Source organism: Rhizobium sp. BK181 (genome assembly GCF_014193305.1).
GTDB lineage: Bacteria > Pseudomonadota > Alphaproteobacteria > Rhizobiales > Rhizobiaceae > Rhizobium.
In genome coordinates this window covers 112913-225794 of sequence record NZ_JACHZA010000002.1, presented here as the reverse complement: position 1 = coordinate 225794, position 112882 = coordinate 112913, and the positions used below count along the sequence as shown (strand labels likewise).

Sequence of the window (112882 nt, the reverse complement as noted above, 5' to 3'; positions counted from 1 at the left end):
CTACCCGAACGACAAGACCGGCCAGATCAACACCCTGCTCGGCAAGAACCCGCTGCTCTTCGACAGCTATCTGTCGAACGCCATCGAAGTCGACGTCGATTGCCTATCCGACGGCAACGACGCCTTCATTGCCGGCATCATGGAGCACATCGAGGAAGCCGGAATTCATTCCGGCGATAGCGCCTGCTCGCTGCCTCCGCGCACGCTCTCGTCCGAAATGATCGACGAGCTCGAGCGCCAGGCAAAGTCAATGGCCAAGGCGCTCAACGTCGTCGGCCTGATGAACGTCCAGTTCGCCATCAAGGACGGCACCGTCTACGTGCTGGAAGTGAACCCGCGCGCCTCGCGTACCGTTCCCTTCGTCGCCAAGACCATCGGCGCCCCGATCGCCAAGATCGCCGCCCGCGCCATGGCCGGCGAGAAGCTCGATCCGCTCTTCGCCGCCTATGGCGAGAAGCCCGATCCGCGCAACCTGAAGCACATCGCCGTCAAGGAAGCCGTCTTCCCGTTCGCCCGCTTCCCCGGCGTCGACACGCTGCTCGGCCCGGAAATGCGCTCGACCGGCGAAGTCATCGGCCTCGACACCGATTTCGCGCTGGCATTCGCCAAGTCGCAGCTCGGTGCCGGTGTCGAACTGCCGCGAGACGGAACGGTCTTCGTTTCGGTCCGTGATGCCGACAAACCGCGCGTCCTGCCGGCCATCCGCGTTCTCGTCGGCGAAGGCTTCAAGGTTTTGGCAACCGGCGGCACGCAGCGCTTCCTCGCCGAAAACGGTATCACGGCAACGAAGATCAATAAGGTCCTGGAAGGTCGTCCGCATATCGAGGACGCGATCCGTAACCGCCAGGTTCAGCTCGTGATCAACACGACCGACGGCAACAAGGCGATCTCGGACTCCAAGTCGCTTCGTCGCGCGACGCTGATGCAGAAGGTCCCTTACTACACCACGATGGCCGGCGCCGAGGCAGCCGCCCAAGCCATCAAGGCGCTGCGGGCCGGCAACCTCGAAGTTCGCCCCCTGCAAAGCTACTTCTGATAGGGAGGGCCGGCCATCGCGCCGGCCTTTCTTTTTCGGACAACCAGAACGGCTAGATCCGCGCTCTCGCGTCCTGCGCGTCCGCCTTGACGTCCCAGGCATCTTGAAAGGCCGGACGCGGCCGATCCTGCAAGATCAGCTTGCCACCTTGTTCACGGCGCGTCGGAATGGCGTGACGATTGATCGCGCCTTCCAGCGTCATGGCGAGGTCGCGGGCAAAAACCCGATTGCCGATGTGCCATGAGTGTGTCCAGGAACCAATCTGCGGCTGCGAGGCGGGATTGACCGTATTGAAGTATTCCCCGCAGTTGACGTCCAACGCTTTGGCGTTGACGTCCGCTGGCAGCCCAACGCGACCAACGCGCGGCGCAACACCAAGCCTCTTCGCGTTTGAGACGGCAAGGACCGAATCGAAGGGATTCGAGTAGTTGGTGAGCCGCATGATCCGACGGAACATCGGCTGGTTCCAGTCGCTGGCAAGCGACAGGCTGCTTGTGGAGACATCGCCGCCGATGAAGGCCACCTGACCGACGCGCCAGTCCGCCTTGAAGAGATCGCCGTGCTTGTCCGACTGTGCAAAGGCATCCATGATCACGTAACAGCCGGTTGAATGACCCAGCAGATGCACATTGGTTTCACAGCCGGACTGCTGGCTCTGCTTCAGGAGCCGGATGCCCTTCGTCACGAGCTCACTCGCGACAGCCGCGGCATCCGATCGGTCTTCCAGATAGTTGAGTGTCTGGTTGTCGCTCGGCCAGTCGAAGGCCACGATCTCGCCATGCCAGCCTTCCGCGCGCAGATCGGCGCGAAGCTGCCGGATGCGCTTCAAGACAGTCGGGATGTCGTTGTTATAGCCATGCACGAAGATCAGCACATCGCCCCGCGGGCCGATCGAATTCGGGTTCTCGTCGCCATCCGCGAGCCCCTGCACCTCCGCGACCCAATCCTTGGCACTCGATACCGCCTGACGCGCATCGTAGCTGTCGAGCGTGGAAGGCACCTTCAGAAACTTTATCGGTCCAGGTTCGGCAATCAATGCATCGCCTGCACGCTTTCTGGCACTGATGATATAGTTGTCGCTCATCTTCCCCTCCTGCGCCAACCAGCCCATATCGCCTTAGGCGATCATATCAACTTACAGATTCAACTCGAAGACGCCAATTCTGAACCGATGCGCGCAATATCGCTACGGAACCGTTCGACTTCCTGTTGCCGCAGGCCTTCATCCGGCAATCGCAGCAGAAAGGAGGGATGGACGGTGACGAACAACTGCCGACCGCCCTCAAGCGGTATGAACTCGCCCCGCGCATCCTCAAGCTTCTGTTGCCAACCCGTGAGCGCAAAGAGTGCCGTCGCCCCCATTGCGACCACCAGCTTCGGCTTGACCAGCTCCAATTCCCGGTCGAGCCACCAGCGGCAATGCTCTACCTCTCCCCGGTTCGGCTTTTGATGGATGCGCCGCTTGCCGCGCGGTTCATATTTGAAGTGCTTGACTGCGTTGGTGACATAAAGCTCCGCGCGATTCATGCCCGCTGCCAACAAGGCCTCGTCGAAAACCCTCCCCGCCGGACCGACAAACGGACGCCCGGCAAGATCCTCCTGGTCCCCAGGCTGCTCGCCAACAAACATGATTTCCGCGTCCTGCGGTCCCTCCCCGAAGACTGCCTGTGTCGCCTTGGCATGCAATGGGCAGCGGCTGCAGGCCGCCGCCTGTTCGCGAAGCGCCTCCCATGTCCCTTCAGCAGTAGATGGCGCAGTCTGCAGGTTGCGGGATGCCGCCTGAAGCTTGTCGTGGAAGGCAGGAGGCATCGTCGCCTCACGCCTGGCCATCGCCAGCACCCGCTGCTCGGCATTCGCGATGAGGTCGGGAATCAACTCCGCCTCGGGCATATTCTTCCAGTATTTCTTCGGCATCTCCGCCTGCATCGCCTTCACCTTCAGGCGCGCAGGATTGAAAATATTAGCAAAATAGGTCTTCCAAAGTTCATCGGCAGGATCGGTAAGGTCAGGTTTGGTGCAGGGCTCATCGCTGAGTGATAACCTCATGCCATCCCAGCTCGCCGAACCCTTTGGCGTCAGGATCATCCAGTCCATGTCGTTGAACCGGCGCTGAAAGAACGGCGCCTTGCGCGTGACGATGTGATGATCCGGCTCGAACCAGGCGAGAAACTTCCGCCTGCCATTCACGGAAATGCCGGATCCCACTTCCTTGAAGCGAAGGAAAGCCGTCATCTTGTGGGCATCGCGGCGAACGTTTTTTTCCATCAACCGCGCAACCGAAACGTCTTCGTCGGACGCCACCGATAGCAGCGACTTGTCGGACTGAAGCCGCCACAGCAGCCGATAGAGAAGAAAGAAACGGACGGGATCGGAATGGCAAATCACCGCTGAAGCAAGATCAATAAACGCCGGAGGCACTGTCATCGACCGACTGCCGGACACGGGTTGCGGAGGCAATACGTCGCGCTCCCAGAAGAGCTGCTTCTCACCGCCTTCTTCACTCCATTCTATGTCCTCCGGGGCAACGCCGGCACAGGCCAGCGCGCGGGCGGCATTGCGCCATTCGTCGAAGTCGCCCCTGCCCTTCAGAACCACGCGGCGCATCAGAGCAGCGTCAATTGCTCGGGCGGCGGCTCGAACATCGTCCGCAAATCCGCTCGATCCGCCAGTTGACGTGGCGTCCAGCCCTCTGCCGTCACAAAAGCCTGCACTTTCTTGATCGAGACACCGAGTCTGGAGAGGTCGTCCAAACGCAGCCTCCGGAAGCGACGGGCCGAAAGGATCGCCTTCACCGTTTTGGTTCCGAGCCCCGGCACGCGAAGCAGCCGTTCTCGCTCCGCCTTGTTGACGTCGACTGGAAAGTCGGCGCGATGGCCGAGCGCCCATGCAAGCTTGGGATCGAGATTGAGATCCAGCATTCCGCCAGGCCGCGTCGCGGTGATCTCCTCGATCTCGAAACCGTAGAAGCGATATAGCCAGTCTGCTTGGTAAAGTCGGTGTTCACGCATCAGTGGCGGCTTGATCAGAGGCAGGTTCTTCGAGGAGTCCGGAATGGGGCTGAAGGCGGAATAGTAGACCCGCTTCAGGCCATAGCTGCCATAGAGCTGCGCACTCGTCCCAAGGATCGTCGCATCGTTTGCCCCATCGGCACCAACAATCATTTGCGTGCTCTGACCGGCAGGCACAAAACGCTTGCGCGTCTTCGATTGGAGCGTCGGCTCGTCTGCCGCCTCTATCTTCAATCGCAGGTCCCCCATCGAACGGCGGATGTGTGAGGGCCTTTTTTCCGGCGCAAGGCGCGCAATGCCGCTGTCCGTCGGAAGCTCGATATTCAAGGACAGACGATCCGCGTAAAGCCCTGCCTCTTCAATGAGATGGGCCGATGCCTCCGGAATCGACTTCAGGTGTATATAACCGCGGAAGTCATGGGAGACGCGTAGTTCGCGAACGACACGGACCATTTGCTCCATCGTATGATCCGGGGAGCGGATGATGCCCGACGAGAGAAACAACCCCTCGATATAGTTGCGGCGATAGAATTCCAACGTCAGCCAAACCACTTCCTCCGGTGTGAAGCGCGCCCGTTCTACATTGCTGGAGGACCGATTGATGCAATACGCACAATCGTAAATGCAGAAGTTCGTCAGGAGGACTTTCAATAGCGATATGCAGCGTCCATCAGGCGCATAGGCGTGGCAGATGCCGGATCCCTCGGTGGAGCCAAGGCCGCCACTTTTCGCCGAATCGCGCTTTTGTGTTCCGCTGGAAGCGCAGGATGCGTCATATTTTGCTGCATCCGAGAGAATTGCCAATCGTTGTTTTAAAGACTTCCTCATCTTCATGTTCACTATATGTTCTTGCTCAAAAAGTCAATCGAGGTTGGTTTCCAGCCACTCCGACCGGCCTCCGGCCAGCGATACGAATTTTATGGAAATCCGCGGTGGCGATCTGCTATAACCGCAAAAGTTAGGATTGTTGCACGGTTCCGAGGTTCCCCCTCGGGACCTGTTTTCTTTTGTGTCCGCGGCTATGTGGATACGGGGAGTGAAGGACAAAAAAATGGTTGATAAGGTACCGATGACGCAGGGTGGTTTCGTCAAGCTGCAGGAAGAACTGCGCTGGCGTCAGCAGGAGGAGCGTCCCCGGATCATCGAGGCAATCGCCGAAGCCCGTGCGCATGGTGACCTCTCGGAAAACGCCGAATACCATGCTGCGAAGGAAGCTCAGAGCCACAACGAAGGCCGTATCAGCGAGCTCGAGGACCTGACCGCGCGTGCCGAGGTCATCGACCTGTCGAAGATGTCCGGCGACAAGATCAAGTTCGGCGCGAAGGTGAAGCTCGTCGACGAGGATACCGAAGAAGAAAAGACCTATCAGATCGTCGGCGATCAGGAAGCCGACGTTAAGGCCGGACGTATATCCATCTCCTCCCCAATCGCGCGTGCGCTGATTGGCAAGGAAGTCGGCGACTCCATCGAAGTCAATGCGCCCGGTGGCTCCAAGGCCTACGAAGTCCTTTCCATTTCCTGGGGCTGATTGATCCGTGGACGGTCGCGGCCAGCCGGCTATCGTCAAGGTCAGTGACGTCGAGATTATTGCGCCTAACTTCAAGAAGCGGCTCTCCGGCGTCACGTCCACCATCATTCAGTTGATCCCGGTCCAGCGCGCACTCGGCGAGAAGATTGCAGCCCTTGGACCGGGTCTTCCGGCATCCTTGCCGCACATCCGTTTTCGTGACTTGCCGAAGCTATGGCGGGCGCCGCGCGGCAAGCGGTTTCGCATATGGCACGCCCGTCGCAACATCGAAATGCTGCCGGCCATCCTGATGCGCGATGTCTTGCGCATGCCGCTGAAGATCGTCTTCACCTCGGCGTCCCAGCGCCGCCACTCCGGCTGGACGAAATGGCTGATTTCGAAGATGGACGCGGTGATAGCAACAAGCGGCAAGACGGCGAATTATCTCGAAGTGCCGAGCACCGTCGTTCTCCACGGGATAGACACAACCCGTTTTTCGCCGGCAGATGATAGGGTAGCGGCCAAACGACTGCTTGGTCTCGACGAGACGAAGAAGATCGCCGGCTGCTTCGGTCGCGTTCGCCATCAGAAGGGCACGGACCTCTTCGTCGACAGCATGATCCGGTTGCTACCGTCCCGGCCCGACTGGGTCGCCATCGTTGCCGGACGCGCCACGGCACAACACGTCGAGTTTGAAAACGAACTGAAGGCGCGGGTTGCCTCTGCCGGCCTCTCCGATCGCCTACTATTCGTAGGCGAGCACACCAACATCAACGACTGGTATCGTGCACTCGATATGTTTGTCGCACCGCAACGCTGGGAAGGCTTCGGCCTGACGCCGCTCGAAGCGATGGCGACCGCCGTTCCCGTTGTCGCGACGGACGTCGGAGCCTTTCCGGAACTGCTGCTCACCGGTGACCAGGAAACCGGGATAATCATCCCGCGTGACGATCTCGATGAGATGGTACTGGCCGCTGCCCATTTCATGGATGACGACGCCCGTCGCCAAGAGGCTTCACTCCGCGCGAGGAACCACGCGATAAGCGCCTTCAGCATTGAAGGCGAGGCCCGGCGACTTGGCGCGGTCTACACGGCCCTATGACCGGGGACCGTCAAGGCTTGCGCTTGAAGAGTTCAAGATAGGCGTCGGCAACAGCGCCTTCAGAAAACTGCCCCATCAACGTGTCCCGCCCACCGGCGGTCACCTTTGCCGCCAGCAAGGGATCATTGATCAAACGCTCAATGGCCTTCGAAAAACCGTCGGTGTCGCCGATCTCAACAAGAAGTCCGTTCTCGCCGTCCCTCATGAACCACGACGGCCCCTCTGAGCGGCTGGAAACGACGGGTTTGCCCTGCGCCCAAGCCTCCAGAATGACGTTGCCAAGCGGCTCATGGTTCGAGGGCATGACGAAGATGTCGGCAGCCGCCACAAACGGCCGCGTGTCTTTCTGCCATCCGAGAAACCGCACCCGGTCCGTCACACCGAGATCTGATGCGACTTTTTTGACGTTTTCCAGTTCCTCGCCCTCGCCGGCGAGCCAGAGATAGACGCCCGGCAGCTTCGCCACCGCTGCCGTCAACAACGCGAACTCTTTCCGCGGCACGAAACGCCCCATGGACATGACGACGGGCGCGTCCCGTGGCGTGTCGAACGCGGCACGATCGACCGGGGCCACTTGCTCGGTGCTCGTGAAGTTCGAGATCACCTCAACTCTACGCGTCCAACCGATTTCGCGCACATGGTCGGCAATGCCGGGTGTGTTGCAGACTAGAATGTCGGAGTTCTTGAAATACTTCAGATCGGTCGGATAATCTCCCAACCTGGAGATCTTGATGCATCCCTTGTAGTTCGGCATCAATTCGCTCGCGCGTGGCGCCCAGGCCATGATTGCATCCGGCCGAAGCCGTCGCGCACCAAAGGCGACTTTCAGCGGCAACAGGATCCGATCCAGCGACACATTCCGAAAATTGCTTTCCACGATCGCCATTGAAGCCGGCATGTCCTTGCGCCAGATCCGGTTCGGTCGAATGACTGCGCTCTGCTCGACACCGCGCCGAGCCAAGGCGTTGACGAGGTGCACGAAGAACCGCTCGGCCCCGCCATCCTTGCCAAAGTGGAAATGCATCACCTTCACGGCGCACTTGTCCCCGTCTCGAACAAACGGATGTAGGCCTGCGTGATCGCGTCTTCGGAAAACCGGTTCTTAAGCGTCTCCTGACCGCCGTCGATCAATGCGGTGCGCAGGTCAGGCTCATCGCGAACGCGTGCGATCGCATTCGCGAGACCGTCGACATCGCCGCAATCAACCATCAGGGCATCCTTGCCGTCTGTCATCACCCAGCTCGGGCCTTCGGCGCGAGAACCAATCGTCGGCTTGCCAGCGCCCCACCCTTCAAGGCATACATTGCCGAGTGGCTCGTGCAGCGACGTCACGGTGAATACATCGGCGGACGCAAGGTAGGCGTAGGCATTGGTCTGCCATCCCGCAAAGCGGACACGCTCCCGCAGGCCGAGTTCGTCGGTTAGCTTTTCAAGGTTTTCGCGCTCCGGCCCATCCCCCAGCAGCCACAGAAATGCGCCTTGCGTCTTTGCGATGGCCTTGATCAGCACATCGAAGCCCTTCCGCCTAACGAAGCGACCCATGCCGATGACGACGAAAGCTTCGGCGGGTGTTTGCAGTGCTTCCCGGGCAATCGGCTCGCTTGGGGTCGAGCGGGTAAAGTTTGCAATGACTTCCACGCCGCGCGTCCAGCCGAGTTCGCGAACGCGCTTGCCTATATCGGGTGTGATGCAGACGAGCGTTTCGGAATTGCGATAGTAGCCGAGGTGCTCTGGATAATCACCGAGCCGCGAAATGCGTCGAGCGTTCTTGTACCGCGGCATGAAGCGGCTTGCGCGCAATTGCCACGACATGATCACGTCAGGCTGAAAATCGTTCAGGATAGCGCGCATGCGCGCCGACAAGATGAAGCGCGAGAGCGAAATGCGCCGGAACGTCCCCTCATAAACCTCACCACATTTTTCAATGTCCTTGCGCCAGCTGCGATCGGGACGAATGAGCGCGCGTTGCTCCACGCCACGATCGTGGAGCGCATTGACGAGGTTGACAAAGAAACGTTCAGCTCCGCCCTCCTTGCCGAAATGGATATGCATCACCTTCATCGCGATTGGACCTTAGTGCTTTCCTGCGTCGTCAAAGCTCGGATGCTTCTCGGCAGCCTTGCGCTGATACAACTTTGCCTGCGTGAGAAATGCGTAGACTGCGCCGGTCATCGCCTCGACAAAGCCCGACTGTCCGCAGCGCCACAAACCGTTGTGAAAATAGAGACGCCAGAAATACAGCAGCGGGCTGAAAATCAGTCTGGCGAAGGTTGTGCCCTCGCCCAAGGCGAAGTGTTGATCGGCCTTCAACGTCGAGTACTTGTTCTCTTTGAGGATCTGTTCATCGATGACGAGTGGCCGGTAGTGAAGCAGACTCCCGGACGAGGCATCCTGAACCCGGCCGGTCGGCACGATACCTTCGTGCACGGTTTGCGTGAGGTCATAAGCGCCTCTGCCTTTGCGAACAAGCCGCAGATTCTTCCGCTCGTGGACATGCTCAGGCGTGTAGCCGTAGCCGATCAGATAGGGGCGACGCGCAACACGCCAGCCAACAACATCGTCTGGCGCGGCGATCAGTTCCGGCAAAAGCCTTCTCAGTGGCGCATCGAGCCGTTCATCCGAATCAATATTCAAGCGCCAGGGCTGCGTGCACTGATCGAGCGCAAATTGCTTCTGCCCGGCGTAGCCGCGCCACGCCTCGTGAAACAACCGGATCGGCCATCCCTTGTCGATATAGGATTGCAGCAAGGCAACGGTGCCATCCGTCGAGCCGGAGTCAACGACCACAATCTCCGCGCACTTGTCCAAGCTCTCGATGCAATTGCCGAGATACGCTTCTTCGTTCAAGCAAATGATGAACGCGGAAATAGGCAACTTGGTCATTGAACGATCTTCGTGTCTTCTTCCGCAGCAAACGGCTCACAAAGCGCCTTCAATAAGGCATAAGCCGCTCAATTCATAGAGCTTAGCTGCGCTCAGACTTCGACTAGGCCCACCCGCTTCACCTGTCGGATCGTCAGCATCGTTCGCACCGTGTCCACGTGCTCGTTTGCCGTCAGCACCTCGATAACGAAGTCCTGGAAACGCGTCAGGTTCTCGGCAACGCAATGCAACAGGAAGTCGCTGTCGCCCGAAACCATCCAGGCCTGACGCACCAGCGGCCATTGCGCCGTCGCTGCCGCAAACGCCTTCAGGTTGGCTTCGGACTGATGCTTGAGCCCTACCATGCAGAAAGCGACAAGATCGAAGCCCAGCTTGGGGCTGTTCAGCATCGCGTGATAGCCTTCGATGACGCCGGTCTCTTCAAGCTTTCGCACGCGCCGCAGGCAAGGCGGCGCCGAAATGCCGACACGGTCGGCGAGCTCGACATTGGTCATCCGCCCGTCTGCCTGCAACTCCCGCAGTATCTTTATATCGATGGCATCAAGTTCGGCGCGAAGCACAATCCTGCCCTTCCTTTAATTCATGATTGCCAGCTTCTATATAAAGCGGCGGAATTCGCAAGAAAGTTTCAGCTCGGCGACGGATTGTTGCACCGGCAGCCGAGAAAGCCTTGTTGGTAACGCAGGGCTGCCCTTGAATAAAAGCACTGGACGTTCATAAATGGCGAATGGATCGCGAAACGGCCGCATTCGCCACTTAGCCGCCGCCCTCCTGACAGTCGAAAGGAAATACCCATGTCCGCCCGCCACACCAAGGTGCTCATTATCGGCTCCGGCCCTGCCGGCTACACGGCTGCCGTCTATGCAGCCCGTGCAATGCTGAAGCCCGTTCTGATCGCCGGCCTCGATCAAGGCGGACAGCTGATGATCACCACCGACGTGGAAAATTATCCGGGCTTTGCCGATCCGATCCAGGGACCGTGGCTGATGGATCAGATGCTGCAGCAGGCAAAGCATGTCGGCGCCGAGATCGTCAATGACATCGTCACCGAAGTCGAGCTGAACCAGCGTCCGTTCGTGGCGCGCACCGATAGTGGTCAGGTCTGGACGGCTGATACGCTGATCATCGCAACAGGCGCCAAGGCAAAGTGGCTCGGCATCGAAAGCGAGCAGCATTTCCAGGGCTTCGGCGTTTCCGCCTGCGCGACCTGCGACGGCTTCTTCTACCGCAACAAGAACGTGATTGTTGTCGGCGGCGGCAACAGTGCTGTCGAGGAAGCGCTCTACCTCTCCAACATCGCGAAGTCCGTGACGGTCGTTCACCGCCGCGACAGCTTCCGTTCGGAGAAAATCCTGCAGGAACGCCTGTTCTCGAAGGAAAACATCAAGGTGCTCTGGAACACCGAGGTCGCCGAGATCACCGGCACGCCGGCCAAGCCGCCGATGCCGCCGTCGGTTACGGGCGCTCGCCTGCGCGACACGCGCACGGGTGCGATCACCGAGGTTGCAGTCGACGGCGTCTTTGTGGCGATCGGCCATGCCCCGGCGACCGAACTCTTCAAGGGCAAGCTGAAGCTGAAGGACAATGGCTATCTGTGGACCGCCCCGGATTCGACGGCGACCAGCCTGGAAGGCGTTTATGCCGCCGGTGACGTGACCGACGACACCTTCCGCCAGGCGATCACAGCCGCCGGCCTGGGATGCATGGCTGCTCTTGAAGCCGAACGATATCTGACGGGCCACATGCCCGTTGCCGTGGCCGCGGAGTAGGATCGGCTATGAGGGGTGGGGGAATGCCATTGGATTGGGACAAGCTGCGTATCTTTCACGCAGCTGCCGAAGCGGGTTCGTTCACGCATGCGGCGGATAAACTGCATCTGTCCCAGTCCGCGATCAGTCGTCAGGTAAGCGCGCTTGAGCAGGATGTCGGTACCAAGCTCTTCCACCGCCATGCGCGCGGCCTGATCCTGACGGAACAGGGCGAACTGCTGTATCGCACGGCCCACGACGTGCTGCTGAAGCTCGAAACCGTGAAGATGCAGCTCACCGAAACGACGGAAACGCCGACAGGAAAGCTGCGTGTCACCACGACCGTCGGTCTCGGACAGGGCTGGTTGACGGACAAGATCCAGGAGTTCATGCAGCTCTATCCTGACGTCCAGATCCAGCTGATCCTCGACAACGAGGAGGTGGACGTCAACATGCGCTACGCGGATTGCGCCATCCGCTTGCGCCAACCGGTGCAGTCCGATCTCATCCAGCGTAAGCTGTTCACCGTCCACATGCACGTCTATGCGGCCCCCTCCTACATCAACCGCCATGGCGAGCCGCAGACCGTCGAAGACCTCGACAACCATCGCATCATCACATTCGGCGAGCCGGCACCGAGCTACCTGCTCGACGTCAACTGGCTTGAAGTCGCCGGGCGCTCGTCGGACAACAAGCGAATCCCTCATCTGCAGATCAATAGCCAAACCTCGATCAAACGCGCCTGCCTGCTCGGCATGGGCGTCGCCTGTATGCCCGACTACATCGTCGGACGCGACCCTGGCTTGATCCAGCTACCGATCAATGCGGACGTGCCGTCCTTCGATACCTACTTCTGCTATCCGGACGAAATGAAGAATGCGGCCAAGCTGAAGGCCTTCCGCGACTTCATCGTCAGCAAGGCGCGCAACTGGAACTTCTAGTTGCCTCCATCAGAAATACAAGCCGTGCAACGTATGCATGTCTGGCATGCATAAATCGGGGTTGCCGTTTGCTCATTAAAACACCATATCGCACATAGCTGATGCACACGGTGGCTTTTCCTCCCAGTTCCACCGCATTAGCTGTTCCCCTCTGGAGGTTTTGACCTTCACACCTATAAGGGCCCCGATCTTTCGGTGGCCCTCTTTTTTTGCCCGATTTTTTCGCACTGCAGCAGAAAATTGTGCAGCGCATAGCAGGCATGCGCAAACATGCATTGTAATCTGCCTCTCAAAGCATCATATCCAACTCAGCTGATGCATTTCGTGGCTTCTCTCCCAGTGCCACCGCGTTAGCTGTTCCCCTCTGGAGGTTTATTGACCTTCATACCTTAAAGGGCCCCGATCTTTCGGTGGCCCTCTTTTTTTGCCCAAAATCTAGCCACATCGCGAAAGTCCGCATCTCACGCCGTCGTGACTTGCATATCGGAAATTACCGATCCATATATCGTTTAGAAACGATTTATAATTCGAATAACGACGATGGAAAAAGACGAGATATTGAAGGCAATCGCTCATCCTACGCGGATGGAAATCCTCAACTGGTTGAAGAATCCCGAAGAGCACTTCACCTCGCAGGAGCATCCGTTTGAGATGGGCGTGTGCGCCAGTCAGTTCGAGCGCTGCGGTCTCTCACAGTCGACAGTCTCGGCGCATCTCGGGACATTGAGCCGCGCGGGTCTCGTGACGACACGGCGCGTTGGCCAGTGGATCTTTTACAAGCGCAACGAGGAGACTATCGCGGCATTCCTGAAGCAACTTGCCATGGACCTGTAAAGATGCCGTCAGCTTCTTGGCCTTCCGCCTCCGGCAGATCGGCGTCCGGTTGGGCAAAACAACACCCGGACGACGTCACCAGGCCGTGTCTCCATTTCACGTCAGCGATGCTCCCCGCGACCGATACCACCCTCACCCGATCCTGCGCCGAATAGCACCCGCTTCGGCCGAGTGATCTTCCCACTGAGAAAGGACCTACATGAGCAAGCTTTTCGAACCCACCAAGGTTGGCGATATTTCCGTTAGGAACCACATCGTGATGGCGCCGCTGACGCGCAACCGATCGCCGGGCGCGATCCCGAATGATCTCAACGTCGAGTATTACCGTCAGCGTGCCACGGCCGGTCTCATTATCACTGAGGCAACCGCAATCACCCATCAAGGTCAGGGCTATGCCGACGTTCCGGGCCTTTACAAAGAGGAAGCACTCGACGGGTGGAAGCGTGTCACCGATGCTGTCCACGCCGCGGGAGGCAAGATCGTCGTGCAGATGTGGCATGTCGGCCGTATCTCGCACACGACACTGCAGCCGAACGGCGGCAAGCCCGTCTCCTCTACCAACCGCATTGCCAAGGCCAAGACCTACCTGGTCAGTAACGACGGCTCCGGCGCGTTTGCCGACACCTCCGAGCCGCGCGCCCTCGAAACCTCGGAAATTCCGGGTATCGTTGAAGATTATCGCAAAGCGGCGCGTGCCGCGATCGACGCTGGCTTCGACGGTGTCGAAATTCACGGCGCAAACGGCTACCTGCTCGATCAATTCCTGCGTGACGGTGTGAACGACCGCAACGACCAGTATGGCGGCTCGATCGAAAACAGGGCGCGCTTCACTTTTGAAGTGGTAGATGCCGTGACCAAGGAAATCGGTGCCGGCCGCACCGCAATCCGCATTTCGCCGGTCACGCCTTCAGGAGAGAGCTACGATTCTGCCCCCCAGGCGCTCTTCACCCACGTGGTCGAGGGTCTGGCGAAATATGATCTCGCCTATATCCACGTCATCGAAGGCCAGACCGGCGGCGATCGCGATTTCACGCAAGGCACAAACCCCGCCTTCGACTATGCGGCTCTGCGCCAGGCTTACGAGAAGGCTGGCGGCAAGGCGAACTGGATGGTCAACAACGGCTATGACCGGGAAATGGCGATCGATGCCGTCGAGAGCGGCCGCGCCGATCTTGTCGCTTTCGGCAAACCGTTCATCGCCAATCCGGATTTGGTCGAACGCCTGGAAAAGAACCTGCCGCTGAACGCGCCGCAACAGGCAACCTTCTACGGTGGTGGGCCAAAGGGTTACATCGACTACCCCGTGGTGGAAAAAGCCGCCTAACCTCAAGAGCATGATGTGAGATCCCGTCTTAGGCGGGATTTCCTTTTCTCCTGACGCCGTTAGGATGCGGCCATGTTCGAATCCCATCTCGACCGCTGGCGACTGACCGTCGACGGTGAACCGATCATCACCCATTCCAGCCACCTGTTGCCGGTCCTCTGGGACGGAAAACCTGCGATGCTGAAACTCTCCCGGGATGAGGCCGAGCGAGCCGGCGGCGCCCTGATGCAGTGGTGGGATGGCATCGGCGCTGCCAAGGTCTACGCACACGACGGCGAGGCCGTTCTGCTCGAGCGAGCAATGGGCAGTCAGTCACTGCTGGCAATGGCAATGGACGGCGGCGACGATGCGGTAACCCGCATCATGTGCAGCACCGTCGCCAGGCTTCATGCCCCACGCAGGCAGGCATTGCCAAGCCTCATTCCGCTAGCCCGCTGGTTTCGCGAGCTAGAACCGGCTGCCCGAGCTCACGGCGGCACATTGGCGCACTGCCACAGGGTTGCTGAACGCCTGCTTGCCGACGCCACAGATCCCGTCGTCCTCCTCGGCGACATTCACCACAGCAACATCCTCGATTTCCAACAGCATGGCTGGCTAGCGATCGACCCCAAGGGCCTCATCGGTGAACGCGGCTTTGACTATGCCAATATCTTTGCCAACGAAGACCTTCCGACAATAACCGCTCCCGGCCGCCTACAGCGACAACTCCGGATCGTCGCGAGCGAGGCTGGCCTTGGGCCAAAGCGCTTGTTGCAATGGATCGCAGCCTATTCCGGCCTGTCGGCGGCTTGGTTCCTCGGCGATGGATCGACGGCGCAGGCCGAAAGTCCCCTTGCCGTCGCGCGTATTGCACTGACCGAACTGCAGCAGGGTTAGACGATCAACGCAACCCGGACGGGTCCTAATGCCCCGCTTGCACCGAAACACGCGCTTGGACTTCCGCCCCTATTGAGCGGAGGCAACCGAGCGAAACCAGCGAGGCACGAACAGCTTCGTCGATGGGCGTATGCGGCTCGCTGCCGAGCTCGGCGACCAATCGTTCATTCGACATCCGCAACGGCACCCGCCAGAGATAGCGCATCTCTTTCAACTCTTGCATGAAGGTGATGAACGGCGCCGACAGCGGTACGATCCACCACGGAAAGGTGCGCGTCTTTATCCTGTTGCCGGCCACCCGTTTAATCGCGGCGGCCATCTGGCTGCCATCAGCATCCCAGAAGCCCTCCATGTGATAAACCGCAAAGCATGGCAGGCGATCGCCACGTTCGACGAGACGGATCATCGTCTCCGCAACGTCGGGCAGATAGGCCCATTGATGCCCGATACCATGTCGCGCCGGATTCTTGACTGTGCGCACCGGCTTGCCCGGTGTGACCATGCCTTGCGAGAACCAGCTATTTGCTGCCCCCGGTCCGAAGAAATCGCCGGCGCGGACAATGATGACCGGCACGCCGGTCCGCGAGGCAGCCTCCAGACGTTGCTCCATTTCGACGCGGATCGCTCCCTTCTTCGTCACAGGATGCTGTGGGCTGTCTTCCCGAAGATGGGAAAGGCCTCTGGTCCGAAATTATAGACTGTTCCTGGCAAAACGATGCGGGCGCCGACCGAGCGGGCGGCAGCGATCGCGTTGTCAAGCATCGGGAGAACCAGCTTCTCCCAGTTACGATAACCCGGTGGATTGACGGCGTGGATGATAAGGCTGACGCCTTGCGCGGCCGTCATGAGATCGGCAGCCTTCATCGCATCGCCCTGGATCCACTCGAAGTTCGCCACGTTCGCGCGCGCCTTGGCTGCATCCCGGTTCAGTGCCCGCACCCGCCAGCCACGTGCGGCGAGCTTTCGTGCGACTTCGCCGCCAATTCCGCCGGTCGCGCCCAGCACCAGGGCAACTTGTTTGTTCTGCTCCGCCATGATGATCTCCGTCATTTTTCTACTGACCGGATCATGCCGACATTCCAACATAAACGAAATTGACAAATTCGTGCTGTCACTATACATAAATCCATGAACAGGGAACCCGACTGGCATTTCTACCGAACCTTGCTTGCCGTTCTCGAATACGGATCGCTTTCGGCAGCAGCCCGCAATCTGGGCCTCACGCAGCCGACGGTTGGACGGCACATCGATGCTCTCGAGGAGGCAATCGCCTCACAACTCTTCGTCCGCTCGCCGAACGGTCTGTTGCCCACCGACGCAGCCCTTGAATTGAAGCCTTACGCCGAAGCCCTGGCCGCAACATCGGCCGCGCTGCTGCGCACGGCATCGGGACATCGGGAGCGAGTTGCCGGCACTGTCCGGATAAGTGCCAGCGAAGTGATCGGCGTGGAAGTGCTTCCGCACATTCTTGCACCGCTCGTCGCGGCTTATCCCGACCTCAACATCGAACTCTCTGCATCGGATGCCATCGAGGACCTTCTTACCCGCGAGGCAGACATTGCCGTTCGGATGGCGCAGCCGACCCAGGATCAGCTTGTCGCCCGCCACATAGGGGAGATACCGCTGGGCTTCCACGCCCACCGTCGCTATCTCGAGCAACACGGAGTGCCGCAGGAGATATCAGACCTAACACGACACCGCCTCGTCGGCTTCGACCGCCCGACGGCCTACATCAGAGCCATGATAGCGCGCTTTCCCATTCCTGAGGGGCTCACCTTCGCCTTCAAGAGCGACAACCCGCTTGCGCAAATCTCTGCTATTCGCGCCGGCATCGGGATAGGAATTTGCCAGGCGGGGCTTGCTGCCAGGGACCCGGATCTTTTGCCCGTCCTGCCGGAGCATTTCCGCATACCGCTCGACACATGGGTCGTCATGCACGAGGGAACGAAGACAGCACGCCGCTACCGCGTCACGTTCGACGCGCTCGTAGACGGCCTGCTGAACTACGTGGGAGAAACGGCGCGCAAGCGCCAGCGCTGATCATCGCAGTGGCGATCAGGCACCATGTCATGCGCGCGGCGAGGTTTCGCTGGAATGGCTTTTCCATGTGCCGTCGACCACCTCGGTCTCCGGCCGGTCCCCGCCTTCGGCGTATTCCTCATGCCATTTTCCCTTGTCATCCTGCCAGCTGATTTCTGCGGAATCACCGCCGACCTGCTGTTCGGCCGCGACAATACGGGCTGCTTCGAGCGCTTCGGAGTGTGTCGGGAATGCTTCGGAATACACACCACCCAACCGGTAGGCCCAGCCCCCGTCGTGAGGCACGACCTCGTAGACCACCTTGACCATGCATCTCACTCCTCTTCTTGTTCGCGCTCCAATGCTGACCGGATTGCATCCAGTTCTGCGCGGGCCGCGTTGCAAGAGACGAGTAGGCGCCGCGATGTGCTTCCGGCTGACCGATGCGTTAGTATTCCATTAAATTCTCAAGACTGCAAACGCACTGGCCACCATGCTCGCTTGCCATGCAAAATCATCGCTTTAGACTTCTTGGATGAATCAAAGTCGGAGCTTTTCGTGCAAATCGTGTCGCGACTGAAAGACGAAATGTTCCTGGTGTTGGCAATGGCCGTCGCCGTCGTCGCGTATTTCTCGGAACATACGGTCCTTGAGATGGGGCGCGGCATGTCGCTGATCGCGGCCGTAGCGCTTGTTGCCACGATCGTCGTCGCCTCCGTTCGCGTCGCCCATCATGCCGAGATCCTGGCAATCAAGGTCGGCGATCCCTACGGGACGATGATCCTGACGCTGTCGGCGGTTGCCGTAGAGGTGATCATCCTCGCGATCATGATGAGCGGCGAAAGCTCCCCTACCCTCGTTCGCGATACGATCTACGCTGCCCTCATGCTCGACATCAACGGCATTCTCGGCCTCGCCGCTCTGCTCGGCGGCTTGAAGCACGGCGAGCAACCCTACAACGACAATTCTGGCAAAACCTACGGCGTCATGATCCTCACCGCCATGGGCATCTCGATGATCGTTCCGGAATTCGTGCCCGACGACAAATGGCACTATTATTCCGCCTTCACCATCGTGGCGATGATCGCGCTTTACGGCTTGTTCCTGCGGATGCAGGTCGGTCAGCACAGCTACTTCTTCAGCTATGCCTACCCGCGGGGCGAGCGGAAGAAGACGGACGCCGAGGAACACTCGGCCGAAGACTCCACGATGGTCTCGATTGCAACAATCCTGATCGGCGTCGTCATCATCGGCCTCCTAGCGGAATTCATGTCGACTTTCATGACGGAAGGCTTGCGAGACACAGGCGCCCCAGTCGCGCTTACCGCCATCGTTGTCGCTGCGATTTCGGCGGCCCCCGAAATTCTCACGGCGCTGCGCGCCGCTTTGCGCAACCGCATGCAGGCGACCGTGAACATCGCCATGGGCGCCTCGCTATCGACCGTCATCCTGACGGTCCCTGTCATGGAGGCGATCGCCCTCTACACCGGCCAGCCTTTCATCATGGCGATGACGCCGGTACAGACGGTTATGGTGGCGATTACGCTGATTGCGGCGGCGATCAATCTCAACGACGGCGAAACCAACGCCATCGAAGGCATGACGCACTTCATTCTTTTCGCGACGTTCCTGATGCTGACGGCACTCGGTCTCTGAACGAACGCGGCGAAACAGCAGATCGTCAGGCGGCGGCACGAATGCCTGGCTCGAACAGAACGGCACGATCGCGCCCAGAATCCTTCGCCGCGTAGAGTGCTGCGTCAGCCATCTTGAAGAGGTCGGCCAAGGAAGTTTGGCTTTCCTCTACAGCAGCAACGCCGATGCTCACCGTAAACGATATCCGCTCACCGCCACACGCGACGACAAGGTCGTGCGCGGCTTTGCGGAGGTTCTCCGCCGTCATCAGCGCTTCATTTGCTGTCGTCTTTGGCAGGTACACGCCGAACTCTTCTCCACCCAGCCGGCCGAAGCTGTCGCCCGGTCGCATGGTGCGGCTAATCGCGTCTGCAAACGATACAAGAACCGCATCGCCGGCGTCGTGACCGAAGCGGTCGTTCACTTGCTTGAAGAAATCGAGGTCGATCAGCAGCAGCGCATTGCCCGCGAGCATGGTGCGCGGCATCCGCGACATGAACCAGCGGCGGTTGCCAATGCCGGTCAGCATGTCCGTTTCGGCAACACGCCGCAACTCTGCTTCCGTTCGCTCCGTGACAAGGATGATGACGAACAGCGCGACCGCGAATTGGGTCATTATCCGCAAGAAGAAAGCCCATATCGGTGTCATCGGTGCCACGTCAGGGACAAGGAGGCCAACAACCACCATCAATGCCAGTAGCCCGCCTAAACCGATCGAGGCGGCGAGCAGTATCCGCGCTGGCAACCGCTCACGTTCGCCATCCCTCAGTATGCAAGCGGCAGACACCGTTAGCGACGCAAAAGCAAAGCCGTTGCCGATGCTTCCGCGCATGTAACTTGTGACGTGAAATTGCGTCGCCAGCGCCACAACGGCCGCCACGGCCGGAATGGCAAGGGACGCCCAATCCATGCGCCGCAACTTGCCGCTGCTCAGCCGGCGAATGCCTATCCAGAAGAGCGCGTAGCCGGTCATGCCAAGAACAATACTGCCGAAACCCCAAACAGGAACCGACAGCAGATGCTGCTCGCCCAATCCGGCCAGGGTCGAGGCTAGCGCAAGCGCAAAATAACTAGCCGCGAGTGCTCCTAGGCCTTCGCCATTCCGCGATTGGATACGCATGTAAACAAAGCAGACAGCACCGACCAGAAAGGAACATTGGTGCAAAAGGAGAACAGTCGCCAAATCGAGATGGATGATCATGATCCCGAAAACATGAGAGCCAAGGAAGTTGGCCCGACACATAAGCGACAGTTGTTAGCGAAGACTGAATTGCCGGCTTGCAAAAAAGAACCCGCCGTTTCCGGCGGGTCGATATTCATCAACACTCAGATCGGAGCTTACTTGCAAGCGCCGCAGAAGCGCTGGATGCGCTTGCAGGCTTCCTCAAGCAGCGCTTCCGAAGTCGCGTAGGAGATGCGGAAGTTGGGGCCGAGGCCGAAGGCGGAGCCATGAACGACGGCAACACCTTCGCTTTCCAGCAACTCCGAGACGAAGTCTTCGTCGGTCTCGATCACCTTGCCTGACGGTGCTGTTTTGCCGATCAGGCCGGCGCAGGACGGATAAACGTAGAAGGCGCCTTCCGGCGACGGGCACGTGATGCCCTTGGCCTGGTTCAGCATCGACACGACCAGATCACGGCGGCCTTCGAAGATCTTCTTGTTCACAGGGATGAAATCCTGCGTCCCATTCAGCGCTTCAACAGCGGCCCACTGGGCGATCGAGGTCGCACCGGAGGTCTGTTGGCCCTGGATCATGTCCATCGCCTTGATCAGCTGGATCGGGCCTGCTGCGTAGCCGATACGCCAGCCGGTCATCGCGTAAGCCTTGGAAACGCCGTTCATGGTCAACGTGCGATCGTAGAGCTTCGGCTCGACTTCGACAGGCGTGACGAACTTGAAGTCGCCATAGGTCAGGTGCTCGTACATGTCGTCCGTCAGCACCCAGACATGCGGATGCTTCAGCAGCACGTCCGTCAGAGCCTTCAGTTCGTCATGCGTATAGGCAGCGCCCGACGGGTTGGACGGCGAGTTGAAGATGAACCACTTCGTCTTCGGCGTGATCGCCTTTTCGAGGTCGGCAGCCTGGAGCTTGAAGTTGTTTTCCTGCGTCGCCGAGACGATTACGGGGGTGCCACCGCACAGCGCCACCATCTCCGGGTAGGACACCCAGTATGGCGCCGGAATGACGACTTCATCGCCCGGGTTCAGCGTCGCCATGAACGCGTTGAAGAGAATCTGCTTGCCACCGGTGCCGACGATCGTCTGCTCCCAGGAGTATTCCAGGCCGTTCTCGCGCTTGAACTTCGCGGCGATCGCCTTGCGCAGCTCAGGGATACCGGAAACCGGCGTGTACTTCGTCTCGCCGCGGTTGATCGCGTCGATGGCGGCCTTCTTGATATTGTCGGGCGTATCGAAATCCGGCTCGCCGGCACCCAACCCGATTACATCGCGCCCTTTCGCTTTCAGCTCGCGCGCTTTCTGGGAAACGGCGATGGTGGCTGAAGGCTTCACACGGGAAAGAGCATCGGCAAGAAAGGCCATGATATCGGTCCTATACGGTTGATTTGGACAGAAGGCCGGGGACCGGAATTCTGCGCTAAGCTCTATGTCCAATGTAAGCAGGCATTTCAAGCGCAAAGGCGTGATGGTGCCGATGATTCTTCGTGATCAGTCAGCTCATAAAATTGCCGATTCGCGACATCATCCCCTCAGCCTGCTGAATCATTTTGCGAAGGAGTTGATTCAGTTTCTGAAGGGAGCCTGATTTACGCCCTGAAATCAAAAACTTCGCCATTTTCGGCTTTGCCACGAATTGGCCGCAACAAATGCCGCGGCATGCCGCAATTCGGTCGCGAGCGCGCCGAGATCGAAGCCGCATTTTGTTGCATCCGACATTGGTTATTGAGGGCATACCCATGTTTCTGGAAGACGAGTTCGTCATAAGGCGCCTCCGCGCCCGCCGCGTATCCATCTCATTGCTGGTTGCATTCGTGGCTTTCACCGCGTCGATCCTTATGACGTTCGGGCTCGTCACGACGGTTTATGCCGAAGAAAGCCAGCAGAAGGTCGAGCAACTCGCCGGACTCGTTCGACCGAACGACGTGAACAGCGGCTCCCTCCTCTTTCCCGCCAAGGAGCCCGGTTTCTTCGTTGAGGCCCCGCGCCTGGCAGCCGGGCTGATCGCTCAGAAGTCCGCATCGGTAAATCTGCCGCAAACGGCAACACGCGCCGATGAGCAGATCCTGCGAGGGATCGTCATGCTTCTCACCGCACTCATTGCGGCAAGCGGGCTTGCCATCTGGCGCCGCCGCGTGCGCGGCATCTTTGCAGGAGCCAAATCATGACGCGGATGACCTCGCGAGCCGGAATGCGAAATTATGAAGCGGACGAGTTCGGCCCGCTTCCGACCTATCTCGAGCTCGCCATGGCAACAGCGGCAGCGACCGCTTACGATGTGACGAGCGAGCAAAAAAGCCGCACGCTGCTGTCTCGTCTTTCTTTGGTCGAAAAGGCCATCGCCGTCAGCATCGCAGTTCTCGCGCTCTATGGAACGGCGTTGGTTGCCGACGGGCTCTACATCAAGGCCAAGGCCGAACTGTCGCAACTCCTCCTGAAGCGCGCCTTTGCCGCCGAGCTTCGCGGAGAAGACACCAAACCCTGGCCCTGGGCGGATTTCACGACCGAGGCAGAGGTGACCGCGCCGCGCCTCGGCAAGCATGCCATTGTCCTTTCCGGAGCTTCCGGAGAGGCGTTGGCTTTCGGTCCCGCTTGGCTCGCCAATACGCCCCAACCCGGCGATGAGGGAACCTCCGTCATCGCCGCCCATCGTGACACGCACTTCCGTTGGCTAAGGGATGTCAAACCGGGCGACGAAATCGAGGTCACACGGCGCGACGGCAAAGTCCTGGCCTTCAAGGCAGGCGAAGGCCGCGTCGTGCCCTGGGATCAGAGCGGCATCGACCCGACAGCACCGGGCCGTCATCTCGTGCTTGCGACCTGCTGGCCTTTCGGCGCCACGGAACGCGGACCGTTGCGTTATATCGTCGAGGCCGAACTCGTCGATCCGCAGTCGACGGGCGCGATATCATCGACAAACACAAAGGCGTTATCCCAAGCAGAGTGAGGTTGAAGCAGGTGCACGACGCACCACGTTGACCGGGACAGGCAATGGGACGGACGATGACAACATCTGCAAAGCTTCAATTCGGATTTCTTCTCGCAACAGTGCTCTTGGCCGCCTCCCCGGGCCTCTCGGCTGATACCGTCAAGACGAAAGCGGTAGAGGTGCAGGTCGATACGATTACAACAGGGCTTGAGCACCCCTGGGCAGTAGAGGTACTTCCCGATGCCTCGTATCTCGTCACCGAGCGACCCGGGCGACTGCGCATCGTCCGTGACGGCAAGCTCTCCGCCCCCATTGCCGGCGTCCCTGAGGTCAGCGCCCGCAGCCAAGGCGGCCTGATGGACGTTGCACTCGCGCCTGATTTCGCAACAAGCCGAAAGGTATTCCTGACGGCTGCGACAAGAGCCAAAGGCGGCTCTGGCACGGAGGTGTTCAGTGCCACGCTGTCAAAAGACGGCACAAGGCTGAATGACGTCAAATCCATCTTCGCGATGAAGCGCTTCACAAGCGGCAATATCCAGTACGGCTCCCGCATCGCCTTCGCCAAGGATGGCTCGCTGTTCATCAGCATCGGTGACCGCGGCGACCGGGATCGTTCCCAGGACTGGAAGGATGACGCCGGCTCCATCATCCACCTCAATGCGGATGGCAGTATTCCCGATGACAATCCCTTCAAGGATGGCGTCAAGGCGCTCCCGGAAATCTGGTCGAAAGGCCACCGCAATCCGCAGGGCATCGCTTTTGATGCCGCCGACGGCAAGCTTTACACCGTTGAGCACGGCGCCCGCGGCGGTGATGAGATCAACGCCATCGAGCCGGGCAAGAACTATGGCTGGCCAATCATCACCTATGGCCGCGACTATTCAGGAGCGGAGATCGGCGAAGGCACTGCCAAGGAAGGACTTGAGCAACCGCTTTATTACTGGGACCCGTCCATAGCGCCGGGCGCCTTGGCAATTTATCGCGGCAAGATGTTTCCCGAATGGGACGGCAACTTTCTGGTCGCCGCGCTGAAATTCCAGCTGCTTTCGCGAATGCAGCGCGACGATACCGGCGCTTTCGTCGCCGAGGAGCGAATGTTCGACGGTTCCTATGGCCGGATGCGGGATGTGGTCGTTGCCCCCGACGGCGCTTTGTTGATCCTTACGGACGAGGACGATGGTTCTTTGCTGAGAATCTCGCGAGCGCCAGCCAACAATGGCTAATGGGAGGCCTATAGCCCGGCGCGCAGGTCCTTTCGGATCACGAACTTCAAGCCGGACCATGTCTTGTCAATAGCGCAGACTTTGACGTCGACCATGCCCAGAGGCAGGAAGATCGTTCGCAGCACGTCTTCGGTGACCGTCGTCGAAACCCGCGCGGCTTTCTTGGGCCAGGAAATCCATAGCATCCCGTCCGGTTTCACAGCGGTTGAGAGAGCTAAAGCCATATCCTCCAGGACTGGCCGGCCTGTTTCGAAAACGTGGATGTAGTCGAAGCGACGCTCGACCACTGATGGCAACGCTGTCTCGATCGAGGAGAAACGCCCAAAGGTTTCTATCTCGGCAATCTCGGGCACGCCGATCAGCAATGCCGCCTGCCCCTCCCTCAAGCCCAGCTTTCGCGTGAGCGAACTGCCCGAATATCCCGCCGGCGCATCGCCCTGCTGCCGTGCCACAGCTTTTTCGTCCAGCGATGAAACCGCTTTCGTGGTCATCCGTTTGCTCTCTGCGCTGCAAGGAATAGCGACATTCTTCACCCTTGCTCAAACGAAAGGCAACTGCTAACGCTCGGCCATACTCTCTCCCGAACCGAGGATGAAATGACGCGCATTCAGGCGAACCTCCTTCTATTGCTTGCAGCTGCCATCTGGGGCGGCGGCTTTGTCGCGCAGTCGACGGCAATGAAGGCGATCGGCCCGTTCTGGTTCATTGGCCTGCGCTTTATGATCGCCGCCGTAGCGGTTCTGCCGTTCATACTGTTCGAGGCACGCAAGGCGCCGGTTGCGACCGCGCCGCGGCATCTCAAGCTCTATCTGCTGACCGGTCTTGCGCTGTTCGGGGGTGCCGCTACCCAACAGATCGGCCTGCAGACAACGACGGTGACGAATTCGAGCTTCATCACCGGTCTCTATGTCGTCATCGTGCCTTTGATCGCCGTCGTTTTCCTACGCCGTTCTCCGCACTGGATCATCTGGCCGGGTGCGCTCATGGCCGTTTCGGGTATCTACCTACTATCCGGCGGGCAACTCTCGGCATTGACGACGGGCGACCTGCTAACAGTCGTCTGCGCAATATTCTGGGCCGGACAGATCACGCTGGCCGGGATCACGGTGTCCGAGACCGGTCGCCCGCTGGCGCTCTCAACGGCCCAGTTTGCCGTCACCGGCGCCTGCGCCCTCGCCGTCGCTGTGGTTAGCGAGCCAATCAGCTGGGCGGCGATATGGGCCGCTGCCCCCGAGATCCTCTATGTCGGGATATTCTCCTCGGGTGTCGCCTTCTCGCTGCAGATTATCGGCCAACGCTACACCACCCCTTCACAGGCGGCGATCTTCCTGTCCGCCGAAGCGCTTTTTGGCGCCTCGCTTGGCGCCCTGCTGCTGGGCGAAACCATGCCGCCACTCGGCTATATCGGCTGCGCGCTGATGTTTACAGCGATGCTATTGGTTGAAGTGGTCCCCGAAATAGCGCGCCGTCGCGCTTCCGACAGGTTGAAACCGAGCCCAAATTTGGGTTGAACGCCCGGAAAAGAAAAAAACTTTAGCTTTTGCGCAGTCGCGTTAACGTTGCATTTTTGGGAAAATCTGCTCCCAAATTATATTGCTAACGATGTAAACCGTTAAACTCTGGCGCCTAACGACCGATTTTTTGCTTTAAGGGCGTGAAAATGCCGCCCAGAGGCGCTTCTCGGCATAGAGGCGTTAAAAAACTTTTGCTTGCCAAAATTTAATAATCGCAGCACTCTCGCCGTGTTCGGGCATTTTGCGAGCATGGGAAGTCCTTGAGAATGTGCGCGCCGGAGACGCTAAAATTCCGGTCAACCAGTTCCGAGAAAACGGGCGTCAGTCCCGTGGTGAGCTTGGTTGTGCTAGAGGGGACCTTTTTCTCACATTTCAATAATTGCCTGCTAACGTCTCCGTGAGGAGGCAATATCAGTGATGCTGCCCGTGTGGATGGCGGGCAGAGATAAAAGGACCTGACGCATGGCCGAGACTGGCACAGTAAAATTCTTCAACACCGACAAAGGTTTTGGCTTTATCAAGCCGGACAAGGGCGGCGCGGACATCTTTGTACACATTTCTGCCGTTCAGGCTTCTGGCTTGGCCGGACTGACGGAAAATCAGAAGGTTAGCTTCGACACGGAGCCGGATCGCCGCGGCAAGGGCCCCAAGGCTGTCAACCTGCAGATTGCAGGCTGAGCCTCCAGCCAACGCTGTCAATTCGAGTTGAAGCCCGGCAGCGATGCCGGGTTTTGTCATTCAGCCTGCATTCACCTCGCGGCCCTTACCTTGCCATCATCAAGGTGCAGAACCGGAATCGGTTAAAACAGGGAAAGACAAATGAATAGGTTTGCCAAGGCGCTCTTCATGACGGCAACTGCTGCTGCCCTCACGGTGTCATCGATCGGCGTTGCATCGGCTGGTGATTGGCATCGTCATCATCACGGCGGCGACGACGCGCTCGTTGGCGGCGCTGTCGGTCTTGCAACCGGTCTGATCGTTGGCTCTGCTATCGCCAGCGCCCCGCGCTACGACGAGCCGCGCTACATCGACCCGCCTTATGAGCCGGGATACGAAGACGCTCCGGTCTATCGCGCTGCCCCGGCTCGCTATTATCGTCCGGTTGCCGACGTCGAGCCATGGACGCCGCAGTGGGAGCGCTATTGCTCTTACCGCTACCGCTCCTTCGACCCGCGCAGCGGCACCTATATCGGCTACGACGGTCGCAGCCATTTCTGCACAGCCGGCTGATCGACAAGCTGCATAATCGAGCACGAAGCGCCGCCTCTCAGCGGCGCTTTTGTTTTTTGGTGATCAGATTCCCTGCAGGAAGGGGTTGCTGCGGCGTTCGTCGCCAATCCGGCTCCCTGGCCCGTGACCGCAAATGAAGCCGACGTCGTCGCCGAGCGGTAAAACTTTGTCCCGGATGGAGTCGATCAGTTGCTGGTGATTACCTCCCGGCAGATCCGTTCGACCGATCGAGCCGTTGAAAAGGACATCGCCCAGATGAGCGAAATTCTGCGCGCGATTGAAGTAGATGACATGCCCCGGTGCGTGACCCGGAGTGTGATACACCTCGAACTCGTGGCTGCCGAAGGAAACCTTGTCGCCATCCTTCAGCCAGCGATCCGGAACGACATCCTGCATACCGGGCGGTAAACCATATTTCTGCGCCTGCATCTCAATCCGCTGCAGTAGTGGAAGGTCGTCCTCGTGCGGACCGACGATCTCGATGCCTAAGGCCTCCTTGAGTTCCTTTGCCCCGCCGGCGTGGTCGAGGTGACCGTGTGTTAGCCAAATCGCCTTGATGTTAAGCGCGTTCGCCGTGATGGCCTGCAGGATTGCTGGGACGTCCCCACCGGGATCGACCACGACGCCTTCCTTGGTTTCCGGATCGAATAGGATCGTGCAGTTCTGTTGAAAGGGTGTCACCGGAATAATACCGGCCTGGAGCATGCCCATGAGTGCCTCGCTTGTCTCTGTCCCGCATTCGTATAGTCCGAAACGTCGCAACGAGCAGCCCGCGATTTATTGGGTGCTGCGTCAGGTCACGGGAGGCTTACTCCATTCGGCGTTCACTCACCAGTCGCGATGGAGTTTAACACGTCGATACAATCGTTTACCGGCGAAGGGCAAGCAGGGGGAACCTCGTCATACTCCAAACGTTACCTGCCTGTGTAAGACAAGGAGAAACGAGATGACCTTCAAGCGAAATCTATTCCTGGCTGGCGCGATCGTCGTGGGAAGCGCCGGTTTTGCCCAGGCGGAAATGGTTGCGACGGCCATCAACGATCTGAACGTTCGTGCCGGCCCTGGCCCTCAGTATCCCGCCGTCGGCGTAGCGCCGCGCGGCTCGCAGGCAATGTTGGATGGCTGCATCCAGGGAAGCCGCTGGTGCCGGGTTGACGTCGGCGGTGTCCGCGGCTGGGTCTATGCGCAGTATCTGCAAGTCGAGCAGGCTGGCAGCACAGTCGTCGTCGAGCAACACCAGTCGGAACTTGGCGTTCCTGTCGTGACCTATGAAACGACAGCAAGCGTCGCTCCAGCTGACCCGGCACCGGGCGACGAGCTGCTGGGACCGGTCGGTTCCGTAGAGGCGATTAGCCCGCCGGAAACAGTCACGACCTACGTCCAGACCAACCCGGCCCAGACCGTACGTCTCGGCGGTGATGTCGTGGTCGGCGCCTCCGTGCCCAATGACGTGACGTTCCAGGAAATTCCGGACTATCAGTATCGATATGTCCGCATCAATGATCGCCCGGTTCTTGTCGATCCCGGCACCCGTCGCATCGTCTACGTCTACAACTGACCGCGATGCACAAGATGAAAAGGCGCTTTCGGGCGCCTTTTTTTGTTGACGGACGCAAGGAAGCTTCCCGCATGAGTTGCTTTCTATTTCAAGTCACATTCAATCATGATAAGATACTGAAATTCAGACGATATCCCTGCTCCCGGTCGGACGTCGGATCGCCTGTATGGCTGGCGATCCATTCAGACCGCGCAGCCGGCAGAGGCGTTTTGAGGAAACGCGAAGGAGGGAAATCGTGGAAGCCTTATTGCCTATCATCACACAAGTGATCGCAGGCGCCGTCGGCGGCAATGTCGCAAGCGGCGCGTTGAAGCAGGTTGCAATCAATGCCGTTGCCCGGACGATCGCCGGTGCAATCGGTGGCATCGGCGGCGGCATGCTGCTCAGCATGGTCGGCGGCGAAGCGGCAATGACCGGCCTGATCGCCGATGGTATCGGCGGCCTGATCGGCGGTGGTATCCTGTCGACGATCGTCGGCGCGGTGGCCGCTCGCGCCAGATAGACAGAGCAACGAAAACGGTCGCGCCTCCAGGAAATCGGCCGCTCTCTTGCCATCAGATCACTCGGCCGCTACCGCGGCCGGGTACATTCCTTTCATGTGGCGTTCGTCAACGGTTCGTGATCGTCGCGAACTTCATCCATCTCGCGCTCCCCTGCGCCCGCACGCCATTGCTGTTGATTGTTGTCCCCAATACGTTTTATCCACTCACGTAGGGGAAATTACGCATTGTTGTGAAGTTTGCGAAGTCGGTCCAAATTCCGGTGGAATGGCGTCCTCTTCCGTCTTCGCAACGCGTGGGGAAGCTAGCAGCGCGCGAAGATATGTCGCCGATACTGACATATTCACGAGAGCTTCCCACAAGGTGCGCAACAAGAAAGGAAATGCCAAATTGGCACGCCAGACGAGCCCGAAGGCGGGCAAGCCGGAACCGTTGAAACTGCCGATGGAGAACACGGAAACCATCGATTTTGAGATCATCGAGCTTCTGTTCTTTTCCTATCGCGACTTCGTTTCCGATCCCGACGCCATCTTGGCGGAGATCGGCTTCGGGCGGGCGCACCACCGTGTCGTTCATTTCGTTAACCGCAACCCGGGCATGACAGTTGCCGATCTGCTGGATACGTTGAAGATTACCAAGCAGAGTCTTGCAAGAGTGCTCAAACAACTCATCGATTCGGGGTATATTCGTCAGATTGCGGGGCCTGAAGACAGGCGGCAGCGCAAGCTCTATCCTACCAAGCTGGGGCGCGAGCTTGCTCTTGCTCTGGCAGAGCCGCAATCGCGCCGTATTGAGAGAGCATTCGACGGGGCTTCTCCGGAGGTACGGGAAGGCATAAAGGCCTTCCTCAGGGGTATGCGGAACAGACCAAACTCGAGAGCAGATTGAATGGCGACAAAGACAGTGATTTCGGACGACGCTGCGCACTTGCTTGTTGTGGATGACGACACGCGTATCCGCGCCCTGCTCAACCGCTATTTGACCGAGAACGGCTTCAGGGTGACGGTGGCCGCGGATGGCGCTGAGGCCCAGCGCAAGCTCGCCGGCTTGGATTTCGACCTCATCATCATGGACGTCATGATGCCGGGTGATTCAGGCATCGAAGTAACCAAGGGTCTGCGCACGATCAAGAACGTGCCGATCATCATGCTGACGGCGCTGGCGGAATCGGGCAGCCGTATCGCCGGGCTGGAGGCTGGCGCCGACGATTATCTCGCGAAGCCCTTTGATCCCCGCGAACTCGTTTTGCGCGTCAACAATATCCTGCGCCGCAATGTCTCGAGCGATGCGCCGAAGATCGAGCAGGTGATGTTCGGACCATACACATTCTCCCTGACACGCAAGGAACTGAAGAAGGCCTCCGAAGTCGTTCGGCTGACGGATCGCGAGCAGGAAATCATGCTGCTGTTCGCCAAGCGCGCCGGCGATACCATTCCGCGGCATGAGCTCATCGGCAACGATGTCGAAGTCGGCGAGCGCACCATCGATGTGCAGATCAATCGTCTGCGACGGAAGATCGAGGACGATCCCGCAAATCCGGTCTGGCTGCAGACGGTTCGTGGTATAGGATACCGGCTGAGCATCGATTGATAGTTGCAACCCCAGGATCAGCGACCATATGGTGACATTCGACTCCCTTCGGCGCGACGACCGCTCGCCCGCCCGCGGCTGGCGGGCGATGTTGCGCAGATTTCGGTTCTATCTACCGACAGGACTCTACGTTCGCTCGCTGCTCATCATCATTATCCCGATGGTGCTGCTGCAGTCCGTCGTTGCCGCTCTATTCATGGAGCGCCACTGGCAGATGGTGACGCAGCGCCTCTCTGCAGCGGTCACGCGCGACATTGCGGCGGTGATCCAGATCATCGAGACCTACCCGCAGGATACGGATTATAGCGAAATCACGCGGATAGCGCGCGACCAGTTGAACCTGCAGATATCAATAGAGCCGGATGGCGATCTGCCGACGCCGCGCACCAAGCCTTTCTTCTCCATTCTCGACGGAATCCTCAGCGACGAACTCAGCGACCAGATCAAGCGCCCGTTCTGGATCGATACGTTGGGCGATTCCAACCTCGTCGAGGTCCGCATCAAGCTTGAGGACAAGATCCTTCGCGTATTGGCGAGACGCAGCTCGACCTACGCCTCCAATACCCATATTTTTATCGTCTGGATGGTCGGTGCTTCGCTGGTATTGATCGGCATTTCGATTCTTTTCCTGCGCGGACAGATCCGTCCGATCCTTGCGCTTGCGAACGCGGCCGAGAGCTTCGGCAAGGGCCAGAAGGCTGACAATTTCCACCCGCGCGGAGCGGACGAGGTTCGCCGTGCCGGTCTCGCCTTCATTCTGATGCGCGAGCGCATCGAACGCCAGCTCGAGCAGCGCACGGCGATGCTGACGGGAGTGAGTCACGATCTGCGCACGATCCTGACCCGCTTCAAACTGCAGCTGGCGCTTGCCGGCGAAAATCCCGATCTGCACGGTCTGAACGACGACGTCAATGATATGCAGTCGATGCTTGAGGCCTACATGGCGTTCGCCCGAAGCGAGGTCGAAGAGGATGTCGGCGACATGAAGCTCAGCGACCTTTTCGCGCGAGTGGAGGCAGACTTCGAACTTCACGAGGGCAAGGAATTTACATACGCGATCGAGGGAGACGATGAGATCTCGGTGCGCCCGAACGCCTTCACGCGCCTTGTGACCAACCTCGCCTCCAATGCCCGACGTTACGCCAATACCCTGGACATCAACGCCAAGCACAGCGCCAAGTGGCTGACGATCACTTTTGATGATGATGGCCCGGGCATTCCCGAGAAGAACCGCGAAGATGTCTTCAAGCCGTTCTTCCGGCTCGACGAAGCGCGAAATCTCGATGCCTCTGGCACAGGCCTCGGCTTGGCAATCGCCCGCGACATTGCGCGAAGCCATGGCGGCAATGTCACGCTCGGCGATAGCCCTCTCGGCGGTCTACGGGCGACCGTCCGGCTGCCCGCGTGAGGAAAGATGACATGAACACGCACTCAATGACCTGGCTGAACCCGCCGCCCCGCTTCGAGTTGCGCGGCGAGGATTTACATGTATGGTCGGGACCAAAGACCGATTTCTGGCAGGGAACTTATTACGGCTTCCATCGCGACGATGGACATTTCTTGCACCAGCAAAGACAAGGTGATTTCACCGCCGAAGTCTGCTTCTCGGGACACTACCAAGACCTCTACGACCAGGCGGGCCTCATGGTGCGGGCTGATGCGGCGCATTGGATGAAGTGCGGGATCGAATATACCGATGGCGCCATGCATTTCAGCACCGTCGTGACCAACGGCAATTCCGATTGGTCAGCCTTTCGGCTTGACCATACATTTGAGCGCATGAGCGTGCGGGTGACGCGGAATGGCGATGCACTGTTCGTTCAATATAGGACGGATCGCATGGAAGACTGGCGCATGGCACGCCTTGCGTGGTTCGATCCGACATTTGCGGAGGTCGCCGTCGGGCCAGCATTCTGCTCACCGCAACGCGCAGGCTTCGAAGCAGTATTCCACGACTTCTCGCTGACCGACCCCCTGTCGCGCGAGATTCATTGATCACATAAGCTTCTGGCCGTTTGGCACCGGCCTGTCGGTCGCAGCAAGTACGATCGCGCCTGCTTCATCCTCGAAACCGAGCGTCAGAACTTCCGAGCGAACCGGACCGATCTGCCGTGGAGGAAAGTTGACCACACTAAGAACCTGCCGGCCGACAAGGCTCTCGGGCGTGTAGTGAACCGTGATCTGGGCTGACGACTTCTTGAGGCCGATTTCGGGACCGAAGTCGATCAGCAGCTTGAAAGCCGGCTTACGCGCTTCCGGAAATGGACTTGCCTCAACGATCGTACCAACGCGAATGTCGACACGCTCGAAGTCGGCATAGGTGATCTCGTCAGCCATGGTCTTGGTGTCCTCAGCCAGCAAGCTCTTCGGCGCGCTTGCGCGCTGCGGCAAGGGCCTTGTCGAAAAGCGGCTGCATCGCATCGTCGGCCATCAGTACGGAAAGCGCGGCAGCCGTCGTACCGCCCGGCGATGTCACATTCTGCCGGAGCCGCGAGGCGTCGTCGGGGGACTGGTGCAAAAGCTCACCAGCCCCCGCGACTGTTTCCCGTGCAAGGCGCATGGCAAGGTCCGCCTGCAAGCCAAGTTTACGGCCTGCCTCTGCCATACACTCGACGAGATAGAACACATAGGCCGGTCCGCTACCCGACAGCGCCGTCACGGCGTCGATGTCAGCTTCAGTGGGGACCCACTCGACCGGACCGGATACACGCAAGAGAGAATGAACCTGTTCGCGCTGCGCATCAGTGACGCGCGCATTGGCAAACGCACCCGTGATACCGCGACCGACCATGGCCGGGGTGTTCGGCATGGCGCGAACCATCGCGGACTCGCCGAGATGCTTTTCAAGGAACGACAGCGTCTTGCCGGCAGCCACTGAAACAACGACGGTTTCCTGCCCCACCGTTTCCTTGACCGGAGGCAGCACGGCATCCATCACCTGCGGCTTGACCGCGAGGAACAGAACGCCGGCCGTCAATCCGGCCGGGGCCGAGGTGACATGGGTCGCACCGGCATCGGTGATCGTCTTCAGCATCTGGTCCGAGGGACCCGGGTCAATTACGACGATAGAAGAACCGGGCACGCCGTTCTTCAGCCAGCCGGAGAGCATAGCGCCCCCCATATTGCCGGCGCCGATGAGAACAACAGGACCTGAAGCTGCGGATGACATTTACGCCTCGCCGACGGTTTCGAAGAGAACCGCTTCCATCGCACGGTTCGCATCCATGCCGGACCAGATCACAAACTGGAAAGCCTGATAATACGCCTCGCATGTGTCCAGCGCACTAGCGAGCAGAACTTCGACCTGTCGATTGGTCGGCTCGGCACCGCCGGCAAGCAGCAGCGACTGGCGAAAGATGATGACATCTTCCTGACGCCACAGATCGAAGTGTCCCATCAGGACCTGGCCATTGATTGCCGCCAAAAGCTTGGTGACTTCATTGACACGCTGTTCGGGAACCTTGACGTCGAAGGCGCAGCCCAGATGCAGCGCCTCGAATTCTTCCATCCAGGAAAAGGAAACGTGGTAGTCGGTCCACTTCCCTTCAACCGTCATCGCAATCTCGTCATCGCCCGACCGCTCGAAAGACCAGTCGTTATTGGCGGCGACGTACTCGATCATATCGACCGGGTTCGACTGACGCTCGACTTCCAATTCCATGAGGCTCATGCAGCACCTTCTTGACCGGAGTGAATGCGAACCAACTTCGTCAACGAGACACAAGGAGAACACACGCAACAGCCGGAACCACCAACCCTGATGACCGTTGAACCGCTACCAGACTTAACGCAGTCAAACCTGCCTGGAGCTTACCAACCGCTTCGAATCATCATTTAAAATCAGTGTATAATGGGCTAGGCGACACGCCAGCCCCTTAGCGCCGTTTTAGGGAACGGCACTGTGGAAAGCTTTTCGGATTTCCATTCAGAAGGAGGGTTTAAATGACTCTGCCCATTGATCTTTTTGGCAGTGTCCACAGGTGGATAACGGCACCTGGTTTTTAGGTCGCAGCCGCGGCGTGTCTCATAAAGGTCACACCACGGCCTGTCTCACAACAGGAATTACTTGCCCTTGGCTGCAAGCTTCTCTTCAAGGGCCGCGATGCGTGCCAGCAGCGCATCGTTTTCATCACGCGCCTTGATCGCCATCTCGCGCACGACCTCGAATTCCTCGCGCTTGACGATATCGAGTGTGTTCAGCCAGCGCTCCGCCTGCGCATTGAAGGCCGTCTCGATTTCCTTGCGCACGCCCTGGGCGGCACCGGCCGCGTCCGTCATCAGCTTGGCGAACTCGTCCATGATGCGGTTTGCTCCAGTCGTCATGGCGGTTTTCTCCCTTTGCAACATACAATTACGACCGCTAGGCCTTTCAGGGAATGAGGTAGGGCTTCGCCAGTAAGGATGCAAGCGCTTTACTCTGGATAAGCCGGTCCGCCCTTTCGTGATCGCCAACAATCGACTTGACCGCTTTTGATCGCAGCGCCATCTTCCGCCCACATCGAGCTTGGCGCGCCTTCAGAAAGTCGCAAAGGGCGCCTTGAACAGAACCGCGTCAGACGCCCGATTCCATACCTCGGGCTTGCGCCAGCGAATGGGAAACCCTTGCCGACAGTAGCCAATCTCATGGCGATCATGCCGTTCCCCGAGATCGATCCGATCGCCTTTTCGCTCGGCCCCCTCTCAATTCATTGGTACGGACTTGCCTATGTCGCCGGCATCATGCTCGGCTGGTACTATGCGCGTCAGATCGCTGGAAACAACAAGCTGTGGCCGGGCGATGTTTCGCCTATCACCAAGGTTCAGCTCGACGATTTCATCATCTGGGTCGCGCTCGGCATCGTTCTCGGAGGCCGCATCGGCTATATCCTCTTCTACGATATGCCGGCGGTGATCGAGAACCCGATCCGCGCGATCCAGATATGGAACGGCGGCATGTCGTTCCATGGCGGACTGATGGGCACCACCATCGCCATGGCGATCTTCGCCCGTCGCAACAGCGTACCGATCTGGAGCCTATTCGATATCGTGGCAGCGGTCGTGCCGATTGGCCTCTTCTGCGGCCGTATCGCCAACTTCATCAATGGTGAATTGTGGGGTCGCCTGACGGATGCGCCCTGGGGCATGGTTTTCTGCAACCAATACATCGAGAGGAACAATGGCTATTGCCCTGGCGGCGACTTCGTTCGCCACCCGAGCCAGCTATATGAAGCCGGCCTGGAAGGCATCGTGCTCCTGCTCGTGCTTGCTGTTCTGATTTATGGTTTCCGCGCCCTGAAGAGCCCTGGATTCATCACCGGCGTCTTCGTCTGCGGCTACGCGCTCTCTCGCATTTTCGTCGAATTCTTCCGTGAACCGGATGCACAGTTGGGCTACCTGCTGGGCACCAATTGGCTGACCATGGGCATGGTGCTTTCCACGCCGATGGTTCTGCTGGGAATCTGGGCCATGCTTCGCGCTCGCCGTCAGGCTGCCCTGCAGCACTAACCGCAGCTGGACAAGAGGGGGATCCATGAGCACCGCGCTCGGTGAGAAGATCAAGGCCATCATACAGGCGAACGGCCCGATCAGCGTCACGGACTTTTTCTCGCTGTGCCTCGCCGATCCCGAATATGGGTACTACCGGACCCGCGAGCCTTTCGGGCGCACCGGCGACTTCGTGACCGCGCCGGAGGTCAGCCAGCTTTTTGGCGAAATGATCGGCGTCTTCGTTGTCCATGCCTGGCAGCGCCACGGAACGCCCACCGGTGTCCGCCTCGTCGAGATCGGCCCCGGTCGCGGCACCATGATGTCGGATATGCTGCGCGTCATCTCCCGCATCGCGCCGCCGCTGTTCGAGGACATGACGGTGCACCTCGTCGAAACCAGCGAACGACTGCGCGACATCCAACGGGAAACGCTGGCGCCTCATGGCGACAAGGTCAGCTGGCATCAGGGTTTCGATGAAGTGCCGCCAGGATTTTCGCTCGTCGCGGCGAACGAGTTGTTCGATGCGATCCCGATCCGTCAGTTCGTGAGAACGCCGGCTGGCTTCCGTGAAAGGATGGTCGGCACCGACGCCGCGGGCGAACTAACGTTCGGCGCCGGCGTGGCGGGGATCGATTCCAGCCTCCTGCCATGGCCGGAAGAGGACGTGCTTCCCGGAACAGTATTTGAAGTCTCGCCGGCTCGCCAGTCGGTGATGATTGCGATCTGCGATCGGTTGAAGGCATTTGGCGGAACCGCTGTCGCCATCGACTACGGCCACCTTGTGAGCGGCTACGGCGATACGCTGCAAGCCGTGCGCATGCACGAGTATGATCCACCGTTGGCGAATCCGGGCGAAGCGGACCTGACGAGCCACGTCGACTTTCAGGCCCTTGCACAAGCCGCCGCCTCCGCCGGCGTTCACATGAACGGCATGGTGCACCAAGGTGATTTTCTCGTCGGCCTCGGCATTCTCGATCGCGCAGCCGCCCTTGGCCGTGACCGCGAGGCACATACGCGGCAGATTATCCAGACAGCAGTCGATCGACTGGCCGGCGAAGGTGAAGGGCGCATGGGCGAACTCTTCAAGGTCCTGGCGGTCTCGTACCCGGCCGTGGATTTGATGCCTTTCCGTTCTGTGGATTGACAGCGCGAGCGCCGCTGGGCCAACATTCAGCACAACCGAGCAGGTCTCGCCATCGAGCAAGGTGCACAACAATCAATCTTGGAATTTCGAATGAATGAAGCAGCAACTCCGGCACCGATCCAAAGCGCGCTGCTGAAAGAGGCAACCGGTGACGCCATTCTCCATGGCTATTTCACCCGGCAGGGCGGCGTCTCGGATGGCATCTATCGCGGCTTGAACGTCGGCCTTGGCTCGAATGATGAGCGCGTGAAGGTTCAGGAAAACCGCCGCCGCGTGGCAAACTGGTTTGAGTTGCCGGTCGAGCGTCTCGCTACCGTGCACCAGGTCCATTCGCCCGACGTCGTCATCGTCGACAAGGATTATGACGGCGCCCGCCCGGCAGCAGATGCGCTGGTAACGGCAACTCCGGGCATAGCGCTCGGGGTGCTGGCAGCCGATTGCGGACCTATTCTCTTTGCCGATCCGCAAAACGGCGTTATCGGCGCCGCGCATGCCGGTTGGAAAGGCGCCCTTACCGGCGTGCTGGAGAACACCATCGACGCCATGGTCCAACTGGGCGCGAAGCGGGACGCAATTGTTGCCTGCCTTGGGCCGTCGATCAGCCAGGCGAGCTATGAGGTTGGCCCGGAATTCGTGGAGCGCTTTGTCGTGCAGGATCCATTGTACGAGCGCTACTTCGAACCCTCCGAAAAGCCGGGCCACGCGATGTTCGACCTGCAGGCCCTCACCATCGATCGACTGCGCGCCACTGGCGTCCGGGCAGAGAGCTTAGGTCTCTGCACTTATCCGGACGCCGAACGCTTCTTCTCGTATCGGCGGACCACCCATAATAGGGAGCCGGACTACGGCCGGCAGATTTCAGCAATCGCAATCAGGGAGATTTGAGCGGCATGGCCCTGCACTTCGACAGACCCGAATTCGCCGTCCGCCTCGCGCGTCTGACTGACAAAATGCGCGAAGAGAAACTGGATGCCCTGCTGCTCTTCGCCCAGGAAAGCATGTACTGGCTGACCGGATACGATACCTTCGGCTACTGCTTCTTCCAGACCCTTGTCGTCAAGTCCGACGGGACGATGGCCCTGCTCACCCGCTCGGCCGATCTGCGTCAGGCCAAGCACACCTCAATCTTGGAAAACGTCCACATCTGGGTCGACCGCGTGAATGCCGACCCGACCGTCGACCTTCGGAACCTGCTGGTCGAGATGGATCTGCTCGGCGCCAGAATCGGCGTCGAATACGATACGCATGGCATGACCGGCCGCGTTGCCCGGATGCTGGATGCGCAGTTGACGTCCTTCGGTCAGATCGTCGACGCATCCTATCTCGTCAGCCGCCTGAGACTGGTCAAGAGTCCCGCTGAAGTGGCCTATGTGGAACGCGCAGCGGTGCTCGCCGACGATGCGCTCGATGCGGCGCTCGGGCTGACCAAGCCCGGCGCTGACGAAGCGGACATTCTTGCTGCCATGCAAGGCGCGGTCTTTACTGGCGGCGGCGACTATCCCGCCAACGAGTTCATTGTCGGGTCCGCCGAGGATGCGCTGCTCTGCCGCTACAAAGCCGGCCGACGCAAGCTCGACGCGAACGATCAACTGACGCTCGAATGGGCCGGTACCTTTGCGCATTATCATGCAGGAATGATGCGAACGGTTGTCATCGGTGAGCCGAGTTACCGCCACCGCGAGCTCTACAATGCCTGCTTCGAGACGATCCAGGCGATCGAGACGGTACTGAAGCCGGGCTACAGCTTCGGCGATGTCTTCGATAAGCATGCGAAAATCATGGACGAACGCGGCCTATCACGCCATCGCCTCAACGCCTGCGGCTATTCACTCGGCGCCCGTTTCTCGCCGTCCTGGATGGAGCACCAGATGTTCCATGTCGGCAATCCGCAGGCGATCGAGCCCAATATGTCGCTCTTCGTGCACATGATCATCATGGATTCCGACACTGGCACGGCGATGACTCTCGGGCAGACCTATCTGACGACCGACGACGCACCCCGCGCGCTTTCCCGTCACTCGCTGGACTTCATCAACGTCTAGGCGGGAGACGGAGAAGCGTGGACAGCCCAGAGAGCCAGTCATCCTAATACGGCGCAAACCATTGCGGGCAAGAATCCGGAATTGACACAGACCGGCGCCGGCCTTCATAAAGTGCACGGGGCCGGCACTGGGAAGGATGAAACGAGGGATGACGCGAGTTGCGACTGCGCCGATGCTCCTTGCCTGCTTTGCCCTATCCGCCTGCAACACCACCGACGCCCTCGTTCCGCTGGTCGATATTGGCGATTCCTCAGCAAACATGCGTTCATCGCCGGTAACGCAGGGCGACGCGGAACGCATGGCGGGCACTCCGCCGCGCCAGCAGGCTTTCGCCTCCCAGCAGCGGGCGAACGGATATCATCCTGCTTACAATCAGATGACGTACCGCCAGGGTTCCGCCGCACCGCCGACAACGATGGAAGCCCAGGCCATTGCGCTCGAAAACAACCCCTCCTCTCCCGCGGCCTCCGCTCCGATCAAGACGCAGACGCTGCCGGAGCCCATATCGAACGCCCAGGCCGAGGAAGAGGATATGGTGGAAGCGCCTGCCCGCCAGCCGCGGCAGCAGACCCAGACGGCTGCACTGACCGCGAGCTCATCGTCACGCGGCTCGACCGTTCGCTTCCTGCCGATCATCGGCGCGCCCGTCCAAGCCGTTACGCCGCTGTCGCGCCAGCTCGGAGCGGAAGCGCGGTCGCACGGCCTCTCGATCAAGAGCTCGAACGACAGCTCCACCGCCTACATACTGAAGGGTTACCTGTCGGCCTTTTCCGACAGCGGTAAGGTGACCGTGGTCTATGTGTGGGACGTTCTAGACGGCGCTGGTGCTCGCCTGCACCGCATCCAGGGACAAGAAAGCATCCCTTCGGATGCACAGGATCCCTGGGCCGCCGTCCCGGCTTCTGTGATGCAGCAAATCGCCTCCAAAACCATCACCGAATTCTCGACCTGGCGTGACGCCCGTGACGGCTAAGCCACAAGGTTTTTAGAAATATGAGCGCAGATGACGCGTTAGCCCTTGCATTCAGAAGCAAGCTGGCTAAAAAGCGCGGCTATCAGCAGGAAATAGGCGGACCAAGATGAAGGTTTTCGCAGGCAATTCGAACCGGCATCTCGCCGAAGCGATCTGCAGCTATCTCAATGTGCCCTTGGGCAAAGCCAGCGTCAGAAGATTTGCCGATCAGGAAATCTTTGTCGAAGTTCAGGAAAATGTTCGCGGCGAAGACGTGTTCGTCTTCCAGTCGACGTCTTTCCCGACGAACGATCACCTCATGGAACTGCTCATCATGATCGATGCGATGCGCCGCTCGTCCGCGCGCCGCATCACCGCCGTCCTTCCCTATTTCGGCTACGCCCGACAGGATCGACGCGCCTCCGGGCGTACGCCGATCTCGGCCAAACTCGTCGCAAACCTCATCACGGAAGCCGGCGCCGATCGTGTGCTGACGCTCGACTTGCACGCTGGCCAGATTCAAGGCTTCTTCGATATCCCGACGGATAACCTCTACGCCATCCCGGTCCTGACACGCGATATCAAGGCCAATTACGACATCAGCAACGTCATGGTCGTTTCGCCTGATGTCGGCGGCGTCGTTCGAGCCCGCGCGCTCGCGAAACGCCTCGACTGTCTGCTGGCGATCGTGGACAAGCGCCGCGACCGCCCGGGCGAATCCGAAGTCATGAACATCATCGGCGAAGTCGAAGGCAAGGACTGCCTGCTGATCGACGACATTGTCGATTCCGGCGGCACACTCTGCAATGCCGCGGATGCCCTTCTTGCCCAGGGCGCGGCAAGCGTTACCGCGTATATCACCCACGGCGTTCTTTCCGGCGGCGCGGTTACCCGCATCACCTCTTCGAAGCTTCGCGAGCTCGTAATCACCGACTCCATTCAGCCGACCACCGCTGTCCAGTCTGCCCACAACATCCGCGTCGTCAGCACTGCAAGTCTGATCGGCGAGGCGATCAACAGGACCAGCCAGGAAGAGTCGGTTTCGAGCCTGTTTGACTGATCTGTTAGAGATTATCAGCGGTCGCTGACGTTTGAACTTCCCCGCAAATGCAACTTGCGCTAGGATTTCGTAAGAAATCCAGCCATGGGGGAAGAGTTATGACACTCGCCGGATTCCTATCGACACGAAAGCTCGCCCTGCTTGCGCTCATCCCGCTTCTTTCTGCCTGCACAGCAGACATGGGGTCAGGCTACTCGCGCCCGTCAACATCGCCCCCTCCTCGCCTGCCGACCAACCCGGAGATATGCACCAGGGAATATGCTCCGGTCTGTGGCCAGCGAGGGCCGAGTGTCCGGACATTCTCCAATGCATGCGAGGCGCGCGCAGCCAACTTCACGGTGATCAATCGCGGCCAGTGCCGCAGACAGCCGGGCATCACGGTGCGTCCAGCGCAGCCGGGTGGTATGTGAACCTGCGAGTATGACGCCGTCGAACACTAGGCAGCGATATGGGAGGCGGCCGACATAACCTCCTCAGGCGCGGGCACGCCGAACATATGGCGTCCCTCGTCGGCAACCTCAGTGAAGCACCATCTGACGACACCATCGCGATCGAGCAGGAATTCACCAACCAACTGCCCCTCGCCCGTCGCGATCATGCGCTTATCGTCGTCGGAGAATTCGTAGCCGTCGGCATTGTCGAGGAATTCGACAGCCGCCATCGGCGCCATCGGCTCAGGCAAATCCGGGATGTCGACACGCATGGACGTGAGCGTATCGAGACTGACTTTGTATGGCCAGACTGTCTCTGATTGCGTGAACTCGAGGTTCGGGAGCCCAAAGGCGCGATGCGATACCCTGTCGGGATCCGACGCTGCCACCAGATTGGGCAAGGGATGATAGCGGAAATAGAGGCGGGCCCGGTCGATGGGCGTGTTCACGATCGTCAGGCTCTCGACGCCCTTCTGCTGGAGTTCACCCGCAAGGCTCGCCATTGAGGCAATTTGCCGCCGGCAGAACGGACAGTGGAGCCCCCGAAACAGGCCGACCAGCACGGGCTTCTGCCCGCGGAAGTCGTCAATCGAGATCTTGCCCTGACGGGTGATCGCATCGAGAACGATATTCGGCGCGCGGTCGCCGGGCTGCAACGGTCTTTCGCTTCGATTTGCGGGCATGACACCCTCCCTCACTTGCACGTCGGCGAAACGCCGAGCGGAAGAACAAAATAGCGAAAACTCAACACCTTACGTGGCGGCATTGAATCAATCCAGGAAAGGCAGCACGACAAGCGCGTCGGGATCCAGCCCGTGCCTGACGCAAACCTCCTGGGCGAGCGAAAAGTATCGCTCGGCCTCGGCCATGTCGTCTCTTTCCAGGTTCAAAGTGGCCAGCCCATCATAGCATGGAAACAAAAGCTGTGGTTCGCCGATTTCACGCGCCAGCTGAAGCGCCTCCTCATAATAGGTCAAGGCCAAGGCCGGTTTGCCGTGACATTGATGAATCTGCCCAAGCACGATGAGCGGCACCGCCAAGTGATCGCGCTGGTCCAGAGCCCGGTCGATCTCGATGGCCTTCTCCGCGGCAGGCACCCCCTCCTTGGCGCAATTGTCCGTGAAGGTGCAGCAGGCAACAGCGAGATTGGCGAACAGCCGGGCTTGAAAGCCGAGATCGGAAATGCGGGTAGCGACGTCGAGGCCGCGGCGGCAAACATGAATGGCGCGCCCCGGATCGACGATCGTATAGAGCACCCCAAGATTAGAATAGGCGCGGCAGGCTGCCCCGAGAAGACCCGCCGTTTCGGCGACCTCCAGACTTCGTTCGACTTCCCTGACAGCTTCGCGATGCTGCCCGAGTCGGGCCAATGCCACTCCCTTCGTATTCAGCGCCTCCGCGCGCACTTGTGCTGCGTCCCTTGCGACCGGACCACTTTGATCTAAGGCCGCCGTGCTGAGGCAGGATAGCGCGTCGTCAGCCCAGCGCGCAGCCGCGTTCTGGTCGCCCATGCGAAAGGCAAGATGCCCGCGCTCCTGAAGCAGGTGGGCAAGTTCGATAGGCGCATTGCTCTCACTCAGCAACGACGCGGCCTGCGCATAGTCGGCGTCTGCAAGATCGGATCTGCCGGCTGCGAGATTGAGACGACCGAGCTTGCGAAGGATTCGCGCCGCCCCAGTCTGATCATCGCTCTTTTTGAAGATGGCCAGCGCACGCCCGTAGTGATCGCGTGCCGCCTCCCGCTCGCCCGCCGGGCCGCAGAGATCGGCAAATCGCTCATAGAGGGCAACCAACTCCGAAGTGGTCTTCGGATGATCCGGAATCGCCGCAAGCGCTTCGCGGTAGAGGCGCATCGCATCGTCATTGGCGTAGGTCTGGCGGGCAAGATCGCCAGCAGCCATGAGGTACCGGATACCCTTACCCGACTCGTCGGCTCGGCAATAGTGACGACCGAGTTGTGCGATGTCCTCAAGCCGAGAGGGTATGCCGTGATGCATCCGCTCGATGGCCACACCGATGCGCGCGTGCAGCTGCTTGCGGCGCTGTAGCAAGAGGTTACCATAGATGGCATCGTGCAGAAGTTGCTGCGGAAAACGATAGGAGATCGCATTTGCCGAGGTAGCACGGGGTGTCTCCTCGAGAATCTCTGCCTCGCAGAGATAGTCCAGCCCTCGCTCGATGCGCGCGGTATCCGACGCAACCGCACGAAGCAGCGCAAGATCGAAACGCGGGCCAATGACCGCAGCCTCCTGCGCCAACAGCTTGACGTCGGGCGGCAAACGGTCGACACGCGCAAGCAGCATCGCCTGCAGGTTCATCGGTATCTCGGTTCCCATCTCAGCGCTGGCGATACACCAAGATCCGCCCGCGGAATAAAGCACACCTGTTTCGATTAGGGCCCGGACGATCTCCTCGATGAACAGCGGATTGCCACCCGCTCGTGCGAGAATTCGCGAGCGCATTTCAGCAGGTACGGAACTGTCCGTGCCGAAGAACTGGCTAAGTAGCTCCTGGCCATCCTGAACCGAAAGCGGCGCAAGCCGCATTAGCGTGCGGTTGATCCGGCTCGATTCCAGGCCCTCGCCTTCGGCAACCGAGCGCCCCGTCGTCAGCATCATCAGACGCGTTCGCTCGAGCCTGTCCAGCACAAACCGCAGCGCCTCGATCGAAGCAGCATCGGCCCAGTGGAGGTCCTCCACAACCAGCAACAGCGGGCTGAGCGACAGCCGCCGCTCAAAGATGGTGCGCGTAGCGTAGAAGATTTGTCGCCGCAGCTGCTCCGGCTCGACGTGGCGCAGCGCGCCATCAGGATCGCCGAGGCCAAACACATACGAGAGAACCGGCGTGAGGCCGGCAACCTCGGTCTCGCTGAAGCCCAGATCGATCAGTCCAGACGTCAATAGTTCCGCCGTCCGCTCGGCAGTTTCCCGCTCGGCGATTCCATAGGCGCTGCGCAACACCGATGCGAGCGTGCCATAGGATTGCTCCCCAAGTGGTGAACAGACAGCACGGCGCACCACAACCTCTCCGAACCGCTCGGCTTGACTGACTCTCTCCAGGAGCTCACGAACCAGCCTTGACTTGCCGATGCCGGCTTCCCCGATCAGCTGGACGAGTTGCGCGTTGCCGCCACAGGCAGAATCCAGGCAATCGGACATCCGCGACAGGTCTGCGTCGCGCCCGATGAGTTCGGCGTGCAGGCCCAAGCTCTCCAATCCGCGCGCAGCGTGCGGTGTCTCCATGCGCCCGATCAGACGATGCACCTGCACATTGCCCGTCCTCCCGCGAAGGGCCAGGGAGCCGAGATTTTCGAACGCGAACGCATGCCGCGTCAGACGGTAAGTCACCGGCCCGACCAGAATTTCGCCCGGGCCGGCCAGGCTTTGCAACCGCTGCGCGGTGTTCACGGTATCGCCGGTCACGGAGTACGACCGGGCGGCAGCGGCACCGAAGCCGCCTGTCACCACCGGCCCTGTGTTGATACCGACATGGAGCTGCAGCGGATCGCCACCGGCCAGATCCACCCATTTGGCACCGGGGCGCTCCGCCCCTGCAATCATCTCGAGCGCTGCGCAAAGAGCGCGATCGGGATCGTCCTCGTGCGCAGTCGGCGCCCCGAACAGCGCCAGCAGCGCATCGCCCACAAACTTGTCGACGAAGCCACCATAAGCCTCCACGGCACGCGTCAGTTCCTCGAACAGCTCGTTCTGCAGAGAGCGCATGAGCTCGGGATCTAGTTTCTCGCTAAGGGTTGTGAAACCGCAAAGATCCGCAAAGAGTACGGTCAACGGACGCCGATCGGCGGCATCGTCAGGCGTAGATGGATGCGGTAGCGGCTCGACAGGAACCGCACGAATCTCGCCTCGGCCAAGGGGTGTTCCACACTTCGGACAAAAGGCGAAATCGGGTTGGCAGGCCTCGCCACAGGAGGAGCAGACGATAGGCTGTCTTGCGCCGCACTTCGGGCAGAACGCAAAACTGCTCTCGATCGCAAAACCACAGGCAGCACAATTCATCGGCCCGCCCCTCGGCAGCGCAGTGGCCCTCACTTAGCCTTGCGCCGCCAAGACAGCATGAACCGGACATTGATTGCCCGCAAGTGGTCTCCGCCCAGCACTTGGCGCGGCAACGCTGCGATAGCGTCAGTCAGCGCCCTTGATCACCTGGCCGTTGATCGTCACGGATCCGTTGCGCGCAACGCTGATATCCCAGCGCTGGCGCCCATCGGGATCTGTCTTGGCAAAGCCCTTGGCCATCATCAGGCCGAACGATACCTGGTTGAGATCGGCATTGGTCTTTGCAAGTTCCTGAACGGCGGCGATGGTCTTGTCCAGATCGCGTGCCAAAACTGTTGCATCCATGGAATAGTCCTTGGACGTGTCAATTCGCCCGCGAACCTGTCCGGAAAACTCGGCGTCGTAAACACCTGAGACTGCGCTGATCTTCGGGAAATCCATGACCAGCTCGCCACCCTTGAAGAGCCGCTCAGCCGCCTTCTTGCCGCTATCCTCCGATGAAGTGCCGCCGCTGAAATCAACCTTGAGAAACTCGTCCCCGAAGGCCGCGAAATCCATGTCGGCAATGGCAAACTGCAGCTGAAACTCATGAGGCACGAATGCGGAATAGGCAGCCGGAACGATCGCGCTGGCGAAACTGATTTGCTCCGCTGTCACCCCAACTCCGAAACGCGTCGCATCCGTCGGGCCATCAAGCGTAATTGCATAGTTAACGTTCTTCGCACCGCCGTTGCCCGCAGCGCTGGAGACGGTCAGATTGTTGAAGTCGATGGTTTCGTTGAAGCTCGTGAGCAACGGGAACGCCTCGCGAAGCATTCCCTTCAACTTGTCGCTATCCGCCACGGCAAGCTTCTTGTCGTCGGCGTGGTCGACCGCGAACATGATAATGTCGCGAACCTTGCTTGCTGGCAGGCCGTTCACCGCCGCTGCGAAATCGATCGCGTCGGCGCGAATTTCGACCGGTGGCACCTCACGGCTGCTGATCTTTTCCAAGAATCCCGAAGCGGAGCCACTGGTGGCGAAATTGGCAGTACCAGCAGTGGCACCCTCAGACGAGGTCAGCTTGTACTTCATGCCGTCAAAGCTGGCACTGACTTCCTCGGCTTCGGTCTTCGACGAAAAGTTCACGGCCTTTGTTGAGAAATCGCCTGAGCGAAAATAACTTATCGCCGGGTCGAAGACGCCGCTGAAGAGGAAGGCATCGATGGCGTAGGTGAAATCCGTCTTCGGTTGTCCCGGCGCCTTGAAATTCCCGGAGACATTCAGGGAATTGTTCCCCTCCATGCTCCATAGACCAGTTTCCAGTGGCGTTGCGAACATCGACCACGGGGTCAAGCCGGTGATTGCAAAGGTGCCCGGTTCGATCTTCTTCAGAAGCTTTGCGAAGTCATAGATGATCTCGTAGCGTGTGCCCGCCGGTTTCACGGTCACGAAGCCATCTTTTGCCACACTCTCCGGCACGACCTTCGTCAGGCTTTCCTCGAGCTGTTTCGCCCCCACCTGATTGATGTCGACGGCATAGGCGGAAGATGCCAGCGCGATCGCAATCGTGCTCGTTGCCGCAATGAGATTGAGCCGCATACTGAATTCCTCCGCCGCATGAGTTTTGCGAGCATGTGAGGTTTCCGCAGGGCCAATGTCAAGCCGGGTTGCAACGCCGCGGTCAGGCTGCCGCGTCGGCCCTCGCGGCGTCCGTCGGGCCATTGCCGTCAGTATTGACGAACGCCTCGATGTCGAGACGCGGCATCGGCTTCCCGAACAGAAAGCCCTGGACCTGCAAGCAGCCTTCGCGGCGAAGAAACTCGATGTGCTCCTCCCGCTCCACGCCTTCTGCCAGCACCGGAATATCAAGACTCTGCGCAAGAATGAGCGTCGAGCGAACGATGGCCGCCGACTGCTTGTTGGTAACGACGCCGTCGACGAAGGCGCGGTCGATCTTGATCTTGTCGAATGGGAAACTCTGCAGGGTCGATAGTGAGGAATAGCCGGTACCGTAATCGTCCATGGCCACCTTGACGCCCAATGCCTTCAGCCGGCGTATGGCGTTCAGCGCGTGCCCGTGGTCGGCGATAATGCCGGATTCGGTGATCTCCAGCTCGAGCCGCGACGCTGCCAAGCCGGTTTCCTGCAGGATCTGCTGTACGATCTGCGGTAAGCGACTATCGGCGAGCTGCTGGGCAGCCACGTTGACCGCGATCCCCAAGGGATTCTTCCAGCTGGCGGCCTCCGCGCAGGCGCTGCGCAGCACCCATTCCCCGAGTTCCATGATGAAACCCGTCTTTTCGGCGATGGGAATGAATTCAGTCGGCGAGATGTAGCCGCGCGTTGGATGCTTCCAGCGTAGCAAAACCTCGAAGCCGAGCACCTCGCGTGTAACCGTATCGTTCTGCTGTTGATAGAAAAGCTGGAATTCGCTGTTCTTCAACCCTTCACGCATCTCGATCGCCAAGGCGCTTCGCTCCCGCGCAGCCTCGTCCATCGAGGGATCGTAGAAGCAGATGCTGCTGCCGGCCGTCGTCTTGGCACGGTACATCGCGACATCGGCCTGCGAAAGCAGGTCATCGACGGTGCGCGCCCTGTCTGGATAGCTGGAAATACCGATGCTGGAGCCGACGCTCAGCGACTGGCCGTTCCACTCCACTGGCCGTTCAATTTCGTCGAGCAGACGCTGGGCCCCGATCTTCGCCTCCGAACGGCCAACGTGATCTCGCATCACAACGACAAATTCATCACCGCCGACGCGGGCCACAAACTGCCCCTTCTGCATGACCTTTGCCAGTCGCTCGCCGATCGCGCGCAGCACCGCATCGCCAGCCGCATGACCGTGGACGTCGTTGATTTCCTTGAAGCGATCGAGGTCGAAGCAAAGGACCGCGACGTTCCAGCCGATTTCATGGGTGCTCTTGGTAGCCGCGGCGAGATGTTCGTTGAGCGCCGAACGGTTCGCAAGGTTAGTCAGCGGGTCATGAAGCGACAGATGACGGTAGCGAGCGACCGCCGCTTCTGTCGACTGCATGTCGATGATGTAGGTAGACGCGCCGAGGAGCAAGATGATGATCATCACCGCACCGACCAGGCTCGTCATCACGCCCACGGAAAGAATTTCACGCGGAACGGCGACCGTGGTATCCGGCACGATCGTCATGCCCGCCATGGCGAGAAAATGCGTTGAAACGATCGCGAGGATGAGCGGCAACGCCGCGCCGACCGGACTGAAGCGCGCAGTCGGTCGCGCAACACGGGTTGCCATCAGCGCGCCGAAGCCAGCCGCTGCAATCAGCGAAGTGATCACATAAGCGCTGTCCCACTGAATGTCGCCTGCCACCTTGTAGCCGGCAATGCCGACATAGTGCATCGCCGCTACGCCAAGGCCGACGATCGCGCCCCCAGCTTCGACCAGCGCATCCTGGCTACGCACCGAGGCAATCGTAAAGCCGATCATCGCCGAAGCGACGCCGATGAAAAGCGAGAGCAGCGTGAGATCCGGCTCATAGCCGCTGAGCGTCGGCGCACGAAAGCCAAGCATGGCAATGAAATGGGTTGTCCAAATCGTCGCGCCGCCAACGAAGCCCGATAGAAAAAGCCAGTTGAATTTCTGCAGTCCTTGCGTGCGCCGAACTCGCGAGAAAAGCCGCACGGTGAGCAAGCAGCCAAGCAGGCAAATCACCGTTGCAAAGATCAGATGCGGCCAGCTGTGTTCAGCGACAATGCAGGTAAGGAGACGAGGCATCGGGAGGACCAAGTTGCGTTTTGGCCTTCATATCTGCAGCAACATTTTGTATTACTTAATCTGGCGGAAAACCCGGCTATATGGTTAAGCCTTTGCGATTGCTCTCAACTTCTGGAAATGCTGCGCCTGTATCGCTCGCCACCAGCTGGTCCCGAGCCATAACCATCGCCAGCATCAGGCGATCAGCTTGCGTTTCCGCCACATCTATACTATAGCGCACGCGTCCGCACAGACACCCTTGGAGGCAATGCGGATGAGGATGGGGAAACCCGCCTCCAGTTCAGCGACAGGCAATGCCTGCGTCGAGCTCTCCAAATAACCTCGGAAGGAAAAGTCATGAGCCACGAAAGCTACGAGCTCAAGGCCGAGGCGCGCGAACGGGTTGGTAAGGGGTCCGCCCGTGAACTTCGCCGCAATGGTCTCATCCCGGCTGTCATCTATGGTGACAAGCAGGCCCCCATTTCTATCGCTCTCAACACCAATGAGGTGGCGAAGCGCATTCATGCCGGTGGTTTCATGACCACGATCGCGACCATCGAAGTCGACGGCAAGAAGTACAAGGTTCTGCCGAAGGACTACCAGCTGGATCCCGTACGTGACTTCACGATGCACGTGGATTTCCTGCGCGTTTCCGGCAACACCCAGGTTACCGTTGAAATCCCGGTTCACTTCATCAACGAAGAAAAGTCCCAGGGCCTCAAGGCTGGCGGCGTTCTGAACATCGTTCGTCACGAAATCGAAGTTCATTGCCCGGCCGATGCGATTCCGGAATTCTTCAACGTTGACCTCAACGGCAAGAAGATCGGTGACAGCATCCACATTTCCGACGTGACCCTGCCGAAGGGCGTGTCGCTCGTCATCGCAGACCGTGACTTCACGGTCGCCACGATCATTGCTCCGGCAGGCGGCGTCGATGAAACCGCTGAAGAAGCTGGCGAAGGCGAAGCTGAAGCTTAATCGCTTCCATAATTTGTAAAGTATAGGGCCCGCTTTCTCCCGAAAGCGGGCCTTTTCAATTGCGCGCAAAGGCCCTGTTTCAGCAACATTTAATACATTTCATGGAACCATGCCGGTACGTTTTAGAGACCCGCGGGCGTAGAAACCGCGGGCGTAGGAAGTGCGGCGGGGAGCAAACGGAACGATGAGTAATTCCGTTGAAAATCGTTTTCTGGCAATCATTTGCGGAGCGCTGCTCCTCTTCGTTGCTCCACTGTTCGTGCTGTTCCTTTTTCTTTCGTCCGAGCGTGCGGATAAGGAAATACGCGACCACATCTCCGTTCTTCTTGTCGCCAATTCTCAGGCGCTCGCAAAGCCGCTCTGGGACCTCGACGACGACAGCGTGACCCAGATCAGCGCGACGATCGTTTCGCAGGGTGCCATCGTCAAGGTTCAGGTTCGCGATCAATCGGGCCAGCTCGACGTCACACAGTCGACCATACCGAAGTCATTCAATGGCAATCTCGTCCAGGTCTCGCGCGCGATCATATACAACACGATCGATGGCCCAAAGAATCTGGGTACCATCTCGGTCTTCTATCCGGCGCTCGGTCTCTTCTCCGGCCTCAAGCACGAAGAAATCGTCTTCATGTCGATCTTCATCTTCGCGGTGCTTGCCGTATTCACCGCGGCTTTGGTCGGCAATCGGATCTTCATCATCCGCCCGTTGATGCGCCTGACGGCCGCAGTCGAGGCCACGCGCCAACTCGGGTCGCGACATCACGTCAACTGGCAGTCGAACGACGAGATGGGACGCCTGGCCCGGGGCTTCAACGAGATGCAATCGAAGCTCGAAAGCGAGGAACGCGAACTGAAGCTCGCGCATCGCCGCGCCGTCGACATCTACGACCTGACGCCTGCCATGCTGTTCTCGCTCGATGAGACTGACCGCATAACCGCTGTCAGCGACTATTGGCTCGTCGCGACCGGCTACGATCGGCCCCGCGTGATCGGCCAAAGATTCGCCGACCTCGTGACATCAGATACGCGCGAAGCCTTCCTGAAGCGCAAGAACGAACTCGATGGCGGCGCCGCTCTTGACGTTACGGTCAAGTTCATGTGCGCCGACGGCAACATCATGGACGTACTCATTCTGGAGTCGACAGCAGCTTCGGCGGGTCACAACCGGCTCTCTCTTTCTGTCATGACTGATGTAACCGAGCTGAAGGCCTCGGAAGCCCGCAACCATCAGCAGGCCATCAGGGACCACTTGACCGGCCTCCTGAACCGTCAGGGGTTCGAAGCTGTGCTGGACGCCAAAATTCGCGAAGCAGACGCAGCAACCCAGGAACTGGCCTGCCTTTTCGTGGACCTTGATCGCTTCAAGTGGATCAACGACAATCTCGGGCATGCCGAAGGTGACAGGGCACTGCGCGAGTTTGTCAGCCGTCTGAAGACGCATCTGGCCCCATCGGATCAGGCTGCTCGTCTTGGCGGTGACGAATTCGCGATCCTTCTGCCTGCAAAGGATGCCACCCGGCGGGCTAGCGCAATGGCCGAGCAGATCGCCTCCATCTTCGTCGAGCCGTTCGGCCCAGACCTGCATCTGAGCGCCAGCGTCGGCATCGCCATTTATCCGCGCCATGCAGCGAACGCGGCAGAGCTTTTGCAGAAATCCGACATGGCCATGTACGCGAAGAAGCGCGACGGCAAGAACGGCGCACAACTGTTCGACAACGGCATGATGGACCATACTCGGGCTCGCGCCGAGATCGAGAACTATATTGAGACCGGTCTCGCCGAGGATTGGTTCGACGCCTACCTGCAGCCGATCGTCAGCCTGAACGGCCGCGATATCGCCGGTTTCGAGGCCTTGATGCGATTGAACCATCCGCAACGGGGCCTGATGGCACCGGCCGAGATCATCAACGTGGCCGAGGAAACGGCAAAGATCGTGCGCGTCGGCAACGTGGTCATGGAGAAGGCGATCGCACATCTTGCGGCCATTTCCCGTCTCCCAGGAATGCAGGACAGCTATCTCGCCATCAACTTCTCGCCGCTACAATTCGAAACCACCCTGCCCGCGCGCCTTGCCGCACTGCTTGGCCGCCATGGTATCCGCCCCCAGCGCATCGTCGTGGAAATCACCGAGGCGGTGCTGATGCACAACAATCCGCAAATCCGCACGGTTGTCGCCGAGATGCGCCGTTTCGGCTGCCGGATTGCCCTCGACGACTTCGGTACGGGCTATTCCTCGCTGAGCTATCTCAATCGCTTCCCAGTCGACATCATCAAGATCGACCAGTCTTTCACCCGGTCGATCAACGATGGCAACGACGAGGTGCGCGAGAAGAGCCGAACTCTGGTGGAAAGCATCGCGACGCTGTCCCACAAAATGGGCTGCACTGTCATTGCCGAAGGCATTGAGACCGAGGACGAATGCCAGACGCTGCACGAAATGGGTCTCGACTTCGGCCAGGGATACCTGTTCCATCGCCCCCAGCATGCAGCCGCTCTGATCGAGCGCCTGTCGAAGGCCGAACAGCCCATCGCGCGCGCGTCCTGAGCGGCCAAGGAAAGGCAACACCATGAAGAAACTGCTGCTTTTCACTCTTCTGGGCTTCGCTGCCGCGACCCACGCCATTGCGGCCAGCGTCACGCTCGCCACGGAAGAATACCCTCCCTTCAGCTATCGCGACGGCAAGGCGATCAAAGGCGCCTCAGTCGAACAAGTCGACAAGCTGATGAAGGACGCTGGGATCGATTACAAGATCGAGATGATGCCTTGGGCCAGGGCCTATAATCTCGCCCAGACGACACCTTTGAGCTGCGTCTTCACGACCGCTCACAATGCGAAGCGCGACCCGATGTTTAGATGGGTCGAACCCCTTCTGGTTGATCGCAACATCCTCATCACCCGATCAGGCTCCGGCGTCGTGGCACGCGACCTGGAAGAGGCCAGGAAGTACACGATCGGGACCCAGCGCGAGGACTACACGGAGACGACGCTGAAGGAGAACGGCTTCACCAAGCTGGACGTCGCCACCGATTTCAACGCCACATTGCGCAAGCTCCTCAACGGCCGGATCGACATGATGCCGATCTCTGAGATCTACTTCGCCAAACTCAAGGCAGAACAGCCGTTGGACAAGGTGACGGTGCTATCCTCACAGCAAATGGGGATTGCCTGCGAGAAGAACTTCCCAAGCGATTTGTTGACCAAGATGCAGGCTGCACTGGACAGACTGATTGCCGACGGCACACAGAAAACCATCTTCATAAAGTACGGCTTGAGCTCCGCGGACTAATTTTGCGCGTTTATGGCGGCTTCGCCTTGACTTTGGCGTCATTTCGCGATGGTGAACGCATAAAGCACATTTGCAAGGAAATAGACGAGCCATGCTGATTATCGCGGGCCTCGGCAATCCCGGTGGAAAATACGCCGGAAACCGCCACAACATCGGCTTCATGGCGGTGGATGCGATCCATCGCCGCCACAATTTTTCGCCTTGGTCGAAGAAGTTCAAGGCCGAGATCGCCGAGGGCGAGATTGCGGGCGAAAGAGTGCTGCTCATCAAGCCGCAGACCTACATGAACCTCTCCGGCGAAGCTGTCGGCGAAGCCATGCGCTTCTACAAACTGCAGCCCGCCGACCTGGTGGCGATCTATGATGAACTCGACCTGCCGTCGGGCAAGGCGCGCCTGAAGACGGGTGGCGGCCATGGCGGCCACAACGGCATCAAGTCGCTGGACGCCCATTGCGGCAGGGAGTATCGCCGCCTGCGCCTCGGCATCGGCCATCCGGGCGTCAAGGAATTGGTGCAGCACCACGTCCTCGGCGACTTCGCCAAGGCCGACCAGGCCTGGCTCGAGCCGCTGCTCGATGCGCTCGCCGACAACGCCGACATGCTTGTTCGAAAGGAAGACTCGCAGTTGATGAACAAGCTGGCGCTTGCCGTTGGCGGCAAGGCCGAAGAGGAAAAGCCGAAGTCCGAAAAGAAGCCGGCGGCGAAGTCCCACATCCACCAGGCTCGCAATCACAATCAGCCAAAGCTGCCGGCAACCGGGCCGATGGCCGAAATGCTGAAGAAGATGTTCGGCAGCAAGGGTGACTGAGCCATGCCGACCGGCGAACTCGTCATCCGCGCCGCCGAGATAGGCGACCTGCCGGAACTACTTGCCCTCTACCATGAGCTCAACCCGGCTGATCCGGCAATGGATCGCGCGCACGCCGAAGAGCGGTTCCAAGCGATCCTCGCACAACCTGGCATGACGATATTCGTCGGACTCGCGAGTCAAACCGCCGCGTCGTCGGTGACGCTGATCATCGTTCCCAATCTGACCCGGAGCGGCGCGTCTTATGCTTTCATCGAGAACGTTGTCACGGCCGCCGACCACAGGCAGCGCGGCTATGGCCGCGCCTTGATCAACCACGCGGTCGAAACCGCGTGGAAGGCCGGCTGTTACAAGGTGATGCTTCTGACCGGCTCGAAGGATCACGCCACGCTACGCTTCTACGAGAACTGCGGCTTCACACGGGACAAGACTGGCTACCAGATCCGGCGACCGGCGGACGACTGAGCTCATAGCAATCCAACTGCGTGCAGCCTGAAGAGAAGAAGGTTCCAGATCCACAGAATGCCGCTGTCGATCAACCAGGCCACGGCAATGGAGACGCCTGGGGAAAACAGCATGGCCAACAGCCCGCCAACCACGCTCAACATGCAGGAAATGCGGAAATTCTTGAGGCTGTCGAGACGATAATAGCCGGCGTCGTCATATTCCGTCCCGAAGAGCAGATCCGGCAGATCGTAACCGGACGATAGCGGCAGGTCCATCAACGGCCGGTCAGTCACCCGATCAGGGAGAACGTTAAAGACGGCCCGGCAAACATGGCCGATCGCACCAAGAAGCGCAAAAAGCCCTGCGGCCACGAGATAGTGCCATGTTGCTGCTTCCCCTTGCATGAACGCCCCCACCGATGCGGGCATTCTGCCGGAAAACAGCGGATGTCGAATTAACGAGGCTGGTTAAGAAATTGCCGACCTATTCCTCGGGCTCAGCCGTCAACATCAACGGGAAACCGGCGTCCTTGGCGTAGTCCATCGCTTCCTTGACCTTGGTCTCGGCGATGTCCTTGGTGCAGACCACAACCACGCTTGATCCCAACTTGTGGGCCGTCATCATCACGCGATAGCCAGTCTCTTCGCTCATGCGGAAGACGGCCTTGAGGATCATCACTACGAATTCTCGCGGCGTGTAGTCGTCGTTGAAAAGGATGACCTTGTAGAGCTTCGGCCGATCCAGCTTCGGTTTCGACTTCGTCTTCGGTTTAAGGGTAATATCGTTGTCACTCATCGGAAACCCACCCGTTGATGACATGGAGAGGCGAGAACAGTTCGCCGATACCTATATTGCGCCACGAAGCCTGGCCTTCAACCCTCGGAATGCAACAGAGTTGCGCGAAAAGCTTGACCGCAAGGCGCGTTTTATCCCATAGCCAGCACCAACGAATTCAAGAACAGCAGGTTTCAGGCCATGGGCTTCAAATGCGGTATCGTCGGTCTGCCGAATGTCGGCAAGTCGACCCTCTTCAACGCGCTCACCAAGACGGCGGCGGCGCAGGCGGCGAACTATCCCTTCTGCACGATCGAACCGAACACTGGCGAAGTCGCCGTTCCGGATCCCCGTATGCAGAAACTGGCGGCAATTGCCGGCTCCAAGGAAATCATTCCGACCCGCATCTCCTTCGTCGATATCGCCGGCCTGGTGCGCGGCGCCTCGAAGGGGGAAGGTCTCGGCAACAAGTTCCTCGCCAACATCCGCGAAGTCGACGCCGTCGTGCATGTGCTGCGCTGCTTCGAGGACGACGACATCACCCACGTCGAGGGCCGCATCAACCCGGTCGGCGATGCCGATACGATCGAGACCGAGCTGATGCTTGCCGACCTCGAAAGCCTCGAGCGCCGCGTGGAGCAGACGCGCAAGCGCGCCACGGGCAAGGACAAGGAATCAATGGCGCAGCTGCCGGTCATGGAAGCCGTCATCAAGCTGCTGAACGAAGGCAAGCCCGCACGCCTGCTCTTGAAGACACTGGCGCCCGAGGAGATAGAGATCCTCAAGGGCCTCAACCTGCTGACGTCTCATCCAGTGCTCTATGTCTGCAACGTCGCCGAAGCCGACGCTTCGACCGGCAACGAGCATACCAAGGCCGTCGCCGCCATGGCCGAACAGCAAGGCGCCGAATGCGTCATTATCTCGGCGGCCATCGAGTCGGAGGTGGCCCAGCTTCCCGAAGAGGAAGCAACGGAGTTCCTATCGGCGCTCGGCCTCGAGGAAGCCGGCCTCGACCGGCTTATCCGCGCGGGCTACCACCTGCTCGACCTGATCACCTATTTCACCGTCGGCCCCAAGGAGACGCGCGCTTGGACGATCGTGCGCGGCACCAAGGCACCGCAGGCGGCCGGCGTGATCCACACCGACTTCGAACGGGGTTTCATCCGCGCCTTCACCATCGCCTACGACGATTACATTAACTTCAAGGGTGAAGTCGGCGCCAAGGAAGCAGGCAAGGGCCGCGACGAAGGCAAGGAATACGTGGTTCAGGACGGCGACGTCATCCACTTCCGCTTCAACACCTGATCAGCAACGGCCGGGGAGATTGGGCCGCATGAAACTTTCCTACGAAGACTTCGAGCTGGGCCGACGTTTTACGCTCGGCCCGCGGACGGTCACGGCAGCAGAGATCATCGAGTTCGCGCGTGAATTCGATCCCCAACCGATGCATGTCGACGAAGCGGCTGGCCGCGCGAGCATTCTCGGTGGGTTGGCGGCATCCGGCTGGCACACTTCGGCACTCTTCATGCGTATGATGGCGGATAGTTTTCTCGTCGACTCGTTCTCCCAAGGCGCCCCCGGCGTGGACTTTATGGAATGGCGCAAGCCCGTTCTGGCTGGCGACACGCTCTCCGGCCATTCGACGGTTGTCGAGACTCGCACACTGCGCTCGAGGCCCGGCATCGGCATGGTCAAGTTCCGCCACGAGGTCGAAAATCAGAAGAACGAACTCGTCTGCGCGTCGGAGAACTCGATCATGTTCGTCATGCGTGACGTGCTGGAGAAAACAGCATGATCATGGCCGAGCGTTACGCCAGCGGTGAAAAAACTGAAATCGGCAGCTATGTGTTTACGGCCGAGCGGATCGTCCACTTTGCCGAGCGCTTCGACCCTCAACCGTTCCACCTGGACGCGGAAGCTGCAAAGACTACCCTCTTTGGTGGTCTGTGCGCATCGGGATGGCACACCTGCGCGGCATGGATGAAGACCTTTGTTGCCTACTGGAGCGCGGAAAGCGCGCGACTGACAAGCGAGGGCATCGAGCCCCCGACGCTCGGTCCCTCGCCCGGCTTCCAGAAGCTGCAATGGTTGCGGCCGGTCTTCGCCGACGAAGAAGTGACCTACTCCGTCACCTTCCTCTCAAGCCGCCCCCTGGTGTCCCGCCCGGGGCGTCGATTGAACACTATTCTGTGCGAGGGAACGATCGACGGTACGCCGGTGGTTCGGTTCGAAAGCACGGTCATCGAATTTGAATAGTCGCGGGCCTCAATGGCCCGCAAATTCCACCAGCGTCCGGACATCCACGCCAAGGTCTTCGAGCTTTTTACGACCGCCAAGATCCGGCAGGTCGATAACGAAACAGGCGGAAACGACCTCCGCACCCATCTGGCGGAGGAGTTGCGTAGCGGCGACGGCGGTTCCGCCGGTCGCAATCAGGTCATCAACCAGGATGACCTTTTCGCCGGGCTCCACGGCATCCCTGTGCATCTCCATCTCGTCGACACCGTATTCAAGGCTGTAGGCGACGCGCACCGTGTCGCGTGGCAGTTTGCCTTTCTTGCGGATCGGTACGAACCCTGCCGAAAGCTGGTGGGCAACCGCACCACCCAGAATGAAGCCTCGCGCTTCGGCCCCAGCGATCTTGTCGATCTTCATGCCGGCATAGGGCTGGACCAGTTCATCGACCGCGCGGCGAAACGCGCGTGGATTGCCGAGAAGCGTCGTAATGTCACGAAAGATGATGCCGGGCTTTGGGTAGTCCGGGATGGAGCGGATGCTGGCCGCAAGCTCCGAAATCGTATTGCTCATGGATTATCCATATTCTGCAGGGCTTCAATTCCGCGCACCCTACCAACTGCCACTCTCGGAACCAACAAAAAAGGCGGCCCGAAGGCCGCCTTTCCCTAGGCTCTGGAACAAAGCGCTTAGTGTTCCTTGTTCGCGTAGACCGAACGCTTGGTCAGGTAAATCAGTCCCGTGAAAATCACGAGGAAGACCATGACCATGAAGCCGGTGCGCTTGCGCTCTTCGAGATGCGGCTCTGCGGCCCACATCAGGAACGATGCGACGTCCTTGGCGTACTGGTCGACCGTCGCCGGCGCGCCATCGTCATAGGTGACCTGGCCGTCCGACAGAGGCTTCGGCATCGCCAGTGCGGCAGCGCCAGCGAAGTACGGGTTGTAGTGAGTTCCCTGAGCCACCTGGACGCCGGCTGGCGGCTGCTGGTCGTAGCCGGTCAGCAGCGAATAGATATAGTCGGGACCACCTTCCTGATAACCGCCGACAAATGGGATCATGTCGAATAGGAACTGCGGGAAGCCGCGCTCGATGCCGCGCGCCTTGGCGATCAGCGAGAAGTCCGGCGGCGCCGCGCCATTGTTGGCCGCTGCCGCCGCTTCGTGGTTCGGGAACGGCGACGGGAAGTAGTCCGACGGAATGGCCTTGCGGGTGAACATGTCACCGCTGGCATTCGGACCGTCCTGAACCTCGTAGTTGGCGGCAAAGGCCTTCACCTGGGCATCCGAGTAACCCAACGCCCCGAGCGTTCTGAAGGGCACAAGGCTCATCGAGTGACAGGCGGCGCAGACTTCGGTGTAGACCTTCAGGCCGCGCTGCAGCTGCCCCTTGTCATAGTGACCGACCGGGCCCGCAAATGTCCAATGCTCATGCTTCGGATGGAGCAGCGGAAAATGTGGCGTCTCGCCTTCGGCATGTTTTGCCGGCTCGGCGCCGTTCGAGGCCGCTTCCTGGGCGAATGCTGCGCCGCTCAATCCTGCGACGACAGCAAACGACAGGAGGCTTGTAACAAGCTTTTTCATGTTTCTCTTCCCTTCCTGCCGCACTCTCAGGCCTTGACCGGCTCAGCAGCCGCCGCCTTGTTGCGCTTTTCCAAAACCGCTTCGGTAATTGAATTTGGCAAGCGGCGCGGTGTCTCGACGAGGCCGAGAACCGGCATGGCAACCAGGAAGAAGGCGAAGTATAGCAGCGTGCAAATCTGCGAGATGGTGGTGTAAAGGCCTTCAGCAGGCTGGGAACCGAGCCAGCCAAGAACGATCGCATTGGCGACGAACAGCCAGTAGAACAGCTTGTACCACGGGCGATAGGCAGCCGAGCGAACCTTCGAGGTATCGAGCCAGGGCAGGAAGAACAGCACGATGATCGCGCCGAACATGACCAGAACGCCTGCGAGCTTCGAGTCGATCGGCCCGATGTTGAACGTGATCGAACGCAGCATCGCGTAGAACGGCAGGAAGTACCACTCGGGGACGATGTGGGCAGGCGTCTTCAACGGATCAGCCGGGATGTAGTTGTCCGGGTGGCCGAGGAAGTTTGGCATGTAAAAGACGAAGTAGGCGTAGACTAGCAGGAAGATCGATACACCGAGCGCGTCCTTCAGGGTCGCGTAAGGCGTGAAGCGAACGGTATCCGTCTTGGTCTTGACCTCGACGCCTGTCGGATTCGTCTGGCCAACAACGTGCAGCGCCCAGATATGCAGGACCACGACGCCGGCAATGACGAAGGGCAGCAGGTAGTGCAGCGAGAAGAAGCGATTCAGCGTGGGGTTTTCGACAGCGAATCCACCGAGCAAGAACTGCTGGATCCACTCGCCGACCAGCGGGAATGCCGAGAAGAAACCGGTGATAACCGTCGCACCCCAGAAGGACATCTGACCCCAGGGCAGAACGTAGCCCATGAAGCCGGTCGCCATCATCAGGAGGTAGATGAGAACGCCGAGGATCCAGAGGATTTCGCGCGGCGCCTTATAGGAGCCGTAGTAGAGACCGCGGGCGATGTGCAGATAGACTGCAACGAAGAAGAACGACGCGCCGTTGGCGTGCATGTAGCGCAGCAGCCAGCCGTGGTTCACGTCACGCATGATCTTTTCGACGGAATTGAAGGCAACCGTCGTTTCCGCGGCGTAGTGCATGGCAAGCACGACGCCCGTCAGGATCTGCACGACGAGCATGACCGCAAGCATGGCGCCGAAAGTGTAGGCATAATTTAGGTTTCGCGGAACCGGATATGCGACGAAACTGTCGTAGATCATGCGCGGCAAAGGCAGCCGCGAATCGATCCACTTCTCGAGGCCGGTTGATGGCTCGTAGCTGGAATGGCCACTCATAAATCAGTCCCCCTCAACCGATCTTGATTACTTTATCGGAAATGAATGAATAGGTCGGGATCGCCAGGTTCTGCGGTGCCGGACCTTTGCGAATGCGGCCGGCCGTATCGTAGACCGAGCCATGGCAGGGACAGAACCAACCATTGTATTCGCCAGCTTGGCCGAGCGGGATGCAGCCGAGATGGGTGCACGAGCCGATCATGACGATCCAGTTTTCCTTGTCCTTACCGGCGGAACGGTCGACGCCCGTCGCCTGCGCGTCGGAAGGCAGGTTGGCGTTGCGTGCAACCGGATCCTTCAGATCGGACAGCGGAACTTCATCGGCGGCCTTCACTTCCTCAGGCGTACGGTTGCGGATGAAGATCGGCTTGCCGCGCCACTTGGCGGTCAGCGACATTCCAGGCTCGAGGCTGGAAACGTCGACTTCGATGGATGCCAGAGCCAATGTCGAAGCATCCGGGCGCATCTGATCGATAAACGGCCATGCGACCGAAACGGCGCCAACGGCGCCCGCCATACCAGTGGTGAGATAAAGGAAATCACGGCGAGTGGGCTCACCCGTGATCTCGCTTGTCGTTTCGTGTTCGCTCACGGCTTAAACCATCCTCTACGCAATTTTTGCGGAACTCCGCCCTTCCCCTCGCGGCGGCGAATCTGTCGCGACACAATTCGACCATAGATTCCCCACCAATCCGGCGCGTTCTAAGCTTGATCGCAAATTATGTCCAGCCTTGGCAAGACCATGTGGGCACAATGTCGCGGGAATTTTCAGATGATTTTCGAAGACAATCACATGCTTGCCACAGTTGTGCGTTGCACCAATTCGCGCCCCATGCTAGCGACGGTCTGAAGCTTCCCTCTTCCATGTCCGGCGATGAAAGACACTTTATTCTGCTTAGCGAGTGTCCTCCTTTCGCTGTTGCTGGCGCTGATGTCGCTGCGCTACGTCACGCACGTCTGGCTTCTGGCCTTTGTCTATAGCTTTCAGATCCATTTTGCCTTGGCGGCGGTCGCAGGGTGTTTGATCCTTCTGGTGCTCAAGCGCCACTGGTACGCCTACCTGCTGCTCACCATCGCGGCGATGCTGCTGGGACATGGCGTAATAATGCTGAGAGAATTCGCGGCCACGCCCGCGAGTACAGAAACGCGGCCCTCTTTCAAGCTGATGTCCTTCAACATCGAGCACGAGAATTTCGCCAATGCGGGTCGCATTGCGGATTTCATCATCGCCTCGAACGCGGACGTCGTGAACGTCCTGGAGGCCGCGCCGCTTCGCCCTCACATCGCCCGTCTGGCCGCCACATATCCCTATCATATAGGCTGCGGTGCGGAGACCAACGAATGCGACACGCTCGTGCTTTCAAAGCGCCCGTTTGTCGACAAGAAGGTGAGCAGCCTGGGCGATCTGTGGCGCAACCGGCTGACACGCTCAGCGATCGACTTCGACGGCACGAAGATCAATTTCCTCGTTGCCCACCTCGCCAAGCCTTATTTCGACGACTTCCTGACAGACGAACTCTTCGATCTCAGATCCATGGCAAGCGCGATCGATGGCCCCCTCGTTCTTGCCGGCGACTTCAATTCCGCGATTATCGACCCACGTATTCAGCGCTTCATGCGCGAAACCGGGTTTCAGACCGTCTTTCCGGAACCGGCGAGCTGGCCGATCAAGGCGGTCCGCTTCGGCATCAGCATCGACCACGTTCTCGCCCGCCCGCCGCTGCGGCTGAAGTCGCTCAAGCGCATCGAAGACAATATGGGATCAAACCACTTTGGCCTCATGGCCGAGTTTACCATCGACCGGTGAAGCAGGAGTCGGCGCCTCGATATCGGTGGCGAGGAATCCACCGGATTGCCGGGCCCAGAGTTCTGCATAAAGACCTCCGCGCTTCAACAGGGTCTCGTGCGTGCCCTCCTCTATGATCTCGCCCTCATCGACGACAATCAATCGATCGAGCGCGGCGATGGTCGAGAGCCGATGCGCGATGGCGAGCACGGTCTTGCCTTCCATGAGGCCGATCAGATTGGATTGGATCGCCTCTTCCACCTCGGAATCCAGCGCCGAAGTCGCTTCGTCGAGAACGAGAATGGGCGCATCCTTCAGCATCACGCGCGCAATCGCAATGCGCTGGCGCTGGCCACCGGAGAGCTTCACACCTCGCTCCCCGACATGAGCCTCGAAGCCCCTGCGGCCGTTTTGGTCCTGCAGCCGCTCGATGAAGGCAAGCGCTTCCGCCCGCCGCGCCGCCTCGACGAGACGCGCTTCGCCCGCGTCGGGGCGACCGAACAGGATGTTGTCGCGAACCGAACGGTGCAGCAGTGACGTGTCCTGGCTGACGACCCCGATCTGCATGCGGAGGGACTCCTGCCTGACGGCGGCAATATCCTGGCCGTCGACCAATATCCGCCCACCTTCGACGTCGTAGAGGCGCAACAACAGGTTTACCAGAGTCGACTTGCCCGCCCCGGAGCGGCCGACGATGCCAACCTTTTCTCCTGGCTCAATAGTGAGCGAAAAGTCGTCGATGACGCCGCTTTTCCTGCCATAGTGAAAAGAGACATTCTCAAAGCGGATGCCGGGCCGCCGGACAACGAGGTCGCGGGCGTCGGGCCGATCGACCAGCCCCAGCGGCTGCGAAATCAACTCGGCGGCATTCTGAATCGTGCCAAGGTTGCGCATGATGCCGTTGAACTGTGTCATCAACCGGCCGAGAAGGAAGTTCAGACGCAGCACGAGGGCCAGCGAGAAAGCGACGGCGCCGGAACTCACGAGGCCTGCCAGCCACAGATGCACGCTGAGGCCGGCCATCATGACGATCATGATGCCCGACAGCAGTGCCATCGAGGCACGTACACCGGTGATGAAGCGCGTGAACCGCAGCACGGTGTGCTGATAGAAGTCGAAGCCTTCCCGCATATAGCGGTCGCTCTCCTCGTCCCGCGCAAACAGCTTGAGGGTCTGGATGTTGCTGTAGGCATCGACCATGCGCCCGTTGATCATCGACGCGGCTTCAGCCGTTTCCCGGGAATGAAATCGGATGCGCGGCACGAAATAGCGCGCGAGAACGCCGAATACGCCGAGCCAACAAAGCACGACTGCGGCAAGTGAGAAGTCCAGCCGGGCGACGAGCACTAACGTCGTCGCTGCATAGATGCCAACGAACCAGACGCTCTCCATGAGCGATGTCACGAGATCGCCCGTGGCCTGGCCGGCCGACCAGACCTTCGTGACCACTCGGCCGGAGAAATCGCTTTGAAAGAAGGAGAGCGATTGCCGCGAGACATGCAGGTACGATTGCCAGCGCGCCAGATTATAGAAGCCGGGCGTAATCACCTGCTGGTCCACCAGCGCAATCAACAGCGCAACGACAAAGCGGACGATACCGATAAGGACGAGCATACCGAACAGTTCGGCGCCATGCGCGGCAAGGAGACCGCTCCAGCCTTCCGCCGGCTTGATCGTCGCAAGTATGTCCACGAGCCGTCCGACGAACCAGAAGAGCGCCGCTTCTATCGCCGCCGACATCCCGCCGAGCACGAGCATCGCAACGAAGGGCGCCTTAGCCTGGCCAATATAGAACCAGATGAATCCCGACGTTGAGCGCGGCGGCTGAATGTTTTCTCGCGTCGCAAAGGGATTAATCCAATTTTCGAAGGCATGGAGGAGTCGTTTTATAAGCATAAATGCGATATAGGCTTATTAGCCAGAGCGGGAAAGCAACGGCTCCAGGGCGCAACCTTATATTTTCGTAACAATCGGTAACAACAGCGGCATCGCTGTTGAATGCGACTGACCCCGCCACAATCTCGGGGTACAATGGGTTTTTACGGGAGACGGCCGCGATGCAAGCAAGGAAGACAGTCATGTCAAGTATTCCGCTGCCCCTTGCGGAACGACTTGATGCAATCGTCGAACAGCTGGAAATATCTTACGACGAGGCTATCGCCGAGGCGATCTCTGTGTGGGTCGATCGCGAGGAAGAGCGACGTCTGTTCGCGTTGCGTGCGCTTGCATCGACCAACAGCATGCTTGTCGAAGGAAACCGCGTGAAAGACTGGGCTGACAGCCTCTGAACCGACATCCATGCGCGAAAAATTGAAGCCCTCCCCGCATCCGCAGGGAGGGCTTCTGGTTTATTCGGCCGCCTCTTCGCTCTCTTCCGAGTGATCTGCCAGGAAGCCGCCGGATTGGCGGTTCCAGAGGTCGGCGTAGACGCCGCCTTGCTCGACAAGTTCGGCATGCGCGCCAGCCTCGATGATCTTGCCCTTGTCGAGCACGATCAAGCGGTCCATCTCTGTCAGCGTCGACAGGCGATGCGCAATGGCAATCACCGTCTTGCCTTCCATCAACGCAAACAGGTTCTCCTGGATCGCTGCCTCAACCTCGGAGTCGAGCGCCGATGTCGCCTCGTCGAGCACCAGGATCGGCGCGTCCTTCAGAAAGACGCGGGCGATCGCGATGCGCTGGCGCTGACCGCCGGAGAGCTTCACGCCACGCTCGCCAACCTGCGCGTCGAGCCCCTTGCGGCCCTGCATGTCGGAAAGCCCTTCGATGAACTCCCAGGCATTCGCTCGCTTGGCGGCCTCGATGATCTGGGCATCGCTCGCCTCCGGGCGGCCATAGGCAATGTTGTCGCGGATCGAACGGTGCAACAGGGACGTATCCTGTGTCACGACGCCGATCAGTTCACGCAGGCTCTCCTGCGACACAGCCGAGATGTCCTGTCCATCGATGGTGATGCGGCCCGCCTCCAGGTCATAGAAGCGCAGCAGCAGGTTCATCAGCGTCGTTTTGCCCGCGCCGGAGCGACCGACAAGACCAACCTTCTCGCCCGCCTTGATGTCGAGGGAGAGATTGTCGATGACGCCTTTGCCCTTGCCGTAGTGGAAACGGATGCGCTCGTAATGGATTGCACCCTTCTTCGCCGACAGTTGCTGCGCGTCAGGCTTGTCGACGATGTCGTGTTTCTTTGTCATCATCTCCATGCCGTCATAGACCGTGCCGATGTTCTCGAACAGCGCCGAGACTTCCCACATGATCCACTGCGACATACCGTTGACGCGCATTGCAAGACCAATGGCGATGGCGATCGCGCCGACCGAGATCTGTCCGTTCAGCCAGAACCAGATGGACAGGCCTGATACAACGAAGAGGGCCACGCAGTTGTTCATATAGACCGCTATATGAAACAACGTGACGCGGCGCATTTGCGAGTGGACGGTTCCTAGGAACTCCTCCATGCCGCTCCGCGCATAGGTCTCCTCACGGCCGGCATGTGAGAACAGCTTGACCGTCGCGATGTTCGTGTAGCTATCGACCACCCGACCGGTCATCATCGAGCGCGCGTCCGCCTGCTGTGCCGCGATCTTGCGAAGCCGCGGCACGAAGTAGGAAACGATGCCGATATAGACGGCGAGCCAGACGAGGATCGGCACCATCAGCCGCACGTCGGCGGCCGCGATGACGATAATCATCGACAGGAAATAGGTGACGACATAGACGAAGACGTCGAGGATCTTCATCGTCGTTTCACGAACCGCAAGCGAGGTCTGCATCACTTTCGTCGCAACGCGTCCGGCGAACTCGTTGGCGAAGAAAGTCATGCTGTGACGCAGCAGGAAACGGTGCATCTGCCAGCGTGCGATCATCGGGTAGTTGCCGAGAAGCACCTGATGCATGATAAGCGAGTCCAGGCCGGCTGCCAGCGGCAGACCGATCAGGATCAACGCTCCCATCCACGCGAGCCTCGGCCACTCCGTCTGCAGGAATGTCGCCTTGTCCGCCTTGGTCAGCCAGTCCACGATGTCACCGAGGAATTGAAAAAGTGCCACCTCGCCGACGGCAATCAGCGCCGTCAGGACCGCCATGATGGCGAGCCACGGTGCTGCCGGCTTCGTGTAGTGCCAGCAAAATGCAAAAAGGCCCTTCGGGGGAGCAACCGGCTCCTCACTGGGGAAGGGATTGAGTCGCTGTTCGAACCAGCCAAACATGAAAATGCTCCGAAACTTCGCAGTTCCGGCCTCCCGGCTCGCGCAAAAAGGCGCTTGAGCTCATATGGGAACCGGACGTTCACGGGGCGAGGCCACGACAGCCGCGCAATGGATTAGAAATGGGAATTCAGGAAAGAAATGGCACTAGGCGTGCCAGATCGCCACTCGCGGGTTCACGCGTCGAGAGCGCATACGCGGCAACATTTCCATCTGGCGCTCCCTTCTGGCGATTAAAAGATGTGCACCCTTAACGCGAAACAAGCTCAATTTCCAGTCCCGACGGGCCGGAAATTGAACATTTATCGGCCAAAATGCGTCCTGTTGCGCCAAAATCACAGTTGCAATAGGTGTCTCTCGAGAAAACAGAAACGACGACATTCGCGATGGCCGACCTCAGACTAGCCCTTTATCAGCCCGACATTCCTGGTAACACCGGCACGATCTTGCGGCTTGCCGCCTGTCTCGGCTTTGCCGTTGACATCATCGAGCCTGCGGGCTTTGACATATCGGATCGCAATCTCAAGCGGGCCGGGATGGACTATATCGCTGCTGCAGCCCTCACCCGCCACGTCAATTGGGATCGTTTCGAAAACTGGCGAAAGTCTACCGGCCGCCGCCTCATACTGGCATCCACCAAGGCGGCCGAACGCTACACCGACTTGCAGTTCCGCACCGACGACATTCTCCTGTTCGGCCGCGAGAGCTCCGGCGTCCCCGATCACGTGCACGCAGCAGCAGACGCCCGGATACTTGTCCCGATGATGGAAGGCCAACGCTCCATCAACGTCGCGGTCTCGGCTGCGATGATCGTCGGAGAGGCCATGCGGCAGACCGTCTGGCGTTGACTTCTGACCTCGCTGACGCAAATGCCGATGCAGCCTTAGAACATGTCGCAAACGGCGTTGTGAATTTTTCCAAGCGGCGTATAGTTTTTAGCCGGACAATGAACTCGCTGCCCGGAAATCTATGTTTTCAACCACTTGACAAAGAGAGATTCGAACAGAACGACGCTTGTTGTCAAAAACGCAAGAGAAAGGCAGCATGGAATCCACGATCGTTATGATCAATCTGTTTGGCGCGGTAGCTCTGCTGCTGTTCGGCCTTGCACAGGTGAAGGACGGTGTTTCCCGAGCGTTTGGAGCGCGGTTGCGCACCGGCCTTGCCACCGGCACGCGCAGCGGCCTCCGCTCGTTCGTGTCAGGCTTCTTCGCGACGATCGCGCTGCAGAGTTCGACGGCGACGGCGCTGATGGTCGCCTCTTTCGTCGAGCGCGAATTGGTGAAGCCGCGCATGGCGCAAATCGTTCTGCTCGGTGCCAACGTCGGAACCGCCGTAACCGCCTGGATCGTCGCCACCGGCATCGAGTGGCTGTCGCCGCTGGTGATCCTTGCCGGCACAGTCCTGCATCGCAGCGGCTCGTCGTCGCGCCAGAGCGGTGGCACGGCGCTGATCGGCATCGGCCTGATGCTGTTGTCGCTGCATCTGTTGAGCAGCGCCACCGAACCGATGCGGCAGTCGCCGGCGCTCGGCGCCTTCATCTCCCTGCTCGACAATGCCTGGCCAGTCGCATTGGCCTTTTCCGCCGCCATCGCCTTCATTTCCTCATCGAGCCTTGCCGCCGTCGTCCTCATTCTCTCGCTGGCTTCGACGGGCATCCTGTCCGCAGGATTGATCATCGTGCTGGTGCTAGGCGCCAATCTCGGCGGCGCCATTCCGCCCGTGATCGCCTCACTAGCCGGGCCCGCGGCGGCCAAGCGGGTCACGCTCGGCAATCTGATCGTGCGTGCCATCGGCTGCCTGATTGCATTGCCGCTTGCCGGCTACGGCGCGGATCTGCTCGGAACATTGCCGCTGACGCAGGCAAAACTACCGGTCGATGCGCATCTCGCCTTCAACCTTATGCTGGCAGCGCTGGCCTGGCCGTTCTCTCGCCCCCTCTCGCGGCTCATGCTGAGACTGGTACCGGAAGAGGCCCAGCCGGACGGTGGGCCACGGTATCTCGACCAACACGAGCTGGCGACGCCGGTCGTTGCGCTTGCCAGTGCGACGAGGGAGGTCCTCGGCGTCGGCGATCTGATCGAACGCATGCTGATACGCGCGTCGGATGCCTTCGAGGCCACCAATCTGGAGAATCTCAAGGAAATCCCGTCGCTGGAAAGGCGGGTCGACAGCCTGCAACAGGAGGTAAAGGTCTACCTTTCAAAGCTCGGCCGTGCCGGTCTGAGCGAAGAGGACGGTCGCCGCTCGATTGTGATTATCGACTACGCGATCAATCTCGAACACATCGGTGACATCATCGAAAAGGGCCTCATGCCGCAGGTGACCAAGAAGCTCTCGCTCGGCCTGAAGTTCTCCGAAGAAGGCTATGAGGAACTGAGGAAGCTGTTCCACCTGACGATCGACAATCTGCGGATTGCCCAGACGATCTTCGTCACTGGCGACTTCAATCTCGCTCGGCAATTGATGGAGGTGAAGGTCGAGGTTAGGCGAATGGAGAAGCAATCCTCGGAGCGGCATCTGGAACGCTTGCGCGATGGCCGCGCCGACAGCCTTCAAACAAGCTCGCTCCATCTCGATATGCTGCGCGACCTGAAGCGGATCAACGCCCACATCGTCTCCGTCGCACACCCAATCCTGGACGAGAGCGGCCTCCTGATTGAAAGCAGGCTCAAAGGTGCGGCTGAATAGCGCTCAATCGGCAGATGGCAACCGCCGCATCGTGAATTCGATCTGATCGCCTTCGAGCTGTCGCCAGCTCTCGACTTCCGTCCAATACGCCGCCTTGGGGTATTCGTCGAACCATTCGCGCGCCTTGGCGCGGGCATCGAGCAGATTGAGACAATATGTCTGTCGTACGAAACGATCGTTCTTCCGGGCTGTGCCTTCCGCCCGGTGGGTAGCAATCCGTCGCTTGAGACCATCGAACGACGGAGGTCCAGGAATTTTCGTCATGAGCCTACCTCTGTGGGAAAAAGGTAATATCGAAAATCGCTTTTTGCGAGTCGAATCTGAGGAAGCCTCAGGCCGGTCCACTGCGCTGGTAGGACCCTGCCCTACCTGCTATCAGAGCAGCAAAGACGAAGGCACGAGTCGATCGTCGACCCGCTCGGAGAGAAACAGAATGGAAAGACCCGAACTTCCGATTGGCCTGCCTGACGATATCGAAGAGAAGAAGTCGACTGCCCGGGCATGGTTCGAAAGTCTCCGCGACACCATCTGCGCGTCTTTTGAAACGCTGGAAGACGAGGTCTCCGGCCCGCTTTCGGATAGAGAGCCGGGCCGCTTCATGGCCAAGGACTGGTCCCGCGAAAACGGTGCAGGTGGCGGCGGCCGCATGTCGATGATGAACGGTCGCGTCTTCGAGAAGGTTGGCGTGCACACCTCCACCGTATATGGCGAATTCGCGCCGGACCTCCGCGCCCAGATGCCGGGCGCCAAGGAGGATCCACGCTTCTGGGCCTCGGGCATTTCGCTGATCGCCCATCCAGTCAATCCCAACGTGCCTGCCGTTCACATGAACACGCGCATGGTGGTGACCTCCAGCCGCTGGTTCGGCGGTGGCGCCGATCTGACGCCGGTGCTCGATCGCCGCCGCACCCAGGAGGACGAGGACAGCGAGCTGTTCCACAAAGCGATGGAGATCGCCTGCCGTAGCCACTCCGGCGTCGCCGATTATGCGGCCTACAAGACGTGGTGCGACGAGTATTTCTTCCTCAAGCACCGGAACGAGCCACGCGGCATCGGCGGCATCTTCTACGACTGGCTGCATTCAAGCGAGGAAGCAGGCGGGTGGGACGCCGATTTTGCCTTCACTCGCGACGTCGGACGGGCCTTCGCAATGGTTTATCCACGGATTGTTCGTTCGAACTTCAATAAACAGTGGACAGACGCGGATCGTGACGAACAATTGATTCGCCGTGGGCGCTATGTTGAGTTCAATCTCCTCTACGATCGAGGTACAATCTTTGGCCTCAAGACAGGAGGAAACGTAGAGTCCATTCTCTCATCCCTGCCCCCTCTCGTCCGCTGGCCGTGACCGCGTAAATAAAGACGACCGCGGGGCTTAAATTCGAAGACTGGACCACTAAGTCTAAAGGTGTACGCGTAACAATCGGAGGAGGATTGTCATGACGATACAAACTAGCTCTGCGGCATCCGCGACTGCCCATGAGCCGCCCCCACCCGCCGATACGCCGGAGTTTCTATACCGGATTGCCGAAGGGTTCAGGGCAAAGAGTGGATCAGACCTCCCACTTTCATGCTTTATCCAGCAAGTGAAGCTTCAACTGGCCAGTGGAAAGACGCCGGAAGAACTCGATCGTCTGGCCACGCGCCAGGACAACAAAGCAGCGACCGATTGCTACAGATCCTGGGCAATGCCCGAATAAGGATAAAATGACCACCCGGCCGGTCCTTCGCGCCGGCCGGCTCCGGAACCTTCCTACCGTTTCGAACATTCACGCATTGCAGCACCGCGCAATGGCATGAAATCCGACAGAAGGAGGAAATAATGAGACTCTTTGAATGTGGCACGCTCGTCCCCGGATGCGACTGGCATACCCGGGCGAATGATGATGCCGAAATCGTCCGTCGTGTCGTTGAGCACATGCGTAGCGCCCACGGCGAGACTGTCATCCGTGAAAACATGGTCGACAACATCAAGGCTCGGATCCGCAACGAAGCGACCGCGGCCTAAACTATCTGGTCAGATCTTTCAGCCGGGCGAGTAACGCCGCCCGGTCCGGCGAGAAATTTTGCTCGACCCAGAAGTCCTCCAGTGACGAAAGCATCTCGCCCACCCTCTTCCCGGCGGCCACGCCTGCATCCATGACGTCGCCGCCATTGATCGGAAACTGAGGTTTCTTCCAGCTTTCGGCGTGGTTCAGCAGATTGCCGAGCCTTGCCGAGCGAGCCATCTCCTGCATGTCGCCTTCTGCTTTGCCGCGCGCGGTAGCCAGCGCCAGCTTCAAGCGCGTCTTGATCCCATCCGCGCCGTAGCGATAAAGCAGCCGCGCGAAGGCGGACGACGATAATTCGTCGTTGACAACAGGCCGCTTGGACCAGGCCTTGAGGTAGGCGGCCTCGGCATTGGCGAGCTTCAGGCGGCTAGCCATCTTCTCCAGCCGCTCGGTATCGGGAGGAACGATGGCGGCGAGGCGCAAAAGCGGGTCGGGCCTCCAATCAAGTGCCCGCTCCGTGTCGATCAACGCCGGAATGGTATCGATGCCCCATTTCTCCGTTTCCGGGAGGATCTCAGTGAGCACGCCCACCTGCCGCATCCAAAGGAGCGCCCGCCCAGGATCCTCGGCGCTCAGCAATTTGCGGAGTTCCGACCATACCCTTTCGGCGGAAAGCGTCTTCAGTTTGGAGCGAGCGGATGCGCACGCCCTCAAGCCGTCGGCGTCTGGACGGCCAGTGCCGTAGCAAGCAAAAAAACGGAAAAAACGCAGGATACGCAGATAGTCCTCGGCAACACGCGTCGGCGCATCACCGATGAAGCGGATGTTGCGCTTCTCGATATCTGCAAGGCCACCGACCAGATCGATGACATCGCCCTTGGCATCGACATAGAGCGCATTGATCGTCAGGTCACGGCGCTCCGCGTCCGTTTGCCAATCCGAACTGAAGGCCACCTTGGCGCGCCGCCCGTCGGTTTCCAAGTCGGCCCTCAGCGTCGTGACCTCAAAGGGCTTTCCGTCGATAACGAGCGTTACAGTACCGTGTGCAACACCGGTCGGAACGGACTTGATCCCCGCAGCAGCCGCGCGCTCGATGACCTGTTCCGGCGTCAGCGTTGTTGCCACGTCAATATCGCTCACGGCGAGACCCATGAGGCTGTTGCGGACGGCACCGCCGACGACACGCCCCTCGCCTCCATCGGCGTTGAGCAGCGAAAAGACGCGCGCCAGAGCCGGGTCCTTGAACCATGCCTCGTTGCCAAGGTTGGTCATGCATAGAGCCTTTCATAGAGGGTGCGAACGATGCCGGCGGTAATGCCCCAGATCATCCGGCTTTCATAGGGCATACGGTAGAAATGCCGCTCTAGTCCGTCGAGCACGCGCTGGTCACGGCTATGGTTGGCCGGGTTCATCAGAAAAGACAGCGGCACTTCGAAGACGTCATCGACCTCGGCCGGGTTGAGTTTCAATTCGAAGCCACGCTGGACCACAGCAAGCACCGGCGTAATACGGAAACCGGTCGATGCAAGGTAGTTCGGAAGCCGCGCTACAGTCTCGACAAAGGAACCGTCGATACCGATCTCCTCATGGGTCTCCCTGATTGCAGCCTTTTCGGCGGAGCCGTCGACAGCGTCGATCTTCCCACCCGGAAACGCGATCTGCCCTGAATGCTTACGCAGCGTCGCCGTGCGCTGGGTGAAAATCACATGTGCATCGTCACCATCGTCGATGACAGGCACCAGCACCGCGGCATCGCGAAGTTTGAAGCTTTCCACCTGCGAAACAATGTCGGGGTTGAGAATATGATCGCCGTGATCGCGCCAGGAAAGATCCACAGGACCGCCGGTCTGGTGAAGCGCGCGCCGGCGAAACTCAGCCGCCGAATAGAGCGAACGGTTTTCGGTCAGAACATTGGTCATCGGGAGAGTACATCCAGTTCATCCGCCGGCATAACGGGAAACGTGACTCCGCCGGAGCGAAGGCAGAACATCGTCGTGCCGTCAACGTCGAGACGTTCGCCACGTTCAACGAGTTCGTACATGATGGGGCGGGAGATCAGTGCCTCCAATTGCCCGCGCACATGAAGATAGGGTTTCAACTCGCTGTTTTCGCCGTGGATTGCAAAGCGGAGCGGATGCTCCGGCCCAGCTTCGACAACATCGCCGACATTCGTCCGGAAGGTCAGTAGCGGCGCCCCATCCCGTTCACCGGCATTCATTTCAACGGCCACGAACGGCGCATCCACAACGCGAATACCCACCCTTTCCACAGGCGTCACAAGATAAGTCTTCCCGTCCTCGTCCTTGCGCAAGACCGTTGAAAACAACCTGACGAGCGGCGCCCGGCCGATCGGCGTTCCCATGTAGAACCATGTGCCATCCGCTCGGATTTCCATGTCGATATCGCCGCAGAACGGCGGATTCCACCTGTCGACTGGCGGAAGACCCCGGGCTTTGCCACCAGCATCGCCGGCGGCGCGCGCAATCAGCGCGGCAAGACCGGCCGCGTCCGTTGTCGCCTTGATCTCTTCGGCTGCCATTCTTCTGTCCCGGTTTGTCTTTAACTCCAGAAGGTCACGAGATAGTCATTCGGAACGAACTTGTCAGCCCGCAACATCTCCATAACTCTATCTGGTATGACGCTTGCGTGTAAGCCTGACGATTCGCGACGAATGATATCAGCCGCTGGAGATGCCTTATGGGTATGATGAAGACCGACGCCCCCCTCGATGAAAAGGCGATCATCGCCGCGGCCGAGAAGGCCCTCGCAGATATTGCCGCTGTTCGGGGCGAAGTCTCCAAGGTCATCTTCGGCCAGGAAAGCGTCGTTGAGAACACTCTTCTCGCGGTTCTCTCGGGCGGTCACGCCCTGTTGGTCGGCGTGCCGGGTCTCGCCAAGACGAAACTCGTCACAACGCTCGGCGAAGTGCTCGGCCTTGCCTCCAACCGCATCCAGTTTACACCAGACCTCATGCCCTCTGACATTCTGGGTTCTGAGGTCATGGACCAGGATGACAGCGGCCGCCGCTCCTTCCGTTTCGTCAAAGGTCCGGTGTTTGCCCAGCTGTTGATGGCCGACGAAATCAACCGCGCGTCGCCGCGCACGCAATCGGCCTTGCTGCAATCCATGCAGGAATACCATATCACCGTCGCCGGCCACCGCTACGACTTGCCCGTGCCCTTCCACGTCCTTGCCACCCAGAACCCGCTGGAACAGGAAGGTACCTATCCTCTGCCGGAGGCACAGCTCGACCGCTTCCTTCTTCAGGTCGATGTCCACTACCCCGAACTAGCGGCCGAGCGGCAGATCCTGCTTGAGACGACGGGCATCAGCGAAACCAAGCCGCAAGCGATCCTGAATGCAGAGCGCCTTGTCGAAATCCAGACACTGATCCGTCAGATGCCCGTCAGCGAAACCGTTGTCGACGCCATCCTCGCGCTCGTCCGCTCCGCCCGTCCAGGCCAGGGCAACGCCTCGACGGACAAAAACGTCGCCTGGGGTCCCGGCCCGCGCGCTGGCCAGGCGATGATGCTTTGCGCCCGCGCTCGCGCCCTATATGAGGGCCGTCTCGCACCATCCGTTGACGACGTCCATGCGCTCGCCGAGCCGATCCTGCAGCACCGCATGGCACTGACATTCGCAGCGCGGGCGGAAGGCATGTCGGTTCGCGATGTCGTTGGCGGGCTGGTCAAGCAGGCCAAGGGATAAGGAAGCGTCTGCGTGGCACCCATCGGACAGATCGTCAATCCGACTTCGGGCACCGATGCCCTTGCTCGCGCAAGGCAGCGGGCGAGCCTGGTGCCGGATTGTCTGGTGGAGGCCAAGCGGATCGCGAATAGCGTGATCGCCGGCTGGCACGGCCGCCGCAAACGTGGCATTGGCGAGAACTTCTGGCAGTTCCGCCCCTATAGCGAAGGCGAGAGCCTGTCCCGCATCGATTGGCGCCGCTCGGCACGCGACGACCACACTTACATCCGCGACCGCGAGTGGGAGGCAGCCCACACTGTCTGGCTCTGGGCCGACATGTCTCCCTCGATGATGTACAAGTCCACCTTTGGAAACGCCTCCAAGGAAGGTCGGGCTCTCGTCATCATGCTTGCGCTTGCCGAGATCCTCGCACGCTCCGGCGAACGCATCGGGTGTCCCGGCGTCATGGAACCGATTGCCGCACGCAACGCTGCCGAACGGCTCGCAACAGCATTGATGCATGCGCCGCTGAGTGGAGGACTGCCCGACACGGCCATGATCCGCGGCTGGAGCGAACTCGTGCTGATTGGTGACTTTCTTGACGATGCAGCCGCAGTCATGGCGCGCATCAGCCCCTTGGCGCGGCGCGGTCTGCGCGGCCACGTCATCGAGATCGCCGACCCGGCCGAAGAACTTTTCCCTTATGATGGCCGCACCGAATTCACTGATCCCGAGACAGGCTCGAAGCTGACCTCGGGCCGCGCCGAGCATGTTCGCGAGGCCTATACCCACGCCTATCTCGGCCGTCGGTACGATCTCGGCCAGGCGCTGCGCCACATGGGCTGGACCTTTGTCAGCCATCGGACCGATCATCTTGCCTCTGAAGCGCTGGTGGCCGTTCATATGTATCTGTCAGGCATGCCGGCAAAAGCGACGCATGGAGGGCAACCATGAGCTCTCTCCCCTTCGCATTCGCCTACCCAGCAATCCTCGGCGCGCTTTTTGCCTTGCCGATCATCTGGTGGCTGCTCAGATTGACGCCACCGCGACCTAAGACGGAAGTCTTCCCGCCTCTGAAAATCCTTGCGACAGTCCTGAAGCGGGAGGAAACCCCGGCCCAGAGCCCCTGGTGGTTGACCTTGTTGCGCATGCTGTTGGCCACAGCCGTCATTCTGGCGATCGCTGACCCGATCTTCAATCCGCGGGCGAATTCAATCGCTTCCGGAGGTCCGCTCGTCCTCTTTGTTGACAATGGCTGGGCCACATCCCCGGATTGGGATCGCCGCGTGAAGACAGCGGAGGCGCTGATAGATGACGCTGAAGCGGCCGGAACACCGGTTGCCATCGCCTTCACGGCCGATCCGACAAATGATGCGGTCCCGGGAACGGCCGCGACAGCCCGCGACAAGCTGCGGGCCGCTGAACCGAAGCCGCTTGTACCGGATCGGCAGCGCGCGTTCGACGCTCTCCGTGCCGCACTGAACGGCGTACATCCCGGTACCCTCGCCTTCCTGACGGATGGAGCGGCCGCGGGCGATCACGACGCCACCGTCCGCCAACTCTCCGACCTTTCGCCGGCTCAACTGCGTTTGGTCTCAGGTGACGAGGCCGAGACGATGGCAATTACGTCGGCCAGCAATGCCGCCGACGCCATGACGGTCACCGCAACCCGCCTCAATAGTGCCGCTGCCGCTTCGTATCCCGTAACGGCGCAAGACACTCAGGGGCGTGCGATCGCCGCCGGCGCGATCGATTTCCAACCGGGTCAGAGCGTCGCGACCGGATCGATCACGGCGCCGTTCGAAATGCGCAACGATTTCGCGCGCGTCAGCATGGATAACCACGCGACGGCTGGCGCCGTGCATCTGCTCGACGACGGCTTCAAGCGTCGCCGCGTCGTCCTGCTGTCCGGCGAAGTCGGCGATACGTTCCAGCCGCTGCTTTCGCCGCTCTATTACATTCAACGCGCCCTGCAGCCCTACGCCGACCTGATCGAGCCGAACACACCCGATCTCGCGACCTCGATCCCGGACCTGCTCTCGCAGAACCCATCCGTCATCATCATGGCCGATATCGGTCGGCTTCCCCAGCAGACCTATGAGCCGCTGCAGCGCTGGATCGCCAATGGCGGCACGTTGGTCCGCTTCGCTGGGCCGCGTCTTGCCGCCGCTCCCGCTGACGACCCCTTGGTTCCGGTCATATTGCGACAGGGTGAACGCGCCCTCGGCGGCGCTCTGTCCTGGGCCGAGCCGCAGCCGCTGGCGGAGTTTCCCACCTTCGGCCCGTTCGCGGGAATGCCAAAGCCCACGGATGTCACGGTCAAACGCCAGGTTCTTGCTGAACCGACGCCAGATCTTGCCGAGCGCACCTGGGCGAGCCTCGCTGACGGTACGCCGCTGGTAACGACGAAGCCGATCAATGCCGGCCGCATTGTCCTCTTCCACGTCAGTGCCGAGGCGACTTGGTCCGACCTCCCGATCTCAGGCAATTTCGTCGAAATGCTGCGCCGCCTCGTCCAACTGTCACGCTCGGGTGGTGTCACCGCCGAAGCCGGAGCTTCTACGGCAGAAGCTTTGCCGCCCTTCCGCCTCTTGACCGCCAAAGGCGCGTTGACGACGGAGACCGGGACCGCGCGCCCGTTGATCCCCAACGTCAAGGTCACCCCGGTTGCCAGCTTTGACAATCCTCCCGGGCTCTACGGCTCCGAGGAAGGATTTACCGCGCTGAACGTGTTGCCGAAGGATGCCGAGTTGAAGCCTATCGATACGTCGGGCATTACCGTTGTGCGCGAAGGGTTGATTGGAGGGGAGACATGGTCTGCAAAGCCTGCTCTGTTCCTGATTGCCTTCCTGCTCCTGTTGGCTGACAGCCTGATCGTGCTGTTCATGAGCGGTGCCTTTTCGCGCCTTCGCCCAACGGCGCGCGCGGCAGCGCTTGTTGCCGTGGCGATCAGCGCCGCCTTCTTCCTCCAACCAGGGCAATCGCGAGCCGACGACGCAAAGCCGGGCGACGATCAGATTTTTCAGCGTCTCGACAATACGCACCTCGCCTATGTGGTTACCGGTGAGCAGGAGGTGGATCGGCTCTCCGAACGAGGGCTTGTCGGCCTGACGGACTTCCTGACCTATCGTACCACGCTGGAACCGTCGCCACCGGTTGGCCTGGACCTAGCGAAGGACGAGCTTTCCTTCTATCCGATCATCTATTGGCCTATTTCGGCAACCGCCCCCATGCCCTCGTCGGCAGCGATCAACAGGATCGACGCCTATATGCGCGCTGGCGGGACGGTACTCTTCGACACCCGCGACCAGTTCAGCGCGCTCGACAACAACGGCGGTTCGGTCAGCGCCAACGGCGAGCGACTGCAGCAGATCCTTGCCAACCTCGATATCCCGCCGCTCGAGCCGGTACCCTCGGACCACGTGCTGACGAAGTCCTTCTACCTCCTGTCGAGCTTTCCCGGCCGTTATACCGGGAGCCCGCTCTGGATCGAGGCGCGCCAGGAAAACCGCGCGGCCAATGCCAAGTCGACGGCGACGGCCGATGGCGTTTCTCCAATCCTCATCACGGGCAACGACTTTGCTGGCGCCTGGGCCGTCGATGACAACGGAGTGCCCATGCTGCCGACGGTTCCGCCTGATGAGACACAGCGTGAGTACGCCTACCGCAGCGGCGTCAACATCATGATGTATATGCTGACTGGCAACTACAAGACCGATCAGGTCCACGTTCCCGCTCTCTTGGAACGATTGGGCCAGTGACATGACGATTGATTTTTCGCCCTTCATTCCTTGGCCGCTCCTGGCGGGTCTGGCGATCATTGTCCTGGTGACCGCAGCATTTGCCATTTGGCGCCGTGTGCGCGGCGCCTGGGTTCGCTCGATTGCCGCCGTTGCTTTGCTGGCCGCCCTCGCCAATCCGCTGTTGCTGCAGGAGGATCGCGAACAACTGTCGACTGTCGTGCCGGTCATCGTCGATCGCAGCCAGAGCCAGCAGACGCCCGAACGCATCAAGATGACCGACGATGCTCTGGCGCAGTTGAAGGAGCGCCTCGCCCGCTTCCCCAATGTCGAACCACGCTACGTCGACGCAAGCGAACCAGAGGACTCCGACGCGCCGTCGACGCGGCTGTTCAACGCGCTGTCTGCGGCCGTCGCGGATGTACCGCCCGCCCGCATCGGCGGCGCGATCATGCTGACGGATGGCGAAGTCCACGATGTCCCCGGCGTCAACCAGGCGCTCGGCTTCGACGCACCCATCCACGGCTTGATCACCGGCAAGGCCAACGAATTCGATCGCCGCATCGAAGTCGTCAAGGCACCGCGCTTCGGCATCGTCAACGAGGAGCAGCAATTGCTGCTGCGCGTCTTCGACGACGGCCCGAGCCCCGGTGGAACCGCTGACGTCACGGTGAAGCTTAACGGCAATGAGATCGCCACGCTCCAGGCAACACCGGGACGCGACACGCCTTTTTCTTTCAAGGTCGAGCGCGGCGGCAGCAACGTCCTCGAATTTTCGGTTGCCGGCCTTCCCGGTGAGGTTACCGAGGCGAACAACCGCGCCGTCCATGTGATTGACGGCATTCGCGAGAACCTGCGCGTTCTGTTGGTCTCCGGCGAGCCGCACGCAGGTGAGCGGGCATGGCGCAACCTCCTGAAGTCGGATGCGTCTGTGGATTTGGTGCATTTCACCATCCTGCGCCCGCCTGAAAAGCAGGACGGTACGCCGATCAACGAACTGTCGCTGATTGCCTTCCCGACCCGCGAGCTGTTCGTCGACAAGATCAAGGACTTCGACCTGATCATCTTCGACCGCTACCAGCATCGTGGCGTCCTGCCGATCCTCTACTACGACTACATCGCCCAGTATGTGGAAAACGGTGGCGCCTTGCTGATTGCCGCCGGACCCGAACATGCCGGCCAGGATTCGATTGCGTTGACACCGCTGTCGTCCGTATTGCCGGCCGCGCCCACCGGCCAGATGATCGAGAAGGCCTTCTATCCCAGGCTCTCGGAGGAAGGCCGCAAACACCCGGTCACCCGCGGTCTCGATGGATCCGCAGACGAGCCGCCGCATTGGGGCCGCTGGTTCCGCAGCGTCGATGTCGAACAGCCGCAGGGCCAGACCGTAATGGTCGGCGCGGACAACCATCCGCTGCTCGTTCTCAATCGCGCCGGACAGGGACGCGTCGCGATGCTGCTCTCCGATCAGGGCTGGCTCTGGGCGCGCGGCTTTGAAGGCGGCGGCCCGCACGTGTCGCTCTATCGTCGCGTCGCGCATTGGCTCATGAAGGAACCAGCCCTCGAGGAAGAGGCGCTGACTGCACGGGCAGCCGGCCGCACGCTGGAGATTACGCGGCAGACGATCGGGGGCAACCCTGGCGATGCGACGGTCCGCTACCCCTCAGGCAAGACGGAAACACTGCCGCTGACGCAAGCCGAGCCTGGCCTCTTCAAGGCGGAAAAGAAGATGGACGAGATCGGCCTCTTCGAAATCAGGAACGGCGAAATGACGACGCTCGTTCATGTCGGCGCGGTCGATGCTCCGGAATTCAAGGCGATGATCTCGACGAGCGATGCATTGAAGCCCATTGCCGACAAGTCGAAAGGCCTCGTCACCCGTGTTTCCAACAATGACGGCGCGATCAGCATCCCGCCGATCTTGCCGGTTCGTGGCCAGATCCGGGTTGCCGACAACGATCGTATGCAGATCCACCTCACGAATGAAACGGTGCTGAAGGGCATCAACACCCTGCCGCTGTTTGCCGGTTTTGCCGGCGTCGGCATCCTGCTCCTTGCCTTCGGCGCCATGTGGTGGCGCGAAGGGCGTTAGCGGCATGGCCGAATTTGAGCTAACGGGCTCGCCCGCAGCTGATGATCTCACGACGATCGGCGACGCACTCTCGGCCTTCAACGTCCATGACGTCGGCCCTGCCGAGCGCCAACCGCTTGCGGTTCTCATCCGCGATACCGACGGCAACGTCTCCGGTGGGCTTTCCGGCTATACTGCCTGGGGCTGGCTTTTCACCCAGTTGCTGTACATTCCCGACAACGAACGCGGTAAGGGCATGGCCGGCAAGATCCTTGCCCTGGCCGAAGAGGAGGCAATCGCACGCGGCTGCCACGGTGCCTGGATCGATACCTTCAATCCACAAGCGCTACGGGCATACCAACGTCAAGGCTACGAGATATTCGGCGAATTGCCTGAGTTTCCAAAAGGCCGAACGCGCACATTTCTGCGCAAGGTGCTGGCCGAAGTTAGCTGAGCGCAGCCAGCCGCGTCTCCGTATCGATTGCCGTCGTGGCTATTGCTGCCACGACCAACAGGCCCGCGAACAGGCCAATGGCCAAGCCCAATCCGCCTGAAACGACGTATGCCATCAGGGAAGGCGCAAGCAAACCACCGAGGCGCGCCATCGCCCCTGCCGATCCCATGCCCGTCGCTCGCGATGCGGTGGGGTAGAGTTCCGGCGTATAGGCGTAGAGTGCTCCCCAGGTTCCGAGCAGCGCGAAGCTCATGACCAGCAGCGACGCGCCGACAAGCATATCGCTTGGAGAAACGACAAAGAGCAAGCACCCGAGCGCCGACAGCAGGCAGAACCCGATCAATGTCGGCTTGCGGCCCCAGGCCTCGACCCCATAGGCTGCAAGTGCATAACCTGGCACCTGCGCAAGTGCAACGAACACCAGGAAGCCGTATCCGCGCACAAAGCCGAACCCATCGCCCGCCAGCTTCGCCGGCATCCACGTGAAGACGCCGTAGTAGGAAACGGAAACCAGGAACCAGATCGCCAGGATCAACAGGCTACGGCGCCGCAGCTCGTCGGAGAATATGCCTTCCGCGGCATGTGGCGTTGCGACGATTTCGTCGTCCGACGGCAGGGGCGCTTTCTGATTCACAGCCAGCATCCTGTTGACGATCACCTTCGCCTCGGCTGTCCGTCCGGTCCGTAACAGGTAAAGCGGTGATTCAGGAACGAAGAGGCGCAGCGTAAGACCCACCAGGGCCGGCACAGCCGTGACCGCGAAAATATAGCGCCAGGGGTCGGTCACTCCAGCAACGCTCGCAGCCCAGGCGGCAAGCGCGACAATCAGCGTTCCGATCGCCCAGAAACCTTCAAGCGCAACCAACCAGCGGCCACGGCTCTTGGCAGGCAGGAATTCGGCCATCATCGCGTAGTCCACCGGCAGCGTGCCGCCAACCGCCATGCCGGTGAGGAATCGCAATGCAAGCAGAGCGACAAAACTGGGAGCGAAGATAGAAAGAATGCCGAAAAGCGCATCGAAGGCGACCGTCACGATCAGCACTTGGCGGCGTCCGACCCTGTCGGCAAGCCGCCCGAAGGCGACGGCTCCGATAAGCATGCCGAGAAAGAATAGTGTACCAGTCTGCAGGGCTTGCGGAACGGACAAGCCGAAAGTGGCAGCGATAGAAGCTGCGGTGAAGCCGACAGCAAGCACCTGCATGGCATCCGCCGCCCACACAAGACCGAAGATACCGATCAGGCGTCGCTGGAACGCCCCGGTGCCGGCGCGATCCAGCGCCTCGTCCATGGAAATGCCGCTCATGCTCTAGCCCTTCAAGCCACTGAAAGATCACGCAAAGCGCGCTTCAGGCATAAGGCTCAATACCGCACGCGACCTATTTTCGCCAGCCAATAGTTCCCTTGAGCCTGCTTTGCGCATCCTCGGCGAGTGGTACGACCAATACGCGCGCCGGATCGACGGGACCGGGAAATGCCAGTGCGTTATGAGCAACTCTCTCGAAACCGAGCGGGCAGTAGTAGGGAGGATCGCCGATGAGGATGACTGCCTCCGATCCCTTGCGGCGCGCGGCATCAATGGCGATCCGAACCAGTTCCCGGCCGATACCGCGACCCTTGTGGGACGGTCGCACGGCCAGTGGCCCCAGCAGGTGCGCATTGACCGAGCCCGCCAGGACGGGCGTCATGCGCACTGATGCAATCGTTTCGCCGTCGTCGGCGCATATGAAGGAGAGCGAGAGGTCGTGCGGCCCCTGCTCGCGAATCCGCGCGGCGGCCCGGGTATGCCGCCCGGGACCGAATGCTTCTTCGTTGATGTGTTCGATGGCAGCGTCGTGCGACGCATCCTCAGTGAGGTAGACCAGATCGTGCTTGTGCATGATGAGACGGAAACCGGGTAGACAGAATTGATGGATCTCGAGCACGCCCTTCGGCGTTCGGGAGCATCAGCGTCGTCGCAGGTTTCTCGGTGCAAACATCAAATCGGGTTCCTGAAGTGTGAAATGGCCGATAGCAGGAAAAATTTCGGTCGTCCAATGGAAATTTTGCGCAAGGCAACGCTGCGTGACGCACTGTTCAATCTTTACCGCCCTGCAAATGCGCCGGACCTGCGATATGTGTGGGCCAAGGAAAAATTGAAGGATCACAACATGGGCATGCTGGTTGATGGCGTCTGGCATGACGTCTGGTACGATACGAAAGAAACCAAAGGGCACTTCAAGCGCGCCGCTTCCCGGTTTCGCAACTGGATTACCGCCGACGGCGCAGCCGGACCGTCCGGTATCGGTGGCTTCAAAGCCGAGGCTGACCGTTACCATCTCTATGTTTCGCTGGCCTGCCCTTGGGCGCATCGCACGCTCATCTTCCGCAAGCTCAAGAAGCTCGAGAATCTTATCAGCGTTTCGGTCGTCGATCCGCTAATGTTGTCGAACGGCTGGGAGTTCAAGGTCGGCGACGGCGCAACGGGCGATCATCTCTTCGGTTCCAAGACGCTGTGGGAAGTCTATGTGAAGGCCGACCCACATTATTCCGGCCGCGTGACCGTGCCTGTCTTGTGGGACAAGAAGACCAACACGATCGTCAACAACGAGTCGTCCGAAATCATCCGGATGTTCAACAGCGCCTTTGATCATTTGACCGGCTCGACTGCTGATCTTTATCCGCAAGACCTGCGCGCCGATATCGATGAGCTTAATTCCGTCGTCTATGACACCGTCAACAACGGTGTCTATAAGGCCGGCTTTGCCACGACCCAGGAAGCCTACGGGGAGAATGTGGTCAAGCTTTTCGAAACACTCGATATGCTTGAAGACCGTCTGGGCAAGGGTCGTTATCTCTTCGGCGATCGGCTGACCGAGGCCGACTGGCGGCTGTTCACGACGCTGGTTCGTTTTGATGCCGTGTATGTCGGTCACTTCAAGTGCAACATCCGCCGTATCGAAGACTATCCTAATTTGTCGGCTTACCTGCGCGATCTCTACCAGACGCCCGGCGTCAAGGAGACGGTCAATTTCCGTCACATCAAGGACCACTATTACCGCAGCCACAAGACGATCAATCCGACCGGCATCGTGCCTGTCGGCCCAGCGCTAGATCTCGATCGCCCGCATGGCCGGGCGCGATTGGCTGCAGCCTAGCGCTGGTCTACCACACGTGGGCGAGCTCCTGCTCGCCCGCGAGTTCCGCCAGCCGGCGGCGTGTTGCCTCCGTGGTATCTGCTGGCAGGTCATCGATGGCGAAAAAGCCGCACTCGACGATTTCGCGATCCGGTGGACGGGGTGCGGTTTGCTCCACCTGCGTCTTATAGAAGAGGACATGGTCGCGTCGGCTCGCCGCCTTGTTAAAATAGACGTGAAACAGCTGCGGCCGTCCGAGAATACGCAAATTCCCCTCCTCGCGGAGTTCTTTGATCAACGCTTCCTCGGCAGTTTCATGGCGCTCGAGCCCTCCGCCCGGCATATGCCAGCCGGGTATGTAGCTGTGCCGCACGAGGAAGATGCGCCCCGTCTCATCGAAGCAGGCAGCCCGCACGCCCATCGTCATTCCACGCGCGACCGCAAAATACGCATGCACAATGCGCATCAGTGCGCGCGACTGCCAAGGGCGGATGGTTCCGATCACGCTTTTTCCAATTCCATTAATCCGTTCAAGCAGATGTGTTTGAATTGCAAACTTACTGGGCTATGTGTCGTGGCATGTTCAAGCTCGCACATATCTCCGATATCCATCTCGGCCCCCTCCCTCGCCTTTCGGTCCGCGAGCTCTTCTCCAAACGCATTACCGGCTTTGTGAACTGGCATCGCAACAGGCGCAAGCACCTTTTCGGCAGCACGCTGGATGTATTGCTCGATGACATCCGCACGAAGCAGGCCGATCATCTGGCGGTTACCGGCGATCTCGTGAATCTCGCGAGCGGGCTGGAAATCCGAGCCGCCGCCGCATGGCTGCAGGAACTCGGCGATCCCGCAGACAATTCCGTCGTGCCCGGAAACCACGATGCCTACGTCCCTGGCGCCTACGAAAAATCGGTGCGCGCATGGTATGACAATGTGCGCGGCGACCTCGCCCCGCCCGAATGGCAGGAAGACCGCCACGTCTTTCCTTACCTCCGCGTTCGCGGCAAGGTCGCCATTGTCGGCTGCTCGACAGCCGTGGCAACGCCCCCTTTTGCGGCCAGCGGCTTCTTCGGTGAGCGACAGGCGCGTGACACCGTGAACATGCTGCGCGCGGCCGGCGAGGCCGGCCTGTTTCGAGTAGTGATGATCCACCACCCGCCCATCCGCGGCGCGACCTCCTTCCACAAGCGAATGATCGGCATCCGCCGCTTTGGCGCCGTGATCTCCACCGGCGGCGCCGAATTGGTGCTCCACGGCCATACCCATTTGAATACGCTCCACTGGCTGCGTGGCCAAACAGGTCCCGTTCCCGTGGTCGGCATCGCCTCCGCATCGCAGGGGCCGGGAGGATTAAAACCCCGAGCCGCCTATAATCTGTTCTCGATCGACGGCTCTCCGGGCGCATGGGAACTCACAGGAGAGCGCTTCAGCATCAACTCCATGGGCGACAGCGTTTGCAGCGAAAGTGTCGATATTTTCAGAGGTTAGCGCCGCTTTCGGAATCATCGCCTCGGCAAATTGATTCAGAAACTGAAGATGACGATATCTTGAATTTCAGAAGGCATCCGAGGACTTGGCAAGTGGCGATTGCCACGTAAACTTGTTGTCTCTGCAGCACCAATTCACGGAGTCATTGCATGCCCATGGCATCCCCCAGGCTTCGCAGCCTGGCCCTAGCCGCTTCGTTCATCATCGCCGCCTCTTCATCCGCCTTTGGCATCGGTGATGAGAGCGACGAAACCAAGCCGCCGCCAAAGACCGAAACGACGACAAAATGTGCTGATGGCAAGGTCTGGGATGGGAAGCGCAAGGAATGCGTGGTCCCGAAGAAGAATTCGTTCAACGACGATGATCTCTACAAGGCAGCCCGCGAATTCGCCTATGCCGGTCAGTACGACAACGCCCTGACCGTGCTTCGGCTTGCCAATAACCAGAACGATCCGCGCATCCTGAATTATCTCGGCTATGCCAACCGCAAGGCGGGCAGAATGGAACTGGGGATGTCGTACTACCGCAAGGCGTTGCAGGCGGACGAGAATTATATTCTGGCACGGTCATACATGGGACAAGCTTTGGTGGAACAGGGTGACGTGCAGGGAGCGCGCGTTCAGCTCGTCGAGATCCGGGATCGGGGCGGCGAGCAAACCTGGGCTTATCGTTCGCTGCTGCAGGCACTGAACGGTTACCGCACGTACTGAGGTTGAGCCGAGCCGGGCCTGACGAAGAAAAGCTTTGAGAACCCGTGGGATACGCTGCCGGATGCTTGCGAAGCATCAGCTACTTGTTTCATAAAGGACACAGAAGCGATATAAAATCGATCTCCTGCTGGGTGCTCTCCCCGAGCACTCATGCATTACCTGGAAAGACCATGCGTCAACCCGTGACGACCATCGATCTCAGACGCGACCTAGTGGGCCTTCTGCCTCGGCTACGGCGTTTCGCGATGACCCTTGCCGGTGACGCAGCGAGCGCGGACGAACTCGCGCAGGTGGCGTGCGAGCGCGCCATTGCAAAGGGCAATCAATGGAATGGCGAAGGCCGTCTGGAAAGTTGGGTGTACGCCCTCGCCCGCCAGCATTGGAGCGACGACCATCGCCGACGCAAGCCGCATCCCGCTTCCCGGAGCAATGTCACTGATATCCGGGAAGCGAACCGCGATCGCACTTCCCTCGTCGACCCCGATGTCATCCACCGCATGATCGCCGACATGCCCGAAGGCACATCCAGCGCCTTTTTGCTGGTTGTTGTCGAAGGTCATAGCTATCAGCAGGCAGCCGACATTATGGGTGTCACCATCAACATCGTTGTATCCCAGCTGGCGGCGGCGAGACTGCATTTCGCTAGCGTCGCTGACAATTATACTTACAGGTACTGAATTGCTCGATTTCAAAAAACTGCCGCTCGATGCACAGCTAGCCGCCCTGCTGGATGGCGAGACGACGGCCGAACAGAAGCACGAACTCGAGCAACGCCTGGCCACCGACGAAGGCGCCAAGCGGCTCTACGACAAGCTGCGGCACGGCGCCGACTTCGGAAAGCACCGCCTCGACGACGTTCTCAAGGAACCGGTTCCTCTCGCCCTCGTTCGGTCGATCAAGAGTGCACAGCCGCCAAAGGCTCCAGTCGCACCGCGCATTTCACGGCCCTCGTTCAAGCTTACGCCGACGGGGCCACAGGCTCTGGCGGCAGCCGTCATCCTCTTCATCGCCGGCTGTGGCATCGGCTTTTTCGCCGCCGGCAGCACTGGCGCAATGAAGTCGGGCGCCTCAACAACGATCGAAGCCGCCCCGGATTCCGGCGAATGGTTGATCGACGTTATCGCCAACCAGCGGCTTGTCGCGCGCCAGCCGCGCCATATTGTCGAGGTTCCCTCGACGCAGGCGGAAGAAATTTCCACCTGGCTGACGTCGACAGTGGGCGTTGCGTTCCGAGTCCCCGACCTTTCAGACCAGGGCTGGACCTTCCAGGGTGCACGCGTCTTTATCGGCGACGGCCGACCGGTCGGTCAGCTCGTCTACACGAGTTCGGATGGCGACCTCGCCTCGATCTGTTTCCGCAAGGACAACTTGCCCTCGGAGGCCGACGACTTCAGAGAAACAATCAAGGATGAGATCGGCGTGGTCTCCTGGCATAATGCCGGCACATCCTATGTGCTCGTCGGCCCGTCGTCGGAAGCGTCGCTCGACCAACTCGCCATGCAGGTTGCAACATCCATCTGATCCCCGGACGAACTGCAACGGAGCGGCCGACCTCAGGACGTCGCCCAATTTTCCCACACTATTTACGAGAATGTGCAGCGGAACACTCCGCTGCACAGATCGCGTCAGGCCTTGCCGGCCTTTACGTCGAGCACGCGGTTCGCTGCAGACACAATTGCTTCGAGAGAAGCGCCTACGATGTTGGTGCTGATGCCGGCGCCGAAGAGCTTGCCATCAGGATAGGACGTCTCGACGTAGGAGATCGCGGCAGCGTTCGAGCCATGCTGCAGCGAATGCTCCGAATAGTCCTCGACCGACATGTCGATGCCGAGATAGTGCGAGAGCGCGTTTATGAAGCCATCGACCGGGCCGTTGCCCCTGCCCTCGATACGCTTCGTCTCACCGTTATCGGTGATCTCGGCGGCAACGATGCGCTGCCCCTTGTGCTCGGGATCCGCATAGGTGTGGTGGTCAACGAACTTGATGCGGCCTTCCGGCTGCGTCACATAGCGCTCGATGAAACGGTCGTAGATCCGTTTCGACGGCAACTCCTTGCCCTCTTCGTCGGTGATCCTCTGAATGTCCTCGCGGAACTCGACCTGCAGGTTGCGCGGCAGGTTCAGCCCGTAATCCTGCTGCAGGATGTAAGCGATACCGCCCTTGCCCGACTGCGAGTTGATACGGATGATCGCCTCGTAGGAGCGGCCGACATCCTGCGGGTCGATCGGCAGGTAAGGCACTTCCCAAACCGGGTGGTTGGCGACCTTGATCGCCTTCATACCCTTGTTGATCGCGTCCTGGTGCGAACCAGAGAACGCCGTATAGACCAGTTCGCCGACATAGGGGTGGCGCTCGCCGATCGGCATCTGGTTCGAATATTCGAAGACTTCCTTCATGCGCACGATGTTTGAGCAGTCGATCTCGGGATCGACACCCTGCGTGAACATGTTTAGCGCCATGGTGACAACGTCGACGTTGCCGGTGCGCTCGCCGTTGCCGAACAGCGTGCCTTCGACGCGGTCAGCGCCCGCCAGCAGCGCCAGTTCGGCGGCGGCGATGCCGGTGCCGCGGTCATTGTGCGGATGCAGCGAAATGATCAGGTTCTCGCGATTGTCGAGATTGCGGCACATCCACTCGATCTGGTCGGCATAGACGTTCGGCGTTGCCATCTCGACTGTCGACGGCAGGTTGATGATCAGCTTGTTGTCGGGCGTCGGCTTCATCACCTCGATCACCGCGTTGCAGATCTCCAGCGCTACATCGAGTTCGGTGCCGGTGAAGCTTTCCGGCGAATATTCGAAGCGGTAGCCGCCGCCGGCCTTCGCCGCCATGTCTGAAATCATCTTCGCAGCATCCACGGCGATCTGCTTGATGCCCTGGACATCCTTGGCAAACACGACACGACGCTGCAATTCGCTGGTCGAATTGTAGAAGTGAACGATCGGGCGGTTCGCGCCTTCCAGCGCCTCGAAGGTGCGGGTGATCAGCTCCGGGCGGCACTGCACCAGCACCTGCAGCGAAACATCGTCAGGCACATTGCCCTGCTCGACGCACCAGCGCGCGAAATCGAAGTCGGTCTGCGATGCGGACGGGAAGCCGATCTCGATTTCCTTGAAGCCCATATCGAGCAGCAGCTGGAACATGCGGGCCTTGCGGTCGTGACCCATCGGGTCGACCAGCGCCTGGTTGCCGTCGCGCAGATCTACTGAGCACCAGACCGGGGCCTTGGTCAGCGTCTTGGACGGCCAGGTGCGGTCAGGGATGTTCACCTGCGGATAGGCGCGATACTTGATCGCCGCCTCGGGCATGCCTTTGGTTTGAGAGCGGGTGTTCGTGTCCATGTCTTCTCTTCCTCTTCCCGTCATCTGGCCAGCCGCGTCATAGCGTATCGGGCCTGGCTTGGCGATGACGAATCCGGTGCTGATGCATCCGGTTGATCAGTTTCGGGAGTGGTCACGAGGAGCGATGGCCTGGGCGGGCTTTCGGCCGCCGGGCGCTCCTCAACGGACCCGGCAACCGCGCGTAAGGCCGAGGAGAAGAAGCGAGGTAAGGGCGCGCGTGCTGTCACGCAGCGCGATGCGCCCGCGAGCAACCTGCTCAGAAATGATGATGCCCGTGTTCTTCATGGCAGCGTGTATAACCGGGGTACAAAAAACTGGCAATCCCTCCGTCTATTTTTTCGCCGCGTGCACAAAACGCGACAGCGCCAGCATCAAACCGCCGGCAAGCAATCCCCAGAAGGCACCGGAGATACCGGCGAACGACACGCCCGATGCCGTCACCAGAAAGGTGATGGCCGCAGCCTCCCGCGACTCAGGTGCCTGGAAAGCCGACATGGCAGAACTCGAAAATGCACCGACCAGTGCCAGGCCCGCCACCGCCTGGATCAGGATCGGCGGGGCTAAAGCCACGAAGGTTGTTACCGCACCCGCGAGCAGCCCGAGAATGACATAGGAGATGCCCGAGACGAGAACGGCCCAATAGCGCCGCGCCGGATCGGGATGCGCATCCTGACCGGCGCACATCGCCGCCGTGATCGCGGCGAGATTCACCGCATGACCGCCGAACGGCGCCGCGAGGATCGAGAACAGGCCAGTTACCGAAAACAGCGGCCCAGGCTTCGGCGCATAGCCGTTCACCTTCAGGACCGCGATGCCGGGAATGTTCTGCGAGGCCATGGTCACGATGAAAAGTGGCAGCGCGATGGAGACGAAAGCCGGCAGATTGAATACAGGCACCACGAACTCGACCGGCGGCCGCAGCGCCTGCTCGAGCGAACTGAGCGCTCCATCGGGAATGTCCACGCCGAAGGCCACGACCAGCACGAAAGCCGCAAGAGCCGCCGGCACCGCCCAGAGCCGCTTGAATGCGCCGACGACGATCCATGCCAGCACGATGGGCAAGCCAAGCAGCGGGTTGAAACCGATCGCCCTGACAGGGGCAAAGCACAAACCGATGAGCACACCAGCGAGCATCGCGTTGGCCAGCGGCGCGGGGATCGCCGCAACCGCACGACCAAGCGGCTTGAACAGGCCGGCAATGACGATCAGCACCGCGCAGATGAGGAACGCGCCGACCGCCGCATTGAACCCACCCTCGACAACGCCGGTACTTGCCAGCAAGGCCCCACCCGGGGTTGACCAGGCGATGCTGATTGGCAGGCGCGTCACGGTGCTGAGCACGATCGCACAAAGCCCCAGCGCGATCGACAAAGCCATGAGGCCCGACGCCGCCTGCGCATCCGTCGCGCCGACACTCTGCAGGCCGTGCAGCACAACCGCAAAGGAACTGGCAAATCCCACGAAGGTGGTGAGGATGCCCATGAACAGGCTCTGAATGGAAAAGTCTTTAAGCATGGCGCAACTCGAGGAGCGGAAACTCCGCATGGAAGCCGTATCAGGCGGAGTTGCGCAAGTGCAGATTGACACCATTCGGTACCATCAACTTGCTCCGTGCACCTAGGCGTGCCGGACCCACGAAGATCAACTCCTGACATCCGTTGGTCGAAAAGCCCGCAGTTCCATCACCATAGAAGGTCTCGCCCTTCAGCCCGGAAGTGTGGAGGAGCCGTTCGATCTCCCGCGCGACTGGAACGAAAGCGCTTTCGACGCCAGTGTGCGGGTGCTCGTGATGCAGATTGGGCACCTCGCCGCGGTTTGGTCGTGGAACACAAAAAACGCCCCCGCCTGCCTTCCGGCAAGCAGGGGCGCTTCTCATAGTGCAAAAATCAGATCTCGGACTGCGACGTCACGATGCGCGAAACGAGGCCGTAGGCCTTGGCCTCTTCGGCGGACAGCCAGTAGTCGCGATCGGTATCGGCAGCGATCTTCTCGTAAGGCTGCCCCGTTGCTTCCGACATAATCTTGTTCAGGCGCTCGTTCATCTTGATGATCTCGCGAGCCTGGATTTCGATGTCGGATGCCATGCCGCGCGTGCCACCGGACGGTTGGTGGAGAAGGAAGCGCGTGTTCGGCAGGCAAATGCGCTGTTCCTTCGGCGCCGCGACATAGATCAGCGCGCCGGCCGAGGCGACCCAGCCGGTCCCGATCATCCAAACCTTCGGCTTGATGAACTTGATCATGTCGTGGATCGAATCGCCGGATTCGACATGACCGCCGGGCGAGTTGACGTAGATGCGAATATCGTCGTCATTGGCGGCCGCGAGCGCTACAAGCTGCGTGCAGACTTTCTGCGCCAGTTCCTGCGTGATCGGCCCGTAGATGAAGATCGAACGCGACTTGAAAAGGTTCGCCTCCGTTTCCTTGCCGAGCGGCAGTTCCTTCGTCTTGTCGTCCTGTTCTTCTTCTTCGTACATTCGAACCTCTCTTACGTCCAATTCGGTTCACCGCACATAGTGCGACTCCATGCGTAAAACAATGCGGGAAAAAGACAAGCCACGGAACGGGTGAAGATATGGTTAGGCAGCCAGGCCAGATTACCGCAATGTAACTTGGCGTGGCTTTGAAAAGTCGAAATCCATACCTACGTCATCTCTTAGCGAACGATCGCGAGAAACAAGGAGACCGGCCATGTCCCCCGAAGAACGCCAATTGTTGACGGCCCTTTTCGACCGTGTCCGCACCGCCTCGACGACGCCGCGTGACCATGACGCCGAGGCATTGATTGATCAGGGAACACGTCAGCAGCCCTACGCCGCCTACTATCTCGCACAGGCCGTGATCGTGCAGGAAAAGGGGCTGGAAGCGGCAGCCAATCATATCAAGCAACTGGAAGAGCGGGTTCGCTTACTCGAGGCCGACCAAAGCGAATACCACAAGGCCGAACAGGGCGGCGGCTTCCTCAGTTCGATCTTTGGCAGCAGCCAGACGCCGCAGCAGCCGGCATCTCCGACGCCTTCCACGGGTCCTTGGGGAAGTACCCCGCGGCAGCAAATCCAGCAGGACCGCGGCTTCGATGCCACGCCTCGCGCAATACAGCAGCCTACCGGACCATGGAGCTCACCGGCGGCCTCCCCCTCCGCTGGCGGCAGCTTCTTGCAGGGCGCGCTCGGAACCGCAGCCGGCGTCGCCGGCGGCATGTTGCTTGCCAATTCGCTGAGCGGTATTTTCGGCAGCCACGCATCGTCGCTTGGCTGGGGCTCGCCGCTCGCCGGCAACAATCCCTTCGGCAACGCGCCGACCGAAGAGACCGTCATCAACAACTATTTCAATAACGACGGCGACAAGCAGCAGGCAGCCGGCAACGCCGCGAATAGCAACAACGACGATAACAGCAACGACGACGTTGCTGACGATGATCAGTCCGATTTCGGCAATGACGACAGCTTCAACGCTTAGCTGCTCGCGTCGCCGCGAACCTGAGATACGGGAGTCGCGGGGCCTTTGCGCACATCGTCTGTGACGAAATACGTCTTCGCTGCCGGCTAGGTTTCGGTGGGCACAACGGGAGGCCGATTGATAAGCCGGGAGCGGACGAATAAGGTCCGGCGACATGACCTATCTGGCGGAGCAGCGGTGAAGATCCTCATTATCAGTCGGAAAGCCGAGGAAAAAAGACGAGAGTTTCAATCGCGGCAAATGCAAAAGCTGGGACTGGATTTCGAGTTTCTGGACGCGTTCGAAGCACGCGACCTGTCCGTCGAAGAGTGCCAGAAGGCAGCAAACACCTGGCCGAGTCCGACACTGCGCGAGGATGTCGCCTGCTTCACCTCGCACAGGATGGCCTGGAAAGTCATCATCGAACGAAACGAACGAACACTGATCCTCGAAGACGACGCGGTATTATCCGAGAACTTTAACGACGCGATCAGGAGCATCAAAGGCCGCGGCGACAACTGGGACCGGGTCTACGATCTGGAATTCGCGCCTCGCCCACATATCCTCGCAAGGTCACCCGTTTGGACTGATGGCATCCATCGCGCGACGCGGGTGTTTCAGAACCGCGTCGGCACCGCCGGCTACATCATCGGTCCGCGTGCGGCTGCGAAAATGCTGGAAGATACCAAGAACTACGCCCTCATCGACGCTTATTTCTGGCATCGGGCATGGCTGAAGGCCTACCAGATCGAGCCGGCACCCGTCGTCCAGATGCAATTCCTCGACGGTAGCGCCGACAGGTCGGCGTTTGTGCGCAAATCCATAGACCGAGCTTTCACGCCGCAAGGCAGGCTGCGCAAGAACCTGCTGCGGCTCTGGCTTGAAAGCATCAAGGCGAGAAATCTTGTCAGAGGCTGGCTCGGCGGCGAAAAGCGCCCGCTGCAGATCGACCGAGCGAGCTTCGTGTCCGATGCTGAGCCCGCAGCGACAGCTTCCGCCTAGTCAACGCCCACACCGCAAAAGCTCCTAGCCGCGGCCGCGGTAAGTCGCAACGCCCTGATCCGGCAGCCACACGCCCTCCGGCGGCTTGCCGGTCTGCCAGAAGACGTCGATCGGAATGCCCCCGCGCGGATACCAGTAGGCGCCTATCCTCAGCCACTTCGGATCGAGCAACTCGACCAGCCGCTTGGCGATGTAGATCGAGCAATCCTCGTGGAAGGCACCATGGTTGCGGAACGCATGCAGAAAAAGCTTCAGCGACTTCGATTCCACCAACCATTCGTTCGGGATGTAGTCGATGACGATATGGGCGAAATCCGGCTGACCAGTCATCGGGCAAAGCGACGTGAACTCCGGCGCCGTGAAGCGGACGACATAGTCGGTGCCGACGTGGCTCGCGGGCACCTTCTCCAGCACCGCTTCCTCGGGTGACTTGGGTGATTCCGTTTGGCTGCCCAGCATGGACAGGTTGGATACGTCTGTTGTGGGCATTCAAGCCTCCTTGATGACTTTGACGCGAATGCCGTGGGCCTTTTCGCCCTCGGGTTCCACGTGAATGGCGATGCTGGAGCCCGGATGCACGGTACGGATGGCATCTTCAAGGCGATCGCAGATATCGTGCGCCTGCCTTACAGACATGGCGGCGGGCACGACAAGATGGAAATCGACGAAGGTGACGGCGCCCGCGCGCCGGGTCTTCAGGTCGTGAACCCCGATTGAGCCTGCGGCGTGGGTGGCAATGGCCTGCTTGATCGCCTCTTCCTCTTCGAGTGTGACGGCCTGATCCATCAATCCGCCAATCGAATGCGAGATGACCTTCCAGCCCTGATAGAGAATGTTGATGGCGACCAGGATCGCGAGCACGGGGTCGAAGATCGCGTAACCGGTGGCTAGCGCCAGCAGCAGACCGATGAGGACTCCGACGGACGTGACGACGTCGGACATGATGTGCTGGCCGTCCGCTGTCAGCGCTGCCGAGCGATACTTGCGCCCGGTCCGGATCAGCAACTGCGCCCAAACCGCATTAATCACACCGGCGACAAAGTTGATGGCAAGGCCGAGCACGGGCGCATCCAGCATCCGCGGATCGGAAAGATGCCCGATCGCCTCGTTGACGATCAACAGCGCCGCGACGACAATCAGCACGCCCTCGGTGACCGCCGAGAGATATTCCGCCTTGTGATGTCCGAACGGGTGATCGTGGTCGGCCGGTTTTTGCGCATAGCGGATGACGAAGAATGCGATGAAGGCGGCGACGACGTTCACCGTCGATTCGAGTCCGTCCGACAGCAGCGCCACCGAACCGGTCACCCACCATGCAACCATCTTCAGACCCATGACGCCGAGCGACATCGGGATCCCCCAGAGCGCCAGCCGCCGGACTGTCAGATTGCCTTGTTCGTTCATCATCTTATCCCTCTGCGGATGCGAATGAATTGCAGCACATGGCCCATTCAAACGCAAAACCGCCCGCGCGAAAATCGCGCAGGCGGCCAATGCGGTTGATATGGTCGAAGCCGAGCGATTTGTCAAAGGGCAGGCACGAAATCCGTATTGAAATTACAGAACTTGTTATATATCTGCGAATAGAAATGGAGCGCCGCGTGGTCGAAGACATCGTGAGAACATCAGGATTCCTGACGCTCGGCAGCCGCCTGCGCCGTATCGGCGAGCGCCTGCAGGCTGACACACAGCAGTTCATCGAAGAAGCTGGACTCGGCATCCAAGCGGGGCAGTACCCGTTCCTGGCGGCAATCGACGGCGCCGGACCGCTGACGATCGGCGAACTGGCTCAATCGGTCGGCATCACCCAGCCCGGCGCCACGCGAACCATCGGCCAACTGCTGAAGCTCGGCTTCGTGGACATGCAACCGGCCCCGGACGATCAGCGCCGCCGCCTGGTATCGCTGACGGAGAAGGGAAAAGAGCTCGTCGATTTCTCGCGCGCCGAAGTCTGGCCGCGCATCGCCGCCGCCGTCGCAGATCTCTGCGGCAGCCTCGACGGCCCGCTACTCGATCAACTCGCCACAATGGAAGACGGCCTGGCCACGGCATCACTGATCCGCCGCGCGCCGCCGAAGGAGACCTGAGAATGACGCATATCCTCGACCGCCCGATCTGGAACGCGCTGAATACCAAACACGCGGGCCTTGCCGAAGGCGGCTTGCTCGCCCGCCGCTACCCACCATCGATCGTCCCCTTCGCGGCCGCCGCCGACAACAGCCCGGAGCGCCTTGAAGCACTGGCTCGCCTACCAGGCGCCGGTGAAGCGATGGCCCTGGCAGAGCCTGGACCGGTCGCCATTCCGGATGGCTTCGACCTCGTTGGCGAAGCGACGCTGATCCAGATGATCGCCAAGGCACCGCACGATCCGGTGACCGATCTCCGTGTCGCTCCGCTGACCGAGGCGGACGCCGGGGAGATGCTGGCACTTGCCCAACTGACGAAACCCGGCCCCTTCACCTCAGGTGCGCAGAAACTCGGAACCTTCTGGGGTGTGAAGGAGGATGGCCGCCTGATCGCCATGGCCGGCCAGCGCCTGAGACAGAGCGGCTTTACCGAACTGAGCGGCCTCTGCACCCACCCTGATTATCAGGGCCGCGGCCTTGGCAAGCTGCTGTTCCGTTATGTTGCCGGTCACATCGCCTCGACAGGCGCGACCGCCTACCTGCATGTCAATTCCATCAATACCGGCGCCATCGGCCTCTACAAGGCACTCGGCTTCGAACAGCGCTGGGAGCTGAACCTGAGGGTTATCAAGCGCCAGGATTGACCGGCGCGGGCAGATCTTGATTGGCCGCATCCGACGTATCGCTGCCAGCAGCGGCAATCTCGATCGATTGCGGCCAGCGCAGCAGTGCCGCCGCGCCTTCGGGCGTCAGCGCATAGACGCCTTTCCCCTGTTTTTCGAACCAGCCATAAACATTGCCGAGCAGGATCTTGCCGGCATTGGGCGCCAGCGCCTTGATTTCGCGCGGCCGCGCCAGTCCCTGCTGGAGTGCAGCGGCGCAGATCAGCGCCTGCTGCCGGTAAGCGGTCATCTGCGGCACCCGGGTACCGCCGCCGGTCACCGGATCACCGCGCCGACGCTGATGCTCTCTAACAAGCCGCGACCGACGCTTCGGGTTGGTGCGCGGCATCGGCGAGACCGAGCTGACGATGACGTTGACCTCGCCGGCATCGGAGACACCGAGCATACCGATCCCCAGCCGACGGCAGAGATCGCGATAGCGCTTGTCAGCCTCGCGCCCCCGTCCCTTGGCGGAAACGCGAGCGGCGATCCACACTTCATCGCTTACCGCTGCTCGGTCGACCGCCTGTAGCACAAGTTCGAGGTTGAAACTCAGCTTCAACTCACACACCACGACGACGGGCGGTTCTCCCTCGCTCAGGCCGACGAGATCGCATCCGCCGATTTCGCCTTTCACGACATAGCCCGCCGCTTCCAGGAAGGCTTTGACCGGCAGATAGAGCGAAGTTTCCATTGCGCTGTGATCAGGAATTGAGGTCGGCAATCTCACCATGCCGGGCAAGCAGCCGCGGCGACGACATATCGCCAGTCTCCTCGTCGACCATTACGGCATAAGCCGCAACACCGACGAAGCGCGAGGCCATCGAGGTCGCAATCTTCTCCGCACTGAGCGCGTTCGATGCCTGGCGCATCTCACCTGGCACAAGGTTGCCGCGGTTCTTGCGGTACGGGAGGACGATAAACTTCTCAGCAGCCACGATGATATTCCTCATTTATCGTTCTTGAAATGTTCTGATTTGACGCCAGAAGTCAACCGCTTAACGCCATGGGCACCGACCTTCTGGGAGCGTCGACAGCGAACGTGCTCTCCTCGACCGGAGGAAAGCACATCGCCCAATTCAGGAACTACCAACTCAGAAAATCCCGAGTGCTGTCGCGGTCACGCCGCCTTGGTCTTTGCCTTGCGCGACAGATGCGCCACCACATTCTCGATCATCCGCATGCCGGCGTCGCCGCCGAGCGTCATGATCGATTCCGGGTGGAACTGCACCGCGGCGATCGGCTCCTTCTCGTGCTCGATCCCCATGATCGTGCCGTCTTCGCTTTCCGCCGTGATGATGAAGTCGCGCGGCAGCGTCGAAGGATCGGCAAAGATGGAGTGGTAGCGCCCGACTGTCACCTCCTTGCCGAGACCAGAAAACACGATTCCCGGCTCCAGCACCCGGATGCGCGACGGCTTGCCATGCATCGGCAGCGCCAGATGCCTGAGCTCGCCCCCATATGCTTCCGCCAGTGCCTGCAGGCCAAGGCAGACACCGAAGATCGGTAGGTTGCGCGCCCGCGCCTTCTTGATCGTCGCCTTGCAATCGAAATCCTTCGGATTGCCCGGCCCGGGCGACAGCACGACGAGATCGGGATCCAGCCGGTCGAAGATTTCCTCCGGCACTGGCGTGCGCACCGTAGAAACGGTGGCGCCCGTCTGCCGGAAGTAGTTGGCAAGCGTATGGACGAAGCTGTCTTCGTGATCAACGAGCAGGATCTTGACGCCCTTGCCGACGGCAGCAACGTCGCGGCTAACCTTGCTAGAATTGCCGGCCTTGGCATCGCGGATGGCGGAAAGCATGGCGGAGGCCTTCAGTTCGGTTTCGGCTTCTTCTTCGTTCGGATCGGAATCGTTGAGCAAGGTCGCCCCTGCCCGCACTTCCGCGATCCCGTCCTTGATCCTGACGGTACGCAGCGTCAGGCCGGTGTTCATGTCACCGTTGAAGCCGACCATGCCGATGGCACCGCCATACCAGGCGCGCGGGCTCTTTTCGTGGCTCTCGATGAAGCGCATCGCCCAGAGCTTCGGCGCGCCGGTGACAGTCACGGCCCAGGCGTGGCTGAGGAAGCCGTCGAAGGCATCCATGTCGTCGCGCAGTCGGCCCTCGATATGATCGACGGTGTGGATCAATCGCGAATACATCTCGATCTGGCGGCGACCGATGACCTTCACCGAACCCGGCTCGCAAACGCGGCTCTTGTCGTTGCGGTCGACGTCCGAGCACATCGTCAGTTCGGATTCATCCTTCTTGGAGTTCAGCAGCTTAAGGATCTGCTCGCTGTCGGCGATCGGATCGTCGCCCCGCTTGATCGTGCCTGAAATGGGGCAGGTCTCGATGCGGCGGCCCGAGACGCGTACGAACATTTCAGGCGACGCACCGACCAGATATTCCTGATTGCCGAGATTAATGAAGAAGGAATAGGGCGACGGATTGATCGCCTTCAGCCGCTTGGAAATGTCGGACGGCTTGCTGTCGCACCTCTCCATGAACTTCTGCCCAGGCACCACCTCGAAAAGGTCACCCTTGCGGAAGCTCTCCTTCGCCTTGACAACGAGGTCGGCATATTCCCCCGGGCGATGATCGCTCTTCGGCGGAATGGCGTCGGTGCGCTGGAACGGCTCGGCCGGAATGTCGCCGGCCTTGCCCTCTGTCGACAGCCCGTCCTTTTCAAAATCGTAACGGTCGATCCAGGCCTTGGCCGAGTAGTTGTCGACGACGAGAATTTCGTCCGGGAGATAGAGCACCATGTCGCGCTGGTCGGACGGGCGAGTCAGCTTCAGGTTGATCGCATCGAACTGGAAGGCGAGATCGTAGCCAAAGGCACCGTAGAACCCGAGGCTGGCATCCGCCTGCGAATAAAAGAGGTCGGTGATGGCGCGCAGCACGGTGAAGACAGTCGGAATCTTCGAGCGCTCTTCCTCGGTAAACGCGCGCTCCGGCGCCTTCACCGTCAGGTCGAGGCGGCGGGTCGTGGAGCCACCGAGCACCAGGTCTGAAATCGTCTTCAGGCGCTCGGCAATCAAGGAGAGGATCACCTCACCGCGCTCGTTGTAGGCTTCGATCCAGACCTCGCGGCCATGGCAGGAAATGCCGAGCGGTGGATCGACGATGGCAGTGTCCCAACGGGTGTAGCGGCCCGGATATTCATAGTTCGACGAGAAGACAGCGCCGCGGCGCTCGTCGAGTTTGTCGACATAGGACGAAACCGCATCGCCATAGGGGATCGCCCGCCGCTGCCGGGTGACGGTGATGCCACCTCGTGTCTCGTAGATTTCCGCTCCGTCATCCCGAAGGATCGTTACCATTGTTCCACTCCGTTATCGGGCCCGGATGACAGGCAGCCTTAAAAACAAAAAAGCCGCCTGGCGTTTTCCGGGCGGCTCACTCGTCGTCTTTGGACACGATTGGTCGAGGCCGCCTCAGCGAGCCCACCACCAAACTGCAATGTTCAAGGACGTGTTCATGGGCGAAATTGTTAGCGTGAGATCGAACCGAGCGCAAGGGCCGAATCTGGGAATGAAAAGGGCGGCACAATGGCCGCCCTTCGTTTGACTAAGCTTTGGTTTAGAACCTGGCCTTCGCAGTCACCATGAATGTCCGGCCGCGACCCGTATCGATCGTCGTCGTCTGGATTGTGCTCGAGGCCGGAGTGTAGGTCTTGTCAAAGACGTTGGTCACGCTTGCCGTCAACTCCAGGCCGTTCTCCCATTGATAGTTGGCGAAGAGATCGACAACGCCATAGCCGCTCATGAATCGCGGCCGTCCGCCATTCGTTGCATTGATTTGTCCAATGTCTGCCTGTCCGGCAGCGAATAGGCGTGTACCGACTGTCAGGCGTTGATCTTCAAGGAAGCGACCGCCGAGCGTGGCACTGAAGATGTTTTCCGGCAGGAAGCTTTGCACGCCGAAGCCGTTGATCTGCGGAGGCAGGTCGGTGTTTGTATGGGTGTAGGCAAGCTCCCCGAAGACGAAGCCGGCATCATAGGCCGCCTGGATTTCTATACCGTCCACCTTCGACGTGCCGGGATTGTTGACGAAGAAGGTCTGCCTGCCGCCGCCCGCAAACGCACCGGTGATGTAGTTGTCGATGCGGTCGTTGAAGTAGTTGGCCTTGAACCGGAAACTGTCGCCGGCATCGAGAATGCCATCCACCTTGATGTTGGCGCCGATTTCCCAGCCCTTGGAGGTTTCCGGCTCAAGGAAGGGATTCGGGAAGAAGGCCTGCCCCGTAGCGCCTGGATGCGATCCGCCGGCGAAGGTTTCGCTAATCGTCGGTGCGCGCTGCGTCTCGGCATATGTCACATAAGGCTGGAACCATTCAGTAGGATTCAGCGCGAAGGTGACGCTTGGGTTCAGGCGCCCATCGGACTTATCGACGGTGTAAGGACCGGCCGGCATTCCGAGGGGGTTGCTGGCAACGACCGAGCCCGAGCCGTCGAGATCGAAATGGTCATAGCGCAGGCCAAGCGTCAGGTCCGCCATGCCGTAGGTGAACGTCGTCGTGTCGAAGACGCCGAGGATGCCGCTCTTGCCATCACCGTTGACGCCACCCGAAGGCTGCGTCCGGCTGTTGATCACATCGTATTTGTCGTGGAAGTATTCGACACCGTAGTTGGTGGAAACGGCAACGTCGCCAATGTCGAATTTGGACGTGTTGGAGACGTCGAAGCCGATGCCCGTGTCGGTAATGCGGCGACCGGCGGCCGTACCACCGCCCGTGGCGTTCGTGTCATACTGCATCTCAAGGCGGTTGTAGTAGAAGTTCGTCTTGAAATCGATGAGCTCGTTGTCGCCAGGCGTATAGGCGTAGCTCGCGGCAAACGTCTTGTTCTTGACGTTTTGGAAATAGGAATTCGCGAGGAAGTCGTTGTCATAGCTGATGCCGCCGAGCTTGATCGTGTTTTCGGCGTTCGGCGTAATCTCTGCCTTCAGCATGCCGGAAAGCAGGTCCTGCTCGGTATAGGGGACGGTAACGCCGTCGCCGTTCTCATAGTTGCCCGGATCACTCTTGCTGATGCCGCCGAGAACAGCAAAGACATCGTTGAACCGGTAAGCGCCGATGGCCGACTCGGACCAACCGAGTTCGTTGGTTCCGACCGTCGCCGAGACGATGCCGCCGTAGTTCTTATCACCTAGAATCAGGTCATCGATGTCGTAGGTGCGGAAATTGACCGTACCGGCCAGTGCCCCGCCACCGATGCCGGTGACTGCGCCGCGGGTCACGTCGATGCCCGCCAGGAACGCCGGGTCCACATAGGTGAAGCCCTGCGCCTCATGGCCGGTGAAGCGGAAATTCTGGCGAACGCCGTCGATCGACATGTTCACGCGGCCGGAGCCTTCGAAACCGCGAATGTTGACGGCAACGCCGGGGTTCTGCGGATTGTTGGCCGTCGACGTCCCCGGAACACTGCGCAGCAGATCGTCGGTACCCTGGCCGGCCTGCAGGTTGATCTGGTCCGCCGTGACGGTGCTGGAAGGTCCCGGCTTGTTGTAGGGATCGTTGGCCGCCTGTCGGCTGCCCTTCACGATAATGGGAGAGAGGAAAGTATCCCCCTCTGGCGCCGCCTTCTGCTCTTCGGCTGTCTGGGCAGTCGAGGGCGCACTTTGTGCAAAGGCGATGGCGGAAGGCGTAACAATGGCAAGTGCCGTGCAGGCAAGTAGAACCGAGCGCGAGTGCCGGACGATCATGAAGTCAACCCCTTGAGAGAAATGTCACCGGGCTGGCTGGTCGTGACGCGTCCGCGTTTCGATGGGCTGGCTAGGCTTTCAGACGAAGATTTTCGCCTTCTTTTTGCCGCATAAAAAACATGACTCAAATTGTCAATATATCGGATCACCGTTATCTTGATTTAATAAATCATCTTTTTGAGCATAGACATCAACGTTGCGAAATTGCAACGAAATCCGCATCCATGCGTTCTGTCCCGGGGCAACGTACAACGGGTGGATGCGTGAAGAACATCGTTGTGATTTTAGCGGCACTGAGCTGCATAGGGTTCCTGACCAGTGCACGCCTGCCGGAAAACGGCCCTCTCCCGGCAACTCGCCCCGGTAAATCAAATACGACAACGTCCGCACCGGCACCTCCCCCGATACCCGAACAGAAACCCGAAAGCGGCAAGCCCGAAACGCCGCCGGTCAAAGAGGATTCTCCGAACTCCTCTGCCATCCCGGAAAAGCAGGGGCCGAAGCTTCCGTCACAGCAAACGCTGGAAGAACAGCATCTGACGATTGCAGCAGAGAGTGAAGCCGAACATTCAGAATGCGTGAGGGAGTTGCAGAGCCTTGGCGTCGTCTTCAAGGACATATCGCGTATCGACGATGGCAACGGCTGCGGGATCGACAAACCAATCAAGGTGTCCGAGGTGCTGCCCGGCATTAAGATAAAGCCTGACGCCGTCTTCCGCTGTCCGGTCGCGCTGGCCCTTGCTCGCTGGATGAAAGAAAGCGTCATTCCAGCCGCCCGCATTGCCGCGCCTGATCAGGGAAACATCCTAGCGATCAATCAGGCTTCCTCCTATATCTGCCGCCTGCGCAATGGCGCCGAAACCGGCAAGGTGTCTGAGCACGCTCGTGGCAATGCGATTGACGTTGCTAGCTTCAGCTTTGAAAAAGGGAAGGACATCGCGGTCCAACCGCGACGCGAGGATTCCACATTGATCGGTGCGTTCCAGCGCACGGTGAGCGCCGCGGGTTGCCTCTTCTTTACCACGGTCCTCGACCCGGAAAGCGACGCTGCGCACGAAACCCACTTCCATCTCGATGTGCTGGAGCGCAAGGGCGGTTATCGATATTGCCATTAATTTTCAGCGGCTTGCGCGAGGCTTCTGAATCAAGCCGTCAGCGACTTGATTCAGTTTCGAAAGATCGCGGCCCTAGAACAGTCCCTCGATGTAGCCCTGATCGTTGAGATAGATCCGCTCCGCCGACGGTGACCTCGGCAGGCCGGGCATGGTCATGATCTCGCCGGTAATGGCGACAACAAAACCAGCGCCCGCCGCAAGACGCACCTCGCGAACCGGGACGATATGCCCTTCCGGCGCGCCCCGAAGGTTCGGATCGGTCGAAAACGAGTACTGCGTCTTCGCCATGCAGACCGGCAGATGCCCGTAGCCCTGTTCCTCCCAGGCTACGAGTTGATCCCTCACCGCCTTGTCCGCGGTCACCTCCCCCGCATGATAAATCTTCGAAGCCACGATCTCGATCTTCTCGAACAGCGAAACATCGTCGGGGTAGAGCGGCTCAAATCGCGACTGTCCCGATTCCGCGAGCTCGACCACTTTGTAGGCGAGCTCTTCGATGCCGGCGGAGCCCTCCGCCCAGTGCCGGCAGAGGATCGCCTCTGCTCCCAGCCGCGAGACATACTCTTTCACCGCAATGATTTCCGCGTCGGTGTCCGAGACGAAGTGATTGATGGCGACAACGACGGGAACGCCGAACTTGCGAACATTGGCGACATGGCGGCCGAGATTGGAGCAGCCCTTCTTCAGCGCGGCGACGTTCTCGGCTCCAAGATCATCCTTCTTCACACCGCCATTCATCTTGAGCGCGCGCACAGTCGCAACGATGACGGCGGCATCCGGCTTGAGGCCCGCCTTGCGGCATTTGATGTCAAAGAACTTCTCAGCCCCGAGATCCGCGCCGAAGCCCGCCTCGGTCACGACATAGTCGCCAAGCTTCAACGCCGTCTTCGTGGCGATCACCGAATTGCAACCGTGGGCGATATTGGCGAAGGGACCGCCGTGCACGAAAGCCGGATTGTTTTCCAGCGTCTGGACGAGATTGGGCTGCATGGCGTCCTTCAGAAGAACTGCCATCGCGCCATCCGCTTTCAAATCACGCGCATAGACGGCCGTTTTGTCGCGCCGGTAGCCGACGATGATGTTGCCGAGACGCTCTTCCAGATCTTTGAGATCGCGGGCAAGGCAGAGGATCGCCATCACCTCGGAAGCGACGGTGATGTCGAAACCGTTCTGCCGGGGAAAGCCGTTGGCGACACCACCAAGCGAAGAGACCATCTCGCGTAGCGCCCGGTCGTTCATGTCCATCACGCGTCGCCATGTGACGCGCCTTAGGTCGATATCCTGCTCGTTGCCCCAATAGATATGATTGTCGATCATCGCGGCGAGCAGATTGTGGGCCGATGTGATCGCATGGAAGTCGCCGGTAAAATGCAGGTTGATGTCTTCCATCGGAATGACTTGTGCATAGCCGCCGCCGGCAGCTCCGCCCTTCACGCCGAAGCACGGCCCGAGCGAGGCCTCGCGGATACAGACGATTGCCTTCTTGCCGATCCGGTTCAATCCGTCGCCAAGACCGACTGTCGTCGTCGTCTTGCCCTCACCCGCGGGTGTTGGATTGATTGCAGTCACAAGGATCAGCCTGCCATCGGGCTTATCAGCTTGCTCCGCGATGAACTCGGCGCTGAGCTTGGCTTTATCGTGGCCATACGGCGCGAGTTGCGCCTGAGGGATTCCAAGCTTTGAACCGATTTCGAAGATCGGCTTCTTTTCAGCGGCGCGCGCAATCTCGATGTCGGACTTATATGCTGCCATCCCCGTTCCCCAGTTTTCCGCGCTCGATCGGCGCCCCATTTGTTACAACGGGATAGCGAAATATGCCGACTGTGGATAGTCCGCAGGTTGCCCAAGGCTCATCCAAGCCGCTATCTCTAGGCATCGATTCCGTACGTCACGAGGACAAGCCATGAAATCACTCGAACTCATTGTCGAGCGCATCATTCTTTCAAGCCGCTGGATACTCGTGGCCTTCTACCTCGGCCTGTCCCTGGCGCTGGCTGTTTATGCCGTCTCATTCGGCTATAAATTCCTGAAGGTCGCGGGCGGCGTATTCGTGCTCGATGAGGGTGAAATGATCCTCGCCATGCTCGGGCTGATCGACGCCGCGCTGGTCGCCAGCCTGATCGTCATGGTGATGATCTCCGGCTACGAGAACTTCGTCAGCCGCTTCGACGAAAGTGACACCGATGTCTCATTCATCGGCAAGCTCGACGCAGGCAGCCTCAAGATCAAGGTAGCTTCGTCGATCGTAGCCATTTCATCGATCCACCTGCTGCAGGTCTTCCTCAACGCTGAACAATATACCGACGGTAAGATCATGTGGCTGACGGCGATGCATCTCGCCTTCGTCGTCTCGGCGGTACTGCTCGGCTTTCTCGAGCAACTGACTAAAAAGAGCAAAACGACAGACTAGGTTTAATTGTAATATGATTCGGGGCCGCGTCCCTGAGCGCCTCCAATTTTATGTCACGCGGCGGACCTCTGCGCTTTCGCGATCGCAGGTTCGTCGCCCTGAGTTGCGGTCCAAGCAAGCTCAAACACAACCGCAGATCGATATTCTGTGGTTAAATTAATACATCGAAATTAATCACTGCGCGCCAGGCCGTTTCGTACTAGCAAATATATCAGTTTGCATATTTTATCGCGGCAACTTGAAGGTAAGCAGGGACGCATTGATGTCTTACATGACTACCTCGGAACGGCAGATGTCCCTCGTCGCGGAGATTTCAGCTGCCTGTACCAGGGCCGAATACGCAGAAGTTCTAGTCAAAGTGGCACGTGCCTTCGGTTTTCGGCACATAACGCTGATGCATGCGCCCACGCCCGAGAGCGTCCTTCTCAGAACTCTACTCATCGAAACGTCCATACCATCTCAATACTTCAACCAGTTCGACCGCGCTCGAATTATGCGCTTTCCCATGCTTTCTGGAGGAATCGGCGATTCCGCGCTGCCGCGCTCGTGGAGCCTTTTCGACAATTCCTCGGCCGCCATTTTCCCGAATGAGTTGAGCGAACTGTTGCGCAATTTCGGCATCCCGACGGGAGTCGCGGTTCCTGCCTATGCAGGCGACGGCGAGCGTGTCCTGTTCTGGCTCGGCGGCGACCGCCCGCTACTTGCCCAAACGGAACTCAACGAATTGACGATGGTGACGCTCCATCTGCTCGACGCCTATAACCGCACGAAGCAGTCGAAGCTTGCCGAACACACGCCTTTGTCTGCCCGCGAACGCGAGGTCGTCCGCTGGACGGCACAGGGAAAGACATCGATCGAGATCGGACAAATCCTTTCGCTGTCCGACCACACAGTCAACGCCTACATGACGAGCGCCATCAAAAAGCTCGACTGCGTGAACCGAGCGCAGCTTGTCGCCAAGGCGATCCGCATGAAACTGATCAATTAAACACGCTGCTTCATCGATCGAGCACGGAACGCGTCTCGACGAGGTTCGAGCGCACGCGGAGAATGTAGAAGCCCATCGTCGCCAGATGGCTCGGCATGATCCAGCCGTCTTCCCGGCCGTTGGAAATGATCGCCGGCTGGATCTGCAACGCCGCTTGGAACTGCCGCATTGTTGCGCCGAAGATGGCGCTCAGGTTGCGTTCCGCGACCACCTGCGAAAAATCGGACTGCGCCGCCGCAAGGATCGCGTAGTAGGCATAGAGCTGCCCATAAGCAAACCAGAACCGATCGTCCGCGCGGGTATCGAACCAACCGCGATGGTGGTTCTGAGAGCGGTCCGCAAGCACATCGGACGTGCTGCCGAGATCGTTGGCGATGCGATCAATGAACTGAATGAGGTTGTCTGCACGGCCATCGAAGACCGCGTTACAGGCGGCCAAATCGGTGTTGAACTTGCGCAAGCTTTCAATCGCCGAACGGTAGTAGCTCGGCGTCGGCGTCTTCGGCCCGAACGGATTCAGTCCGAAATACCAGCTGTATTCATCGAACTGCAGCTTACCGCGGGCGTCTTGCAGATCATTGTTGATACCCGAGGTACCACGCACCCGACCGAGCGAGTCGACGAGCTCTGCTGAAGTGCGGCGCACCGCCTGGTTCACGCCGCGCTGGAACGACGCCTTGTTGTCGAGAAAAGGCGTGTGGTCCCAATCGACACCGAAGAAGCCAAGACGGTAAAGGAGCATGGAGGAGATCCATGCATTCTGATTGACGTTGAAGTCCGTTAGATCGGCCGCGACATCGACAATGGCCGAGCGCTGGCAGGTCTTCGCCGCGCCGTCCGTTGCTGGCAATTCCTGTCCAGCGGCGACCTTGCGTTCGGAAAGCCGGTACTCATTCACGAAGGACGGATTGAAGCCGGACCAGACCTGCGTCTGCCAGATGAAGTAGCAATAGAGAACCGCAAGCAGCCCGATCAGGCCCAGGATCGGCAACCGGATCATCCATGTCCGTTGAACGTACCAGCCGCGTGCGGCGATAAATGGCCAGAAAGCCCAGGCGAACAGGAGTCGCACCCAGCGTCCGATGGTACGGCCGATCAGCCTGAAAAAACCGGCGATCCGGTCGAGCATCGTTTTCTCCTTGCCGTGGTGGACCAACATTGTCTGCGCACTGACATATGCGCTCGCTCAGGCAAGGACAATATCGTGCTGATATTATTGTTTCTTCGGCGCGAGCTAGAACGGAAAGCGCAAGCGCAGCCGCTTGGAGATTTTCGTCGTATCGATGACCGGGCCTCCGGAGCTGTCTTCCTGATCCGGCCGGAACGCCTCGAACTTGCTCGCAAAGGCAGCATCCGCGGTCCGCTTGCGATGTTCCAGCTCCTGCGGCACCAGCATATTGCGTTCGAACAGTTCGATCGGCCCGGCAATGGCGGGAAAAAGTTCGGCTGAAATCTGGACCTTCGATCCCGGAATATCGGTGTCGACCTGTGCCTGATAAATCAACAGCCTTTCTTCGGTGTCGATGACGACCTTGCGCGTCAGCGCATTGCACCGACCAACCTGGGTATTGAGTGCATCGACGAAAACCTGGAAGAGATTGATGAAGCGCTCGCGGCGCTGGCTATCCTCACGCATGCCGCGCTCTTCGTCAGCAACGCGCTCGGCCTCCGCCTTCAGCGCGCGGCGCTCCTCTTCCATGCGCTCCCATTCGGCTTTGCTGCCGTAGAGGCCAATCCTGCCCTGCGTTGTCAGCGCCTTGGCATTCAATTCCCGGATACGAAGGCGCGCGATATCAATCTTGTCCACCAGCCGACGGCGCTGTTCGACGATGCCGATTAGGCCATGCTCTCCCAGCTTGTGAAAGTCGATCGCGATTGTGCGGTAGCTCGCGATAACATCAGCGGTGGCATCGGACTTCACCAGCAGGTCACGCAGCCGCTCCACGACAGGGGCAGCGCGCACCCGCGCGCTATGACGACGCCACATCCGCTGGCGCGAAAAGCGTCCGATGAATTTCTCGCCGGCGGTAAGGCCACGGAAGCTGTCGAGGTCCGCCGAAACCTTGATCGTCAGCGTGTCGAGAACGGATACGAGCTCCGCAAGCAGATTGGTCAGGCTCGTGCCGTTTGCCACAAATGCCTGGAAGCGGCCGTTCTCGACAAGGAAGCGCTCGTCGTCGACTGCCGCCCCTTGGCGGGCGAACTCGTTAATGAAATCGACGCAGACTCTAGCCTCAAGACGCAACTGTTCCACGAGCGCTCGCGCGGCTTCCAGCTGAGTGTCAAAGGAGAAAGGCTTGCGCACCGGGACGCCTCCATGAATCGGTTTCCGCGAAACTAGCGCATAAGCCGCCAATCCGGAATCGATTTGAGGAGTGCCTATACTGCCTCCGCTTGCCACTCCCCGTTCATGGCGTCATCCCAATGACGCCGGCAGAGCGACACGTATTTTTCGTTGCCACCGACGTCAATCTGTGCGCCTTCGCGCAGCACCTTTCCGTCCGCATCGAGGCGCACCACCATCGTCGCCTTGCGCCCGCAATGGCAGATCGTCCTGACCTCACGCATCTCGTCGGCAATCGCGAGCAGTTCTTCCGATGCCGGAAACAGCTTTCCCTGGAAATCGGTCCGCAGGCCGTAGACCATGACTGGGATGTTCATCCGGTCGACGATGCGCGCAAGCTGCCAGACATGCTCGCGCGTCATGAAGTGAGCCTCGTCGACGAAGACGCAAGCGATTGGCTCCCCTTCTTTGCCGAGCTCGCCGATCAAAGCCTGCAGGTCCGCGTCCGGTTCGAAGGCAATCGCGCTCGCCTGTAGCCCGATCCGGGAGCCGATAATTCCCTTTCCGGCGCGCTCGTCGAAGGCCGCGATCAGCAGAACGACGCGCATGCCGCGCTCCTCGTAATTGTAGGAGGCCTGCAGCAGCATCGTCGACTTGCCGGCGTTCATGGTCGAGTAGTTGAAATAGAGTTTTGCCATCGTTTTCTCCGTCTTTCGCTTCTTGGAAGCTCGAAACTGCGAAGAAAAGTCCCCCATTTTGATAATCACAAGAAATTCACGCCGGAAAATCGCCAAAACCCTTGAAATCCCGGCACTCCGCGAAAAAATGCCCTACGTCGCAATCGGGTACTCCAATGCGGCGCAAACGCACTCAGGTCGCTTGTAAAACTCGGCTATTGGTGATTGGCTTGGGAACGTAAGACTGGGAGTCTAAAATGAAAACGACAAGCGCATTCAAACTGACTACCGCCACCGCGGTTGCCGCTCTCTCTGTTGCGACAGCAGCATTTGCCGCGGACCCCGATAGCTGCTCCGCCGTCCGTCTTTCAGACGTCGGCTGGACGGATATCACCGCTACCACCGCCACCACAGCGGTCATTCTGAAGAACCTAGGCTACGAGCCCGACATTAAGGTTCTCTCGGTTCCGGTTACTTATCAGTCGCTCAAGAACAAGGACATCGACGTGTTCCTTGGCAACTGGATGCCGGCCCAGAAGAAGGACGTCCAACCCTACCTCGATGAGAAGACCGTCGATTCCCTCGGCGTCAATCTCGAAGGCGCCAAGTACACGCTCGCTACCAACGCCAAGGGCGCTGAACTCGGCATCAAGGATTTCAGCGATATCGGCAAGCACAAGGACGAGCTTGACGGCAAGATCTACGGGATCGAGCCCGGCAACGACGGCAACCGCCTCGTCATGACGCTGATCGAGAAGAACGAGATGGGAATGGGCGGGCTTGAACTCGTCGAGTCCTCCGAACAGGGCATGCTCGCGCAGGTCGCCCGTGCCGACAAGGACGGCAAGCCGGTCGTGTTCCTGGGTTGGGCGCCCCACCCCATGAACGAAAACTTCAAGATGACCTACCTTACCGGTGGTGACAGCACCTTCGGCCCGAACTTCGGCGGTGCGACGGTCTACACCAATACCCGTGCCGGCTACACCACCGAATGCCCGAACGTCGGCAAGCTCATCTCGAACCTGAAGTTCAATCTGGAAATGGAAAACCAGATCATGGGCAAGATCCTCAACGACGGTGAGGATCCGCAGGTTGCCGCGACCGAATGGCTGAAGGCAAATCCGAACGCAGTTGATCCGTGGCTGGCAGGCGTCACGACGAAGGATGGCAAGGACGCCCTTGCCGCCGTCAAGTCAGGCCTCGGCCTCTGAAACTGATGACGGGGCGGCCCTCGCCGCCCCTTCTTGTTTCACCTCGATCTTTGCTCTTTCGGATAGGCGCGCTCCTTGAATTGGATCACCGACTATAAAATTCCTATTGGCCCCTTCGCCAAAACGACCGTCGATTGGTTGACGTCGAGCGGCGAGTGGTTCTTTAACCAGCTTGCTTTCGTTTTATCGCACGTTATCAATGCGTTGCTTTTTATCTTGCAGGCCCCGCATCCCCTGATCGTGCTGGCCGCGATCGTCGGCATTGCATACTGGCTACGCCGCTCCATCGGCGTCGCGGTCTTCACCCTGCTCGGCTTGCTGCTGATCATGAACCAGGGCTATTGGAAGGAAACGACGGAAACGCTGGCACTCGTCCTGGCGTCGACGTTCGTCAGCATGGCCGTCGGCATTCCGCTCGGTATCGCCGGTGCGCGGCGCGCATGGGTGTTTTCGATCATGCGGCCGGTCCTCGACCTCATGCAAACCATCCCGACCTTCGTCTATCTGATCCCTGCGCTCATCCTTTTCGGCCTTGGGATGGTTCCGGGCCTGATCGCAACCGTGATTTTTGCGATCCCCGCTCCGATCCGCCTGACCCGCCTCGGCATCATATCGACGCCGCCCTCTTTGGTTGAAGCCGCAGAATCATTTGGCGCGACACCGATGCAGGTACTGCGTAAAGTCGAGCTTCCCTTTGCCATGCCGCAGATCATGGCCGGCCTCACGCAGACAATTATGCTCTCCCTCTCGATGGTGGTCATCGCCGCTCTGGTTGGCGCCGACGGTCTCGGAAAGCCTGTCGTGCGCGCGCTCAATACGGTCAACGTCGCCATGGGCTTCCAGGCGGGCCTCTGTATCGTCATCCTCGCAATTATTCTCGACCGCATGTTCCGCGCGACGGGTGAAGGAGAAAGCGCATGACCGCGGTCCGTTTCGACAACGTCAGCATCGTCTTCGGCGACAAGCCGGAGAGTGCCCTCGCCCTCGCGGACCAGGGCAAAAACCGTGACGAGATCAGCGCCGCAACCGGACTCGTGCTCGGCGTGGCAGACGCCTCCCTGAGCGTCCAGGAAGGCGAAATTCTCGTCCTGATGGGCCTTTCCGGTTCAGGCAAGTCGACCCTGTTGCGCGCCGTG

The 112882-nt window shown here is 59.8% G+C and carries 112 protein-coding genes and 1 pseudogene (2 of these 113 cut by a window edge); 64 read left to right on the top strand and 49 right to left on the bottom strand.

Translation table 11 applies throughout. The annotated features are described in order from the left end of the window. Positions 1–1036: the end of a carbamoyl-phosphate synthase large subunit gene (gene carB / locus FHT77_RS08555; protein WP_183754274.1), read on the top strand. 2450 nt of this gene lie to the left of the window's left edge; the window shows 1036 of its 3486 coding nt (coding positions 2451–3486); the start codon falls outside the window, past its left edge; its stop codon occupies positions 1034–1036. Positions 1037–1088: 52 nt separating this feature from the next. Here carB and FHT77_RS08550 read toward each other — a convergent pair whose 3' ends face one another. From FHT77_RS08550 to FHT77_RS08540, 3 genes are read right to left on the bottom strand one after another with little or no spacing between them, the layout of a single operon-like run. Beyond that, positions 1089–2120 carry an alpha/beta fold hydrolase gene (locus tag FHT77_RS08550; RefSeq protein WP_183754266.1) on the bottom strand — a complete coding sequence of 344 codons (1032 nt, stop codon included), beginning with the start codon at positions 2118–2120 and terminating at the stop codon, positions 1089–1091. Between the two features lie 59 nt (positions 2121–2179). Next, on the bottom strand, positions 2180–3640 hold the full coding sequence (locus FHT77_RS08545) for a UdgX family uracil-DNA binding protein (protein ID WP_183754264.1): 1461 nt from the start codon (positions 3638–3640) through the stop codon (positions 2180–2182). After that, on the bottom strand, positions 3640–4872 hold the full coding sequence (locus tag FHT77_RS08540) for a putative DNA modification/repair radical SAM protein (protein ID WP_183754262.1): 1233 nt from the start codon (positions 4870–4872) through the stop codon (positions 3640–3642). The genes FHT77_RS08545 and FHT77_RS08540 overlap by 1 nt, the downstream gene beginning before the upstream one ends. A gap of 223 nt (positions 4873–5095) precedes the next feature. On the opposite strand from FHT77_RS08540, the gene greA reads away from it, so the two are divergent. After that, positions 5096–5572: a transcription elongation factor GreA gene (greA, locus tag FHT77_RS08535; RefSeq protein ID WP_018857193.1), complete on the top strand. Its 477-nt coding sequence runs from the start codon at positions 5096–5098 to the stop codon at positions 5570–5572. Between the two features lie 31 nt (positions 5573–5603). Beyond that, the gene (locus tag FHT77_RS08530; RefSeq protein ID WP_183754778.1) at positions 5604–6653 is read left to right on the top strand and encodes a glycosyltransferase family 4 protein; all 1050 of its coding nucleotides are present in this window, start codon (positions 5604–5606) and stop codon (positions 6651–6653) included. A 10-nt stretch (positions 6654–6663) separates the two neighbouring features. On the opposite strand, the gene FHT77_RS08525 is transcribed toward FHT77_RS08530, so the two are convergent. The 4 genes from FHT77_RS08525 to FHT77_RS08510 form a co-directional block, all read right to left on the bottom strand. Further along, positions 6664–7686 (bottom strand): glycosyltransferase, encoded by a 1023-nt coding sequence (locus tag FHT77_RS08525; protein WP_183754260.1) that lies wholly within the window; start codon positions 7684–7686, stop codon positions 6664–6666. Then, on the bottom strand, positions 7683–8714 hold the full coding sequence (locus FHT77_RS08520) for a glycosyltransferase (protein ID WP_183754258.1): 1032 nt from the start codon (positions 8712–8714) through the stop codon (positions 7683–7685). The genes FHT77_RS08525 and FHT77_RS08520 overlap by 4 nt, the downstream gene beginning before the upstream one ends. Before the next feature lie 12 nt (positions 8715–8726). Further along, positions 8727–9536 (bottom strand): glycosyltransferase family 2 protein, encoded by an 810-nt coding sequence (locus FHT77_RS08515; protein WP_183754256.1) that lies wholly within the window; start codon positions 9534–9536, stop codon positions 8727–8729. Positions 9537–9628: 92 nt separating this feature from the next. Continuing rightward, the gene (locus tag FHT77_RS08510) at positions 9629–10096 is read right to left on the bottom strand and encodes an Lrp/AsnC family transcriptional regulator (protein WP_007534169.1); all 468 of its coding nucleotides are present in this window, start codon (positions 10094–10096) and stop codon (positions 9629–9631) included. Between the two features lie 234 nt (positions 10097–10330). On the opposite strand from FHT77_RS08510, the gene trxB reads away from it, so the two are divergent. The 5 genes from trxB (at position 10331) to FHT77_RS08485 (ending at position 15259) form a co-directional block, all read left to right on the top strand. After that, positions 10331–11305 (top strand): thioredoxin-disulfide reductase, encoded by a 975-nt coding sequence (trxB, locus tag FHT77_RS08505; protein WP_183754254.1) that lies wholly within the window; start codon positions 10331–10333, stop codon positions 11303–11305. A gap of 23 nt (positions 11306–11328) precedes the next feature. Next, complete coding sequence (locus FHT77_RS08500) at positions 11329–12225, top strand: LysR family transcriptional regulator VtlR (RefSeq protein ID WP_018857199.1); 897 nt, start codon at positions 11329–11331, stop codon at positions 12223–12225. 540 nt (positions 12226–12765) lie between these two features. Next, positions 12766–13059: an ArsR/SmtB family transcription factor gene (locus tag FHT77_RS08495; RefSeq protein ID WP_114713331.1), complete on the top strand. Its 294-nt coding sequence runs from the start codon at positions 12766–12768 to the stop codon at positions 13057–13059. Positions 13060–13258: 199 nt separating this feature from the next. Then, positions 13259–14383 (top strand): alkene reductase, encoded by a 1125-nt coding sequence (locus FHT77_RS08490; protein WP_183754252.1) that lies wholly within the window; start codon positions 13259–13261, stop codon positions 14381–14383. A 72-nt stretch (positions 14384–14455) separates the two neighbouring features. Further along, positions 14456–15259: an aminoglycoside phosphotransferase family protein gene (locus tag FHT77_RS08485; protein WP_183754250.1), complete on the top strand. Its 804-nt coding sequence runs from the start codon at positions 14456–14458 to the stop codon at positions 15257–15259. Between the two features lie 25 nt (positions 15260–15284). On the opposite strand, the pseudogene FHT77_RS08480 reads toward FHT77_RS08485, so the two are convergent. Continuing rightward, a pseudogene (locus FHT77_RS08480) lies at positions 15285–16294 on the bottom strand (SDR family NAD(P)-dependent oxidoreductase). A 93-nt stretch (positions 16295–16387) separates the two neighbouring features. On the opposite strand from FHT77_RS08480, the gene FHT77_RS08475 reads away from it, so the two are divergent. Continuing rightward, a complete protein-coding gene (locus tag FHT77_RS08475) occupies positions 16388–17299 on the top strand; it encodes a LysR family transcriptional regulator (protein ID WP_183754248.1) in 912 nt (303 codons plus the stop codon). A 27-nt stretch (positions 17300–17326) separates the two neighbouring features. On the opposite strand, the gene FHT77_RS08470 is transcribed toward FHT77_RS08475, so the two are convergent. Continuing rightward, positions 17327–17608, bottom strand: a complete 282-nt coding sequence (locus FHT77_RS08470) for a DUF2188 domain-containing protein (protein ID WP_016554668.1) — start codon at positions 17606–17608, stop codon at positions 17327–17329. Positions 17609–17836: 228 nt separating this feature from the next. Between FHT77_RS08470 and FHT77_RS08465 the strand changes: the two genes are divergently transcribed. Further along, positions 17837–18934, top strand: a complete 1098-nt coding sequence (locus FHT77_RS08465; RefSeq protein WP_183754246.1) for a calcium:proton antiporter — start codon at positions 17837–17839, stop codon at positions 18932–18934. 25 nt (positions 18935–18959) lie between these two features. On the opposite strand, the gene FHT77_RS08460 is transcribed toward FHT77_RS08465, so the two are convergent. Together FHT77_RS08460 and FHT77_RS08455 are read right to left on the bottom strand one after the other, a co-directional pair. Continuing rightward, positions 18960–20033, bottom strand: a complete 1074-nt coding sequence (locus FHT77_RS08460) for a GGDEF domain-containing protein (RefSeq protein ID WP_246719742.1) — start codon at positions 20031–20033, stop codon at positions 18960–18962. A 218-nt stretch (positions 20034–20251) separates the two neighbouring features. After that, positions 20252–21454, bottom strand: coding sequence for a pyridoxal phosphate-dependent aminotransferase (locus tag FHT77_RS08455; RefSeq protein WP_183754242.1), 1203 nt, complete (start codon positions 21452–21454; stop codon positions 20252–20254). A 374-nt stretch (positions 21455–21828) separates the two neighbouring features. Here FHT77_RS08455 and FHT77_RS32195 point away from each other — a divergent pair, with 374 nt between their 5' ends. Genes FHT77_RS32195 through FHT77_RS08440 form a run of 3 tightly spaced genes read left to right on the top strand, consistent with a single transcriptional unit; the run spans position 21829 to position 24241 of the window. After that, positions 21829–22257, top strand: coding sequence for a hypothetical protein (locus FHT77_RS32195; protein WP_183754240.1), 429 nt, complete (start codon positions 21829–21831; stop codon positions 22255–22257). Further along, on the top strand, positions 22254–23036 hold the full coding sequence (locus FHT77_RS08445) for a class GN sortase (RefSeq protein ID WP_409527437.1): 783 nt from the start codon (positions 22254–22256) through the stop codon (positions 23034–23036). The genes FHT77_RS32195 and FHT77_RS08445 overlap by 4 nt, the downstream gene beginning before the upstream one ends. A 56-nt stretch (positions 23037–23092) precedes the next feature. Then, positions 23093–24241: a PQQ-dependent sugar dehydrogenase gene (locus FHT77_RS08440; protein WP_183754238.1), complete on the top strand. Its 1149-nt coding sequence runs from the start codon at positions 23093–23095 to the stop codon at positions 24239–24241. A gap of 8 nt (positions 24242–24249) precedes the next feature. Here FHT77_RS08440 and FHT77_RS08435 read toward each other — a convergent pair whose 3' ends face one another. Beyond that, positions 24250–24732, bottom strand: coding sequence for a DUF3052 domain-containing protein (locus FHT77_RS08435; RefSeq protein ID WP_246719740.1), 483 nt, complete (start codon positions 24730–24732; stop codon positions 24250–24252). 105 nt (positions 24733–24837) lie between these two features. Here FHT77_RS08435 and FHT77_RS08430 point away from each other — a divergent pair, with 105 nt between their 5' ends. The 3 genes from FHT77_RS08430 (at position 24838) to FHT77_RS08420 (ending at position 26985) form a co-directional block, all read left to right on the top strand. Next, positions 24838–25752, top strand: coding sequence for a DMT family transporter (locus FHT77_RS08430; protein ID WP_183754236.1), 915 nt, complete (start codon positions 24838–24840; stop codon positions 25750–25752). A gap of 465 nt (positions 25753–26217) precedes the next feature. Next, complete coding sequence (locus FHT77_RS08425) at positions 26218–26433, top strand: cold-shock protein (RefSeq protein WP_007534130.1); 216 nt, start codon at positions 26218–26220, stop codon at positions 26431–26433. Between the two features lie 141 nt (positions 26434–26574). Beyond that, positions 26575–26985 carry a BA14K family protein gene (locus FHT77_RS08420; RefSeq protein ID WP_183754234.1) on the top strand — a complete coding sequence of 137 codons (411 nt, stop codon included), beginning with the start codon at positions 26575–26577 and terminating at the stop codon, positions 26983–26985. A gap of 63 nt (positions 26986–27048) precedes the next feature. On the opposite strand, the gene FHT77_RS08415 is transcribed toward FHT77_RS08420, so the two are convergent. Further along, positions 27049–27696 carry an MBL fold metallo-hydrolase gene (locus FHT77_RS08415; RefSeq protein ID WP_016554679.1) on the bottom strand — a complete coding sequence of 216 codons (648 nt, stop codon included), beginning with the start codon at positions 27694–27696 and terminating at the stop codon, positions 27049–27051. A gap of 235 nt (positions 27697–27931) precedes the next feature. Here FHT77_RS08415 and FHT77_RS08410 point away from each other — a divergent pair, with 235 nt between their 5' ends. The 6 genes from FHT77_RS08410 (at position 27932) to FHT77_RS08385 (ending at position 32628) form a co-directional block, all read left to right on the top strand. Beyond that, positions 27932–28543, top strand: a complete 612-nt coding sequence (locus FHT77_RS08410) for a DUF1236 domain-containing protein (protein WP_183754231.1) — start codon at positions 27932–27934, stop codon at positions 28541–28543. A gap of 235 nt (positions 28544–28778) precedes the next feature. After that, positions 28779–29045 (top strand): hypothetical protein, encoded by a 267-nt coding sequence (locus tag FHT77_RS08405; protein ID WP_016554681.1) that lies wholly within the window; start codon positions 28779–28781, stop codon positions 29043–29045. Positions 29046–29433: 388 nt separating this feature from the next. Continuing rightward, a complete protein-coding gene (locus FHT77_RS08400) occupies positions 29434–29931 on the top strand; it encodes a MarR family winged helix-turn-helix transcriptional regulator (protein WP_016554682.1) in 498 nt (165 codons plus the stop codon). Continuing rightward, the gene (locus FHT77_RS08395) at positions 29932–30633 is read left to right on the top strand and encodes a response regulator (protein WP_183754229.1); all 702 of its coding nucleotides are present in this window, start codon (positions 29932–29934) and stop codon (positions 30631–30633) included. Between the two features lie 28 nt (positions 30634–30661). Beyond that, positions 30662–32041: an ATP-binding protein gene (locus tag FHT77_RS08390; RefSeq protein ID WP_183754227.1), complete on the top strand. Its 1380-nt coding sequence runs from the start codon at positions 30662–30664 to the stop codon at positions 32039–32041. Positions 32042–32052: 11 nt separating this feature from the next. After that, entirely contained in the window at positions 32053–32628 is a 576-nt protein-coding gene (locus FHT77_RS08385) for a DUF1349 domain-containing protein (RefSeq protein ID WP_183754225.1), read from the top strand. Here FHT77_RS08385 and FHT77_RS08380 read toward each other — a convergent pair whose 3' ends face one another. The 4 genes from FHT77_RS08380 to FHT77_RS08365 form a co-directional block, all read right to left on the bottom strand. After that, positions 32629–32970 carry a tRNA-binding protein gene (locus FHT77_RS08380; RefSeq protein WP_183754223.1) on the bottom strand — a complete coding sequence of 114 codons (342 nt, stop codon included), beginning with the start codon at positions 32968–32970 and terminating at the stop codon, positions 32629–32631. Positions 32971–32983: 13 nt separating this feature from the next. Continuing rightward, positions 32984–33802, bottom strand: a complete 819-nt coding sequence (gene proC, locus FHT77_RS08375; protein ID WP_183754221.1) for a pyrroline-5-carboxylate reductase — start codon at positions 33800–33802, stop codon at positions 32984–32986. Further along, positions 33803–34303: a YbjN domain-containing protein gene (locus tag FHT77_RS08370; protein WP_007789996.1), complete on the bottom strand. Its 501-nt coding sequence runs from the start codon at positions 34301–34303 to the stop codon at positions 33803–33805. A gap of 392 nt (positions 34304–34695) precedes the next feature. Further along, positions 34696–34956: an accessory factor UbiK family protein gene (locus tag FHT77_RS08365; RefSeq protein WP_007534115.1), complete on the bottom strand. Its 261-nt coding sequence runs from the start codon at positions 34954–34956 to the stop codon at positions 34696–34698. Positions 34957–35235: 279 nt separating this feature from the next. Here FHT77_RS08365 and lgt point away from each other — a divergent pair, with 279 nt between their 5' ends. The 7 genes from lgt (at position 35236) to FHT77_RS32190 (ending at position 41707) form a co-directional block, all read left to right on the top strand. Next, entirely contained in the window at positions 35236–36117 is an 882-nt protein-coding gene (gene lgt, locus FHT77_RS08360) for a prolipoprotein diacylglyceryl transferase (protein ID WP_176705695.1), read from the top strand. Positions 36118–36142: 25 nt separating this feature from the next. Further along, positions 36143–37243 (top strand): class I SAM-dependent methyltransferase, encoded by a 1101-nt coding sequence (locus FHT77_RS08355; RefSeq protein ID WP_183754219.1) that lies wholly within the window; start codon positions 36143–36145, stop codon positions 37241–37243. A gap of 90 nt (positions 37244–37333) precedes the next feature. After that, positions 37334–38128 (top strand): peptidoglycan editing factor PgeF, encoded by a 795-nt coding sequence (pgeF, locus tag FHT77_RS08350; protein WP_183754217.1) that lies wholly within the window; start codon positions 37334–37336, stop codon positions 38126–38128. Positions 38129–38133: 5 nt separating this feature from the next. Further along, positions 38134–39285, top strand: a complete 1152-nt coding sequence (locus FHT77_RS08345; protein WP_183754215.1) for a Xaa-Pro peptidase family protein — start codon at positions 38134–38136, stop codon at positions 39283–39285. A gap of 148 nt (positions 39286–39433) precedes the next feature. Beyond that, positions 39434–40258 carry a hypothetical protein gene (locus tag FHT77_RS08340; protein ID WP_183754214.1) on the top strand — a complete coding sequence of 275 codons (825 nt, stop codon included), beginning with the start codon at positions 39434–39436 and terminating at the stop codon, positions 40256–40258. 106 nt (positions 40259–40364) lie between these two features. Next, entirely contained in the window at positions 40365–41297 is a 933-nt protein-coding gene (locus FHT77_RS08335; protein ID WP_183754212.1) for a ribose-phosphate pyrophosphokinase, read from the top strand. A 47-nt stretch (positions 41298–41344) separates the two neighbouring features. Continuing rightward, complete coding sequence (locus FHT77_RS32190) at positions 41345–41707, top strand: Kazal-type serine protease inhibitor family protein (RefSeq protein ID WP_405049290.1); 363 nt, start codon at positions 41345–41347, stop codon at positions 41705–41707. Between the two features lie 26 nt (positions 41708–41733). Here the strand turns inward: FHT77_RS32190 and FHT77_RS08330 are convergent, their stop codons facing one another. The 4 genes from FHT77_RS08330 to FHT77_RS08315 all read right to left on the bottom strand — a co-directional run bounded on the left by FHT77_RS08330 (position 41734) and on the right by FHT77_RS08315 (position 49474). Next, positions 41734–42411 carry a peroxiredoxin-like family protein gene (locus tag FHT77_RS08330; RefSeq protein ID WP_183754209.1) on the bottom strand — a complete coding sequence of 226 codons (678 nt, stop codon included), beginning with the start codon at positions 42409–42411 and terminating at the stop codon, positions 41734–41736. Positions 42412–42498: 87 nt separating this feature from the next. After that, positions 42499–45744: an adenylate/guanylate cyclase domain-containing protein gene (locus tag FHT77_RS08325; RefSeq protein WP_183754207.1), complete on the bottom strand. Its 3246-nt coding sequence runs from the start codon at positions 45742–45744 to the stop codon at positions 42499–42501. A 126-nt stretch (positions 45745–45870) separates the two neighbouring features. Continuing rightward, on the bottom strand, positions 45871–47325 hold the full coding sequence (locus FHT77_RS08320; RefSeq protein WP_183754205.1) for a hypothetical protein: 1455 nt from the start codon (positions 47323–47325) through the stop codon (positions 45871–45873). An 82-nt stretch (positions 47326–47407) separates the two neighbouring features. Then, complete coding sequence (locus FHT77_RS08315) at positions 47408–49474, bottom strand: bifunctional diguanylate cyclase/phosphodiesterase (protein ID WP_183754203.1); 2067 nt, start codon at positions 49472–49474, stop codon at positions 47408–47410. A 336-nt stretch (positions 49475–49810) separates the two neighbouring features. On the opposite strand from FHT77_RS08315, the gene FHT77_RS08310 reads away from it, so the two are divergent. From FHT77_RS08310 to FHT77_RS08290, 5 genes are all read left to right on the top strand, one after another. Beyond that, positions 49811–50431: a 50S ribosomal protein L25/general stress protein Ctc gene (locus FHT77_RS08310; protein WP_183754201.1), complete on the top strand. Its 621-nt coding sequence runs from the start codon at positions 49811–49813 to the stop codon at positions 50429–50431. A gap of 184 nt (positions 50432–50615) precedes the next feature. Beyond that, entirely contained in the window at positions 50616–52976 is a 2361-nt protein-coding gene (locus FHT77_RS08305) for an EAL domain-containing protein (RefSeq protein WP_183754199.1), read from the top strand. 22 nt (positions 52977–52998) lie between these two features. After that, a complete protein-coding gene (locus FHT77_RS08300; RefSeq protein ID WP_183754197.1) occupies positions 52999–53718 on the top strand; it encodes a substrate-binding periplasmic protein in 720 nt (239 codons plus the stop codon). A gap of 91 nt (positions 53719–53809) precedes the next feature. Then, complete coding sequence (gene pth, locus FHT77_RS08295) at positions 53810–54526, top strand: aminoacyl-tRNA hydrolase (protein WP_183754195.1); 717 nt, start codon at positions 53810–53812, stop codon at positions 54524–54526. Between the two features lie 3 nt (positions 54527–54529). Continuing rightward, a complete protein-coding gene (locus tag FHT77_RS08290; RefSeq protein WP_183754193.1) occupies positions 54530–54991 on the top strand; it encodes a GNAT family N-acetyltransferase in 462 nt (153 codons plus the stop codon). A gap of 2 nt (positions 54992–54993) precedes the next feature. Here FHT77_RS08290 and FHT77_RS08285 read toward each other — a convergent pair whose 3' ends face one another. Together FHT77_RS08285 and clpS are read right to left on the bottom strand one after the other, a co-directional pair. Beyond that, entirely contained in the window at positions 54994–55377 is a 384-nt protein-coding gene (locus FHT77_RS08285; RefSeq protein WP_183754191.1) for a hypothetical protein, read from the bottom strand. 79 nt (positions 55378–55456) lie between these two features. Beyond that, entirely contained in the window at positions 55457–55768 is a 312-nt protein-coding gene (clpS, locus tag FHT77_RS08280; protein WP_183754189.1) for an ATP-dependent Clp protease adapter ClpS, read from the bottom strand. A gap of 180 nt (positions 55769–55948) precedes the next feature. Between clpS and ychF the strand changes: the two genes are divergently transcribed. From ychF to FHT77_RS08265, 3 genes are read left to right on the top strand one after another with little or no spacing between them, the layout of a single operon-like run. Then, positions 55949–57052 (top strand): redox-regulated ATPase YchF, encoded by a 1104-nt coding sequence (gene ychF, locus FHT77_RS08275; protein WP_183754187.1) that lies wholly within the window; start codon positions 55949–55951, stop codon positions 57050–57052. A gap of 19 nt (positions 57053–57071) precedes the next feature. Next, a complete protein-coding gene (locus FHT77_RS08270; protein WP_183754185.1) occupies positions 57072–57542 on the top strand; it encodes a MaoC family dehydratase in 471 nt (156 codons plus the stop codon). After that, on the top strand, positions 57539–58003 hold the full coding sequence (locus FHT77_RS08265; protein ID WP_183754183.1) for a MaoC/PaaZ C-terminal domain-containing protein: 465 nt from the start codon (positions 57539–57541) through the stop codon (positions 58001–58003). The genes FHT77_RS08270 and FHT77_RS08265 overlap by 4 nt, the downstream gene beginning before the upstream one ends. Before the next feature lie 9 nt (positions 58004–58012). Here FHT77_RS08265 and FHT77_RS08260 read toward each other — a convergent pair whose 3' ends face one another. The 4 genes from FHT77_RS08260 to petA all read right to left on the bottom strand — a co-directional run bounded on the left by FHT77_RS08260 (position 58013) and on the right by petA (position 61461). Further along, positions 58013–58555, bottom strand: coding sequence for an adenine phosphoribosyltransferase (locus FHT77_RS08260; protein ID WP_016554708.1), 543 nt, complete (start codon positions 58553–58555; stop codon positions 58013–58015). A 116-nt stretch (positions 58556–58671) separates the two neighbouring features. Continuing rightward, entirely contained in the window at positions 58672–59565 is an 894-nt protein-coding gene (locus FHT77_RS08255) for a cytochrome c1 (RefSeq protein ID WP_183754182.1), read from the bottom strand. A gap of 26 nt (positions 59566–59591) precedes the next feature. Then, entirely contained in the window at positions 59592–60869 is a 1278-nt protein-coding gene (locus tag FHT77_RS08250) for a cytochrome b N-terminal domain-containing protein (RefSeq protein ID WP_183754180.1), read from the bottom strand. Between the two features lie 13 nt (positions 60870–60882). Further along, positions 60883–61461 carry a ubiquinol-cytochrome c reductase iron-sulfur subunit gene (gene petA, locus FHT77_RS08245; RefSeq protein WP_016554711.1) on the bottom strand — a complete coding sequence of 193 codons (579 nt, stop codon included), beginning with the start codon at positions 61459–61461 and terminating at the stop codon, positions 60883–60885. Between the two features lie 282 nt (positions 61462–61743). Between petA and FHT77_RS08240 the strand changes: the two genes are divergently transcribed. Further along, positions 61744–62676 carry an endonuclease/exonuclease/phosphatase family protein gene (locus FHT77_RS08240; protein WP_183754178.1) on the top strand — a complete coding sequence of 311 codons (933 nt, stop codon included), beginning with the start codon at positions 61744–61746 and terminating at the stop codon, positions 62674–62676. Here the strand turns inward: FHT77_RS08240 and FHT77_RS08235 are convergent. Beyond that, a complete protein-coding gene (locus FHT77_RS08235) occupies positions 62632–64551 on the bottom strand; it encodes an ABC transporter ATP-binding protein (RefSeq protein ID WP_183754177.1) in 1920 nt (639 codons plus the stop codon). The genes FHT77_RS08240 and FHT77_RS08235 overlap by 45 nt on opposite strands. A gap of 182 nt (positions 64552–64733) precedes the next feature. Between FHT77_RS08235 and FHT77_RS08230 the strand changes: the two genes are divergently transcribed. Continuing rightward, on the top strand, positions 64734–64943 hold the full coding sequence (locus tag FHT77_RS08230; protein ID WP_016554714.1) for a hypothetical protein: 210 nt from the start codon (positions 64734–64736) through the stop codon (positions 64941–64943). A 60-nt stretch (positions 64944–65003) separates the two neighbouring features. On the opposite strand, the gene FHT77_RS08225 is transcribed toward FHT77_RS08230, so the two are convergent. Further along, positions 65004–66860, bottom strand: coding sequence for an ABC transporter ATP-binding protein (locus tag FHT77_RS08225; RefSeq protein ID WP_183754175.1), 1857 nt, complete (start codon positions 66858–66860; stop codon positions 65004–65006). Positions 66861–67243: 383 nt separating this feature from the next. Here FHT77_RS08225 and FHT77_RS08220 point away from each other — a divergent pair, with 383 nt between their 5' ends. Beyond that, positions 67244–67705 carry a tRNA (cytidine(34)-2'-O)-methyltransferase gene (locus FHT77_RS08220; RefSeq protein WP_183754173.1) on the top strand — a complete coding sequence of 154 codons (462 nt, stop codon included), beginning with the start codon at positions 67244–67246 and terminating at the stop codon, positions 67703–67705. Positions 67706–67901: 196 nt separating this feature from the next. After that, positions 67902–69548, top strand: a complete 1647-nt coding sequence (locus FHT77_RS08215) for a Na/Pi cotransporter family protein (RefSeq protein WP_183754171.1) — start codon at positions 67902–67904, stop codon at positions 69546–69548. Between the two features lie 3 nt (positions 69549–69551). On the opposite strand, the gene FHT77_RS08210 is transcribed toward FHT77_RS08215, so the two are convergent. Next, positions 69552–69812, bottom strand: a complete 261-nt coding sequence (locus tag FHT77_RS08210; RefSeq protein ID WP_183754169.1) for a hypothetical protein — start codon at positions 69810–69812, stop codon at positions 69552–69554. A gap of 169 nt (positions 69813–69981) precedes the next feature. Between FHT77_RS08210 and hemF the strand changes: the two genes are divergently transcribed. The 3 genes from hemF (at position 69982) to FHT77_RS08195 (ending at position 71556) form a co-directional block, all read left to right on the top strand. Next, positions 69982–70896, top strand: a complete 915-nt coding sequence (gene hemF, locus FHT77_RS08205; protein ID WP_183754167.1) for an oxygen-dependent coproporphyrinogen oxidase — start codon at positions 69982–69984, stop codon at positions 70894–70896. Between the two features lie 91 nt (positions 70897–70987). Continuing rightward, positions 70988–71248, top strand: coding sequence for a hypothetical protein (locus FHT77_RS08200; protein ID WP_016554719.1), 261 nt, complete (start codon positions 70988–70990; stop codon positions 71246–71248). A 122-nt stretch (positions 71249–71370) separates the two neighbouring features. After that, positions 71371–71556 carry a DUF1059 domain-containing protein gene (locus FHT77_RS08195; protein ID WP_016554720.1) on the top strand — a complete coding sequence of 62 codons (186 nt, stop codon included), beginning with the start codon at positions 71371–71373 and terminating at the stop codon, positions 71554–71556. A gap of 1 nt (position 71557) precedes the next feature. Here the strand turns inward: FHT77_RS08195 and FHT77_RS08190 are convergent, their stop codons facing one another. The 3 genes from FHT77_RS08190 to FHT77_RS08180 are packed head-to-tail and all read right to left on the bottom strand — an operon-like array spanning position 71558 to position 74078. After that, complete coding sequence (locus FHT77_RS08190) at positions 71558–72811, bottom strand: CCA tRNA nucleotidyltransferase (protein WP_183754165.1); 1254 nt, start codon at positions 72809–72811, stop codon at positions 71558–71560. After that, on the bottom strand, positions 72808–73458 hold the full coding sequence (locus FHT77_RS08185; protein ID WP_183754163.1) for a CoA pyrophosphatase: 651 nt from the start codon (positions 73456–73458) through the stop codon (positions 72808–72810). Before FHT77_RS08185 ends, FHT77_RS08190 begins: the two co-directional genes overlap by 4 nt. Beyond that, a complete protein-coding gene (locus tag FHT77_RS08180) occupies positions 73455–74078 on the bottom strand; it encodes a DUF1285 domain-containing protein (RefSeq protein WP_183754161.1) in 624 nt (207 codons plus the stop codon). The genes FHT77_RS08185 and FHT77_RS08180 overlap by 4 nt, the downstream gene beginning before the upstream one ends. A 158-nt stretch (positions 74079–74236) precedes the next feature. On the opposite strand from FHT77_RS08180, the gene FHT77_RS08175 reads away from it, so the two are divergent. Genes FHT77_RS08175 through FHT77_RS08155 form a run of 5 tightly spaced genes read left to right on the top strand, consistent with a single transcriptional unit; the run spans position 74237 to position 81491 of the window. Beyond that, positions 74237–75247: a MoxR family ATPase gene (locus tag FHT77_RS08175; RefSeq protein ID WP_183754159.1), complete on the top strand. Its 1011-nt coding sequence runs from the start codon at positions 74237–74239 to the stop codon at positions 75245–75247. Positions 75248–75259: 12 nt separating this feature from the next. Then, complete coding sequence (locus FHT77_RS08170; protein ID WP_183754157.1) at positions 75260–76180, top strand: DUF58 domain-containing protein; 921 nt, start codon at positions 75260–75262, stop codon at positions 76178–76180. Continuing rightward, positions 76177–78987, top strand: coding sequence for a DUF4159 domain-containing protein (locus FHT77_RS08165; protein ID WP_183754155.1), 2811 nt, complete (start codon positions 76177–76179; stop codon positions 78985–78987). The genes FHT77_RS08170 and FHT77_RS08165 overlap by 4 nt, the downstream gene beginning before the upstream one ends. Before the next feature lies 1 nt (position 78988). Continuing rightward, positions 78989–81058, top strand: a complete 2070-nt coding sequence (locus FHT77_RS08160) for a hypothetical protein (RefSeq protein WP_183754153.1) — start codon at positions 78989–78991, stop codon at positions 81056–81058. A 4-nt stretch (positions 81059–81062) separates the two neighbouring features. Next, entirely contained in the window at positions 81063–81491 is a 429-nt protein-coding gene (locus FHT77_RS08155) for a GNAT family N-acetyltransferase (RefSeq protein ID WP_114713377.1), read from the top strand. Here the strand turns inward: FHT77_RS08155 and FHT77_RS08150 are convergent. Both FHT77_RS08150 and FHT77_RS08145 read right to left on the bottom strand, forming a co-directional pair. Next, positions 81484–82794: an MFS transporter gene (locus FHT77_RS08150; RefSeq protein ID WP_183754151.1), complete on the bottom strand. Its 1311-nt coding sequence runs from the start codon at positions 82792–82794 to the stop codon at positions 81484–81486. The genes FHT77_RS08155 and FHT77_RS08150 overlap by 8 nt on opposite strands. Positions 82795–82867: 73 nt before the next feature. Further along, entirely contained in the window at positions 82868–83368 is a 501-nt protein-coding gene (locus FHT77_RS08145) for a GNAT family N-acetyltransferase (protein ID WP_183754150.1), read from the bottom strand. A 270-nt stretch (positions 83369–83638) separates the two neighbouring features. Here FHT77_RS08145 and FHT77_RS08140 point away from each other — a divergent pair, with 270 nt between their 5' ends. Continuing rightward, a complete protein-coding gene (locus FHT77_RS08140; RefSeq protein ID WP_183754771.1) occupies positions 83639–84625 on the top strand; it encodes a glutathione S-transferase family protein in 987 nt (328 codons plus the stop codon). A 7-nt stretch (positions 84626–84632) separates the two neighbouring features. Here the strand turns inward: FHT77_RS08140 and FHT77_RS08135 are convergent, their stop codons facing one another. Continuing rightward, on the bottom strand, positions 84633–85070 hold the full coding sequence (locus FHT77_RS08135; protein ID WP_183754769.1) for an NUDIX domain-containing protein: 438 nt from the start codon (positions 85068–85070) through the stop codon (positions 84633–84635). 113 nt (positions 85071–85183) lie between these two features. Between FHT77_RS08135 and FHT77_RS08130 the strand changes: the two genes are divergently transcribed. The 4 genes from FHT77_RS08130 to FHT77_RS08115 all read left to right on the top strand — a co-directional run bounded on the left by FHT77_RS08130 (position 85184) and on the right by FHT77_RS08115 (position 88323). Continuing rightward, positions 85184–86092: a metallophosphoesterase family protein gene (locus tag FHT77_RS08130; protein WP_409527436.1), complete on the top strand. Its 909-nt coding sequence runs from the start codon at positions 85184–85186 to the stop codon at positions 86090–86092. Positions 86093–86241: 149 nt separating this feature from the next. Then, complete coding sequence (locus tag FHT77_RS08125; RefSeq protein ID WP_183754148.1) at positions 86242–86802, top strand: hypothetical protein; 561 nt, start codon at positions 86242–86244, stop codon at positions 86800–86802. A 170-nt stretch (positions 86803–86972) separates the two neighbouring features. Continuing rightward, complete coding sequence (locus tag FHT77_RS08120; protein ID WP_183754146.1) at positions 86973–87479, top strand: RNA polymerase sigma factor; 507 nt, start codon at positions 86973–86975, stop codon at positions 87477–87479. A gap of 1 nt (position 87480) precedes the next feature. Beyond that, positions 87481–88323 (top strand): anti-sigma factor, encoded by an 843-nt coding sequence (locus FHT77_RS08115; RefSeq protein ID WP_183754144.1) that lies wholly within the window; start codon positions 87481–87483, stop codon positions 88321–88323. Positions 88324–88427: 104 nt separating this feature from the next. Here FHT77_RS08115 and leuA read toward each other — a convergent pair whose 3' ends face one another. The 3 genes from leuA to FHT77_RS08100 form a co-directional block, all read right to left on the bottom strand. Then, complete coding sequence (gene leuA / locus FHT77_RS08110; protein ID WP_183754141.1) at positions 88428–90143, bottom strand: 2-isopropylmalate synthase; 1716 nt, start codon at positions 90141–90143, stop codon at positions 88428–88430. Positions 90144–90473: 330 nt separating this feature from the next. After that, positions 90474–91658: a benzoate/H(+) symporter BenE family transporter gene (locus FHT77_RS08105; RefSeq protein ID WP_183754139.1), complete on the bottom strand. Its 1185-nt coding sequence runs from the start codon at positions 91656–91658 to the stop codon at positions 90474–90476. Positions 91659–92029: 371 nt separating this feature from the next. Beyond that, positions 92030–92617: an ATP-dependent Clp protease proteolytic subunit gene (locus FHT77_RS08100; protein ID WP_114713385.1), complete on the bottom strand. Its 588-nt coding sequence runs from the start codon at positions 92615–92617 to the stop codon at positions 92030–92032. Positions 92618–92831: 214 nt separating this feature from the next. On the opposite strand from FHT77_RS08100, the gene FHT77_RS08095 reads away from it, so the two are divergent. Beyond that, positions 92832–93599 carry a DUF2076 domain-containing protein gene (locus FHT77_RS08095; protein ID WP_183754137.1) on the top strand — a complete coding sequence of 256 codons (768 nt, stop codon included), beginning with the start codon at positions 92832–92834 and terminating at the stop codon, positions 93597–93599. 177 nt (positions 93600–93776) lie between these two features. Further along, positions 93777–94580, top strand: coding sequence for a glycosyltransferase family 25 protein (locus tag FHT77_RS08090; protein ID WP_183754135.1), 804 nt, complete (start codon positions 93777–93779; stop codon positions 94578–94580). A gap of 24 nt (positions 94581–94604) precedes the next feature. Here FHT77_RS08090 and queF read toward each other — a convergent pair whose 3' ends face one another. Together queF and emfA are read right to left on the bottom strand one after the other, a co-directional pair. Beyond that, positions 94605–95069, bottom strand: a complete 465-nt coding sequence (gene queF / locus FHT77_RS08085) for a preQ(1) synthase (protein WP_183754127.1) — start codon at positions 95067–95069, stop codon at positions 94605–94607. Beyond that, positions 95070–95984, bottom strand: a complete 915-nt coding sequence (gene emfA / locus FHT77_RS08080) for a CDF family cation efflux transporter EmfA (RefSeq protein WP_183754765.1) — start codon at positions 95982–95984, stop codon at positions 95070–95072. A 197-nt stretch (positions 95985–96181) separates the two neighbouring features. Here emfA and FHT77_RS08075 point away from each other — a divergent pair, with 197 nt between their 5' ends. After that, positions 96182–96667, top strand: coding sequence for a MarR family transcriptional regulator (locus FHT77_RS08075; protein ID WP_183754125.1), 486 nt, complete (start codon positions 96182–96184; stop codon positions 96665–96667). Positions 96668–96669: 2 nt separating this feature from the next. After that, entirely contained in the window at positions 96670–97350 is a 681-nt protein-coding gene (locus FHT77_RS08070; RefSeq protein ID WP_183754123.1) for a GNAT family N-acetyltransferase, read from the top strand. Here the strand turns inward: FHT77_RS08070 and FHT77_RS08065 are convergent. The 4 genes from FHT77_RS08065 to FHT77_RS08050 form a co-directional block, all read right to left on the bottom strand. Next, complete coding sequence (locus FHT77_RS08065; protein WP_183754121.1) at positions 97334–98062, bottom strand: DUF2161 domain-containing phosphodiesterase; 729 nt, start codon at positions 98060–98062, stop codon at positions 97334–97336. The two genes, FHT77_RS08070 and FHT77_RS08065, sit on opposite strands and share 17 nt — an antisense overlap. Positions 98063–98072: 10 nt before the next feature. Next, on the bottom strand, positions 98073–98309 hold the full coding sequence (locus tag FHT77_RS08060; protein WP_183754763.1) for a hypothetical protein: 237 nt from the start codon (positions 98307–98309) through the stop codon (positions 98073–98075). Between the two features lie 179 nt (positions 98310–98488). Beyond that, positions 98489–100678 carry an anthranilate synthase gene (locus FHT77_RS08055; RefSeq protein WP_183754119.1) on the bottom strand — a complete coding sequence of 730 codons (2190 nt, stop codon included), beginning with the start codon at positions 100676–100678 and terminating at the stop codon, positions 98489–98491. Between the two features lie 259 nt (positions 100679–100937). Then, complete coding sequence (locus FHT77_RS08050) at positions 100938–103061, bottom strand: TonB-dependent receptor domain-containing protein (RefSeq protein ID WP_183754118.1); 2124 nt, start codon at positions 103059–103061, stop codon at positions 100938–100940. A 263-nt stretch (positions 103062–103324) separates the two neighbouring features. Between FHT77_RS08050 and FHT77_RS08045 the strand changes: the two genes are divergently transcribed. Then, positions 103325–104176 (top strand): extensin family protein, encoded by an 852-nt coding sequence (locus tag FHT77_RS08045; protein WP_183754761.1) that lies wholly within the window; start codon positions 103325–103327, stop codon positions 104174–104176. A 72-nt stretch (positions 104177–104248) separates the two neighbouring features. Here the strand turns inward: FHT77_RS08045 and FHT77_RS08040 are convergent, their stop codons facing one another. Continuing rightward, positions 104249–105928, bottom strand: a complete 1680-nt coding sequence (locus FHT77_RS08040) for a formate--tetrahydrofolate ligase (RefSeq protein WP_183754116.1) — start codon at positions 105926–105928, stop codon at positions 104249–104251. Positions 105929–106079: 151 nt separating this feature from the next. Here FHT77_RS08040 and FHT77_RS08035 point away from each other — a divergent pair, with 151 nt between their 5' ends. Beyond that, positions 106080–106586 carry a TIGR00645 family protein gene (locus FHT77_RS08035; protein ID WP_183754114.1) on the top strand — a complete coding sequence of 169 codons (507 nt, stop codon included), beginning with the start codon at positions 106080–106082 and terminating at the stop codon, positions 106584–106586. A 262-nt stretch (positions 106587–106848) separates the two neighbouring features. Further along, the gene (locus tag FHT77_RS08030; protein WP_183754112.1) at positions 106849–107574 is read left to right on the top strand and encodes a LuxR family transcriptional regulator; all 726 of its coding nucleotides are present in this window, start codon (positions 106849–106851) and stop codon (positions 107572–107574) included. A gap of 10 nt (positions 107575–107584) precedes the next feature. Here FHT77_RS08030 and FHT77_RS08025 read toward each other — a convergent pair whose 3' ends face one another. From FHT77_RS08025 to FHT77_RS08015, 3 genes are all read right to left on the bottom strand, one after another. Next, a complete protein-coding gene (locus tag FHT77_RS08025; protein WP_183754110.1) occupies positions 107585–108703 on the bottom strand; it encodes a DUF2333 family protein in 1119 nt (372 codons plus the stop codon). Positions 108704–108808: 105 nt separating this feature from the next. Beyond that, positions 108809–109879, bottom strand: coding sequence for a hypothetical protein (locus FHT77_RS08020; RefSeq protein WP_183754108.1), 1071 nt, complete (start codon positions 109877–109879; stop codon positions 108809–108811). A gap of 74 nt (positions 109880–109953) precedes the next feature. Continuing rightward, positions 109954–110556, bottom strand: a complete 603-nt coding sequence (locus tag FHT77_RS08015) for a thymidine kinase (RefSeq protein ID WP_183754106.1) — start codon at positions 110554–110556, stop codon at positions 109954–109956. A gap of 236 nt (positions 110557–110792) precedes the next feature. On the opposite strand from FHT77_RS08015, the gene FHT77_RS08010 reads away from it, so the two are divergent. The 3 genes from FHT77_RS08010 to choV form a co-directional block, all read left to right on the top strand. Next, a complete protein-coding gene (locus tag FHT77_RS08010; protein ID WP_183754104.1) occupies positions 110793–111746 on the top strand; it encodes a choline ABC transporter substrate-binding protein in 954 nt (317 codons plus the stop codon). A 75-nt stretch (positions 111747–111821) separates the two neighbouring features. After that, positions 111822–112667 carry a choline ABC transporter permease subunit gene (gene choW / locus FHT77_RS08005; protein ID WP_114713399.1) on the top strand — a complete coding sequence of 282 codons (846 nt, stop codon included), beginning with the start codon at positions 111822–111824 and terminating at the stop codon, positions 112665–112667. Next, on the top strand, positions 112664–112882 hold the start of the coding sequence (gene choV, locus FHT77_RS08000; RefSeq protein ID WP_183754102.1) for a choline ABC transporter ATP-binding protein. Its footprint extends 834 nt past the window's final position; the window shows 219 of its 1053 coding nt (coding positions 1–219); the start codon lies at positions 112664–112666; its stop codon lies off the right edge, out of view. Before choW ends, choV begins: the two co-directional genes overlap by 4 nt.

Bases quoted from the DNA above. Each gene is read 5' to 3' on its own strand.
- FHT77_RS08550 (WP_183754266.1), bottom strand. From the start codon at position 2,120: ATGAGCGACAACTATATCATCAGTGCCAGAAAGCGTGCAGGCGATGCA.
- FHT77_RS08545 (WP_183754264.1), bottom strand. From the start codon at position 3,640: ATGCGCCGCGTGGTTCTGAAGGGCAGGGGCGACTTCGACGAATGGCGC.
- FHT77_RS08540 (WP_183754262.1), bottom strand. From the start codon at position 4,872: ATGAGGAAGTCTTTAAAACAACGATTGGCAATTCTCTCGGATGCAGCA.
- greA (WP_018857193.1), top strand. From the start codon at position 5,096: ATGGTTGATAAGGTACCGATGACGCAGGGTGGTTTCGTCAAGCTGCAG.
- FHT77_RS08520 (WP_183754258.1), bottom strand. From the start codon at position 8,714: ATGAAGGTGATGCATATCCATTTCGGCAAGGAGGGCGGAGCTGAACGT.
- FHT77_RS08515 (WP_183754256.1), bottom strand. From the start codon at position 9,536: ATGACCAAGTTGCCTATTTCCGCGTTCATCATTTGCTTGAACGAAGAA.
- trxB (WP_183754254.1), top strand. From the start codon at position 10,331: ATGTCCGCCCGCCACACCAAGGTGCTCATTATCGGCTCCGGCCCTGCC.
- FHT77_RS08500 (WP_018857199.1), top strand. From the start codon at position 11,329: ATGCCATTGGATTGGGACAAGCTGCGTATCTTTCACGCAGCTGCCGAA.
- FHT77_RS08495 (WP_114713331.1), top strand. From the start codon at position 12,766: ATGGAAAAAGACGAGATATTGAAGGCAATCGCTCATCCTACGCGGATG.
- FHT77_RS08490 (WP_183754252.1), top strand. From the start codon at position 13,259: ATGAGCAAGCTTTTCGAACCCACCAAGGTTGGCGATATTTCCGTTAGG.
- FHT77_RS08485 (WP_183754250.1), top strand. From the start codon at position 14,456: ATGTTCGAATCCCATCTCGACCGCTGGCGACTGACCGTCGACGGTGAA.
- FHT77_RS08475 (WP_183754248.1), top strand. From the start codon at position 16,388: ATGAACAGGGAACCCGACTGGCATTTCTACCGAACCTTGCTTGCCGTT.
- FHT77_RS08470 (WP_016554668.1), bottom strand. From the start codon at position 17,608: ATGGTCAAGGTGGTCTACGAGGTCGTGCCTCACGACGGGGGCTGGGCC.
- FHT77_RS08460 (WP_246719742.1), bottom strand. From the start codon at position 20,033: ATGCGTATCCAATCGCGGAATGGCGAAGGCCTAGGAGCACTCGCGGCT.
- FHT77_RS08455 (WP_183754242.1), bottom strand. From the start codon at position 21,454: ATGGCCTTTCTTGCCGATGCTCTTTCCCGTGTGAAGCCTTCAGCCACC.
- FHT77_RS32195 (WP_183754240.1), top strand. From the start codon at position 21,829: ATGTTTCTGGAAGACGAGTTCGTCATAAGGCGCCTCCGCGCCCGCCGC.
- FHT77_RS08445 (WP_409527437.1), top strand. From the start codon at position 22,254: ATGACGCGGATGACCTCGCGAGCCGGAATGCGAAATTATGAAGCGGAC.
- FHT77_RS08440 (WP_183754238.1), top strand. From the start codon at position 23,093: ATGACAACATCTGCAAAGCTTCAATTCGGATTTCTTCTCGCAACAGTG.
- FHT77_RS08435 (WP_246719740.1), bottom strand. From the start codon at position 24,732: ATGACCACGAAAGCGGTTTCATCGCTGGACGAAAAAGCTGTGGCACGG.
- FHT77_RS08430 (WP_183754236.1), top strand. From the start codon at position 24,838: ATGACGCGCATTCAGGCGAACCTCCTTCTATTGCTTGCAGCTGCCATC.
- FHT77_RS08425 (WP_007534130.1), top strand. From the start codon at position 26,218: ATGGCCGAGACTGGCACAGTAAAATTCTTCAACACCGACAAAGGTTTT.
- FHT77_RS08420 (WP_183754234.1), top strand. From the start codon at position 26,575: ATGAATAGGTTTGCCAAGGCGCTCTTCATGACGGCAACTGCTGCTGCC.
- FHT77_RS08415 (WP_016554679.1), bottom strand. From the start codon at position 27,696: ATGGGCATGCTCCAGGCCGGTATTATTCCGGTGACACCCTTTCAACAG.
- FHT77_RS08410 (WP_183754231.1), top strand. From the start codon at position 27,932: ATGACCTTCAAGCGAAATCTATTCCTGGCTGGCGCGATCGTCGTGGGA.
- FHT77_RS08395 (WP_183754229.1), top strand. From the start codon at position 29,932: ATGGCGACAAAGACAGTGATTTCGGACGACGCTGCGCACTTGCTTGTT.
- FHT77_RS08390 (WP_183754227.1), top strand. From the start codon at position 30,662: ATGGTGACATTCGACTCCCTTCGGCGCGACGACCGCTCGCCCGCCCGC.
- FHT77_RS08385 (WP_183754225.1), top strand. From the start codon at position 32,053: ATGAACACGCACTCAATGACCTGGCTGAACCCGCCGCCCCGCTTCGAG.
- FHT77_RS08380 (WP_183754223.1), bottom strand. From the start codon at position 32,970: ATGGCTGACGAGATCACCTATGCCGACTTCGAGCGTGTCGACATTCGC.
- proC (WP_183754221.1), bottom strand. From the start codon at position 33,802: ATGTCATCCGCAGCTTCAGGTCCTGTTGTTCTCATCGGCGCCGGCAAT.
- FHT77_RS08370 (WP_007789996.1), bottom strand. From the start codon at position 34,303: ATGAGCCTCATGGAATTGGAAGTCGAGCGTCAGTCGAACCCGGTCGAT.
- FHT77_RS08365 (WP_007534115.1), bottom strand. From the start codon at position 34,956: ATGACGACTGGAGCAAACCGCATCATGGACGAGTTCGCCAAGCTGATG.
- FHT77_RS08355 (WP_183754219.1), top strand. From the start codon at position 36,143: ATGAGCACCGCGCTCGGTGAGAAGATCAAGGCCATCATACAGGCGAAC.
- pgeF (WP_183754217.1), top strand. From the start codon at position 37,334: ATGAATGAAGCAGCAACTCCGGCACCGATCCAAAGCGCGCTGCTGAAA.
- FHT77_RS08345 (WP_183754215.1), top strand. From the start codon at position 38,134: ATGGCCCTGCACTTCGACAGACCCGAATTCGCCGTCCGCCTCGCGCGT.
- FHT77_RS08340 (WP_183754214.1), top strand. From the start codon at position 39,434: ATGACGCGAGTTGCGACTGCGCCGATGCTCCTTGCCTGCTTTGCCCTA.
- FHT77_RS08335 (WP_183754212.1), top strand. From the start codon at position 40,365: ATGAAGGTTTTCGCAGGCAATTCGAACCGGCATCTCGCCGAAGCGATC.
- FHT77_RS32190 (WP_405049290.1), top strand. From the start codon at position 41,345: ATGCAACTTGCGCTAGGATTTCGTAAGAAATCCAGCCATGGGGGAAGA.
- FHT77_RS08330 (WP_183754209.1), bottom strand. From the start codon at position 42,411: ATGCCCGCAAATCGAAGCGAAAGACCGTTGCAGCCCGGCGACCGCGCG.
- FHT77_RS08325 (WP_183754207.1), bottom strand. From the start codon at position 45,744: ATGAATTGTGCTGCCTGTGGTTTTGCGATCGAGAGCAGTTTTGCGTTC.
- FHT77_RS08320 (WP_183754205.1), bottom strand. From the start codon at position 47,325: ATGCGGCTCAATCTCATTGCGGCAACGAGCACGATTGCGATCGCGCTG.
- FHT77_RS08315 (WP_183754203.1), bottom strand. From the start codon at position 49,474: ATGCCTCGTCTCCTTACCTGCATTGTCGCTGAACACAGCTGGCCGCAT.
- FHT77_RS08310 (WP_183754201.1), top strand. From the start codon at position 49,811: ATGAGCCACGAAAGCTACGAGCTCAAGGCCGAGGCGCGCGAACGGGTT.
- FHT77_RS08305 (WP_183754199.1), top strand. From the start codon at position 50,616: ATGAGTAATTCCGTTGAAAATCGTTTTCTGGCAATCATTTGCGGAGCG.
- FHT77_RS08300 (WP_183754197.1), top strand. From the start codon at position 52,999: ATGAAGAAACTGCTGCTTTTCACTCTTCTGGGCTTCGCTGCCGCGACC.
- pth (WP_183754195.1), top strand. From the start codon at position 53,810: ATGCTGATTATCGCGGGCCTCGGCAATCCCGGTGGAAAATACGCCGGA.
- FHT77_RS08290 (WP_183754193.1), top strand. From the start codon at position 54,530: ATGCCGACCGGCGAACTCGTCATCCGCGCCGCCGAGATAGGCGACCTG.
- FHT77_RS08285 (WP_183754191.1), bottom strand. From the start codon at position 55,377: ATGCAAGGGGAAGCAGCAACATGGCACTATCTCGTGGCCGCAGGGCTT.
- clpS (WP_183754189.1), bottom strand. From the start codon at position 55,768: ATGAGTGACAACGATATTACCCTTAAACCGAAGACGAAGTCGAAACCG.
- ychF (WP_183754187.1), top strand. From the start codon at position 55,949: ATGGGCTTCAAATGCGGTATCGTCGGTCTGCCGAATGTCGGCAAGTCG.
- FHT77_RS08265 (WP_183754183.1), top strand. From the start codon at position 57,539: ATGATCATGGCCGAGCGTTACGCCAGCGGTGAAAAAACTGAAATCGGC.
- FHT77_RS08260 (WP_016554708.1), bottom strand. From the start codon at position 58,555: ATGAGCAATACGATTTCGGAGCTTGCGGCCAGCATCCGCTCCATCCCG.
- FHT77_RS08255 (WP_183754182.1), bottom strand. From the start codon at position 59,565: ATGAAAAAGCTTGTTACAAGCCTCCTGTCGTTTGCTGTCGTCGCAGGA.
- FHT77_RS08250 (WP_183754180.1), bottom strand. From the start codon at position 60,869: ATGAGTGGCCATTCCAGCTACGAGCCATCAACCGGCCTCGAGAAGTGG.
- FHT77_RS08240 (WP_183754178.1), top strand. From the start codon at position 61,744: ATGAAAGACACTTTATTCTGCTTAGCGAGTGTCCTCCTTTCGCTGTTG.
- FHT77_RS08235 (WP_183754177.1), bottom strand. From the start codon at position 64,551: ATGCTTATAAAACGACTCCTCCATGCCTTCGAAAATTGGATTAATCCC.
- FHT77_RS08230 (WP_016554714.1), top strand. From the start codon at position 64,734: ATGTCAAGTATTCCGCTGCCCCTTGCGGAACGACTTGATGCAATCGTC.
- FHT77_RS08225 (WP_183754175.1), bottom strand. From the start codon at position 66,860: ATGTTTGGCTGGTTCGAACAGCGACTCAATCCCTTCCCCAGTGAGGAG.
- FHT77_RS08220 (WP_183754173.1), top strand. From the start codon at position 67,244: ATGGCCGACCTCAGACTAGCCCTTTATCAGCCCGACATTCCTGGTAAC.
- FHT77_RS08215 (WP_183754171.1), top strand. From the start codon at position 67,902: ATGGAATCCACGATCGTTATGATCAATCTGTTTGGCGCGGTAGCTCTG.
- FHT77_RS08210 (WP_183754169.1), bottom strand. From the start codon at position 69,812: ATGACGAAAATTCCTGGACCTCCGTCGTTCGATGGTCTCAAGCGACGG.
- hemF (WP_183754167.1), top strand. From the start codon at position 69,982: ATGGAAAGACCCGAACTTCCGATTGGCCTGCCTGACGATATCGAAGAG.
- FHT77_RS08200 (WP_016554719.1), top strand. From the start codon at position 70,988: ATGACGATACAAACTAGCTCTGCGGCATCCGCGACTGCCCATGAGCCG.
- FHT77_RS08195 (WP_016554720.1), top strand. From the start codon at position 71,371: ATGAGACTCTTTGAATGTGGCACGCTCGTCCCCGGATGCGACTGGCAT.
- FHT77_RS08190 (WP_183754165.1), bottom strand. From the start codon at position 72,811: ATGACCAACCTTGGCAACGAGGCATGGTTCAAGGACCCGGCTCTGGCG.
- FHT77_RS08185 (WP_183754163.1), bottom strand. From the start codon at position 73,458: ATGACCAATGTTCTGACCGAAAACCGTTCGCTCTATTCGGCGGCTGAG.
- FHT77_RS08180 (WP_183754161.1), bottom strand. From the start codon at position 74,078: ATGGCAGCCGAAGAGATCAAGGCGACAACGGACGCGGCCGGTCTTGCC.
- FHT77_RS08175 (WP_183754159.1), top strand. From the start codon at position 74,237: ATGGGTATGATGAAGACCGACGCCCCCCTCGATGAAAAGGCGATCATC.
- FHT77_RS08165 (WP_183754155.1), top strand. From the start codon at position 76,177: ATGAGCTCTCTCCCCTTCGCATTCGCCTACCCAGCAATCCTCGGCGCG.
- FHT77_RS08160 (WP_183754153.1), top strand. From the start codon at position 78,989: ATGACGATTGATTTTTCGCCCTTCATTCCTTGGCCGCTCCTGGCGGGT.
- FHT77_RS08155 (WP_114713377.1), top strand. From the start codon at position 81,063: ATGGCCGAATTTGAGCTAACGGGCTCGCCCGCAGCTGATGATCTCACG.
- FHT77_RS08150 (WP_183754151.1), bottom strand. From the start codon at position 82,794: ATGAGCGGCATTTCCATGGACGAGGCGCTGGATCGCGCCGGCACCGGG.
- FHT77_RS08145 (WP_183754150.1), bottom strand. From the start codon at position 83,368: ATGCACAAGCACGATCTGGTCTACCTCACTGAGGATGCGTCGCACGAC.
- FHT77_RS08140 (WP_183754771.1), top strand. From the start codon at position 83,639: ATGGGCATGCTGGTTGATGGCGTCTGGCATGACGTCTGGTACGATACG.
- FHT77_RS08135 (WP_183754769.1), bottom strand. From the start codon at position 85,070: ATGCGCATTGTGCATGCGTATTTTGCGGTCGCGCGTGGAATGACGATG.
- FHT77_RS08130 (WP_409527436.1), top strand. From the start codon at position 85,184: ATGTTCAAGCTCGCACATATCTCCGATATCCATCTCGGCCCCCTCCCT.
- FHT77_RS08125 (WP_183754148.1), top strand. From the start codon at position 86,242: ATGCCCATGGCATCCCCCAGGCTTCGCAGCCTGGCCCTAGCCGCTTCG.
- FHT77_RS08120 (WP_183754146.1), top strand. From the start codon at position 86,973: ATGCGTCAACCCGTGACGACCATCGATCTCAGACGCGACCTAGTGGGC.
- leuA (WP_183754141.1), bottom strand. From the start codon at position 90,143: ATGGACACGAACACCCGCTCTCAAACCAAAGGCATGCCCGAGGCGGCG.
- FHT77_RS08105 (WP_183754139.1), bottom strand. From the start codon at position 91,658: ATGCTTAAAGACTTTTCCATTCAGAGCCTGTTCATGGGCATCCTCACC.
- FHT77_RS08100 (WP_114713385.1), bottom strand. From the start codon at position 92,617: ATGTACGAAGAAGAAGAACAGGACGACAAGACGAAGGAACTGCCGCTC.
- FHT77_RS08095 (WP_183754137.1), top strand. From the start codon at position 92,832: ATGTCCCCCGAAGAACGCCAATTGTTGACGGCCCTTTTCGACCGTGTC.
- queF (WP_183754127.1), bottom strand. From the start codon at position 95,069: ATGCCCACAACAGACGTATCCAACCTGTCCATGCTGGGCAGCCAAACG.
- emfA (WP_183754765.1), bottom strand. From the start codon at position 95,984: ATGAACGAACAAGGCAATCTGACAGTCCGGCGGCTGGCGCTCTGGGGG.
- FHT77_RS08070 (WP_183754123.1), top strand. From the start codon at position 96,670: ATGACGCATATCCTCGACCGCCCGATCTGGAACGCGCTGAATACCAAA.
- FHT77_RS08065 (WP_183754121.1), bottom strand. From the start codon at position 98,062: ATGGAAACTTCGCTCTATCTGCCGGTCAAAGCCTTCCTGGAAGCGGCG.
- FHT77_RS08055 (WP_183754119.1), bottom strand. From the start codon at position 100,678: ATGGTAACGATCCTTCGGGATGACGGAGCGGAAATCTACGAGACACGA.
- FHT77_RS08050 (WP_183754118.1), bottom strand. From the start codon at position 103,061: ATGATCGTCCGGCACTCGCGCTCGGTTCTACTTGCCTGCACGGCACTT.
- FHT77_RS08040 (WP_183754116.1), bottom strand. From the start codon at position 105,928: ATGGCAGCATATAAGTCCGACATCGAGATTGCGCGCGCCGCTGAAAAG.
- FHT77_RS08035 (WP_183754114.1), top strand. From the start codon at position 106,080: ATGAAATCACTCGAACTCATTGTCGAGCGCATCATTCTTTCAAGCCGC.
- FHT77_RS08030 (WP_183754112.1), top strand. From the start codon at position 106,849: ATGTCTTACATGACTACCTCGGAACGGCAGATGTCCCTCGTCGCGGAG.
- FHT77_RS08025 (WP_183754110.1), bottom strand. From the start codon at position 108,703: ATGCTCGACCGGATCGCCGGTTTTTTCAGGCTGATCGGCCGTACCATC.
- FHT77_RS08015 (WP_183754106.1), bottom strand. From the start codon at position 110,556: ATGGCAAAACTCTATTTCAACTACTCGACCATGAACGCCGGCAAGTCG.
- FHT77_RS08010 (WP_183754104.1), top strand. From the start codon at position 110,793: ATGAAAACGACAAGCGCATTCAAACTGACTACCGCCACCGCGGTTGCC.